The organism is Clostridioides sp. ZZV14-6153, from assembly GCF_020657855.1.
Classification (GTDB): Bacteria; Bacillota; Clostridia; order Peptostreptococcales; family Peptostreptococcaceae; genus Clostridioides.
In genome coordinates, this window is record NZ_JAGWCZ010000009.1 from 57,672 (window position 1) to 146,759 (window position 89,088).

The following is an 89,088-nucleotide window of genomic DNA, read 5'->3' on the forward strand; positions in this document are numbered from 1 at the left end:
TATTTTCATCATTTCAACAATGAAAAAGAGGCTTATATCTATTTTGAGACAGCCCCTTATTAATTAGGTCTAAGTCGTTTGACTAATAAATGTATACAAAATATGATATGATAGAGATAATTTATATTATAAGAAAATATTAAAATAATGGAGATTACATAAATGTATAAAATTTTATTAATAGAAGATGATATTGATTTATCAAAAGAAATTGCTTTGGCATTAGAAAGATGGGGATTTAAAGTAGAAGTAATTGATAAATTTGAACTGATTTTAGAAGAATTTATAGATAAAAAACCAGATGTAGTACTTTTGGATGTAAATTTACCACTGTATAATGGATTTTACTGGTGTGAGAAAATAAGGTCTGTTTCAAATGTTCCAATAATATTCCTTTCATCAAGAGATTCTGATATGGATTTAATAATGGGAATAAATAATGGAGGAGATGATTATATTACAAAACCATTTTCTATAGATATATTGGTTACCAAAATAAATGGGATAATAAGAAGAACTTACAATTATAGCGACTCTAATAGTGTTCTATACTACAAAGATTTGATGTTTGATGTGGGAAAAGGAATCATAAAGAACAAGTACAAGGAAAAAGATATAGAATTGACTAAAAATGAAATAAAAATTTTAACTTTATTATTAAAAAATAAAAATAAAGTTGTATTAAGAGAAAGTCTTATGATGACTTTATGGGATAATGATGAGTTTGTTACAGATAATGCTCTTACAGTAAATATGAATAGGCTAAGAAGTAAAATTAAAGAGTTAGGGTTTGATGATTTTATAAAAACTAAAAAAGGAATAGGATATACAATATAATGATAGTAAAATATTTAAAAGACAGATTCAAGTATATTGTACTTTTTTTAATTATCATTAGTATAATAAATATTTACTTATTTGCTATAAATATATTTGAGAATCAATATGCAGAGTTAATATACTTAGATTTTTTAGCTTTACTCATAATAATAGTATTTTTTATTGTAGATTATATAAACTTTAAAAATAGCTATAAAGATTTATGTAAGTGTTTAGAAAATAATGATGATATAGACAACTACTTGATTAGTGGACAATCCTTTGAAGAAAATATCATAAGAGATATTATTGAAAATTTGAAATCAAAGAACAATGATGATACAAAAAATTATAAACAATCTCTAAAAGAATTGGATGAATACATAGCTAAATGGGTTCATGAAATAAAGATTCCAATATCATCTTTGAGTATAATTACAGATAGATTAAATAATATAGAAGATAGTATAGATATTAAGAATCAAATTGCAAAAATAAACTTTTTAGTAAATTCTATTTTATATAGTAGTAGAAGTAATAGTATGTTTGAGGACATATTTATGAATAAAGTTAATTTAGAAAAATTAATAAAATCCTCTATAAAGAATAACTCGTTTTTACTCATAAAAAACAATATTGAAGTTAATTTAAGCAACTTAAATTATACTGTTTACACGGATTCTAAATGTATAGCATATATTTTAGACCAAATTATTAATAATGCTATAAAATACTCAAAAGAAGTTGGTAAAATTGAATTTAATGCAAAACCATTAGAAAACGGAGTAGTGTTATCTATAAAAGATTATGGCATTGGTATAAATGAAGAGGATATATGTAGAGTTTTTGATAAAGGATTTACAGGAACAAATGGAAGGAATAGATTGTATAAATCTACTGGAATGGGACTATATTTTGCAAAAAAGATGTTGGATAATTTAGGGCATAAGATTGATGTGTACTCAGAGAATGGTGTTTATACAATTTTTAATATTCATTTTTATGATATATCAGATTATTTAAATCTAGATAATTAGATTAATAGAAATAGTGAATTCATTTTAAATATGAAAAATATAGTAGTATTTTTACTTTAAAATATAATTTGAAATAGTATTATGAATCAAAAACAGGTAGATAATCTACCTGTTTTTGATTCATAATACTATTTATAAAAATTATTATCTCTAAGAACTTGAGCACGTCTACGATTAATTAAAAACTGTTTTAATTCAGTTAAGCAAAAGAATAAAATAGCTCTATTTTCAAATTCTGTTCTATCAACAGGTAGAGGTTGATTTTGCATACTAAGCATTAACCTGCCCAATTCTTCAAGAAGAAGATTCCCTGTTTCGGCTTCAAATTCAGTATAACCTATCTTATGTATGAAAGCAGATAGAATATGAGCTTGTGGTGGAGTAGAATTTAGTTGAGATATATAACTATACAAGTTTTCTAAGATATCCCGTTGGCTTTTTATAATATCCATATGTTCTAAGAAAAATTTAGTATCACTTAATAAAGTATTATTAATATTATCATAAGTTTCAGAAATACTATTATCAATAAGTGAATTTAAGGTATATAAATCTCTACTGAACCTATTTTCTTTTTTAGGATTTACAATAATATCAGCAATATCTATAAGCACAATACTCACTTCTTCTTGTAATTTTTTTTGAACTTCATAGATTTTATGTATATTTGTTGGAATATACATATTTATTATGACACCTATTCCAGTACCTATTGCAAATATTCCAGCTTCATTTAAAATCCATTTAATAGATGTTTCTCCTTGGAGGAAGTAATGGGATGCGATTACTACACACATGGCAATAACATCTTGAATTTTTAATAAAAAACAAAGCGGTATAATTATGAATATAAATATTGAAAATGAAGTTAAATTATATCCTAAAATATTAAAACATAAATAGGAAAAAATAGTACATAAAAGAAAGCCATAAACCTTTCCAATAGAGCCTTTAAGAGTTTCTTTTTTAGTGTCCTTTACTGTAAGTAGTACTATAACTCCAGCGACCATTGAGTATTCTAATTTTAACAGCCAAGCAATAGATATAGCAAGAGAGCATCCAAGAGATAATTTTATTACTTTAAGTGAATTAATATTATTCAAATATAAACCTCCTGTAAACAAATATAATAAAGATAATTTTAACATAAAACTAATGGGGTTTGAAATGTAATTAATTATACTTAATTATTTTATTGCCCTATTTAGCTAAATACAATCAATATATTTTTATTTTATGAAAGTTTTTTGTGAAAATTTAAAGCAATAAATAGAACTTGGATTATAAAAATATAATGTAAATTGAGATATTATTGATATATCTACATCAAATCTTTAGTTTCTGCATTATGGATAGAAAGAAAAGCGAAAACTAAAGATATAACTGTTAAAATAACAGGAAAGAGCATATTATTTGCCAGTGTAAAATCTCCTACACTTGCTTGGGTTAAAAATATTAACAAAAAGGATGTAATAATTGTTGCTTTTGATGATTTGCTAATAATACCAATAAATAGTGCTATAAAGCTCATACTGACAAGTACAATCGACTTTAAAATAAGTTGTACATAGAATAATGAACTTCCCATATTAAAATCTATTAAGAATGAAGAAGTCATAAATTGAGAACCTAATAAAATACAACCATAAATCAAAAGTCTTGTTAATATTAGTGCCACAAAATTAAAAATCCAGACAGCTAATATTTGGGAAAGCAGAATTTTTTTACGTTTAATTGGATAAGAGAACATTAGGTTCATTGTTTTGTTTTTGTAAGCACTGACAATAAAAGAAGATAGCATAACACTTGTAAAAATTAAGAATGCCATACTTGTAAAAAGTTCAATTGGTGCAGATATAATATCATTTCCTGGAGCTGCATCAAGAATCCCAGACTCAGGGTCATTTGCAATTCCTAAAAATGCTAGTGCAAAAACAAATAGGCAAAGAATAATTGCTAAGATAAATACATTTTTAATGTATTTTTCTATATGATTTTTTTCCATTCTAATTTTATTAACTTTAACATTATTTATTAGCCCCCTCTGTTATTTTCAGGAAGTAATCTTCCAAAGTCTCCATTTTTGTATGTAGAACACTTATATCTACACCACCAAGCGTTAACTCTCTTGATACATCTTGTGTTGTAATATTCTTATCATAGATTCGTATATTGTTTTCATCTATAATCTTGAAATTAATTATATTCAATTTATCTGCTAGTAGATAAGAAGCACGCTTAATATCATTTACACTTAATTCTATATATGTAGTGTTCATTTCTGAAATATCTTTCATAGAAATTTCTTTAAGCATTTTACCTTGATTAATAACACCGATTGTATCTGCAATACTCTCAATTTCAGAAAGTATATGTGTAGATATCATAATGGTAATATCATATTCTGTACATAGCATTTTAAGCAAATCTCGAATTTGCTTTATGCCAGCAGGGTCAAGACCATTAGTTGGTTCATCCAAAATCAGCAACTCTGGTTTGTTTAGAACCGCACGAGCAATTCCTAGACGTTGTTTCATACCTAAAGAATAACTCTTAACAGGTTTGTTAGATGCATCAGATAAATTTAACATTTTTAATGCATTGTCTATACTTTTAGGGCTGTAGTATCCCATATACTCACAATGTAATTTAAGGTTTTCAAAGCCGCTCATATGATCATAAAATGTAGGAAATTCAATGATACTCCCCATACGTTTTAAAACTTCATAAGATGAAGAGGTAAGTCTTTCACCAAAAATCTCAATTGTTCCATCTGTGGGCTTCCAAAGATTAGTAATCATTTTCATTATTGTGGTTTTACCTGCTCCATTTGGACCAAGAAATCCATATATTTCTCCCTTTTTAATATTAATGTTGACATTACTGACAATGCCCCTTTCGTCAATAGCTTTAGTAAGATGATTTGTTTGTAAAATATATGACATTTAAGTGTCCCCCTTTCTTAGATAATTTTTATTATAGATAAATAGATTTTCAAAACTCTTAAGTAAATCTTACGAATTTCTTTCGTAGATATTTTAATATGATAGTTTTCTTAATTTGACAGTAAATGTAGTACGGATGTTTGGCTCACTATCCAGAATTATATCACCTCCAAGTTGAATGGCTAGATTTTTTGCAATTGTTAAACCAAGACCATTTCCCTGAATATCTCTGTTTCTGGAATCTTCCATTGTAAAAAGACGTTCAAAAACTGTTTTAGCAAATGCCTTTTCAATACCTTTTCCTTTGTCTGTCACATCAATATAGACATATTTTTTATCTGAATGGATAAAAATACCTAAATATTTTCCGTCTGAACCATACTTAATAGCATTAGAAATAAGATTGAATAGGATACGTTGTAGTGCATCTTTATTTCCTTGAACAAAAATAATTTCTTCTGGAATTTCTATAGCCACTTGAAAATTTTTTTGTGTAAGTAAATCATAAAAATCTAAAATATTTTCACGGCAACATTCATTGATATTTACTTTCAATAACTCGATATCTGTGTCACCAGCCTCTAGCTTTGCTAATGTAAAGAACTGATTAATCAAGTCCATTACTTTCTGTGCTTTCTGTTCTACTTTTGTAAGCATTTTATTTTCCTCGTGGGTATTTAGTTGTATGATTTCCAAATATCCTAATATGACAGTCATAGGTGTTTTAATGTCATGGGATATATTAGAAAGCATTTTTTTTGAAGAAATTTCAGAACGTCGGAAGTCTACACGGATTTTTTGACAATCCTCCAAAAGGCGGTTAATTTGTGATACTAAATCTATAAGAACTTTATTATCTGTAAAAATCATTACTTTTTTTTCGTTATTTGTATCTAAGATATCTATCAGACTATTGCTTATTTCCCTCAGCTTTTTTTGTATTCCTTTTCGAAAAATGAACTGTTGGTATAAAACGATAATGACTAAAATTACTACACAAATAGAAAGAAAAAAAATAATCGTTGAACTACTCATTATGCTCCTCCTAATTTATATCCAATTCCCCACACTGTAATGATGTATTTTGGAGAACGTGGATTATCTTCAATTTTGTTTCTTAGTCTGCTGATATGAACATTGACAGCATTTTCGTCACCAAAATATACATCATTCCAGATTAGTGAATAAATCTGCTCTTTGGTATAAACCCTCTTTGGATTTTGTAAAAGTAATTTTAAAATATCAAATTCTTTGGCAGTAAGTTCAACTTTATTTTTATTTTTATGAACAGTGTAATTATCCAAATTCATAACTAGGTCTCTGCATATAAGGACACTGTTATCAATAACAGGCGTGAAGTTTGACATAGCAGAATATTGTTGCGTTCTTCGAACATTGGCTTTTATACGGGCTAAGACTTCTGCAACTGAAAACGGTTTGGTAATATAATCATCAGCACCTAAACCTAAACCTAATGTTTTATCAGAATCAGAATCTTTAGCTGATATAATGATGATTGGAACAATATTTCGCTGTCTTATGTATTGCATAACTTCCATACCACTAATTTTAGGAATCATTAAATCCAATAAAATAATATCAAATTGTTTTTCATCAAACTTAACACACGCATCTTCTCCATTATATGCAATAGTGATTTCAAAACCCTCAGAAAGTAAAAAGGTTCTTAACATTTCGCTGATTTCTAAATCATCCTCAACTAATAAGATTTTCATTTTATACTCCTTATTATGTAATTATTTTTTGTTATTTCATATCATAATAGCAAATAAAAATAGTTGTAGCAAATGAAAATAGTCAAAAATGTATATAATATTATTAACAAAAAATAAAATTATATAGTTAATATGATTTTATAATTGCTTTGGTATGGTGATTTTTAACTTTTATGTTATACTATTTATAAAAGTAGGTATAAATATAAAAATACATAATTAAATATGTATGAGAAGTTTTAAATAGCCTTATTAATGAACTTAATTATTGTTCATAATGACAAATTGGAGGAGATAAACATGAAAATCACTGAAGGATACATGCCTTTTGAAGGTTTTAAGACCTATTATCGTATAGTAGGAGAAGCTACAGAAGGAAAGAAACCATTAGTACTACTTCACGGAGGTCCAGGTTCTACACATAACTACTTTGAAGTATTAGACAAGATAGCTGAAAGTGGCAGACAAGTTATAATGTATGACCAAATTGGTTGTGGTAATTCATTTGTAGAAGGGCATCCGGAGCTATTTAATGCGGACACATGGATAAAAGAGCTTATCGAACTAAGAAAACATCTAGGGCTTGATGAAATTCATCTATTAGGTCAGTCTTGGGGAGGTATGCAGGCTATTTGGTATGCTCTTGAGTATAAACCAAAGGGTATTAAGTCATATATTCTTTCATCTACTCTTTCTTCTGCAAAACTTTGGGAAAAAGAACAAAAAAGAAGAATATCATATATGAGTGAAGCTGACCAAAAGGCGTTACTTGATGCAGTAAATACTGGAGATTACTCTAGTAAAGAATATAATGATGCATTGGAAAAGTTTATGGAGATGTATTGTGCAGGGGAAGTAACTGAAGATTCTCCTGAATGTTTAAGAAGACCTAAAAAATCTGGTTCTGAAGCATATATTGTAGGATGGGGATACAATGAATTTTCTCCTACAGGTACTCTTTCTGGATATGAGTTTACAGATAGATTACATGAAATAAAGGAACCTTGTTTAGTAACTAGTGGAGCGATAGATTTGTGCTCACCATACATTGCAAAGACTATGTATGATAGAATTCCTAATAGTAAATGGGAACTATTTGAATATTCAAGACATATGCCATTTGTTGAAGAAAATGATAAATATATAGAGGTTCTAACTAAATGGTTAAATGAAAATGATTAAGCTTATATAAATTTATAAAAAGGGATTAAACTGATTGTTTAATCTCTTTTTTTTATTATTTTATTATAAAGGGTATTATTTTTTATATGTGATAAATTTTGAATAGAATAATCTGAGCAATCATAAAAAGGTTGCAAATATTTAGAGATAGATAAAAGTCATAAAACTTTAATAAATCATGTAAATTATTAAAAACTACTATAATTAACATATAATAACAGAGTTTAAAAATACTTAGTTTTCTAAGGTTTTAGAAATTTTTTTTAAAATTGGTATAATTATTCTGTTTAAACTTGCTTAAAAAGTATATTTATTATAATAAGAAACAATTATATAGATAGGAATAGATTATTATATTAATATACAAATAAAAATAACTATAGAAGGAAAGGCATATTATGGAAAAGTCAAAAGTTATTGAAATGATAAAAAATAATCCTAATATTATAGCAACTATAAATAATCCAACTGATGAGATGAAACTACTAGCTATCAAAGAAAACGGACTTGTACTAGAATATATAAATAATCCAACCAGAGAGATGCAAGAATTAGCAATTAATAACAATATTAGAGCAATTAAATTTATAAATGACCCAACAGAAGATATGATGATAAAAGCAGTAAATGATGGATGGAGTATATTAGACTATATAAAAAATCCAACTGATAAAGTGATTAAATTAGCTATAAATCAAGCAGGGTGGGCTATTAAATATTCTAAAAATCCAAGTGAAGAGTTACAATTATTAGCAGTAAGAAAAAATTATGATTCAATAAAGTTTATAAAACAACCTTATGAAAGTGTACAGGAAGAGGCAGTAAAAATAAGTTATGATGCATTAAGATATATAGATTCTCCTAGTTATAATACAGAACTTATAGCTATTAAGAATAATGAGGCAGCTATTAACTTTATAACTAATTTAGATAAGAATAAAATATTAGAATTTTTAAAAGTAAATATTTTAGTGATTAAGTATATTGTAAAAAAAATATCTAAGGATGAGCTAGAAGAAGTATTAAAACAAGTACTATCAAAAGAAGATGTTGAAGAAAAGTATATTAGAGATTTTTTAAATTGTAATATTATAGATAGAAACAGTGACTATATAGCAATAGACAAGATGATGTTTATTTATAAATATGGAAGTAAAACAGCAAAAAAAATAGCTGTAGATGAAAAATTGAAAATTATGTAGGAGAGAGAAAAAATGAATTTTATAGATACATTAAAAAGCGTTGACTTAATATTATCCACTGGAGAAGTACCTCTAATAGTTGGTGAAAGTGGAATAGGAAAAACAGCTCTAGCAAAAAAACTTGCTAAAGAAAATAATTGGAGTTTGATTGTAATTGATGGAAATCTACTTAAAGAAGGTGAAATAGGAGGTCTTCCAACTATAGAATCTTATGTAGGAGTTAATTCTAATGGATATAAGACAGAAAAGAAAACGACAGTATATGCTGTTCATAATAAACTAAGAGAAATTGATGAAGAAATATCTAAAGGAAAAACAGTTATTTTATTTATAGATGAGATAAATCGTTGTGAGCATACTGTACAACAAGAACTTATGAATCTAATTTTAAATAGAGAGATTAATGGATATAAGTTACATGATGATGTAAAGATTTTAGCAGCAATGAATCCATCAAGTAAATATGGTTCAGACTTCGATTATCAAGTTGTAGATATGGATTCAGCTCAAGAAAATAGATTTGTTTGGTTAAATATGGAGAGTGACCATACACAATGGTTGAAATGGGCAATAGATGAAGGCATTGAAAAAAAGATTATAGAGTTTATTTCAACTTTCCCAGAATATCTGCATAAAACAAATGAAGATGACATAAGAGCAACTCCGAGAAGTTATGAAAGAGTTTCTAAAATTTATAAAGTTTATAAGGATAAAAAGAAATCAATTCCTAGAGCAGTATTTTTAAATGTTATAAAGGGGAATGTAGGTAAGGTTATAGCAGAAGAGTTTATAAGTTTTATTGAATCAGATTCCAGCCCATTGATATCTTATGAAGATGTTTTTTTAGGTGATACTATTGATGAACATCTTGTAGAAAGAGTAAAAAATGAAAGCCATACAAGACTTTATCTATCAGCAATAAATATTCTAAAAAATTTAGAATTAAATATGAGAAATGACGAGTATAAATCAAAATATTATATTGATAGGTTTATTGAGTTCTTAAAAATATATCCGATAGATTTAATGATAGGAATTATGAAGGATATTAGAAATAGCTATATTGAAGTGTATAAAAAAGCTATAGAAAATGAAGAGTTTGTAAAATCTTACTTTGAGTCATATCGTTTAATAAGGGGATAGTATATGGAAAATTATTTTGATAAGCAAGCAAAAGAACTCTATATTAAAGCTAGTGAAATTATAAATACTCATTCTATGCTAAAGGCAAATCGTGCTAATGAGAAATTTGAGGTGGATATACCAAAAGATTTTAAAGATGAATTTTTTAGTCTAGTAGATAAAGTTAATTTAAGCCTTATGGAAGAAAAAGATAATTTTTATGGATATTTTTTGTTTCAGATGTCAAGAGAGATACGATTCGATATAAGTAGTCCTACAGGTGTGAATTTTAAAGGAGCTAAATACGTCATATACTTTAATCCAATAATTTTTTTAACTCTCAATATAGAACAAATGGAAAGTACAATAAAGCATGAAATTTATCATATAGTATCTGTGCATTTAGTGAGAGCAAAAGAATTAAAAGGAAAGTATAGTACATTAGCCATTAATATGGCAATGGATATAGTAGTAAACAAATATTTGAATAATTTACCGCCATATGCTACTACTTTAGAATGGGTAAATCTGAAATATTCTCTAAAACTAGAGCCGTATGAGCCTTTTGAGTATTATGTAGAAAAGATTCAAACTGAATTAGATTTGTTAGAAGAAGATGAAGATGGTGAAGAAGATGATAGTGACAAGTATGGAAATATAGAAACTGATTATAGTCCAGAAAAAACTCATGATATATGGGAAGAATCCGATGATATAGATGAAAGAACTCTTAGAGAATTTACAGAAAAATTTATTGATAGTTCTCAAAAAGGTAAGATTCCAGCACACTTGGAAAATATGATAGCAGCCATTAAAAATAGTAAAGGCGAATTACCATGGAATTTATATCTTAGTAGATTAATGGGAACAGTTGAAAGCAACAAAAAGAAGACTATAACAAGGAGAAATAGAAGACAGCCTAACCGATTAGATTTAAGAGGAGAACTTAGAAGTCATAAAGCAGAAATAGCAGTTGCTATTGATATAAGTGGAAGTATTAGTGATGAAGAATTTAAACAAGCAATTAAAGAAGTTCTTAATATAGTTAAAAATTATAATCATGAAATTACTATTATAGAGTGTGACAGTGAAATTAGACGTGTATATAAAGCAAAAACTATAAAAGATATAAAAGATAGAGTTAAAATAGGTGGAGGCACAAAATTTACTCCAGTCTTCGAATATGCTAATAATAAAAAGATTAACTTATTAGTTTACTTTACTGATGGTAAGGGTGAAAATAAGCTACAAGTAATACCTAGAGGTTATAAAGTTTTATGGGTTATTTCTGGAAATGGAGATAAACTTTCACTGAGAGAGCATTATGGAGCAGTTAAAAAACTTAGTAAAGTTGAAACAAAAGATGATGCATTAGAGATAAATGATGTTAGAAATGATGGATACTCAATGAATAGCCAAGCACCAATTTTATAAATATTATACTGGATATGATTGTTATGATTTGTTCGATTGTTATGGTTTATTCACTATCAAAATTAATAAAAAATACATAGATTAATAGTCAATGTATTTTTTATTATTTAAACAATAAAAGTTTTACTTAGCTTAAAATCTTAAAATATGGTACAATTAGTATATAGTAGATAGTTTTGATGATGTAAATTCAGTTGTCAAAACTATTTTTTGTTAAGGATGGTGAGGTTTTGTGTTTAAGATTGATGATTATATAATGTATGGAATGACAGGTGTTTGTAAAGTTTTGGACATAACAAACGAAAAAATTACAAATGGTGTAAAAAAAGAATATTATGTATTAAGTCCCCTTTATTCTAATAATACAATAATAAAAATACCTGTTGATAATAAGAAAGTTCCAATGAGAAAGATACTTTCTGAAGTTACTGTGGCTTCGCTAATAAGTGATATACCAAATATGGATACATCCTGGATAGATAATGAAAAAATGAGAAGTGAGCAATTTAAAGTGATGCTTAGAAGTGGTAAGTGTGAAGAGTTACTTAAATTAATAAGAAGTATATACTGTAATAAAGAACATATAAAATCTCTTGGTAAAAAATCACATCAAGCAGATGATAATATGATGAAAGAAGCAGAAAGATTATTAAATGAAGAGTTTGCAACTGTTTTGAATATTTCTCCTGATGAAGTTACCTCATATATATCAAGTCATATACCGCAATAAAGTATTTTTTATATTATCTCCTACTTAAAAAGTATAGCATAGTTAAAAATATAAAAAAAATAAAATAATATTTAAATATAATTTTACAATAAGTGCTTATGAATATTTTATTGCTATTTTTAATTATTTCAGAATATTATTTATTCACATTGCTTTTATTAAAAACTGAATATATAATAATATTATAGGAATCGTTAAAATGATGTTTATAATATACAATTCTTAAAAAATTAAATTATTATTGAATATACTTTTTAATCAAGGGGATGATTGAATGGTAAGTTTAATAAGCATGCTGGAAATCTGAAGTAAAATTAATAATATTATAAGAGTATTATCGTTTAAAGTATATGACAATATAAAATATATTTTAGTGTTGATTAATAAGGTGGCTACTATATTAAATAGAAGTCACCTTATTTAATTTTACCTATATCGTAAAAATTTATATTTTACTAAAGTAAAATAGCTTCATTTAAGTTACATATAGTTTTAATCTCTCTGTAAAAAATATTATTTTTAGTTTCATATAAACGCACTTTGAACTTAATATTTATCCAGCTTATTATTTTTATATTATTGCTAGAATTAAGTATATTACTAAGATATTTTTAAATATTAACATTAAATTATTTGGAATTATACCAATATAAACATAAGTTACATTTTATTATAAATAATACAATTTAGATATTTAAGGATTAATTATTTTTCATACATGAAAATATAGATTAGATAAATACTTTTGGCTTAGAAGAGTACATTATAAATATAATCGACAAAATAAGACTAAATATATCTTTATAATTTAAATTGATATATTTGCTGTATATTTATAGTGTAACTTGAAAAATTATAGACATACAAAATTTAGGCTATTTCTAAAAGAGTAATATATAATAATTACTATAGTTTGTTTTTAATCAAACTTTTCTATATTAATTAAGTAAATATTGAATTAACAGATAAAAAATAATTGATTTTAAAGAATTTAAATTTATTAAAAAAGTATTTACTAATTTTATTATATTTATTTAATAATTTTATTGATTATATATTTAGAAGAATTATGTTTAGATGTAAATTTAGAATTTATAAGTTTAAGAAATAAAGTTATCGCTTAAAGATAAAGTATATGTACGATTCTAAAAGTTAATGAAATTTATTAAATTAATTAAAAATATAACAATCATTTAAAAATTAAAAATAGTTAATTAAAATTGATTAGAATATTCTTTTTTTTAATTTTATTATTGATAATGTTTCTTAAATAACAAATGCTCTTTGACGGCGTATAGTCTAAGTAATATAAGTTGCATATCAAAAACCTATCTAATAAATAATATGAATCCATAAAACAATAAAATTTCATCTCTAAAAAACTATTTTGACGCTTAGTTTAACTTATATTTCCAGACGGAAAATTTATATAATATACTTGACAAGTATAATTTGATTTATTCTAATTATTTACTGTCGATTATTCGATTTTTTTCTTATTTTTTTGTTGCATATAAGTATGTGTTTATGGTACGATTTACATGGTGAAATAAATAAAGGGAGGTGAAAAATAAATATTCGTGAAAAAGTTTTCAAGTTGAGGTATTTTATGGTTAATAAATTATAAATAGTATCACCTCAATTAATAATATCAAAGCGAATATCTAGGTAATCACTTTAAAACAACAGTTTTTATATTTAGATTCACAGAATGCATGTGTATATTTAATAAGAAATAAATTTAATCTGTGAATAGATAGTAGTTTATTTATTTAAGTTGACAAGTAATTGAATGAAGTATTTAGAAATTTAAAAAACAAGTAAAGACAGTATTTAATTTGAATAAATACATGTTGCTTTATTCAAAACTCCTTTAAAAAGGCAATAGTAATATGATTACGCAATTTGCCACAAAAGGAGGAATTTAGTTTGTAAAATACTATCAAGTAAAAAAATAAGAATTGCATATAGTGAAGATTTTTTCATTTAATTAGGAGTAGTTAAATTAGAAAAAATTGCTAGAGTGATGAATTTAGAAGTTAGATATAAAATTATCCATTATGTTATGGCAATATTGTATTTAAGCTAAATAATAATTAATGAACTAATAATTTATAGTTTGGTTTTTTGTGGTGTTAATTTATAAAGATAACAGGTTATAAATATACCTGACAATAATGAATTTATATAATTTAAATTTATAGATATAGTATTTAAATTTATTGACAATAAAGATATTAATCTTTATGCCATGAAAACATCTAGATTCTACAAATAAAAACGCAATTATCTTAATAATTATTACGAATTGTTTTACAAAACAATATCACCATATCTTTCATTAAAAGAAAGAGTCTGGATAAAACGTAGAAAATATAAAAATACAATTAAGAAAGGATTTAAACTTATGAGCACAACAGTAAATAAAAAGGGTAAATTCCCTATAGGATTTTATATCTGTGCAACAACTTTCTCGTTTGAAAGAGCAGCATATTATTCTGCAAAGTTTTTAATTTATATATTCCTTACAACAGCTATTGTTAAAGGTGGTCTTGGAATAGATAAAGGACAAGCAGCTATAATGCAAGCTAACCTTGTTGCATTCACATATTTCGCACCAATAATTGGAGGATATATATCAGATAGATGGATAGGAGCTAGATATACTATACCTATAGGTATGCTTATCATGGGGGTAGGATACTATCTTGGTTCTATTGCAACTACAGTTTCTATGGTAAATGCAATGATAATTCTAGTTTCAATTGGTACTGCATTCTTTAAAGGAAATGTATCAGCAGTAAATGGACAACTTTTTGATAATCAAGAAGAACTTGATACAGCATTCTCTGTACAATATTCTTTTGTTAATATAGGTTCTTTCATCGGAACAACAGCAGTTGGTATACTTTATCTTAAGACATTTGCTAAAAATGGAATACTTGGTTTCTCTCAATGTTTCTTCATAGCAGCTGTTCTTTGTGTAATCGGTGCAATCTGGTTCACATATGGATGGAGATTCCTTGGAAATGCAGGGAAAAGACCTTTTAAAGAAGGTGTAGTAGCTGAGAAAGTTAAAGAAAAAGATAATACTCCTCTTACAAGTATGGATAAGAAGAGAATTTGGGCTATTATACTTATTTCATTCTTCTCTGTAGTTTTCTGGTTATTCTGGTACCTAACTTATCTTGCAGTTTATGATTATGGTGCAGCATTTGTAAACATGACTATTGGAGGGTTTGAAGTTCCTCTTGCTTGGTTCGACTCATTAAATGCACTTGTATGTATTGTACTAGGTCCAGTTCTTGGAGCATTATGGTTTAAACTTGCTAGTAGACCACAAGGTGATATAAGTTTATTTAAAAAGACAGGTCTTGGATTAATATTCTTAGGGCTTGCATTCTTAATGCTTGTTGGAGCAGAGCTTACAAGAGGTGTTGGAGCTCCTGAAACTGCTAAAGCTAGTATAATATGGATAGTTATGTTTGGTATACTTCTAAGTTTTGGGGAAATGTTATTCTCACCACTTGGTAACTCTTTTGTAAGTAAGTATGCTCCTAAAAAACTTCTAGGTGTTCTTATGGGGGTTTGGACATTTGCTACTTTCATAGCTGGTCAAGGATATGGATATATATATGCATTTACTCTTAAGTTTGAGATGATTAAAGTATATACTATAATTCCAGTGATACTATTTGTTGCAGCTATATTATTATTCTTATTTGACAAGACATTAAATAAACTTGTTGAGGATGATAAATAATCAGTAAATAACTATACTATGTATATTAATCTATGATAGTTATATTGTATTAGATTGATATATAGCTAATTGATAATAATCATATAAAGTGTTACTTTTTAACATGATGTATAGTGAAATAAATTTGTTAAACAAAATATATAAATAAAAATACTAGTCAATTAAGACTAGTATTTTTATTTATTGTTAAATTAGATAAAGTATTAATACACAATTTCTCCACTTAAAATAGTATAGGCACTTCCTCCAATTTTTACAGAAGAGATATCATTGTTTTCTTTAGCTATATTTACATATACCTTTCCAGGTCTATTTATAAAGTTTCCTTCTTCACCAATAAAGTCAGTTTTATCTAAAATACTGTGTTGTACTATATAAGATGATACACAAGCATTTCCAGTTCCACATACAGGGTCTTCTGTTACTCCTACATATGGAGCTATAGATCTTAAATGATAGTCACATTTTTTATCTAGAGTTTCTACACAAAATGGAGTTATTCCAATTAAATTATTATCAGCACTAAATTCTTTTATTTTATTTAAGTCTGGAGAAATATTTTCTAAATCATCTAGAGACTTTAATCCAAAGACAAGCCACCAAATTCCTGTATTTACTTTCATAATTGGATATTCAAGAAGTCTATCTTCTTTTACACCTATCATTTGTGCCAGTTCTTTTCTACAGCTATTTAGATTTTCGAATTTAGGAGGATTTTGTTCCATCATAAATATGTTTTCATTATCTATTTTTTTAAGTTCTACAGATAGTACACCAGCTTTTGTCTCTTGATAAAAGATGTTCTTGTTAGCATCAAGTTTTTCCTCTTCTAAAAGAGCATGGAATGTTCCTATTGTAGCATGACCACATAAGTCAACTTCTAAGCCAGGTGTGAAAAATTGAACCTTGAAATCTGCCACATCTGATTCTGAGACAAATGCAGTCTCTGATAAATTCATTTCCTTTGCTATATTCTGTTTGATTTCGTCAGAAATATTGGATGCATCTGTGACTACACCAGCAGGATTTCCTCCAAAAGGTATAGTTGTAAATGCATCAACTTGTTTGATTTTAACTTTATTCATCTTTAAGACCCCCTTTTATTTTTTGTGAAATATAAATTTCATGTTGTATGTATTGATTTCCAATGTATAAAATATTAGAATTTTTTGTCCAAATTGAAATAGCTTCATCACCTTCAGATAAATTTCCTGTTAATATTTCAGAATCATCTACAATTAAAAGAATACCTTTATAAAGTTTTTTATTTTTAAGTGTAGCTTCATTACCTCCATGGATATGAACGTTGCTTAGACCCTCTATATTTTTATCTTCCAAAAGTAGTATTTCAACATTAATATTTTTTTTAGAAGCAGTTAAAAGCTCATCTTTTAGGTTGAGAATTTCTTCATGTGAACAAGAAATTATAATTTCTTGTTTGGCATTATTTATCATTTCGATTGCTTTTTTTAATATATTTTTAGAGCCTTTTATGTTTAAAACATATTCTATACTTTTTCCTTTATTTAATATCTGTAAGTTGTTTTCTAGTTTGTCCATAGAATTATTGAATTCTTCTTTTTTACTTTTTAGTAATTCATTAGGGTTTATAGGTACATATTTTATAGGGTCAGTTTCAATATTGATAATTATATTATTGTTAAGTAATTTTGTTATATTTTCATAGACTTTTGATTGTGGTACACCTGATAATTTACTTATTTCATATCCAGTTAGAGGGTTTTCCTTTAGTAATGATATGTAGATTTGTGATTCATATTTGGTAAATCCTATGTTTTGTAGTTCGTTAACTATAGCATCCATATATAAACTCCTTTAATAAAAATATGATAACTACCTTAGTAGGTACTGATATTATTTTATAATGTATATATATAATTGTCAATCATATGAAGTAAAAAATTAAGTTACAAATTAGAAAAGTTTTATAGTGTATTTTTGAAATGAAGTTCAAATTTAGTTAACAGCTAAATAAAATTTACAGATTTTTATAATTACTACATAAGTGACTGCTGAACTTACAACCTAGTGCGGAAAACCCACTCCTTTAGGGTGTAGGATAGATAGCATAAATAGTGTATAAAAAGTATTGACATAAATAAATTTAATTAATGTTTGACTATAATGATAATCTTAAGAATGTTAAAAATGAATGGTTACAAAAAAGTGACTAATTGAACTAGTACATAAGTCGTAGTATATTAATATCAAGAAAACAATAAAAATAATAAAGGAGATATATATTATGGCAAAAATAATAAATAACAATGAATTTATAAATGAAGTAGAAAACAAAGAAGGGTTAGTAGTCTTAGATTTCTTTGCTACATGGTGTGGACCTTGCAAAATGTTATCACCAGTATACGAGGCTTTAGGAAATGATATGACTGAAAAAGCAAATTTCTTAAAAGTAGATATAGACCAAAGTATGGAATTAGCTCAAAAGTTTGAAGTGTCTACAGTACCAACTGTAATAATATTTAAAGATGGTAAACCTATAGATAGATTAATAGGGTTTATACCTAAAGATAATTTAAAAAATAAAATTGAATCATATATGTAATTAATTTAAATCATATATATAAACAAAAAAACTCATTATAAAATGAGTTTTTTTATTTATAAGATTTATTTATGTAGTTACAAATAAGTGCCTAATTGTCAGTGATGTTGGCTATTGATATATTATTTATATAAAAGAAAAAAGAAAGGTTATTAGAAAATAGGTGAGATTATGAGATATGACATTGTAATAATAGGAAGTGGACCAGCAGGGCAAGGTCAAACTGCTGTATCTAGTGCAATTTCACATTTAGATAAACAGAAAATAAAGAAATCTGTACTTGTTGATACTTATTAAATAAAAGTAAATAGTAGTGCTAGTAGTTATAACCATAAGTTTATAATTATAATATAGTTAATAAATTTTCACAGATATTTGAAATTATTATAAGTATTTATTGTTGTTTTATACAATATTGAAAGAGGCATTTAAAGTTAATAAAATAAAAATTACAGGTATTATTTATTTAATACACTCCCAACACTAAAAGAAGTTATTTCAAAATAAAGATTTGACTACAGAAAAAAGTGGATTCTATCAGATGAGTTCACTTTTTTTGCAAAGTATTAAATAATCTATATGTAAATAAAAAAGGGTATCTCATTTATAATTTAAGAATATTGTAAGACCCCCCTTTTTTAAGTGTGCAATAAAATTGTCTTTTTAGCTATTACTTATCTATTACTAAAAAGGAATAAAAAATTTTTATTTAAAAGCCAAATTTTTAATAGCATATAAAAGATTCTCTTTCGTATTTTAAAATTTGACAAACTCAAGTTTTAGTTAAGAGCTTGTTTAATATAGGTTATGTTCTTATAAAGAATTTTGTTAATTAATTCTTATTAATCTATATTTTGGATTTATTAAATATGATGGACAAGTTAATAATTATATTGGTAGAGATATTAAATAGAATAGTAATTAAGCATAAATTTGACAAGTGTGAGTATTTGAATAATAATAGGGTTAGATTTTATATAAGAATTAAATAATTATAAAGTATAATTAACATTCAATAAACATTCATTATATATAATGAATAAGTTGATATTTTATTTAGGAGATGATTATATGAGAGTATTAATAATCGAAGATAATAAAGAGCTTTCTTATAATATGAAGATAGGGTTGGAAAATGAAGGATTAGTAGTAGATATAGCAAATTGTGGATTAGATGGAGAAGAAAAAGCATTTATAAATGACTATGATGCTATATTATTAGATTTAAATTTACCAGATAAAGATGGAATAGAGATATTAGAATTTTTTAGAAGTAATAATCTAAATACACCTATAATAATTGTAACAGCAAGAGATGAAGTAAATGAATTGGCAAAAGGGCTTGATTTAGGAGCTGATGATTATATAGTAAAACCCTTTCAAATTATAGAATTGAGAGCTAGGATACAAGCAGTTATAAGAAGATTTTATGGTAGGACAAATCCAAATATAGAGGCAGGTCCTGTCAAAATAAATCCGTCATCTAGAAAAGTGTACGTGTATGATAAAGAAGTAAGTCTAGGAACTAAAGAGTTTGATATAGCAGAATATATTGCAAGTAGATATCCAGATATCGTATCAAGTATAGATATATCAGAACATGTTTATGATGAATACTTTGACCCATTATCCTCTGTATTAAGGGTACATATAGCTAGATTAAAAAAGAAATTAAGAGAAGTTGCAGGAAAAGAGATAATAATAACTACTAGAGGGATAGGATATTCTATATGCAAGGATTAAAAGATAAAAAAACTATAGTTTTAATTTTATATTCTGTTATAGTCTTTATAATTTTTACAGTAGGTTTGAAATATATTATAAATATATCTAATACAAGTAAAGAATTAATGGCTAGTGATTCAAATGCATATTATGGAATAAATATAGATAATACTTATAACACTATGGAAGATAATACTTTAGATGAAAGATTAATTTCTGATTATAATCTTGCCCTTAATGGTAATTTTAATATAATTATAATGTTGTTTTTTGCTTTTATAGTAACCTCTAACTTTATCCTTTTAGCAATATTGAATAGATTAGAGTTTAAAGAAAGAATGGGGATATTAAATAATATAAATAATATAGAAGATGAAGACGAAGTATTGAGTATAGACCCCATTATGTCTAAAGTATATAAAGATTTAAAAGATAAGTTTGATTCTCATATTGAAGATTATAAAAGATTAAATTCATATTTATCTCATGAACAAAAAAATGCCATAGCAATACTTAGAACAAGTTTAGAGTTAAGTGGAAATGAAGAACTGTTAAATACTCTTAATAATGTTTCAAATACTGTAGAAGATGTACTTGCAATAAGTGATACAAAAAATAATGAAGATATGTATGAAGTTGATATAGCTTTAATATGTGCGCAAGTATGTGACCACTATTCTAAAGTATATGATAATTTAAGTTTTGATTTTGATGAAGATGAAAATATGAGTATCTATGGGAAAGAAAAGTGGATTTATAGAGGTGTATCTAACCTTTTGGACAATGCAATAAAATATGGTGAATGTAAAGATATCTGTGTAAATGTGAAAAATCAAAAAGGTAGCGTTATTGTATCAGTAAAAGATAATGGTATTGGAATGAATAAATATAGTATGAAAAAAATATTTTATGACAGATATAGAATAAATGAATTAAATAAAGATGGATATGGTATAGGTCTTAGTTTAGTAAAACATGTATGTAATTTATGTAACGGATTTGTATGGGTAGAAAGTGAAGAAGGTAAAGGTTCAACTTTTTATCTAGTATTTAAAGAATATAAGTAACAAATTAAGATAGATATAATAATTCTAAGACATTATTGAATTGGTAAGAGGAGATGTGAAGTGTATATTTTAAATAATGCAATCAAAAACTTACTTAGAAATAAATTGCGTAGTTCATTTAGTGTAGTTGTTATGTTATTGATGGTCTTAGCAATATTGATTTCCTCAATAATAAATTCGAACGTTAATGTGATAAAGGAAAATTATGAGAAAAAATTTGAATCAGAAGTTCAAATTAAGCTTGATAGTAAAAAACTTGTTCAGGATAATTCAGGAAAGTCTATGATAAAATATAGTAACTTGAGTGTAAATGATTATTTAAATTTTGCAAAGTCAAAATATGTAAAAAAAGTATCTTTTATTGGAAATATCACAGCACACTTTGATGATAACAAATATAATTCTAATGATGACAGGCAAATCGTAGATGATGATATGAGGGCTAAAAATTATGGGATTATAGGATATACAGAAAAGAATGAAAGTTTTAAACACTATAACCTGGAGAAGGTAAAAGGAAGAGTATTTCAAAAAGATAATGAATGTATGGTAAGTAAAGAATTTATTGATATTAATAAGTTAAAAATTGGAGATACGATATCTCTATTAAGTGATTATAGTATTAATACTAAACTAAATTTAAAAATAGTAGGAATATATAAGAAAAAAGACACTAAGAATGATAAAGAGATAGAAATGGTTCAAGATGAAAGTATCTATAATAGTATATTAACTACGTACAATACTCTAGTAGAATTTGAAAAGAAGATTGAATCGGAAAATCCAATAATTTATACAAATGCTAGGTTTTTATTGAGAGACTCTAATAGTAGAAAAGATTTTGAGAAAGAGATAAGAGATAAAGGTCTAAGTGACATTTATAAAGTTACTATAGATGAGTTTGCGTACAGTAAATTAATAGCACCAATGCAACGTTTGTCTAATATAGCTTTTACAGTTACGCTTGGAATATTAATATTAGGTTCGATATTATTGATGATAAATTCTATAATAGCAATAAAAAAAATAAAGTATTACATTGGTGTGTTAATATTAATTGGAATGCCTAAATTTAAGATAGTTCAGAGTTTCATATGTGAAAGTATTATGATAACTTTAGTATGCCTTATACTTGGAGGAGGAATTGTAAGTATATCAGCTTCAAAAATATCAAATTATGTTTTTGAATATCAAAATCAATATAATGTAATACATAATGCTGATTTACTGAATAGTAGAGAATATAAAAATATAGATATAAATAGTGATGATATCAAACAAGAAATAAAAAGTTTAAGAGATAAATTAATTCCAAATTTAATATTTAAGATAATTATTGTAGCGATAATATTGATATTATTAACTGGCATAGTAGCCGTATATAGTACAATTATATATAAACCAATACAGATAATTTATGATAGAAATTAGGTGATGTAAATTGGTAATGCTAGAACTGATAGATGTTAATTATAAATATGAGGGAAGTAATAAATATGTATTAAAAGATGTAAGTGCCAAATTTGAAGCTGGAAAAATGTATGTTATTATAGGAAAGCCTCGGGCAGGAAAGAGTACTTTGTTATCTATAATATCAGGTCTTGATGATTATACTGATGGAAGTATTATTTACAAGGGCAAGGATTTAAGAGATATAAATAAGGATATGTATAGAAATAAGGATATAGGAGCTATATTTAAAGATTATAACTTATTAAATAATGAAACTATTTTGGAGAATATGTTTTTACCAATGAGAATTAGTGAAAATAAGAAAAAGAATAAAAAGGAAATAGTATATAAAATTCTACAAAAGGTAGGAATTGATAAAGAAAAAGTAATGGATAGAGTAGAAAACTTATCTTATTATGATAAACAAAAAGTGTGTATTGCTAGGTCATTATCTAATAATCCTGACTTAATAGTATGTGATGATATTATAGAAAGCACAGATGATAAAAGTGAAGAAAGTCTAATAAATGTGTTTTACAATTTGGCACATAAAGATAATAAATGTGTGATAATAGCAACAAGTTCAGAGGAAGTTGCTTTATTTGCTGATGAGATATGGGGAATAAATAATGGAAACTTGATGTTTATAAAAAGTAAAGATAACAATATAGATTAACATAAATAAAGCATTATCATAATTTTGTGATAATGCTTTTTATCTTTAAAAGAACATATAAATATTCAAACAAATCTTGCCAATCGTCAGGTGAAAACTGACGAATGATTAATCGTTCTGTCTCCATTTAAATCCCCCTATTTTATAAGTAATAACCCATAGTAAATTTTTTAAAGACCTAATAAAAAAAGCTAACATGGGTTTCTTTAATTCTAGTATTTTAGTATGTATCTGTCAAATATAAAGATACTGTTATAGAAGTTGTTTTAGATTGAAATTATATGAAAAACACCTAAATAACACGAAAATGAGCTACAGTTGGGGGGAACTGTAGCTCATTCTATTTTGGGGGAGATAGGTTGAACTTATTGGTTATCCGTATCATATTTTTAGTATAGTCACTTATTTTAGATTATATACATTTTTTTATAAATTTTACATAAAATGTTAAATGTTATAATTGATTAGGTATTATTAGAGGTGATAAAGTTTTAATTATAGAAAATTAATGAAAAAATGTATTATAAATAATTGGAAAATATTATATAAGGTATTAAAATATTAATGTATTTACAGCAATTTAGGAAAAAATATGAAATCTATTCGTAAATATGAAATAAAAATATAATTTAAAAAATATTTGAGGAAAATTTCATATAAAGAATCTTTTATATTAATCTGATTTTTGGGTATACCTATTTTAAAAAAACTTATAATGCAATATAATCTGAATTTAAACAAATACTTAATGAATGCACATTAAGATACTTGAAAATACTGGAAGATATATATTGGAATAAAAAATATTGAATAACTTTAAAGAATTGAATATAGATATAAAACATTTAAATATATTTAAATGAAAAAAATACAAAAAACGACAATTTGGTTTCGGCTAGTTAAAATGTTTTGTAATTGTAGTATTATAGGGTAAAATGCAAAATATATGCGAAAGTAAAATTTTAAATATTGACATTAAATTAAATATAATATACTATGTAAGTGTGATGGAACATTTTTTTCAGAGGGGATTTATAGTGAATATAAAAAAAATATTTAATAACAATGTAGTAGTAAGCTCCCTAGAAGATGGCACAGAGATAATTGTAACTGGTGCTGGAGTTGGATTCAAGAAAAAAGTAGGAGATTTGATAGATGAAAGTTTGATTTCTAAGAAATATTTTGTTCAAGATAATCAAAAAGACAAATACAATCAAATACTTAATAAAACCTCAATTGAATATTTTAAAATTTCAGATGAAATTATAGGAAAAGCTAATGAAGTTTTAAATACTCAAGTAAATGATTCAATAATATTGGCTTTAACTAGTCATATAGAATTCGCTGTCCAAAGAGAAAAACAGGGTATAAAATTACCTAATTTGATACTGAATGAAACAAAACAACTTTATAGAGAAGAATTTGAATTTGGATTATGGGCAATTGATGAAATTGAAAAAAAGATAGGAATAAGGTTGCCTGAAGATGAAGCAGGATATATTGCTATTCATATAATCAATGGATTAGAAAATTCTCAAAAAGATGAAGGTATTAATATACTAGAGTTTTCAAAACAAGTTGTTCAGATAATAGAAGAAGTACATGGATTTAAATTAGATGTAAATTCACTGAACTACTCTAGGCTTATAACTCACTTAAAGTTTTTCGTTCAAAGAATTTTAAGAAAAGAAACTTACAAAGATAGTGATGTTGAAGATATGTATAAACTAGTAAATAAAAACTATAATAAACCTAAAGTATGTACTGAAGAAATTGCAGCATTGGTATTAGACAGATTTGAATATAAAATTAGTAAAGAAGAAGAATTATATCTAATGATTCATATAAATAAAATAACAAACAGTGGTTGTTAGGATTGTAACTGATAAAGCAGGCAAAACCTAAGTCATTGAACTTAATTTTAGTTAAGTTTTTTGATTTAGGCTTTTTTATTGAATACAGACAGTGACTTTTAGGATTGTAACTGGTTAAGCAGGCAAAACCTAAATCATTGAACTTAATTATTAGATTAAGTTTTTTGATTTAGGTTTTTTTATTAAATAAACACAATGGCTTTTAGGATTGTAACTGGTTAAGCAGGCAAAACCTAAATCATTGAACTTAGTTATTAGATTAAGTTTTTTGATTTAGGCTTTTTTATTAAATATAGACAATGGCTTTTAGGGTTGTAACTGGTTGAGCAGGCAAAACCTAAATCATTGAACTTAGTTATTAGATTAAGTTTTTTGATTTAGGTTTTTCTATAAATTAGATTATGTTTTTTATATAAAAATAGGAGGGTGAAAATATGAAAAAAAATAAGTTAGGTCTATGGAATTTCTTCCAAATGTTAGGAAAAACGTTTATGTTCCCAATAGCACTACTTAGTGTTTCTGGTATGATGCTAGGTCTTGGGGCTGGTTTTACAGACCCTAAGATGATTGCAATGGTTCCATTTCTAGGAAATGAATATGTTAATATGATTTTAAATTTTATGTTAACAATAGGATTATTTGCATTTAATAACTTGGGGGCATTATTTGCAATGGCAATTCCACTAGGATTATTAAAAAAAGAAAAAGAGTTTGGTGCATTTTCAGGTTTAGTAGGATTTATAGCAATGCATATAGGTACAAATTTTTATTTAACAAGAGCTGATTTATTAGTAGCAGCAGACCAAATGTCAACTAATGGTCAAGCTATGATTATGGGTATACAGACATATAACACAAGTGTTTTAGGTGGTATTATAGCAGGTTTAATTGTTTATGCAATGTATGATAAAGTTAGTAATTTGAAAATACCAGAATCATTAGGATTCTACAGTGGACCAAGATTAGTTCCAATTGTTAGTTTAATAGTTATGAGTATCGTTGGTTTATTAATACCTATTGTTTGGCCACCATTTTTCAATGCGTTCCAAAGTTTAGGAAGATGGATTTCTTCAGCAGGGCCATTAGGATATTTCTCATATGCAGTAGCTGAAAGGGTTACAATACCATTTGGATTAAACCACCTTGTAACATCTGTATTCCGTTTTACACCAATAGGTGGAACTGCTGTTATTGATGGAGAAACATACTTTGGAACATTGAACATGTTTATGGCATATGTGGAGAATAATCAGATTATACCTCTTGATTTAGCTGGTAAAATGGAGCAAGGGAAATTAATGATTCAATATGGTTTAGCTGGGGCAGCATTAGCTATCTATCGTACAGCAAAACCAGAAAATAGAAAAGCACTTAAAGGACTTCTAATATCAGGAGTGTTGACAGTTATTATAGGTGGTATAAGTGAACCAATAGAGTTTTTATTCTTATTTATCTCACCAGCATTATTTGCTTTCCATACATTTATGAATGGTTTAGCAAACATGGTACTTCCATACTTGGGTGTATTGATGGGATTCACAGGAGATTTAATAGCATTTATAAGTTTTGGAGTATTGAGAGGAGCAGCTACAGGATGGCCAATAGCAGTATTAGTAGCAGCTTTATACTTTGCAATATATTACTTTGTATTTAAATGGGCAATTCTTAAATTTAATATAAAAACTCCAGGACGTGAAGATAAAGAAATAAAAGTTTCTGAAGGGAATGGTTCAGATTTTAAAAATCTATCTACATACAAAGGTCAGCAAATGATAGCAGCACTAGGAGGGCAATCTAACATATTATCATTAGACAATTGTGTAACTAGATTACGTTTAAAATTACAAGATGTATCACTAATAAATGAAGATGCAATTAAAGAAGCTGGTGGTATAGCTGTTGTTAAATTAGATGAACATACAATTCAAGTAATTATAGGTACTCAAGTGTACTCTTTAAGAAAGCAAATGGATAAGGCGATGGAAGGTCATTTGGAGGCATATAATGATTAACTTTGATAAAAAAGTAAACCGATTGGGTACATATTGTACCCAATGGGATTATGTAGAAGATAGATTTGGAAAAAAAGGATTACTTCCTTTTACAATATCAGATATGGATTTGGAATTTCCAAATGAGATAACAGAAGTATTGAAAGAAAGATTAAATCATAGAGTATTAGGATATAGCAGATGGAAGCACGATGATTTTAGAGATTCTATCAGAAATTGGTACTCTAAGAGATTTAATTGTAGTATTGATAGCAATTGGACATATTACAGTCCAAGTGTAATGTATTCAATTAGTAAACTCATTGAAATTTTTAGTGATGAAGGTGATGAAGTATTAATAAATACTCCTGCGTATAATGCTTTTTATGAAGTAATAGGAAAAAACAATCGCAATATTATAAAATCTCCCCTTATAAATAAGGATGGATTTTACTCTATTGATTTTGAGGATTTTGAGAAAAAATGTAAAGATTCTAAGATATTTATTTTATGCAATCCTCATAATCCAACAGGTAGAGTGTGGAGTGAATTAGAGCTTATTAAGATGGTAAGGATTTGTAAGGAGAATAATGTAAAAATAATATCAGATGATATACATATGGATATTGTATATGATAATAAAATGACACCTGTTTTAAATGTGGCAGACAATTATTTAGAGTCTATATTTATTTGTACATCAGCATCTAAGTCTTTTAATATACCAGCATTGACTGGGTCATATGTCATTATACCAAATGAAGAGACAAGAACTAAGTTTGAAAATATAACTAGATATCGTGATTTTGTAAATTCACCAGCTATACTAGCTATTTTGGGGACAATGACTTGTTATAATGACTGTGAATATTGGCTAGATGAGTTATTGAAATACCTTAAAGAGAATCTTCAATATACAATTAACTATATAGAAAATAATTTAAATCCATTAAAATTGGTTATGCCAGAAGGCTGTTACTTTGCTTGGATTGATTTCTCTGAGCTTAAAATAAGCAGTGAAAAATTCCAAAATCTATTAATAGATATTGGTGAAGTTGCTATTATGGCAGGCAAGGTATATGGAGAAGAAAGTGAGTTTTATTTAAGGTTAAATGTTGCATGTTCAAGAGAAAAACTTGAAGATGGCTTAAATAGAATTAAAAAAACTATAGATTATATTACAGAAAATATTTAATATAGAAGGGGAGATGATTATGAACTATTTAAAAACAATGGTTGATGTTATGACTACTGAAATGAATGCTATAAAGTGTTTAATAGATGAAGCAGGTATTGAATATGAAAATATAGTTAATGAAATTGCAAACTGTAAAGGTAAAGTGATTTTTATGGGTGTAGGTAAATCTGCACATATAGGTAAAAAATTGGCAGCTACATTTGCAAGTACTGGTACACCAAGTTTTTTTGTACATGCAACAGAAGCAGTACATGGAGATTTAGGAATGATTGAAAGTCAAGATATTACAATTTTAATCTCAAATAGTGGAAATTCTATGGAAGTTGTAAATTGTATAAAATACGTTAAAGCAATAGGTTCTAAAACGATTGCTTTTACTTCAAATAGAAATTCAGTATTGGCAAAAGAATGCGATTATGCTTTAATATATCCTGCAAAGGATGAAGCTGACCACTTAAATTTAGCACCAACAACATCATCTACAATTACTTTGGTTTTAGGAGATTCTATTGCATGTGCATTATCTAAAAACAGTAATTTTGACTCAGCTGATTTTTATAAATATCATCCAGGAGGAAGTCTAGGTGAAAAACTAAAGGCAGCTAATAATGGTTAAAAGTAAAAAGGAGAGTATATTTTATGTTTAAAATGTTTAAGAAAAAATCAATAAAATCACCAATATCAGGAAAGGTAATAGAGTTATCTAAAATACCAGATGCTGTATTTTCTCAAAAACTTATGGGCGAAGGTGTAGCTATAGATTCTACAGGTGATATTGTTTATGCTCCAGCTAATGGTAAGGTGGCAGTTGTAGCAGAAACTAAACATGCATTTGTTATAGAACTAGAAAATGGAATGGAACTTCTTATTCATGTTGGTTTAGATACTGTAAACTTAAAAGGTGAAGGATTTGAAGCATTAGTAAGTGTAGGAGACCAAGTAAAAGAGGGGGCACCAATGTTAAAATTTGACCGTTCATTAATTGAATCAAATGGTATCTCACTTATTACTCCAGTTACAATAACTAATCATTCAGAGTACAATATGAATACATATAATGTAGGTAATAGTGTAGAGGGTGGAAAAGATACTGTAATTGAGTTTAAATAAAAAGTATAAAATAAAAGATTACTGTCTATAAACTTATGTTGTACAATGTAAATTTAATATAAAGTTGTACTATATAAATTTAATATAAATATGTTAGATAAAAAGGGATTTGCTTGATTCTAAATTGAGTAGTTCCTTTTATTTTTTTGTAATTAGTTTTGTACGTTTATATTTAGATAGAAAAATACCTAATTATAAATAGTAATTGTTCAAATAGAGATTTAAATATATTGTTTGGAGATACATTGTAATTTAAAAGTTAGACACACATGATTTATATAAACTTAAAATAGAAATGTTGACAATAATAATAAACTTTAGTATGATATGTTTATTAAAAAGATAAACTATATGATGGAGGTGAATAATATGAAGATTGAAAATCTTTCTATTAAAGATATCAAAAAAGGTTATGTATTCAATGCAGACTTAAATTGCTATAGTTGCATTATTTGTGGAAAAACATATGAAGTAGGAGAAATATACCGAGTTGGTGACAGATTTTTTGAAGCATCAAGAGCTATTGAATTGCATACAAAATTAAAACATGGTGACTATTTGGAACAATTAGTCAATAATGATTCAAAGTACAATACATTAACTGATAATCAAAAACAATTATTTAAATTATTTATTAGTGATTTATCAGATAAAGAAATTGCAAAAGAGCTTGGAGTATCTACCTCTACAATACGTCATCAAAAATTTATGTTTAGAGAAAAAGCAAAACAAGCTAAGCTATACTTGGCTTTATATGAATCTGTATTTGAAGATAAATCTAATAGAGATAGTACTATAATACCAATCCACGAACATGCCAAAATGGTAGATGAGAGATATGTAGTAACTGAAGAAGAAAGAAAACACATTTTAGAAACATCATTTGAAAGTATGAACCCTCTAAAATTAAAAGTTTTTTCATCAAAAGAAAAGAAAAAAGTTGTTATTTTGTCTAAAATTTTAGAACAATTTGAGCAAGGAAAGCAATATTCAGAAAAAGAAGTTAATCAAATTTTAGAGTCTATATATTATGATTTTGCAACGATTAGAAGATATTTAATTGAATATGGTTTTATGAGTAGAAATAAAGAGTGTACAAAGTATTGGTTAACATAATAAAACGCCAGAATCTATTAGTATATAAAGCTATTTCTTACTTGATTAACTGTGAAAGGAGTCAAAAATGAATGATGAGTTGAAATCTATTTTGTACAACGAAGGTGTAGACATTATTCGTTTTGTTGATATATCTGAATTTCCAATAAATCAAACATGAGGTTTTTCTAAGGCAATTTTATTTTGTATAGGATTGTCAAAGAAGTTTATTAAAGATATATACAATAATTTACCTACAGACAGTGATGAGTTTTTGGAAAAAGAGGAAAAGATGGAAAAACTAGCTGATTGGATTTCTGAATATCTTCAAACAAAAGGTTATAGTGCTTATGCTCAATCAGAAAAAAATAATATAGAACATAGATACATTGAAAGAGGATATATTGACCCTAAGATGCAATCAGGTATTAGCCCTTTACCACACAAGACAATAGCTAATATTAGTGGTATTGGATTCATGGGAAAAAATAATTTATTTATCACTGAGGAATTTGGATGTGCTTTTAGTATGTGTACAGTACTTACAGATGCACCAATTTCTGTTGAAAAGCATCCTTTGATTGATTCAAAATGTGGTGATTGCAATGTTTGTGTAGAAAAATGCCCTGCAAAAGCTATACATGGAAATGCTTGGACTCATCAAGGGGGAAGAGAGTCTATAATTGATATTTCTAAATGTTTTTGTGTTTTAAAATGTATGGTGAATTGCCCATGGTCATTGAAATATGCAAATCAAAAATTATAATATAGATATGAGCTAGACATTTTTATTGTTTTTTAGCTTTCTTAAAAAAATAAATTTATAGGGTGCTTAATAATTGCACCCTTTGTAAAATTTAATATGAATAAACACAATAACTGAGGTAATTGTCAATAACAGCATAAGCTAGAAGAGCAAATAAAAGCTTAATAATAAAATCTAAAAACGATAAGGATATTTTTAAATAATTTTCAATAAAATATTTGCCTATAATGTGTCTAATCTAGCATATTTTTTTAATAGAATGAAACCAACTACTGCAAGACAAGCTTGTGTCAAAGGTACAGAAATCCATACACCATTTAATCCCAGTATGTTTGGTAAAATCAAAGCAACTAGAGCAGTAAGTAGTAAAGGCTCTCCATAAATTAAAATATATGCTAACAGATTCTTTCTGACTGCATAAAAGAATGATGTTGTAATACGTAAAAATGCTATAAATAAAAATCCTGAAATAAAAATTGGAAGTACACTAGAAATGCTTTGTGCTACTATGTCTGATACTCCAAAGAAGTTTGGTAATTTATCTTTAAGAAGATAAATTACAATCATACAAACAATTGAAGTTGTAAATGCTGTGATATAGGCCATTTTTCTAACTTCATTTACAGACTTTAAATTATTTGCACCATAATAATTTCCAATCAATGGTTGACATCCATCACCAATACCTTGTAAAAGTAATTGAATAATACAAATTATATAACTTACAACTGCGTAACAAGCAGCAGCTTGTGCACCACCATATGAAAGAGCACCTTTATTTAGAATTATAATGACTATATTTGGAGAAAGTGTTAATCCAAATGGAGAAACAGCAACTTCGATTATTTTTTTAAAGAAGTATGGCATAGGTTTAAATATAGCAAATCCAAATAACTTCTTTTTAATAGTCAAAAATAAAATACAAGGAAGTAGAGTAACCATTTGACCAATGACTGTGGCTATTGCAGCTCCTAATAATCCATATGAATATACTGAAACAAACAACCAATCCAAAACTACATTTGTTAAGAAGCCTGCAACCATAGAAGACATTGCCACTAATGAACCATTATAATTTCTAATAATTGGGATAAGACCTGTACCAATAATTTGGAATGTTGCTCCGTAAATAATAATTTTTATGTAAGATATTGCATGATTTAAGATTTCTCCCTCAGCTCCAAATATTCTTAAAATTGATTGAGAAGTCAAACCTAATATTATTGTGGAAATTATACAAGCCACAAGCAATATAAAAATAGTATTTCCAAGATATTTATTTTCATCTTCATCACCTCTACCAAGACATATAGCAATTTGAATTGCTCCACCCATACCAATTCCTGTCCCAATTGCCTGAATTAATGCAGTCAGTGGATAGGCAATATTGATTGCAGCAAGTCCTGCATCTCCGATATTTCTACCCACAAACCATCCATCTACAATGGCATAAACACCTGAAAAAGCAAAAGCTAACATAGAGGGTAGTACATTTTTTAAGAATTGTTTCTTTACCATAGTTATTTTTTAGTCTCCATTTCTTTTTTGAATAGTTCTAAAAATAGAGCATTGTTTTTTGTCATTGATTCTCTATTTGTTTGCCCCATTTTGTGCATGACAGATTCCTCAAGCTTAAGCAAATCTTGAAGAACATCTTGTGCATAAATTTTTCCTATTGGAGTTAGGTGAATGATTTTATTACGTCTATCATTCTCATTAACCAATAGTTCAATATAACCTTTATCTTTAAAATTTTTTAGTACAGAGTTTATAGTTTGCTTTGGCATAAGCCATTCGTCACATATAATTTTTTGGGTGCAATTTTCTTGATTTTCCCATATTGCATATAGTGCAAATAGTGAATGTACACTCATGTTATATGATTTGGCCCATTCGTCGTACAGATTGTTTAGACCAAGCCAATAGGCGTAATATTCTTTAATATGTTTTTTTATATCATCTTTCATGGTATTTTTCCTCCGTAATATTAGTCTGATTTAGGACTAATATTATCATGGTTTTTTATTAAAGTCAAGAGTAAAGTAAAAATAAAATAATATGCCCTTCTTTATTTTTCCAAAGATGTATTGTATTATTGATTCAGTGGTAAATACGATGAAATTAAGTTGGATAACAATAGTCATTCAGTATTTAAATTACATTATAAGTTGGTTATGTGTATCAAATATAGAAGAAAAGTAATAGATGATTTTGTTCGAAATGAACTAAAAAATATATTTATTCATATTGAACCAAATTATGGAGTGGAGGAGAAAGATTATGAAAAAAGATACATCTCATGTAATTAAGAGGGCCGAGCGATTTCAAGTTATTTTGATTGGCGAAGGGCTTCTTGTAGGTGCTATAGCTGGTTTGATTGTACTTTTATATAGGATACTTTTGGGGCAGGCTGGTACTTGGCTCAACCAAATATTAAATTTTGTAAAAGGTTCAACTGTGAAAATAGCACTCTGGTTTGCAGTGCTTGCACTGCTTGCGTGGATTGTATCAAAGCTAGTAAATTGGGAGCCAATGATTTCAGGGAGTGGTATTCCTCAGCTAGAAGGAGAGATGACAGGTAAAATCAAGCAAGTATGGTGGCGTGTGTTGCCAGCCAAATTTGTTGGAGGATTCTTATCGCTTATGGGTGGTCTTGCCTTGGGAAGAGAAGGACCTTCTATCCAGCTTGGTGCTATGGTAGGAAAGGGTATTTCCAGAGCTCTTGATAGAGGAAAAACAGAGGAAAAGTTCTTGCTCACTTGTGGGGCAAGTGCAGGATTATCAGCAGCCTTCCATGCACCACTGGCAGGCGTCATGTTTTCACTGGAAGAAGTACATAAAAACTTTTCAGTGTCTGTTTTGATTTCTGTGATGACAGCATCTCTAACAGCTGATTATATATCAGCTAATTTTCTAGGCGTGGAATCAGTATTCCAGTTTGACATTGGAAATGTGTTACCACAGAGTTATTATTGGTTGATACTGATTCTAGGTGTTGTGCTTGGAGTTATGGGGGCATTTTATAATTGGTTTACCTTATTTATTCAGTCTCTATATAAAAAGATTCCCAAAATAGGTACATTTGGAAAAATATTGATTCCATTTTTGATGGCTGGTATTTTGGGGCTTTTGATGCCTGAAGTGCTGGGAAGTGGGCATAATCTGGTGGAAGCACTGACAAGCCATGAATATCTGCTGGGAATGGTAGCTTTGATTTTTGTCATCCGTTTTGTATTTTCGGCTGTCAGTTTTGGGTCTGGTGCGCCAGGAGGAATATTTTTTCCACTACTTGTTTTAGGAGCCTTTATTGGGGGAATGTTCGGAATGGTAGGTGTACAGTTTTTTGGAATGAACCTAGACTATGTCAATAATTTTGTACTTCTGGCTATGGCAGGGTATTTTACTGCCATTGTACGTGCGCCTTTGACTGGAATTATATTGATTTTTGAAATGACAGGTTCTGTTAGTCAGATGCTTTCCCTATCCGTTATTTCAATTGTAGCATATATTGTGGCTACACTTCTGAAATCTAAGCCGATTTATGAAAGTCTTCTGGAGAGATTACTTGAGAACAATGGAGAACCTGTTCATAGAGAGAGGGGAGAGAAAATACTAGATCAGTTTTCTGTTATGTTTGGTTCTCCTGTTGCCAACAAAGCAATTCAGGATATTCAATGGCCAGAAAATTGTCTTTTGGTAGCCATTCAAAGAGGAGGAGAAGAAATTATTCCAAAAGGAAAAACAATTCTCAAGGCAAGTGATATAATTGTGACCATGACAGATGAGAGAGACAGTGGCGTTGTGTATGATAAAATGGAAAAACTCTGTAAAGAAAATACCTCATATATTGTCTAGCATAATAGGATGTAAAAAGCATGTTATTGTGTTAAGAAAAATTAGTAAATAATGTGTGTAGAATGTGTTCTGGACAATTCTAAGAGTGACAACAACTATACTTTTGGATGGAGGCTAAATTATGATAGTAAGTGTAAGTAGAAGAACTGATATACCTGCTTTTTATAGTAAGTGGTTTTTTAACAGACTTAAAGAGGGTTTTGTGTATGTTGTTAATCCGATGAATCCAAAACAAGTCAGTAAGATAGAGTTAAATCCGCATACTGTTGATTGCTTTGTATTTTGGACAAAAGATGCAACTCCAATGATATGTGATTTGAATAAATTAAAAGACTACAAATATTATTTTCACTATACTATAACTCCATATGGTAAAGATGTAGAAACACGAATTTTGGATAAAAAGAAGATAATAGAGTCATTTAAAGAATTGTCTAGAAGCATAGGAAAAGAAAGAGTAATTTTGAGATATGACCCAATTTTTCTAAGTGAAAAGTATAACTTAGATTATCATATAAAAGCATTTGATAGATTATGTAGTCAACTTAATGGATTTACAGAAAAATGTATAATAAGTTTTATAGATTTATACAAGAAAACAAAATTTAATACAAAATCATTACATATAAAACCTATACAAATTAAAGAAATAGAAATGTTGTCGAAGGAATTTTTTAGAATATCTCATAAGTATAATATAACACTTGAAATATGCTGTGATGAATATAATTTAAGTAAGTTTGGCATTGGAAACAGTAAGTGTATTGATGATAAGTTAATATCAAAGATTATAGGTAGTGAAGTGAAAGTCAAAAAGGATGATACACAAAGGGACATTTGTGGATGTATTAAGAGTGTTGACATAGGACAGTACAATACTTGTAGACATTATTGTTTATATTGTTATGCTAATTTTAATTATACACAAGTAGAAAAAAATTGTAGACTCTATAATGAAGAGAATAGAGTACTTGTGGGTGCTATAAGAGAAGATGCAAAAATAACTGTTAGAGATATGAAGATTATTAAAATAGATAAAGACAATAATAATCAGATTAGTATATTTGATTAAAAGTAAACATAAAATGGTGACTATTTTAATATGTAAAAAAATATAGAAAAAAGTAAATGTAAAATAAACACTATTTGAATGTGTTAAAAAATATAGAAAATTGTAATAGTAAAATAAGTATAAATAGATATTTTCTATAAGATAGGAATCACTACAATATGTCAATTTGACCAAAATTTTGATATATTGAAAATATAGATAGATTGGTGAAAAGGAGGTATATTTTGAATTTATTAAAGAAATATCCTATACCTATTGCAAGTTTGATTCTATCAATATTTGCTCTAGGCAACTTATTACAATCCTATAGTGAATCATTACATAATGTAATTGGATTTATAGGATTTACTTTATATGCAATTTATATAGTTAAAATAATATTGCTTAGAAAAAGTGTAAAAGAACAACTAGGAAATCCCTTAGTTTTAAGTACATTTCCAACTATAACAATGGCTACAATGATATTTGCTACATATGTAAAACCTTTATCTCCAGAATTAGGTATTGTAATTTGGGGTATAGGAATTGTGGGACATATGGTATTAGTAGTATTGTTTAGTAAGAAGTTTTTAGTTAATTTTTCAATAAAGACAGTATTTCCATCTTGGTATATAGTTTATGTTGGAGTAGTTACAGCTAGTGTTACAGCACCAGTATTTAATCAACTTTTAATTGGTAAAATTGCTTTTTGGATGGGGTTTATATATTATATAGTTCTTATACCAATAGTTTTAAAGAGAGTATGAATAATCAAGGAGATGCCTGAACCATCTTTACCGACTTTAGCCATATTAGTCGCACCAGCCTCATTATTATTGTCTGGTTACATCAATTCTTTTTTAAATAAAAATAGTGTTATATTATACTTATTATTTGTATTGTCAATTGTATTTTACATTGTAGTTTTGGGATACTTACCAAAATTATTAAGATTACCTTTTTATCCAAGCTTTGCTGCATTTACATTTCCTATGGCAATAAGCGCAACTAGTATAAAATTAATGAATGGTTATCTAGTCAAATCTGGAAGTTCTGTAAGTTGGATTGCATATGCGTCAAAATTAGAAGAAATAATAGCTACTATTATAGTTTTATATGTGTTGATTTTGTTTCTTGTACTCGATAATCAAGAGGATGAAGGATTGATATGTGAACCCTTTTTCTTATGGTAAAAAGCGTCACAGATTTCACAGTTTGAATTGACGCTCCATAAAGATAGTAATTGGTTAATTTATCTCACATTTATTAGGTTGCTTGTATATTTTATTTTATTATTTATAATATCATTATAAAATTGCTGTTTTTTATCAATATATTCTATACTATCATTTAATTTCTGCAACTGTCTAAATAACATATCTTTCTTAGCTTCTAATATTTTTTTCCTTTCTGGAATTGAGGACTGACCCATTAAGCATAATGATACATAATGTTTCATTTCTTTGATACTCATGCCACAGTTTTTTAAGCATGATAAACTTTTTATCCATTCTATATCTCTTTCATCAAAAGTCCTATAATTACGGCTATCTCTTTTGACATTGGGAATAAGTCCCTCATTACAATAAAATTTTAATGTTTCATAAGTTAGATTGGTTTGTTTACATACTTCTTTCATAGAATACATAAGAGTTCCTCCAAACATATTTGAATTTTTTTAAAATTAGGTATTGACCGGTAGTAACAACCGGCTTGTATAATTCTATTGTATCCCAAAAATGTACAATGTCAAGGAGGAATAAATAATGGAATATGTTGAATTAAGTAATGGCGTGAAAATACCAAAATTAGGTTTTGGAGTATTTCAGATAACAAAAGAGGAATGTGAAAAGTGCGTGTTAGAGGCAATCAGTGTTGGTTATAGACATATTGATACCGCTCAATCTTATTTTAATGAAGAAGAAGTAGGAAATGCAATCAGCAAATGTGGTCTGAAAAGAGAAGAATTATTCATTACTACAAAAGTATGGATTGATAATTATGGTTACGAGAAAACGAAGCAGTCCATTTTACAATCTATGAGAAAGATGAAAGTAGACTATATAGATTTAGTCTTATTGCACCAACCATTCAGTGATTATTATGGTGCTTATCATGCACTAGAAGATTTATACGAAGCTGGAAAAATCAGAGCAATAGGCGTTAGTAACTTCTCGCCAGATAGGTTAGCGGACATAGCGTCTTTTAACAAGATTGCACCACATGTAAATCAAGTTGAAACAAACCCATTTAACCAACAAGTAAAAGCACAAGAAAACATGATAAAAAGAAGTGTACAAATAGAAGCATGGGCACCATTTGGAGAAGGAAAAAGCAATATGTTTCAGAATCCTGTTTTAAAAGAAATTGCTGATAAACATGATAAATCCATTGCACAAGTTATTTTAAGGTGGCTTATGCAAAGAGATATTGTCGCATTAGCTAAATCCACTCATATCGAACGTATGAAAGAGAATTTTGAAATCTTTGATTTTCAGCTTTCAGATGAGGATATGTGTAAGGTCGCTATGTTAGATACAAACACAAGTTTATTTTTCAATCATCAGACACCAGAAACAGTTGATATGTTTGTAAATATGATTGAAGAACGAAAAGGAAAAATATAAAAATTACAAGGAAGAGAAGAGAATGAAAAAAATAGTTACGATTTTTCTAGGTTTAATGCTTATGTTTATTATGACAGCCTGTGGAACATCTGATTCAGGAAAAACATTAGTAGTTTATTTCTCCATGCCAGAAACTACTGAACCTAAAAATATGACAGAAGATGAAGCAAATAGTACAGTTGTCATTGATGGCGAAGTAATAGGAAATACTCAATATGTAGCAAATGTCATTCAAGAAAGTACAGAAGCAGATATATTTCGCATAGAACCTAAAACACAATATCCGACTGAACACGATGTTCTGGTGGAAGTGGCAAAAAAAGAGCAATCTAATAACGCAAGACCAGAACTAAAAAATCATATCGACGATATAAGCCAATATAACACAATCTTTATTGGTTATCCTACTTGGTGGAGCGATATACCAATGATTTTATACTCATTTTTAGACGAGTACGACTTTTCTGGAAAAACGATTATTCCTTTCAATACTCATGGTGGTAGTGGATTTGCAGATACTATAAATACAATTTCTGAGCTTGAACCTAAAGCAACAGTTTTAAAAGATGGATTTACCGTTTCTAGAAATGATGTTGAAGAAGCAAAGAACGATATTGTATCATGGTTGAATGGTTTAAAGTTAGAGTAGATAAAGGAGAAAATCTTTATGAAGGTGTTCATGGATAATAAGATTCAAAAATCAATTGTTGAAAAATCTGTGAACAGAGAGTTAGAGATAATATCTTTACTAGAAAATTATCTTGTATCAGCATGTTATCTTTCTTACTATTATAAAGATAAGTTTATCATTTAAAAATCTGGCAGATAAATATCTGTCAGATTTTTTAATTTGTATAAATTTGGGTAAATACGAAGATATGGGTTTGATATTATATATAAAAATTATTAAAACAGGATAAAGAACTTAGATAAAGAATTACTATATAAGAACTAAATTTATTTAATATAATTAACTTTAATTTTATATAGTTACAAATATGTAGTTACAAAAAAGTACCCAATTGTGATGTATTTATAAAACTGATATAGTAATTATATAAAAACTTAGAAATATTTTAAAACCAAAATATATATATTAAAAACCTTAAATTAGTAAATATCAACACATTTATAAATGAAATAAAAGCATGTCTTAATAATTAATAAAAAGAAAGAGGAGATAAAATGTACAATATAGATGATATGATATATGACTGTCCAGTAGAGGCATTATCAAGTATATTAGGTAAAAAATGGGTGGCTATAATAATATGGGAGTTACAAAAAGATAAAAAAAGATTTGGCGAATTACAAAGAATTATTCCAGAATGTAGTAAGAAAATGTTAACTCAACAATTAGATTTTTTAATTGAGCAAGGAATTATAATCAACAAAAAAAAGTCAGTTAATAATATTGTAGAATCAACATATTTTTTAAGTGAGTCAGGATTACTATTACTTCCTGTTATGGAAAAGATGATTATGTGGAGCAATAAGAATTTAAATTGTGATAAATAAGTTTTTAAATTTGCTTTTAAATTTACAGTGACTTAATTAAGCTATGAGTGAATATAAAAGTAAAAACAAAAAAGTACATAACTTTTTGTTTTAATAGTGGAAATAGAATAAGGAGGAATTTTAATTTGGAAAATGTAAATTTATTTGTAGTATTTATAGAAGGAATACTATCGTTTTTTTCACCATGTATATTACCAATACTACCTATTTATCTAAGTATACTGTCCAATAGTAGTGTGGAAAATTTAAAAGAGGGAAAAACGAATTTTATAAGAAGTTCTCTATTTAAAAATACTATCTTATTTACTCTAGGAATTTCGACAACCTTTTTTATACTAGGGTCATCAGTAAGAGTATTGAGTATGTTTTTTAATGAGAATAAAGATTTAATAATGTTTATAGGTGGGATTATAATTATTATCATGGGATTGTTTTACATGGGAATAATTAAATCTTCAATACTAAATAGAGAAAAAAGATTGAATGTAAAGTTTAAAGAAATGAAAGCAATAACAGCGTATTTACTTGGATTTACATTTAGTTTTGGGTGGACTCCTTGTATTGGACCAATATTAGCATCTGTATTAGTAATGGTTTCTAGTTCAACTAATCATTTGAATGCAAATCTTTTAATAGTAGTATATACTATTGGATTTATTTTGCCATTTATAATTACAGCTATGTTCTATAGTAAGCTATTTAAGACTATCGATAAAATAAAATCTAATATGGAAACTATTAAAAAGATAGGTGGGGCTATACTTATAATATCAGGAATATTAATGATGATAAATGGATTTGAAAGTGTGAGCAAGCACTTTAATATTCCACAAAAAAATAAAGTTGAAAATAATCAAAGTGTGAATCAAGGAGAGAATAAACAAGAAAATTCTAATGACAATACACAAGGGGAGTCTAGCAACAAAGACAATCAAAAAGAATCTAATGATGAAAATAGTGATAACGGCTCTAATGATGAAGAAAGAATAAAATCCATTGATTTTACTTTAACTGACCAATATGGTAAAACACACAAATTAAGTGATTATGAAGGTAAGGTTGTGTTCTTAAATTTTTGGGCTACATGGTGCCCTCCATGTAAAGAGGAAATGCCTCATATAGAGCAGTTGTATAAAGATTATAAGAAAAATAATGAAGAGGTAGTAATTTTAGGTGTAGCATCACCAAATTTAGGAAGAGAAGGTTCAAGAGAACATGTAATTAGCTTTTTAAAAGATGAAGGATATACTTTTCCTGTTGCACTTGATGAAGATGGAGAACTAGCATATCAATATGGAATTAATGCTTTTCCAACTACATTTATAATTGATAAAGAAGGATATGTAACTCAGTACATTCCAGGAGCAATGAATAAAGAGACCATGAAGTCTTTTATTGAAACTCAGAAAAATAAAAAGTATTAAATATAAGGTTACAAAAAAGTACCTAATTGTATCACCTAGAAAACCTTGTTATAGTAAGTGTATAAATAACGAAGGAAAGGGTTGAAAATTATATGAAAAAAACATTTGATGCAATAATAATAGGATTTGGAAAAGGCGGAAAAACATTAGCAGGAGATTTGGCTAATAGAGGATTAAAAGTAGCTTTAGTAGAAAAATCAAATAAAATGTATGGAGGAACATGTATAAATGTAGCATGTATCCCAACTAAAAGCTTAGAAAATTCAGCAAACAATATAAGAAATATAAACTCCTGGAGTGATGCACAAATCGAATATGAAAAAGCTATAGATAAAAAAGAAATTTTAATTACAAAGCTGAGAGAAGCTAACTATAATAAGTTAAATTCAAATGATAATGTAACTATATTTACAGGAATGGGTACTTTTATTGATGAAAATACAGTAGAAGTAAAAACTGAAAATGAAGTTTATGAATTAGTATCAGATAAGATATTTATCAATACTGGCTCAAAATCATTTATACCTAATATTAAAGGTATCGAAAATAATAAAATAGTATATAATAGTGAATCTCTTATGAATTTGAGAACTCTACCTAAAAAAATGACAATTATAGGTGCTGGGTTTATAGGTTTAGAATTTGCAGGTATCTATAGTTCATTTGGAACAGAAGTCACAATATTAAATTCAAATAATGGAATTTTACCAAATGAAGATATTGAGGATTCAGAAGAAATAATAAAATTACTTGAAAAGAGAAATGTAAAAATTATAAATAATACAAAGGTAAAAGAGATTAAGGAAGTTTCTAATTTAGCTACAGTAGAATATGAGATAAATAGTGAATTAAAGGAAATAACAAGTGATATAATACTTGTAGCTACAGGTAGAAAGGCAAATACTGAAGGTTTAGGACTTGAAAATGCAGGTATAGAATTAAATGAAAGAGGATTTATTAAAGTATCAGATACCCTTAAGACTAATAAAGAACACATATGGGCTATAGGAGATATAAATGGAGGACCTCAATTTACTTATATATCACTAGATGACTATCGTATAATAATCAATCAATTATTTGGAAATAAGACTAGAACAACTAGTAATAGAAAAAATATACCAAATGCTATATTTATAAGTCCAGCATTTTCAAGAGTTGGTCTTAATGTTAAACAAGCAAAGGAAAAAGGATATGATGTATTAGTAGCAAAGATACCAGTTGATGCAATTCCAAGAGCTAAACAAATTGGAAAGACAGATGGATTTATAAAAATCGTAATAGATAAAAATTCCAATAAGATACTTGGTGCTAGCATGATATGTGAAGATTCTAGTGAGATTATACATTTAATTCAGTTAGCAGTAGATTTAGAAGTAGAATACACATATTTAAGAGACCGTGTTTATGCACATCCAACTATGACAGAGGCTCTTAATGATGTTTTATCTCCTAATATGATAAAGGAAGTATAGAATAAGTCTAATATATAAATAAAGCCTAAAATTATCATTATAAATAAATTTTAAAGAAAGGATACTATGAGAATTTACTAATAGTATCCTTTTTTTACATTATAAAGTATAAATATAGTGTGAAAGTTATTATTTTGTATTATAAGAGAGCATTAAAAGGTATAATCTAAATATTGAGTAATATAAATGAATAAGATAATATTAGCAAACTTAATATCAAGGTGGTGAAATATTCTATGAATAAAATATCTAAAAGGGGATTTGATGAGAGTGACAAACATTGGTTTTCAAGGAAAGAACTTATAAGACTTGTAAAGGCCCAAGAAGAAATAGAATGGTTAATAAATAGAGATTATAAAATAGACCCTGTTGCAACTTTTGTGGGAGATAGATATCAGTTTTCAATAAGACAAAGAGATGCACTGAAGAGAGCAGTATGTACTGATGAAAAAAATAGAATAAGACAATCAAAGATACTTTCTTTAGATAAAATAAATGAAGGAATTATATACATAGATGGTTTTAATTTGATAATAGCTCTAGAAGTAGCATTATCTGGAGGAACTCTAGTCATAGGAAGAGATGGAAATATAAGAGATTTAGCAGGTCTTAGAGGAACATATAAAATTATAGATAAAACAGAAGAAGCTTTAAACTTAATAGGAAAGTTTTTTAACAAATATAAAGCTCCAAAAATTAAATTTTACTTAGATGCACCAGTTTCTAATTCTGGAAATCTAAGGTATAAGATATTAGAACATGCCAAGGAATGGAAAATTGAAACAGAAGTAGAATTAGTAAAAAATGCAGATGTTATATTAGAAAAACTTGATAGAGTAGTTAGTAGTGATGCTGTTATAGTTGATAAATGTATAAGTTATTTTAATGTAGCTAGAAGTATAATTGAAGAATACATTAAAGATTGTAATATTGTAAATTTAAATGGATAATAACCTTTAATTATACAGAGTAAGTTTAAAAATAGAAGAACGAATACATATCGAATTTCATAAAGTATTGTAAAAAGACATATGAGAGGATGGGTATGTGTGAAGCTATTTAAAATAAACATTAAAAAGTACAGAGCACCTATATATAAATATGCTTTAGTAAATGTAAACTTGAGGTCTGCGAAATCTACAAGTTCAAGTATTATAACTGTAATACCTCAAGGTTCTAAATTAGAGGTGTTAGATGAAGAAGACGATTGGATTAAAGTAATTTATAATTTTCAAGAAGGGTATGTATACAAGGATTTAATATCAGTAAGTGAATATGCTTGGAGTAATTTAAATTTAAGAGAAGATAAGTCTACAACTTCTAATATAATTACAGTAATTCCTGAAAAGTCTAGGGTCGAAGTTCTACAGGTAGATGGTGATTGGAGTAAAGTTGTATATGATGATAAAACAGGATATGTTTTTAATTATTTCTTGTCAAATGATGGAAATAAACCTAATGAATTAGACTATAAGTATTTTTATACTGATATGACTAAATTTGTTAATGAAAATAATATTAAAAGTACTAGTGACTATCTAATTACCACAGACCTTAAAAATAAATACACTTATATTTTTAAGAAAGATAATGGTGGCTGGGGGCAATTATATAAATGGGAATGTACTATAGGTAAACCTGAAACTCCAACGATAACAGGTATTTTTTATATAAGTGGTAGAAAACCTTCTTTTGGGACTGATGAGTATTCAGTTAAGTATGCCACTCGTATTAAAGGAGGGTATTATTATCATTCTGTGTTATATAATTCAACTGGAAGTTATATAATAGATGCTAGACTTGGTGAAGCTCTTAGTCATGGATGTATAAGACTAAGTACAGAAAATGCTAAGTGGATATATGATAATATACCTGACACGACAACAGTTATAATTCATTAAAAATATTATTTATTAGTTTCAAGGAGTTTAAAATAAAATAAAATTAAAGATAAGAATTTAAATAATAAGAGAGTGTCAATAATTAAATAAAAATATTTTGAGACACTCCCTTATAAATATACATAATTAATTTATAAGTATTATTATACTAAGAGATTTTCTTAAATAATTCTATAATTTTGTCTTTATCAAAGAAAACAGGATTGGCTCCAGCACAAGCATCTTTCATAGAATTTTCAGCAAGCAACTCAAAATTAGGATTATCAACACCAACATCTTTTAAAGATTTTGGTATTCCTACCTCTTCTGAAAGAGCCTTTATTTTATCTATTACAAAATCAACACATTCTTTATCTGATTTGTCATGTATATTCATTCCAATAATTTCAGCTATTGGACGGAATTTAGAAGGTGCAGATTTAGCATTTTCTTCTTCAACTATTGGTAGTAACATAGCATTACATACTCCATGAGGTAAATCATATAAACCTCCTAATTGATGAGCCATGGCATGGACATTTCCAAGACCTGCATTACTAAATGCAATTCCATTTAAAAAACAAGCATAACACATTTGTTCTCTAGCATCTATATCATTCCCATCTTTAACAGCTCTAGGAAGATATTCAAATATCTGTTTTATAGAATATAGTGCAGTTGAATCTGTAACATCATAAGCTCCATTAGCCACTACAGCTTCTATAGCATGAGTAAGTGCATCCATACCAGTGGCTGCTGTTAAGTTAGCTGGCTTACTAATCATTAATTCTGGGTCATTTACTGTCATTGTAGCTAGTGCATTTGTATCAACCATTATCATTTTTACATGTCTATCTTCATCTGTTATAACATAATTTATTGTAACTTCAGCTGATGTACCAGCAGTAGTAGTTATTGCAACTATAGGAAGACATTTTTTGGAAGTTTTATTTACACCTTCATAATCTCTAATGTCTCCTCCATTGGTAGCTAATATAGAAATAGCTTTGCCACAATCTTGTGGAGAACCACCTCCTATAGTTATAACAAAGTCGCAATTTTCTGATTTTAGTATTTTAAGACCATTGTTAACATTAGTTACAGTTGGATTTGGTTTAACTTCATCATAAACAGCAAAGGTTACACCTATTTGAGATAACATATCTGTTACTTTTTTTACAGTACCATTTGAAGTTAGAAATTTATCGCTAACGATAAATGCTTTTTTAGTGCCTAAAGATTTAATAGAATCTTTAGCTTCACTAAGACACCCTTTTCCAAGTAAGTTTATTGGTGGTACATAATAGATACTCATAGTTAAAATCTCCTTTTTTGAATTAATTTTTATGTAAAATATACATACCTATAATAGTCTTATACTAATTCACATATTATATATTGGTTTTGAGGTTAAAATACATATTGCGAGTTTTTATATAAGAACTAAGTTCGTAATTACGATTATGATTAGAATTTAACATAGTATTTTTATCATGTCAATAAAAATATTAAAAATAAAAAAGAGCATAAAAAAACAAAGTTACTGTAATTAAGTCAGCAACTTTGTTTTTATCAATCTAATTTATTATAATATCTTCATTACGTTCTTCCATCATAGATTGAATGTTTTTTTGTGCATTTAAAAGTAATTTTTTTATCAGTTCTATTTTTTCTTCACTAGACCTAAAAAGTGGAAGTGTTACACTAACAGCGGCTCTTATACATCCATTTTTTCTTATTGGTACAGCAAGGCATTTTAGATATTCCATTGATTCTTCACATTCTGAAGCTATTTGAGTTTCACGAACTTCAAGAAGCTGGTCATATAAAATATCAAAGTCAGTAATTGATTTTTTTGTAAATCCTTTTAACCCATCTGGATATAAACTTATTAGTTTTTCCTTATCAAAATCACATAAAAGTGCTTTTCCAAGACCTGTACAATTAGCAGGTATCTTTTTACCAACATAAGAAATAAGTCTAATTGGCTCTGGAGAGTCAACTTTTCCAATATAAAGAACTTCGTTATTGTCAAGTATACCAAGTTGACAAGTTTCAGAACAAGAATTAACTATATTAGTCATTTCGTCAATTATGTAGTTAAAAATAGTTCTTTTTTCAAAAAACGAAGACCCTAATGTGTAAGAACGTATACCTATGGAATATTTAGACGTATTTTTATCAATAGTAATGTATTTTCTAGCATTAAGTGTATGAACTATAGGAAAGATACTACTTTTTGGAGCATTGATAGCATCTGCTATTTCTGTAAGAGTATATCCATTCTCAGATTCAGCTAATGCTTCTAAAATATCTAATATCCTAGCTGTTGGGCGATGATTATCTGAAGTCATAAATTTCCCCCTATCTTTGTTAATTTAAAGTGTTAGAATATGTTGATTTTAGCATAATGTATGATAATTTACAATGTAGAAATAAAATATATGACTGTATATACAAATAAGCTTTAATTGTAAATATTTGTATATGATTTTTTTTATGAAAATTTATATTGAAAACTTGAAATAATTTCCAAAATATACCTGAAGAAAGTACACTGTATTTAGCTATATAATTTAAGATAAGACAATAATAACCGTATTTTATATATAAATATCGAAATATTATGAATTTAAATTATATAAATTGTGATATATAGATGTGAATTGAGAAAAATTACTTTTTATATTTTGCATATAATGAAGATAATTGATAACTATTGATATATTATCAGATAATTTGAAAAAATTTTGACAAAAATTTATTTTTTTTATTGACTCATAATTAGGAAAATGCTATCATTAATTCAAAGATTCGTAAATAAAAACTTAGTTCTTAAATACGAACCGAAACGGCCGTTAAAATTAAAGCTAAAAAATTTAATAAGAGTAATTAAATATCATGTTTTAGGAGGAGTAACTTTATGATAATGGATTTTATTAAAAAAATTCCTGCAGGTATGATGATAGTTCCAATGTTTATAGCAGCTTTCATTAATACATTTTGCCCAGATATTGTACAAATAGGTTCATTTACAACAGCAGTATTCTCAAGTGTTGGCTCTGCAACTATAATAGGGGTTCAACTAGTATGTCTTGGAACTCAGCTTCAATTTAAAGAAATGCCAAAAGTATTAAAAAGAGGAGGCATACTTCTTGGCTCTAAATTTGCTATAGGTGCTTTAATAGGTATACTTATAGGAAAATTATTTGGAATGGATGGAGTATTAGGTCTTACAACTTTGGCAGTTATAAGTGCAGTTACAAATAGTAATGGTAGTATATATCTCTCATTAATGACTTCATATGGAGATGAAACAGATTGTGCAACTATGAGTTTACTTACTTTGAACGATGGGCCATTTTTTACATTGATAGCTCTTGGAACTTCAGGACTTGCAAATGTTCCATTAATGTCATTATTGGCTGCAATTGTGCCAATACTTGTTGGTATGATAATAGGTAATTTTGACAAAAAGATGAAAGAATTTTTAGAACCAGGATGTAATTTATTAGTACCTTTTGTAGGATTTGCACTTGGAAGTAGTATAAATCTTGCAAGTATATTAAAAGGAGGTCTATCTGGAGTATTGCTTGGATTAATATCTGTGTTTGTAGGAGGTATATTTATAGTATTCTGTGATAGATTTATAGGGAAACGTCCAGGGTATGCAGGATGGGCTGTAGCCACAACTGCAGGGAATGCAATTGCTGTTCCTGCTGCTGTTGCATTAGTTGACCCAACATGGCAGCCATATGTTGCAACAGCTACAACTCAAGTAGCAGCTGCAGTAGTTGTTACTGCGATATTAGTTCCTCTTATAACTAGCTGGTGGGCCAAGAAGCATGGATGTCCTAAATTCCCAAAACAAAAAGATGATGGGACAATAGTAGCCTGATGAATACAGATATATAATTACTAAGATGATTTTGTATATTAATAAAATTATATTATTTATAAAGGAGAACAAAGATAATGATAAATGCAGTGATAATTGATGAAAAAGATAATGTTGCAGTAGCTATTGAGGCAATATCTAAGAACAGTGAAATTAAATTTAAATTAAAAGATAAAACAATAAAGACAATAACAGCTTTAGATGATATAACTATTTATCATAAATTGGCTATAAAGGATATGGCTGAGGGAGATAAAGTTACTAAATATGGAGAACACATAGGAGAAGCTAATCAAGAAATAAAAATTGGTCAACATGTACATATTCACAATGTTAAAAGTGTTAGGGAAGATTTAGATAAACAAATTGTATCGAACATATAAAGTAACATTTATAATTCAAGCAAAGTAGTATTTAGTATTAAATGATTAAAGTATTTTGTGTTGAATGATTGAATAAGAATGATTTTAGTTAGCTAATTAGCAATAAGAATAAAATTTATAGTACAAGAAAATCACATAAAGTATGATAAAGAGACTATTTTAGGAGGAAATCAATATGAAATTTTATGGATATAAAAGACCAGATGGAAGAGTTGGTATAAGAAATCACATATTAATATTACCTACAAGTGTGTGTGCATCAGATACAACGAGAATTATAGCCTCACAAGTTCAAGGGGCTGTTACTTTTAATAATCAAAATGGATGTTCTCAAGTAAGTTCAGACCAACAATTAACTATGGATGTTATGGCTGGATACGCAGCAAATCCTAATGTATATGGTGTAATAGTTGTGTCTTTAGGTTGTGAAAATTGTCAAAATGACTTGGTAGTTGATGCAATAAAAGAGAGAACAAATAAACCAATAAAGACTCTTGTAATACAAGAAGAGCATGGAACTTTGAAAACTATAGAAAAAGCTGTTCGTTATGCTAGAGAAATGGCACAAGAAGCTTCTTTACTTAGAAAAGAAGAATTTCCAATATCTGAACTTATATTAGGGACTGAATGTGGAGGGTCTGACCCAACAAGTGGGCTAGCTGCTAATCCGCTAATAGGAGAATTAAGTGATAGACTTGTTGATTTAGGGTCTACTTCAATTTTAAGTGAAACTACTGAATTTATAGGAGCAGAACATATATTAGCTAGAAGAGCAGTAAATGAAGAGGTAAAAGAAAAAATACTACATATAGTACATAGATATGAAAATTCATTAAAATTAGTTGGAGAAGAAGTTAGAGAAGGAAATCCATCTCCTGGAAATATAGCTGGTGGACTTACAAGCTTGGAAGAAAAATCACTAGGCTGTATACACAAAGGTGGGCACAGAGTAATAAGTGAAGTATATGATTATGCAAAGCAAATTGATAAGAAGGGTCTTGTAATAATGGATACACCAGGAAATGATGCTTCATCTGTTGCGGGTATGGTTGCAGGAGGAGCTCAAGTCGTAGTATTTAGTACAGGGAGAGGGACTCCATCAGGAAATCCAATAGCTCCAGTAATAAAAATAACTGGAAATAAAATAACTTTTGCAAATATGGAAGATAATATGGATTTTGATGCTAGTCCAGTTATATATGGACCACAGACAATGGAAGAATTGACAGATGATTTATTAAATCTAGTTGTAGATGTAGCAAATGGTAAGCAATCAAAAGCAGAATCACTGGGATATACTGAAATGGCAATAGCTAGAGTGTGTAATTATGTATAAAATATAGGACTTAAAAAGGTATGCATTTAGAATTTTACTAAAGGGTGATAGTATGAAGTTTGTTAGTTTTAGTAGTATTGAAGATACATCTAAAAAGGTAGGAATTCTCTCAAAGGATGAATTGTTTATTATCGATGTCAATTCCATAAGTCTTAGTAAATTTTTTATAGATGTAATTGATTTAATTCAAAGCGTATCTCAGGATGATATTATTAAGTTAAAAAATATTATAAGTGAAGAATCATTTAATGCCTATAATGTTTTTAAAAGAGAAAAATGCACTATACATGTTCCTATAGAAAAGCCAATACATGACATTTTATGTGTAGGAGTAAACTATAAAAAACATCTTGAAGAAACTCAAACTCATTTTGATAGTAGCTTTGAAGAACCTGAGAAAACAGTCTATTTTACAAAACGTGTGACAAAGGCAATAGGTCCAGAAGACGAGATAGATGCTCATTTTGATATAAATAATCAGTTGGATTATGAGGTTGAACTTGGAGTAGTAATAGGTAAAACAGGTGTTAATATAGAAAAAGAAGATGTAGAAGATTATATCTTTGGTTACACTGTGATAAATGATATTTCTGCTAGAAAGTTGCAAAAAGAACATGTTCAATGGTTTAGGGGAAAGGGATTAGATACATTTACATCTTTAGGGCCATGTATCTTACATAAAAGTGCAATTTCTTTTCCAGTAAAACTTAATGTATATAGTAGAGTAAATAATGAAGAAAGACAAAATTCTAATACAGAGTTATTCATATCAGATATCTCAGATATAATTTCACAACTTTCAAAAGGGATGACTTTAGAGGCAGGAGATATTATAGCTACTGGAACACCTTCTGGAGTAGGGATGGGCTTTTCTCCTCCTCGATATATGAATAGTGGAGATGTAATTGAATGTGAGATTGAAAGTATTGGAATATTGAAAAATTATGTTAAGTAAATGTTTTATTATATAATTTTAAAACATGGGCTATAAACATATTAAATGAACATATCAAAATAAATTTTAGGAGTTTAAATTATGAAAGCAGAATTTTTGACACCAGTTGTTACAATATTTGATGAAGACGGAAATTTAGATAGAGAAGGAAACAAAAAAGTATATGATTACCTTATAGATGGGGGAGTAGATGGTCTAGTTATAATGGGAAGTACTGGAGAGTTCTTTAATATGTCTATGGATATGCAAAAAGAGCTTATAGATTTAGTAATTAATCATGTCGATAAGAGGGTTAAAGTGTTTATAGGTACAAGTCGTATGTGTGCAGATGAGTCTATAGAACTTTCAAATTATGCACATAATAGTGGAGCAGATGGAGTTATGATAATAAGTCCTTATTATTTCTCACTTGATGATGATAGTATTGAACTGTTTTACAGTAAGATAGCTGAAAACACAGATGCAGAAATATACCTATATAATTATCCAGATAGAACTGGTTATGATTTAAGTCCAGAACTTACATTAAAGCTTGCAAGAAAGCATAAAAACATAGTTGGATATAAAGATACAGTAACTTTAATGGGACATACTAGAGATTTAATAAATACTATGAAAACAGAGTTCCCAAATTTTAAGATATATAGTGGATATGATGAAAATTTTATACACAACTTAATGTCTGGAGGAGCAGGATGTATAGGCGGTTTATCAAATCTAATTCCAGAAGTATGTTTTAAATGGACTGAAGCTTATAATAATAAGGATATGGACAAAGTTATTGAAATTCAAAAATATATTAATAAAGCAATGGATTTTTATTCAATAACAAATCCATTTATACCAGCAATGAAGAAAGCTATGAATATTAGAGGATTAGAAATAAGTGATTATGTAACTGCTCCATTTATAAAGCCAAATGAAAATCAAGTATGTAAAATTAAAGATTTGATGGATGAATTAAATATAAACTAGGAAGATAAAGAGGGTTTTAAATTGATTTTTATAGTCATTTTAAGCCCTCTTTTTGAGTGGATATATTAAATCAACCTTGCAAAGTAATTAACAATAAACTACAATTATCTTAATGAAAAATTAAATATAAATAATACTAGGGTACTATTTTAGTTTAATAGGGAAAGTGATGTAAATTCACTACAGCCCCCGCTACTGTATACGGATACAAAATCAAATCCACTGAGATTCATAGTAATTTTGGGAAGGTTGATGGAGGAAAAGCCGTGAGTCAGGAGACCTGCCCAGTATTACATAAATACAATTTAGGGTGGAGATTGTAGTTTATAATAAAATGAGATATCAATTCATTTTTTATAAAATTGATATAGAAGCTTCTCCTTGCTAATTTAGGAGAAGTTTTTTATTTTACTAAAAAGTTATATTTATAAAATTAATTTTAGTAAAATGTCTTTTTAAAATATATGTAGCCACTCATAAAAAATAAAATAATGGAGTGAAAGTAATGAAATTTAAATCAAATGTTTTAAAGCAGTTTTTCTTAATTGTAATGGTAGTTTTTTTCGTAGGAGGTATTGTAGGTTGTAGCAAAAAAGATAACAACAATGAACAAGTTAATAGCGGTGAAAAACTAGAATTAAAATATGCAAGTGGGTTTAGTGTTGAGAATTTAGAAGATGGAATTAAAAAGGTTGTTGATGGAGATAATAGAGAACTAATTTTGATTCCTAAAAAGATAAAAATACCTGAAAAATACAAGAATGCAAATATAGTTAGGACACCTGTGGATAATGTATTGATAGCATCTACAACACAAGCTTGCTCTTTAAGGACGATAGGTGAGTTAGATAGTATAAAAGCAGTAACAACAGAAGAACAATATTGGACTATCAAAGAAATTAAAAATTTAATGAAAGATGGAAAGATACATTATGTCGGTTCAAATTTAGCACCAGACTATGAAAAAATAGTAGACTTAAATCCTGACTTGACTATAGTGAGTAGTGGTTTATCAGAAGCAGATACAAAGTTTATAGATAAGTTAGAAGAATTGGGACTTAACTATGTTGTAGATAATGAATATAAAGAACAAAATCCATTTGGAAGAATGGAGTGGACAAGCTTAATAGCTGCATTTTATGATAAAGAGGATATAGCTACTAGTGAATTAGATAAAACAGTACAAAAAATAGAAGAAGTTAGTAAAAAAATAAAAAATAAAAGTAAACCTAAAGTTGTATGGGCGTCTGTATATGAAGGTAATGCTTATATAGCACCTAAAAATTCATATGTAGATAATATGATAAACATGGCAGGTGGAATAAATGCTTGTGCCTCAATAGATTCAAATGAAGGGCGAGTAAGTATTGAGCAATTGCACGAAGTAGCAAAAGATGCAGATATATTTGTGTATTCATCAAGTTCAGATTATGCACCAAATTTAGAGTCTATAAAATCTAGTGCACCAGTGTTATCTGATTTAGATGTTGTCAAAAAAGGGAATTTATGGGTGTTTGCTCCAGATTATTATCAATCGGTGGATAGGACAGATGAATTAATAGTAGATTTGGTTGAAATGTTTCACCCAGGTACTACTGGTGAAAAAATTAAGCATTATGTAAATTATGATAAGTAATAGATAAGATTAAATTAACAAGTAAACTTTATAAATTTGAGTTAATGTAGTTTTTAATAAGAGGAGTATATAGATGGACTTTATCAATAAAAGCAGAATTAAAAATACTACTATATTTATAACCTTAATTGTAGGCATAATACTTACTTTTTTGATATGTGTAGCATTTGGTTCTGTAAAAATCGAATTTAAAGAAATAATAGATGTTGTATTAAGAGGAATAGATAGTACAGAACACTATAAAATAATCTATAATATAAGGATTCCTAGAGTTCTTGCAACTATGGTAGGAGGTGCTTGCTTAGCAGTATCTGGTATTTTACTACAGATATTTTTCAAAAACCCAATAGTTGAACCATATATCTTAGGTGTGTCTTCAGGTGCCACTTTATCAGTAGCACTGATGATTTTAGGCGGATATACATTAGGATTTGAAAGTATAAATTCAATGAGTATATTTATAGCCGCATTTGTAGGAGCTTTAATTGTAATGTCTATAGTTATTCTATTTGCCAGCAAAGTAAAAAATATAACAACGCTTTTAGTTATAGGAATTATGACTGGATATGTATGTAGTGGAATAACAAATATATTACAATCATTTGCAAATAATGAAAAATTAAAAGAATTTACTATGTGGTCTATGGGAAGTTTCTCAGGATTTACATGGGAAAAAGTAGAAATACTTATGTTAGTCGGCATATTAGGTCTTTTGATGACTATATTCATAATAAAACCTCTAAATGCTTTTTTACTAGGGGAAGAGTATGCAAAGAGTATTGGTGTAAATATAAAATTTTTTAGATTTTTGGTAGTATTTATATCTAGTATACTAGCAGCAATAGTATCAGCATTTGCAGGTCCTATAGGATTTATTGGTCTTGCAGTACCACAAATAGCAAAATTGATATTTAGAACATCGGACAATAGAGTATTGATACCAGTAGTAATTCTTTTAGGAAGTATAGTTACAGCTCTTTGTGATTTAGTATCCAGAGTAATTTTGTCGCCAATAGAATTACCAATAAGTGCAATAACTTCATTATTAGGTGCTCCAATTGTAATAATGTTATTGATGAAAAGGAAGGATAGGGCTTAGACATGTTGAGAACTAATAATTTAAGTGTTGGATATGATAAAAAAGTAGTTGTAAGTGACATAAACATAGAGGTAAAAAATGGAGAAATATTATGTCTTTTGGGAAGTAATGGTGCTGGTAAAACTACTATATTAAGGTCTTTATCTAAACTCATAACACCAATAAGAGGTGAAATATATTTAAATGATGCAGATATAAATCATATCTCCAGAAAGACATTATCTAAAAAGATGGCTTTAGTACTTACAAATAGATTATTAGGAGATTTAATGACTGTACAAGATGTAGTTAATATGGGAAGATACCCTTATACAGGATTTTTTGGAAATCTATCTAAAAAAGATTTAATAATGGTAGATGATTCATTAGAATCTGTAAATGCACTTCATTTAAAAAAAAGATATTTTGATGAACTTAGTGATGGTGAAAAACAAAAGGTATTAGTTGCAAGAGCATTAGTTCAAGAGCCAGAAATAATAATATTAGATGAACCTACAACTCATTTGGATATAAAGCATAGATTAGAACTTATGAATATACTAAAAAAACTAAGTAAGGAAAAATCAATATCAGTAATACTTTCATTACATGAAATAGATATAGCGCTAAAAAGTTGTGATAAGGTTGTTCTTGTGAAAAACAACAAAGTTATAGCGTATGGTCAGCCAGAAGATATGGTAGATGAAAATATGATAAATTCACTTTATGAATTAGAGGATAAAAATTTTAACAGTTTGTTAGGTGCAGTAGAAATTAGCAATAAATCAAAAAATGAAGTTTTTATAATTGGTGGAGGTGGTAAAGCAACACCAATCTACAGAGCTTTTACTAAAAGAGGTATAGGTATATATTCTGGCATAATACATGAAAATGATATTGATTATGAAATTGGTAGGACTATGGGCATAAAGTTGTTTACAGAAAAGCCATTTGAGTCAATAAGTGATGAAAGTTTCGATTTGGCTATTAGAAATTTAAATAATTCTAAGATTATAATAGACACAGGATTTAGCGTAGGAGAAACAAATAAAAGAAATATAGACATTATAAAAGAGGCTTTAAAATTGGATAAAAAAGTTTATTCATTTAGAACTAAAAATGAGAGTAATAAATATTATAAGCATTTGAGTGATAATATAGAATATGTAGATAAAGTTTCTAAAATAGTGGATAGTATTGATAAAAATAATTTACTGTAAATTGTAATTTATGGCATATTTAGGAATGATAAAATATATAAAAGAGTATCGTAAGTAGATTTTTAAAGTACATTTTTAAAATCTCTAGATACTCTTTTTTAGAAATTATTTATTTAGTGATACATTTTTTACTATGTATTTTAAACTGCACACTTAAATAAAAAAATAATACTTTATAGATAACCAATAGCTTCATCTCTAGTTAAAAAAAAGTGAATTCCTGTAGTTGATTCTTTCCATCTATTTTCATGAAAATCTTTAGCTACCACCATTTCTCCTACTCGATATATAAAATTTTCATCAGCATATGCACGAGCACTTTTAAAAGATTCTTTACCATCTATGCTTGTAATTGATAGTACTTTTGCTTTGTCACATCTACAAGCATTTGATGTAGCAGATACTCTTTTTGCATCACTTGGTATCAATAATTGTACCATTCTAAAATTAAAACATTTTTTATAAGCTACAAATGCACCTGTTTCAGGACAGTACAATTTAAAAAAACGAGTACTTTCATCTGATACTACTCCATCCAATGTAGCATATTCCAAATTAGAATTTTCTAAATTAGTTCCTCTAATATCTGAGTTAGATAAATCACAAAATCTAAAATTGGCACCACCTAGGTCTGCATTTTTTAATATAGAATTTTTTAATGAACAATCTGAAAAATAAGAATTCTTAAAGCTAGAGTTTTCTAAATCTGCCTTTTCTAAATTTAAATTGATTAGGTCAGACCACGAAAAGTCAATATTACTTAAACAATATCCTCTTAAATCCATATTTTCTAATCTTACTTCTTTTAAATCTGCCCTTTCTCCATCATTATTATTTTTAAGCCACAAATAATGTTTATCAAGTATTTTTTCTAATTCTTGTTTAGAAACAGTTTTCATTAAAATCACCTTCACTAATTTATTTTTATATATTTAGTAGAAAAATAGTCATATATTTAATTATATAACAATAAATAAAAAACTTCTAAATAATATATAAAATATTAAATATCTTATTGAAGATTTATTATTTCTAGTAACATATAAACATTGAGTAAATATTTTTATGGTTTTATTTAGAGAATAAAGTAAAGAAAGGAAGATAATAACTATGATTTTAACTTCTTTAAATAAAAATAATATCAATGATATAATAATAAAAGTTTAGATATAAAAAAATTTGTGTATATACTATATGTAGTATATAATAGATAAAGCACTAACTATATGTAGTGCTTTTGTTTTTGAAAAATACTTATTATGCCCTATAATTATAGGTTGTTTTTGGAATTTGAACTGATAAATATTAAAAGAAATAATAAGTAAATTAAATGAAATTATAGCACAAGATTATGTTAAAAGGACGGTAAATAATGAATTGGATAGAGCTTAACAATCAAGTGATAATTAAAAATGAACAAGGGAAATATCAATTGGAAAAGGATAAGGAAGCCCTAAGTAGTTACATAGAAGAATTTATAAATCCAAAGTTAAAGAAATTTAACAATCTAGAAGAAAGATTGAAGTATTTAATGGAGGAAGGTTATTATTTAGAAGAAGTAATACATAAATACAGCATGGATTTTATCAAAAAGATATACAAACTTATTGAGGAACATAAATTTAAGTTTCAGTCATATATGAGTGCAAATAAATTTTATCAAAATTATGCATTAAAAAGTAATGATGGAAAAGAAATATTAGAAACGTATAATGAAAAAGTATTAATTGTAGCTTTAACATTAGGAAATGGTGATGAGAGTCTAGCTTTAAACTTGGCAGACAAAATAGTAAAACAAGAATTTCAACCAGCTACACCTACATTTTTAAATGCTGGAAGAAAAAGAGCAGGAGAAATGGTATCATGTTTTTTACTATCTGTAGAAGATAGCACAGAAGGTATTTCATATGCTATATCTTCATCAAATCATTTATCAAAAATAGGTGGAGGAGTTGCACTAAACTTATCTAAGCTTAGAGCATCAGGTGAATCTATTAAAGATATAGAAGGTGCAGCTGGAGGTGTTGTTGGAGTAGCTAAAATGTTGGAACAATCATTCAGCTATTTTAATCAGATGGGAGCTAGGCAAGGTTCTGGTGCAGTTTATCTCACAGTATTTCATCCTGATTTTGAATTATTGATGGATACTAAAAAGATAAATGCTGATGAAAAAATAAGACTTGCTACATTATCGCTGGGAGCTATTATACCTGATAAATTTATGGAGTTAGCAGAAAAAAATGAAGTAGCCTATGCATTCTATCCTCATACTGTGTATAAAAAGTATGGAGTTTACCTTGATGAGATAGAAATAAGTGAGTGGTATGATAGGTTAGTTAATGATGAAGATATAAGAAAAAAAGAAATAAATCCTAGACAAATGTTGACTAAAATAGCACAAATGCAACAAGAAAGTGGATATCCATATGTAGTGTACATAGATACAGCCAATAGGGAACATACATTGAAAGAGGTTGGTATGGTAAAAATGTCTAATTTGTGTTGTGAAATATTCCAATACCAAACATCTTCAGAAATAGAAGGCTATGGTGGAGAAAATAAATGGGGTCAAGATATAAGTTGTAATCTTGGTTCTTTAAATATAGCAAATGTTATGGACAATAAAACTATAGAAAGCACAGTTGAGACATCGATAAGAGCATTGACATTTGTAGCAGATAAAACAGACATAAAGCCAGTACCGACTGTAAATAATAGCAATAGCAAATCTCATTCTATAGGATTGGGAGCTATGAATTTACATGGATACTTAATAAGAGAAAATATTTTATATACTTCAGAGGATGCTATAGAGTTTTCTAATGTATTTTTTGCAATGATTAGATATTATTCAATTAAAGCATCTATGAAAATAGCTATAGAAAAAAATCAAACTTTTGAAGGGTTTGAAAAATCAGAGTATGCTAAGGGAAGAAAAAGCAAGGTATTATCAAAATACTATGAACAATCTTATCTACCTAAGTTAGAAAAGGTAAAAGCATTATTTGAAGGTATTTATATACCAACAAAAGAAGACTGGACAAAATTATTGGATGAGGTCAAAGAAAAAGGTATATATAATGCATATTTAATGGCAGTAGCACCAACTCAAAGTATTAGTTATGTTCAAAATGCAACATCAAGTATAATGCCAATTACTGAGCCAGTAGAAGTAAGAACATATGGAGATTCAACTACGATATATCCAATGCCATTTTTAACTAATGAAAATATGTTGTATTATCAATCAGCATATAGAATGGATATGAGGAAAGTTATAGATTTAGTATCAACAGTTCAACAACATGTTGACCAGGGAATATCAACAACATTGTTTGTTACAGATGAAAAGACAACTAGAGATATAGCTAGACATTACATATATGCATATAAAAAAGGTCTGAAAAGTTTATATTACACAAGAACAAAGATGACAAGAGACACTCATGAGTGTCTAGTATGTTCAGTATAGGGAGAGAAATATATGACATTTAAATTACATAAAACACATGATGCAGTTAATTGGAATAAAGAAGAAGATGGATTCACACAGGCTTTTTGGGAACAAAATGTAAAACAATTTTGGCTTCCTGAAGAAATATCTGTTTCTAAAGATATTAAGGTATGGAATGAATTAGATGATAATGAAAAAGATTTATATAAAAAAGTATTAGGTGGACTGACATTACTGGATACAAAGCAAGGGAATAATGGGATTCCATCGATGATGAGTTTAACAGATAATCTTCAAAGAAAAGCAGTTTTATCTTTTATGGGTACTATGGAAGAAATACATGCAAAAAGTTATTCTTCTATATTTATGACTTTGCTTTCTAACTCCGAGATAGATGATTTATTTGAATGGATAGAAACAGAGCCAACATTACAACGAAAGGCTGATTTAGTTTTAGCTCAATATGAAAATACTACAAACCAAAAGAATTTATATTTATCAATGGTTACAAGTGTGTTTTTGGAGAGTTTCTTGTTTTATTCAGGATTCTTTTATCCATTGTATCTGTCTGGTCAAGGAAAAATGGTTGCTAGTGGAGAAATAATATCACTTATTCTTAGAGATGAGTCTTTACATGGTAAATATATAGGACTTCTTGCGCAAGAAATATACAATTCATTTGACAATGCTGATAAGAAAAAATTAGAAGATAAGATGTATTCTATACTTGATATTCTTATGGAAAATGAGATAGAGTATACAAATGTAATATATAAAGATAGTGGACTTGAAGAAGAGGTTGTAGATTTTTTGAAATACAATGCAAATAGAGCTTTAGAAAATTTAGGATTTGAAAGACTTTATACTGTAAATGCTATCAATCCAATTGTGTTAAATGGACTTAGTACTGAAACTAAAACACATGATTTCTTTTCAACTAAAGGTAATGGATATCAAAAAGGGGTCTATGAAGAGTTAGAAGATGAAGATTTTATAATATAATTTATTTTATAAATTGTGACACACTGTTGTCACTTTTATCATGATAATATCAATGTATAAAATAAATATACGGAGGTATTTTTTATGAAGTATGAATGGAGAAAGAAAGATAAAAAGTTATATTTACCTAATGAGAATCCTGTAATAGTTGATGTACCAGAACAGAAATTTATTATGATAAAAGGAAAAGGAAATCCAAATGATAAAGAGTTTAGTGAGGCAATTGGAGTTCTATATTCTTTAGCATATGCAATAAAAACTATGCCTAAAAAGGGTATTGTGCCAGAAGGTTACTTTGATTATACTGTTTTTCCATTAGAAGCTATATGGGATAAAACAGAAGATAGTAAATGTTCAAGTACACTTATTAAGGAAGAATTGATTTATACTATAATGATACGTCAACCAGACTTTGTTACACAAGATTTATTAAGCAAAGCAATTGAGATAGTAAAAAAGAAAAAGCCACATAATCTGATTGAAAATGTTGAATTTGGAATTATTAATGATGGACTATGTGTTCAAATGCTTCATAGAGGTTCATATGATAATGAACCAGAGAGTTTTATTATTATGAATGAATTTTGCAAGAAAAATAAACTTATAAGAAAATCTGATATACATCGTGAAATATATATAACTAATGAAAGTAAAGTATCAAATGCTGATTTGTTGAAGACTGTTTTGCGTTTTGAAGTAAAAAGAGAGATGTAAGTATATATATTGCTTTATTGTTATACTATAATAAAGTAATGAGGTGATTATATGAAAAGTAATAGATTATTTGAAATTATTTATATCCTGTTAGATAAGAAAAGAGTCACTGCAACGGAGTTAGCTGAACACTTTGAAGTATCTAGACGAACTATTTGTAGAGATATTGAAATATTGTCATCTTCTGGTATTCCAATTTATACTGACAAAGGTAGAAATGGTGGTATAGGTATTTTAGATAATTTCACTTTTGATAAATCTATTTTATCTGAGCAAGAGCAGAATGAAATTTTAGCTTCACTGGAGAGCTTAAATGCACTTAAGTATCCAAATATTGATTCTACATTGGCAAAACTTAAACCTTTATTCTGCAAATCAGATACAAGCTGGATAAGTGTTGATTTTTCTCATTGGGGTAGTGATGATAGAGAAAAAGATAAATTTGTAAAGATAAAATCTGCTATATTAGATTGTAATATTATAACTTTTGAATATATAGACACTTATGGAAAAATAAGTTTACGCTGTGTAGAGCCACTTATGATTTGGTTTAAAGAAAAATCATGGTATCTTAAAGCTTATTGTCGTAAAAAAAATGATTATAGAATTTTTAAAATTATAAGGATGAGAAATATCTGCGTCTGTGAGCAGACATTTGTGAGGAGTATACCAACAGAAGTAGGAGAAATAAAAGAAAATGAGTATAAAAATATCAATTTGGAATTGAAAATTTCTAAAGATATAGGATATAGAGTATATGATGAATTTGATATTGACAATATATCAGATGATAACAATGGAAATTTTATAGTGACTGTACAATATCCACAAAACGACTGGATTTATGGATATATACTTTCTTTTGGAAAAAATATTGAGGTACTAGAACCCATAGATGTTAGAGATAAGATTTTACAGATTATTGATGATATTAAAATAAAATATTTGTGATTACTAAAAAAAGTGAAGTATTAATTATACTTCACTTTTTTTAGTAAATTAGCAAAGTATAATTTAGTTTTTTATCACATTTTTATTTTACATATATAGAATCAGTGTCAAATTATCTATACTAATTGTGTATATATCATTATAAGTAGATTAATAGTAATATACATATGTTATTGTTAAAACAAATTGAATATATTATTTTAATATTGTAAGTAAAATAGTAATAATTTGTAAATAAACATTACTTTTTTAAGAAAAAATTAATATATTGACAAAAACTAAGTGCTCATTTAAACTAATAGTTGAGAATAATATTCAATATTAAATAATAGGAGGAGCTATGAATAAATATCTTCTAATAAATCCAGTAGCAGAAAAAATGTATGGGGAAAAGTTTAATATTATCAAAGAAACTTTGATAAAAAAAGGGTACATAATGGTTGAATGTGAGGCGCAATTAGAATATGTAAAGAATCAGTACAAAGAATATGCAAAAAAAATTGAAAATACAATGTTAGATTGTAGATGTCCAGAAAGCATAAATCTTTTAAAAAGAAATAATTTGATAAGTGGCTTTGAAGTTCCTATGATAGAACCAATATTAGTAAGGACTTGTAGAGTCTTATATGAAAAATATATTAAAAGTGAAGAAGATATGTTAATAGTAACCTGTCCATGTACACAATTAAGAGATTTTGCAAGTGAAAAGTTTAAAGGCAAAGATAATGCTGTATTTTATACATGGAAGGAATTTGCTGAAAAAGAAGGTATAAAATCACTTGGAAAAATAGATGAATCTCCAATTCCATTAGGATATTTTAAGGATTCTTTTGAAAAAGTTCTTGAAGTATCAAGTGAAGATGAAATATTAAGTAAAATACAAGAAATTAAAAATGGCTCTGAGGATAAGTACGATATAGTAGAAATGTTTTATTGTAAAGATGGATGTAATAATGGAGATGGTTTGTAAATGGGCAATAAAATTAATGATAAACTTTTGAGGTTAATAAAAAGTGTTTTAATATTTTTTATAATTCTTGTATTGTGGAAAATTACAAATTATCTTAGTATTTGGAGTGAATATATACTACCACCACCTGAAAAAGTGTATAGTACATTTTTAAATATGATAAATGATGGTTCAATATTTATTAATGTATATGCAAGTATGAAAAGAGTTTTGATAGGGTTTGCAATAAGTACAATTATAGGTGTTCCTTTAGGTATATTCTTTGGAATTTATGGTAAAGTTTATGAGTACTTTAAATCATTGATAAATTTTTTGAGAAATACACCACCGCTTGCTCTAATACCAATGCTTATATTATGGTTTGGTATAGGTGAAGAATCAAAAATAATAATTATAATTTTGGCATCTTTTTTCCCAATCTTTACAAGTACATTAAAGGGGATTAAAAATTGTGATTCAAAGTTAATTGAAGTAGGCAGAGTATTTGAATTGTCAAAGCTTCAGATAATATTTAGAATAATTATTCCTAATGCAATTCTCGATATTGCAGTTGGTCTAAAGTTAGCACTTGGATATAGTTTTAGAGCAATTATAGGAGCTGAACTTGTAGCTGCTTCGTCAGGTCTTGGATATTTAATATCTGATGGAAAAGAAATGTCTAGAACAGATGTTGTTATTGTAGGAATAATTGTAATTGGACTTCTAGGAATAATTACAGACTATATATTTTCAATTATTGTAAAGAAGGTAAGCAAAGGAAAGATGGTGGAAGCATATGAGTAGTCTAGTATGTAATTCTGGGTATATAATCAGAAATCTATCTAAAAGTTATAAAGTTGATAATGAAGAACATGTAGTGCTTAGTGATATTTCTTTAAGTATAGATAAAAGTCATATAACTGTAATTTTAGGTGAAAGTGGATGTGGCAAAACTACTTTACTTAGGGCAATTGCATCACTTGAAGATGTAAATAGTGGTGAAATTAGGTTTGTAAAAGATAATAAAGAGTATAAACCTAATGTTGGCTTTGTATTTCAAGAAAGTAGGTTGATGCCATGGTTAAATGTAAGTGAAAATATAGCTTTTCACAATCAACGAAAAAACACTCTTTTAAATAAAATACTCAATAAGTTAAATCACTCAAAAAGTACCACTAATAAAGATAGAAATGATAATCTTATATATTTAAATGGCAAGGATGATTTAAGTAAATCAAACAAACAAGATAGTATTGATATAGAAAAATATCTTAAAATGATGAACTTACAGAAATTTAAAAATTCTTATCCAAATGAGCTTTCAGGAGGTATGGCACAGAGAGTAAGTATAGCTAGAGCACTTTCTTTTAATCCAGATATGTTGTTTATGGACGAGCCTTTTTCAGCACTAGATTATTTTACAAGGATTGATATGCAAAATGAAGTTATAAGAATACATAAATCAACCAATAAAGGTGTAATATTTGTAACTCATGATATTGATGAAGCATTAAAGATAGGCAAAAAAATAGTTGTTTTTACAAAGGAAAGAAAAATAGAAGAATTTAATATAGAGGATGATTATAATAGAGATTTAACTTCAAATTACTATATTAAATTAAAAAAAGATATTTTAATGACAATGAAATCAAATAAAAGCATTTAAAGAAATTAATAATATTTTAAGGAGTAAAAATATGAAATTAAAAAAACTATTGATAGGTATAACAATATTAACACTTACAACAGCGTCTTTAGCTGGATGTGCAAAAAAGAATGAGGGTGAAAATCTTTCAGAAATAAATTTAACTTATGTAAAATCACCACTAAATGTGCCTTCTATAATTCAAAAACAAGATGATTTATTTGGGAAAGAATTTAAAAAGGATAATATAGCAGTTAATTTTCATGAAATAACTACAGGACCGGAGCAAACACAGGCTTTAGCGGCTGGAGAGATAGATTTTTTACATGCATTAGGAGGGACATCAGCTTTAATAGCAGCATCTAATGGTGTAGATTTAAAAATATTAAACACTTATAGTAGATCACCAAAAGGATTTATGATTTTAACAAATAATGATTCAATAAAATCAGCAGCAGATTTAGTTGGCAAGAAGGTTGCTGGACCAAAAGGAACTATATTACATCAAGTATTAATTGCAGCACTTGATAAAGAAGGACTAAGTATGGATGATGTTGAGTTTGTTAATATGGGTATTCCAGAAGCATCAGCAGCTCTTTCTGATGGTAGTGTTGATGCTGCATTGATTGCTGGACCAGCAGCTCTTAAAGCCATGAAGTCTGGAAGTAAACTTGTAGCAAATGGTGAAGGTTTAGTAGATGGTATAATAGTAACTGCTGTTAGTACAGATTTTGCTGAAAAACATCCAGAGGTAGTTGAAAGATTTATGAAAGTTGAAAAAGAAACTTTAGAATATGTAGACAATAACTTTGATGAAGCTATGGAAAAGGTAGCAAAAGAAGTTGATTTAAGCGTTGAAGAAACTAAAGAGTTATATGCTTGGTATGATTTTAGTTTAGATATAACAGACAAAGATATATCTTCTCTTGAAGAGACACAAGACTTCTTAATAAAAAATGGATTACAAGAGAAAAAAGTAGACATAAAAGAATTAATATATAATGCTAAATAGTAGAGTTAATAGTGCTAAAAGTTTAAGTTACCTTATTTAAGGTAACTTTTTCTATTCTATTGATAAAAATATATGCTAATGGTATGTTTATATATGGAGCAATATGAGAATGTAATATTAACATAGGGTAAATAAGAAAATTAAAATATGGAGGAATTATATGAGTCATAAAATATATATTGTAGAAGATGATATATCAATAAGTACATTACTTAAAGATTATATAGAGAAATATGGATTTGAAGTAATGGTTGAAGAAAACTTTGATAATATAATTACTACATTTGCAAATTTCAAGCCAGACTTAGTGCTTTTAGATGTAAATTTACCAAAGTTTGATGGATTCTATTGGTGTAGATGTATTAGACAACAATCAAATATTCCTATAATTTTTGTATCAGCTAGAGATAGTAATTTAGACCAGATTAGAGCTTTAGAAAGTGGAGCTGATGACTATATAACAAAGCCTTTTTATTATGATGTAGTAATGGCAAAGATAAAAAGTCATATAAGAAGGGTATATGGTGAATATTCGCCTAAAATAGATGAGAGAATATTAGAACTAGATGGACTAAAGTTTTATCCAGAAAGATTAGAGCTAGAGTTAGAGGATAAGACCTTGATTATCACTAAAAAAGAAGGAATATTACTTGAGTGTCTTATAAAAAAATACCCTAAAGTAGTAAGTAGAGATTATCTATTAGAAAAGATATGGGATGATATTGAGTTTGTAGAAGAAAATACTCTAAATGTAAATGTTAGTAGAATAAGAAAAAGATTTGAGGAGTTAGGTATAAATGATGCTGTTCAAACTGTACGAGGAGTAGGATATAAGTTAAATAAAAATTGGTAAGGAGAGAATATGAAATTATTATTTAAAGATTGTAAAGGCTATATTTTTATATATTATTTAGGAATATCTATGACAATTATTTATTGTAGTCTTATGAAATTTATCAGTGTAGAAGAAGCTTTATATATCTTATTGTTTAGTACTTTTATCTTATTGTTTTTTTTGATATATAAATATTATAAAAATAGAGAAGTATATAATCTCTTTAAAAAAGGTATAAACTCTTTAGATGAATCCTTTTTATATTTAGGGAGCTCTTTTTTTGGAGAAAACATATCAGTTATTTTAAAACAACAACATAGATTATATCAATCAATGATTCAGGAACATAAAAAAATACATAGTGAACATTTAACTTTTATCAACCAATGGATTCATCAAATGAAGACTCCAATATCAGTTATAAGTCTTCAACTTCAGGAATATGAAGGTGAAGAAGTTACTGAAAATATAAAAAAGGAGATAGATAGAGTTAATAAAGGTTTAAACATGGCTATGTATTTCGCAAGAGTGGATGAATTTCAGAAAGATTTTGTGGTTGAAAAAGCTAATTTGAATGATATTATAGTAGATACTATAAATGATGAAAAGAGATTATTTATAAAGAATGGGATAATTCCTAAAATAGATATAGATAAATCTATTTATATTTATACAGATATAAAATGGATGAAATTTATAATAAATCAGTTAATTACAAATGGAGTTAAATATTCTAAAGATTATAGTAAAGATTTGATTATAAAATCTGAAGAAAATAATAAGTCTATAATTTTAAGTATAATAGACAAAGGTGTTGGAATTGTATCTAAAGATATAAAAAGAGTATTTGACCCATTTTTTACAGGAGAAAATGGACGTAAATTTGGAGAATCTACAGGTATGGGACTCTATCTAGTAAAAAAAGTATGTGACAACTTAGGTCATAAGGTCAATATAAAATCAGAAGTAGGAAAAGGAACCGAAGTTTCAATAATATTTAGTAAAGATAATATAAACTAATAAGAGACTATTTTAAGATGGATTAACATTGTATTTATAATTTAAATGTCTTGTTAAAATTAATGTGTATATATTTTTTAATAAGATTTATAATTATACAATCTAATTTTAAGATAGTTTATTTTTTGCAAATATTACATAGATGTAATGTTTGTGTAATGTTTGTAGATAGTGAAATTTTCTAATGTCAATTAAAATTAATATAAGAAATGACATAAGAAAAGAAATTTTAAGAAGATTATATAGTAAAGAAAGGGTGTTTATCAATGAGTTTGGATATTATTTTTATATTAAAATCAATCATAATAGCTATAGTAGAGGGACTTACAGAATTTATTCCAGTGTCATCTACAGGTCATATGATTTTGGTGGGAAGCTTAATAGATTTTAAAGGTCAATTTGCTGAGATGTTTGAAGTTGTAATACAACTTGGAGCTATACTAGCAGTAGTAGTACTTTACTGGAAAAAAATAAAGGATAGTGTTATAGAGTTTTTTAAATTCATATTTACTGGAGGTAAGGAAGGAAAAACTGGATTTAAATTTGGAATAAATGTTATTGTAGGTTGTATACCATTTGGGATTGTGGGAGTTATATTTTATGATAACATAAAAGCATTGTTTAACTTACAATCTGTAATTATAGGGTTCATAGTTGGGGGTATTTTATTATTAGTAATAGAAACTCTATTTAGAAAAAAGAAGCACTCAACAGATAATATAGATAAAATCACTCCAGTGCAAGCTTTAAAAATCGGTGTATTACAAGTTTTATCTGCGTGGCCAGGAATGTCAAGAAGTGCATCTACTATTATGGGTGGATGGATAGCAGGGCTTAATTCTCCTACAGCAGCAGAATTTTCATTTTTCTTAGCTATACCAGCAATGGTAGCTTCTTCAGGACTAGATTTATTTGAATTTGATTATTCAATAATGACACCAACTTTGTGGATTGCTTTAATTGTTGGATTTATAGTAGCCTTTCTTGTGTCTATAGTAGTGATGGAAAAGTTCGTAAATTTTCTAAAGAAAAAACCAATGAGAGTATTTGCTATATATAGAATAGTGGCAGGTATAGTACTTGCTATATTAGCTTTTACCAATATAATTAGTATATAAACTAAAATAAATTCAGTATTTATATAAAATTTCTTTAATTAATATGAGTAGTATTTATATAAAATTTCTTTAATTAATATGAGTAGTATTTAATATATACTTCATGTCATTTTATAAATTAGAAAGGAGTTATAAATAATGAAAACCTTAATTGTGAGTAATTTGAGCAAAGTATATGGTAAAAAAATGATTTTTAATGCATTAAACAATATAAGTTTTAGTATAGAGGACGGAGAATTTGTAGGAATTATGGGACCATCTGGAAGTGGCAAGACTACTCTTTTAAATATGATTTCTACTATTGATAAAGCAACTACAGGAAAAATAGAATTAAAAGGTAAAAATCCATTATCATTAAAAGGTGAAGAACTTGCCTTATTTAGAAGAAGAGAGTTGGGGTTTGTATTTCAAGATTTTAATTTATTAGATACTTTAACTATTGGTGAAAATATAGTATTGCCATTGACATTAGATAAGGTAAGTGTAAAAGAACAAGATGAAAAGCTAAATGAAGTATCTAAAATTTTAGGTATAGAAGATTTATTAAATAAAAGGACTTTTGAAGTGTCTGGTGGCCAAGCTCAGAGGACTGCTATTGCTAGAGCATTAATCAATAAACCATCAATACTTTTAGCAGATGAGCCAACAGGTAATTTAGATTCAAAATCATCAAAGACTGTAATGGAGCTATTTCAAAAGATAAATAAAGAGAATAAAGTTACTACTATGATGGTAACTCATGACCCATTAGCAGCAAGCTATTGTAATCGTATTTTATTTATAAAGGATGGAGCTATATACAATGAAATATATAAGGAAAATAGTAGAGAGCAATTTTATCAAGAAATAATGGATGTGCTTACATTATTGGGAGGAGATAATTAATGAACATAAAACAATTTGCCATTAATAATATTTCAAGAAATATTAAAGCATATCTAGGATATTTAGCAAGTATTGTTATATCCTCTTCACTACTTTTTTCTTTTATTATGTTTACAAGTCATCCAGGTTTAGATATAGCTCAATTTCCTGACTATTTAAAAGAAGGGCTTAAGATGAGTAAAATAATTGCATATTTATTTTTATTCTTCTTTGTGTTTTATTCAGTGAGTGTTTTTCTTAAGAGTAGATATAAAGAGTTTGGAATACTCTATATTACAGGTATATCAAAACGACAAGTAATGAAATTGGTTCTTATAGAAAATATAGTAATAAATATAGTATCTTCTGTAATTGGGATAATAGTAGGTTTAATTTTTTCAAAGATATTTTTAGTAACTATGTCTACTTTTTTAGAATTATCACCACTAGAATTTTATATACCATTAAATGCAATGTTTTCCACTTTAATTTATTTTATGGTTTTAGCTATATTAACATCTATATTTACTTCTTTTATAATTAAGGAAAATCAAGTATTGAAGTTACTTAAAGGTACAAAAACTCCAAAACCAGAGCCTAAAACATCACTAATACTTGCTATATTAAGTATTTGCCTGTTTATAATAGCGTATTATAGTGCTGTTACATCAACTGACCAATATACAACATATTTACGCTTAGTTCCAGTTACATCTCTGACGATAGTAGCAACTTATTTATTCTTTTCTCAATTTAGTGTGTACTTTATAAAAAAATTGAAGATGAAGAAAAGTTTTTATAGAAGTAATACAAATATGCTTTGGATTTCAAACTTAATTTATAAGGTAAAAGATAATGCTAGGATATTCTTTTTGATAACTATAACTTCTGCAGTGGCATTCACTGCTATAGGTACTGTTTACTCCTTTTGGAAAGATGTAAAACGTCAAATTAATTTAATATATCCTAGCACAATATATTATTCAACAATGACTTTGCATAATGACACTAATAAACCTGACAGTAAAGAGAAAGATAAGGAAAGAATGAGTTTTATAGAAAATAAGTTGAAAAAAGAAGGTATAGATTATGCAAGAGTTAATGGTGAGTTTAAAACTGTATTTCCTAAGAAAAGTGATTTTAATGTGAGAATAATGAAAGAATCAAAGTACCTAGAAATTACAAAGACTATAGGAGTTAAGCCTATAAGTTTTGAAGATAATGAATCTATATCATTGTTTTCATCAAGTTTACCTGGAGATAAGAAAGTCAAAGAAAATGTCATTATAGGGAATAGAAGTTTAAAGGTGGCAAAACAAGTTGAAGAATGTGTTATGCCAGCGTATTATAAAAATATGTATGTGGTAAAAGATAATTTTTATGATAGTATAAAATCAAAGTTTATAATAGATAGATTTTCAACATTTGAGGTAGAAGATTCAAGTAAAACTATAGATATATGTAGACAATTTGAAGATAAATTTGATAATGAGTCTAGAATGCAACCATATTTGTTTTTCTCTAAAGAATTAATGATAGAAACTGGTAAACTAACATATTCTACATTTATGTTTTTAGCAGTATTTATAGGTTTAATTTTCTTTGTTACTACAAGTAGTTTCTTATATAATAAGTTTTATATGGATTGTCAAATTGACAAGAAAAAGTATGAACAGTTAAATAAATTGGGGATGACATATAAGGAGATTAAAAGAGCTTCAACCATTGAGATTGGAATTGTGTTTTTGTTACCTTATGTAGTAGCTGTTGTACATTCGGTATTTGCACTTACTGCACTTAAGAACTCTTTTGATATAGAGGTTGCATCATCTGCGGTTTTGGTAATGGGAAGCTTGTTTATAGTTCAAATAGTGTATTTCTTACTTATAAGAAATAATTATTTAAAAGAGATAAGATTAAATTTAGTCAATTTTTAATTAGATATATTAGTAAACTGTATTTATATAAAATAGATATTACTGGAGTTATATTAACTTATAATCCAGTAATATTTATGAGTAAAATAGACAGTATAGGATTTAAGAATAACTCAATATAATAATGAGATGAGGTAAAATTTATGATAAGAAAATCAAATAACAAAGATATAGAAAAAATAATGGAAATCTGGGAAGAAAGTACAATCAAAGCACATGATTTTATAAATAAAGATTATTGGAAAAATAGCTACAATACTGTTAAAAACGAATATATGCCTATATCTGAAACTTTTGTATATGATGATGGAGAAGAAATAAAAGGATTTATAAGTATTATAGATAATGAATTTATAGGAGCTTTGTTTATAAGTACAAATTATCAAAGTCTAGGAATAGGAAGCAAACTTTTAGAGTATGCAATTAAAGAATATAAAAATCTAAGCTTAGCAGTATATAAAGATAATAAAAAAGCAGTTGTATTTTACAATAAAAAAGGTTTTAATATAGTAAAAGAACAAGTAAATGAAGATTCAGGGTTTAAAGAATATCTAATGGAATATAGTAAACAGCTTTAGTATATTCATATTAGAATAGCGATTAAAATGTTTACTATCTAGATAGATATATTTTTATAATGGTGAGACTTAAAATCCTGAATCATATATGCTTGTAACCTAGTATATATTACAAAATATATAATTATGGGAGGATAAAATAATGAATAAAAGAGCATTTATGCATTATATTAGAATAAGAGGATAGCGCACAAATTGTGGCTATTTTACAAAAACTTATAACATGATTTTATATAAGATATAGAAACATACCTTATATAAGTAGCCATAATTTCGTGCTATTTAAATTAAATAGTAAATTTGAGGAGATTATGGAGATGAAACAAAATATAAGTAATGAAGGTAAAAAGATTGTTGGAAAATTAAAAAGGATAGAAATTGCTAAATTACTACTTAATGAAAATATAGATGTATTCAAATGTCCACTTTGTAAAGAAGATATGATTACAATTGATAAAAATAGCATGGGATGTATAAATAATCATTGCTTTGATATATCCAAAAAGGGATATGTTAACTTATTAAATAGTAATACTAAAACTATTTATGATAAAGAACTATTTGAATCAAGACATGAAATATATAATTCTAAAGCATATGATAATTTAACAGAAGAAATAAAGTCTGCAATTCATAACTACACTTTAGATAAAAATATTAACTATATTTTAGATGCTGGATGTGGAGAAGGATATTTTTTAAATAAATTATATGAAGATAAAAATATTAAAAATAGATGTAAATTAATTGGAATTGACATAGCTAAAGAAGGTATTTCTATAGCTAAAAGAGGAGAGAATGAAATTATATGGTGTATTTCAGATTTGTCAAATCTACCATTTAAAGATAATAAGTTTGATGTAATATTAAATATACTTTCTCCTGCAAATTATAAGGAATTTACAAGAGTTTTAAATGATGATGGAATAATAGTAAAGATTGTCCCAGAATCAAATTATTTAAAAGAAATAAGGACAAATATACAGGGAAATATAAAGAATAATGATTATGACAATAAAAACATTGTAGCTGTATTTAAAAAACATCTAAGTGTAGTTTATGAAAATAGAATCAATTATAAAACTGATGTCAGTGTATTAAATTTAATGAATTTGGTTAAAATGACTCCTTTAACATCAACATTAGATGAAGAAGAAATTTTAAAGTTGATAAAGTCAGGGATATCTAATATAACAATTGATTTAAGAGTTATGGTTGGTACACTAAAGAAATAGAAAATAGAATTTGTCCAAACTTAATAAAAATTATATTACTAAAAATTGCTATGAAACTAGTTTAATAATATCTAATTTCATAGCAATTTTAATTACCATTAAAGTGTCTATATAAAAATTATTTATGTTATATTTCCAAATATGTCCCCAAAAATTTCTATAATAATATTTAATAACAGAGTATTATTATTTGAAATTATTTTAAAAATATAAGATATTAAAGCTTAAAGTATTCTTTTTGAGATGAATTTATTTTAGAGCCACAATTGCTACAGCAATAAGATGTTGAAACATATCCAAATTCTTCAGTATTCTCATTAAACTCCATTTTTTTCTTTGCAATAATTCCTACTTTAATTAAACTAGAACCACAATTATCACAGTTTTGAATTTTACATATACTATACAATTTGTCAGTAGTTACATTTTCTATTGATTTATCACAATTACAACATTTAATAGAAGTAATCTCATTAGATACTTCAACAGGTTCGGCATCTTGAAAAGAAAATTTATATGTTATATCATTTGATACTCTGTAACCTGTATCAAAAATATTAGTATTACAGTTTGGACACATGTATTTTGGAATATATACATCTTTCTTTCCAAAAGTATCTTTCTCAGTATTGTGATTTAAATCATCTAAAGAGGCGTTTTCACCTATGGTATCTTCTTTATTTAAGTTTAAAAGATAATTATAAATCTTTTTATCTTCATTTTGTTTTGCTGTGTCTAAAAAATGACTCATTATATTTGGATAGTCTTTATTTTTTGATGGCATATTTAAATCTATATAATTATTTTCAATTGCAAAAGATAGTATATTGTAATAATTATATTTTACTGCAAAAAATAATAACATTTCATCAAAAATTTTATCTACTATTTTGTCAGAAATACTTATCCAAAAATCTGGGGATTCTAAATAAACTTTCTTACTAAGCTCATCTAGTTCTTTATCTATGTTGTTTAATTGATTTTCATTAGTTTTCATATTGTCACTTCCTTGTTAATTTATTATATGAAATAAAATCTCATATAAAATATATCATATTATAATTTACAAGTATAGGGCAAATAGATTTGTTTATAAGTAAAATTTTATAAATAGCCATTAAAACATAAAGGATTAGAAGCAAGTTTACTTATAAATTAAATGTAAACCTAAAATTGTATTGAAGTTGACAAAAAACTGTCTTTCTTTTATACTAAAACAAAGCCTTAATAGAGGGTTTATTATATGTACATATAAACTAAATTGAATAAGACATATGAAGGGAATTATAAAAATGAAAAATAATAGAGTAAATATTCAAGATTTAACTAAAATGTCAATATGTGTAGCATTATTATGTATATCATCCTATATATATATACCATTACCATTTACACCAGCAGGAGTAACAGCACAAACAATAATGATAAATCTAATAGCTTTAATATTAACTCCAAGACAAGCATTTAGTACAGTTGGTGTATACATAATGATAGGTTTAATTGGAATCCCTGTATTTGGTGGAGGTGCATCTGGAATTGGCAAATTACTAAGCCCAACAGGTGGTTTTTATTTTGGATTTTTATTTGCATCACTAATTATTAGCTTATTAAAAGGTAAAAATAATGATATTAAAAGATATATACCAATAACAATTTTTGTTGGTATGCCTATTATATATTTTATGGGAACAGTATTTATGTGTTACTTTAATCAAATGACAGTAGAAGCAGCCCTTTTTGCAGCAGTGGTACCATTTTTAATTGGAGATACGATAAAAGCAATTATTGCATCTTTTTTAGGTGTTAAATTAAATAACGTACTTAAAAGAAATCTATGATGAAGAGAGGATATAATGTATGGAAGATGTTTTTATATTAGGAGGATTAAGAAGTCATATAGGTTTAAAAAATGGAATTTTTCAATGTGTTCAACCAGAATTACTAGGAGCAAAGGTTTTAAAACATCTAATTGAAAAGTATGAGATTGATAAGATTGATGAGATTATATGTGGAAATGCAGTTGGTACAGGAGGTAATATCGCAAGATTAATGACTTTAACAGCGGGAATAGAAAGTGAAGTTCCTGCTTTTACTGTAGATATGCAATGTGCTTCTGCTATGATGAGTTTAGATATAGCATTTTCAAAGATTAAATCTGGGCAATGTGATTTAATTATTGCAGGAGGTTTTGAGAGTAGCTCTCTACAACCAATGCGTACATATCATAAAAATGATAAAAGATATAATATCAATAATCCAAGCTATGCAGTTGCTCAATTTTCTCCAGATGATAATAGTGAGAATAGTATGCTCGAAGGTGCAGAAAGAGTGGCAAAGTTATATAAAATTGAGAAAGAAGAATTAGATTATTGGGTAAAAGAAAGTCATAGAAGAGCAAAAAACACAAGAGAAGAAGAATTTCTTGAAGATATTATATCTCCTATAGATAGCAATACATATGATGAAGGTATACGTGATAAAATGAGCCAAAGATTATTAGATAGGATACCTTCGATTTTAGGAAAGGGAAGTATTACAAATGCAGCAAATGCATGTCTTATTAATGATGGAGCTTCATTTCTTATACTGTGTTCTAAAAGATATTTAGAGACTACAAAAAAGAATCCAAAAGCTAAAGTTATTAACTCTTGTACAATAGGAACAGAGCCACATTTAAGCCCAACATCTGCTATGAAAGCTATGGAGAGGATTTTAGAGATAGAAAAGCTTAACTATATGGACATATCTGCGATTGAATTTAATGAAGCATTTGCAGTTATAGATGTTTTATTTCAAAGAAAATATCCAGCATTAATAGATAGGTATAATATATTTGGAGGGGCTTTAGCATATGGTCATCCATATGGTGCTTCTGGTGCAATTATTGCGTTACATCTTTTAAAAGCACTTGAAAAAACTAATGGAAGGTATGGAATTTGCTCTATAGCAGCTGCTGGGGGATTAGGCTCTGCTTTATTGATTGAAAGGGTGTAGATTATGAATTACTATGAACTTTTGAAAGTAAAAAGAAACAGCTATAAAGATAAAGATTTTTTGATTATAGATGGAGAAAAGTATACTTATGACAGTATATTAAGAGATAGTGAGGAGATTGGGAGACAAATTTCTATAGGTGAAAATATTCCTGTTTTAATTTATTCTAAAAATATAAAGTTCCAATTAGTAAGTTTTTTAGGTGTTAACTATTCAAATAATGTGCCTATCATTTGTCATTATAATCTTTCTAAAAGAGTATTAAGTGATATTTTAATAAAGAATAATATTTCAGTTGTTATATCTGATGAGAATATAGATATAAATGATTTATCTAATGGTAGTTGCAATAGGATATTAAAGATAACTAATTCTTCTACAGACCATCACAGTATAAATGTATATCAATATAATAATATCTTAGACTATTTAGATAAAGAAATTTGTATGGGAGCTTTATCTTCAGGCTCTACAAATGTCCCAAAAGTATTATATAGAACATATGAAAGCTGGGCTGGATTTTTTCCTATACAAAATGAAGTTTTCCATATTTATGAGGACTCTGTTTTGTTTATCAATGGAACACTTAGTTTTACAGGAAATCTAAATTCTATAATGTCAGTACTCTATGAAGGTGGTAGTATTGTAATAAGTTCAGGTTTAAATTATAAAACATGGATAAATGCAATAAAACAATACAATATAACTAACATATATCTTATACCTACAAAACTTCAGTTATTGGTTAAATATTTAAGTGAGACAATAGTTAAAGTTAGAAGTGTTTTTACAGGTTCTCAATTGTTGTTTGAGGATGCAGCAAGAAAAATAAAAAAATATATGCCAGACTCTGAAATAATTTTATATTATGGAGCAAGTGAATTAAACTACATTACATATTTGTGTTATGATGAATTGATTGAGAAACCATTAAGTATAGGTAAGCCATTTCCAAAAATAGATGTATATATTAAGAACAGAATAATTTTTGTAAATACCGAATATGCAGTATATAATGCATCAGAGCCTTATTCTGTCAATGACATTGGATATTTTGATGATGATGGATATTTGATATTTGAAGGAAGAAGTGATGATGTTGTAAATATTGGTGGATTTAAAGTTAGTTCTACTAAAGTTGAAAATGTAGTCAAAAGAATTCCTCAAATTGAAGATGCAGTTGCATTACCTTATTTAGATACTATAAGGGGAAGTCAAATTGCATTATTTGTAACAACCATAGATAAAATTACAAAGAAGGATTTATTGACTAAGATTAGAAATTATTTAATTAGAAATGAAATTCCAAGAAAAATTATTTTTTTAGATTCATTACCATATACATCTTCTGAAAAGATAGATAGATTAGCATTATTAGCAATGTTAGAAGTATAATATTTAATAATTTTAGTGAACCAATATATTGATAAAAACATATTGTATATAGTAAAGGAGGCTTACAATATGTCAAATCAATACGATATAACTGTTATAGGCGGAGACCTGCGACAAGTGTACATGGTAAAAAAACTAATTAATAAAGGATATTCTGTAGTTGTATATGGAATAGCAAATGAAATTATAAATGGAATCGCTGGAAAAGCAACTTCACTAGCTGAAGCACTATCCAAAAGTTCCATTATTTTATGTCCAATTCCATTTACAAAAAATCAATTTAGTATTGAAAATACTGATGGTTGTCTTGATGCTACTATTGATAACTTGTTAATTAACTTATCTCCTAATAAAATACTATTTGGAGGCAACATACCAACTAAAGTTTACAAATTTTGTGAGCAACACTCTATTCAGGTTTATGATTTTATGAAGATGAATGATGTTGCTATTTTAAATGCAGTTGCTACAGCTGAAGGAGCCATATCAGAAGCGATTAAAAGAAGTATAATCAATATGCACCAAAGTAACTGTCTAGTACTAGGCTTCGGAAGATGTGCACAAATACTTGCTAAAAAATTATATGCTTTAGATGCAAATGTATGTGTTGGAGCAAGAAATAATGATGCAAGGAGTACGGCTAATGCATTTGGGTATTCTAGTATTTCTTTAAATCAACGAGATGAAAATCTTTCAAAGTTTGATTATATTTTTAATACCATACCAGAATGTATTTTAACGAAAGAGAAATTAGAAAAAGTATCACGAGAAGTAACTATTATAGATATAGCTTCTTCTCCTGGTGGATTAGATTATTCTGCTACACAAAATTTAGGTATTAATGCAAATCTTTGTCTTGGGCTTCCTGGTAAATACTCACCAAAGACATCTGGTGAAATTCTTGTTAACGCTATAGAAAATATTATAAATGAAAGAAGGGATTAGAGATGAAACTTGAAGGACTTACAATTGGAGTAGGATTTACTGGTTCGTTTTGTACTTATGATAAAATATTTATAGAGTTAGAGAATTTGGTAAAAGCAGGAGCAAATGTGCACACGATATTTTCAGATGTATCACAAAATATAGATTGTAGATTTGGAAATTCTGAAGAATTTATGAAAAAAGCATATGAACTGACAGGAAATAAACCTATTGTTACAATTGAAGAAGCAGAACCATTTGGACCTAAAGGAATTGCTGATATTATAATAATAGCCCCTTGTACTGGCAATACTGCCGCTAAGTTAGCAAATGGTATTACGGACTCTCCAGTATTGATGGCAGCAAAGGGTCATCTTCGCAATGATAAACCACTTGTAATCTCAATATCAACTAATGATGCTCTAAGTTTTAATTTCAAAAATATTGGTATTCTTCTTAACTCTAAAAATATATATTTTGTACCTTTTGGTCAAGATAATTGTAATACAAAGCCTAATTCTATGATTGCACATACAGAGTTAATAATTCCAACTATAGAGCTTGCTCTTGATAATAAACAGTTACAACCTGTTATAAAAAGTCCACATCAATAGATTAGTGATGTAATATGATATATGTGTATGATTAGTAATATTAACAAAGTCCAGCAATCTTATTTGCTGGACTTTAACTTGTAATATATTAAAATTATTTACTTAAACTAATTTATAAATTGGAATTTATATTACTTTGTATTTTTAAATATCAAACTTGTTGTACTTGATACAAAACAAGCAGACATAATTAAAATAAATACTGAAAGCCCTCTAATAAACAAATTATCTACATAATAAGTTACTACACCAATACCACAAATGGCTGAAATTGTACTCATAACTAAAGATAAAATGCTAATTATTTTTAATTTTTTCATCCTTAATTCCTCCTATAAATTTTAAGTTTATCTATACGATATTAAATATATTTTATTTCACAGTATATAAAAATTATCAGTGTATATATCTTTAATTATAGTATATATTATATCTGTTTGTATATCTCAGAGTATTTAATTTAATTTGATCTTTAAGCCTTTGTTTTCTTCTTAAAGTATTTTTTTCTTTATAACTTTTATACAATACCATCCTTGAAAAAAGAATCTTTTAATTTTTTCATTAAAAAAATAAAAACATAAGTGTTAAAAAAATAACGTTATCCTTAAGCATTGAGATGAATTTGTTTATAACTTATATAAAAAATAAAGTGATATATAGTTAATTTAGATATTTGTAAAGAATAATAGTATTAATATGAATAATATAAGACTAAATAAAAAATAAAATGTTAAAAAAATAACTTGAAAATGTAAAAACAACGTGTTATACTGTTAATAAATTAACATAAAAAGAAGATTATACTATTCTAGGAGGGCATTGAAATGGCTAATAAAGAACAAGTTATAATAGAAAATAAAAGGGGAGAAGAAGCTATGGTAGATAATTCAGGTGTTGTAAATAATGTTGAAAATCTAGTTAAAAAATTAGCAAAAATTAGAGAAGCTCAAAAAATCTTTGCTACATACACTCAAGAACAGGTAGATAAGATTTTTTTAGCAGCATCTTTAGCAGCTAATAAGCAAAGAGTTCCTCTAGCTATAATGGCACAAAAAGAAACTGGTATGGGAATTGCCGAGGATAAAGTTATAAAGAATCACTATGCATCAGAGTATATATACAATGCATATAAAGAAACTAAAACTTGTGGTGTTATAGAGAGAGATGAAGCCTTTGGCCTGACTAAAATAGCTGAGCCAATAGGAGTTGTTGCAGCAGTTATACCTACAACTAATCCAACTTCTACTGCTATATTTAAATCACTTTTAGCTCTAAAAACTAGAAATGGAATAATATTTTCTCCACATCCAAGAGCAAAAAATTCTACTATAGAGGCGGCAAAGGTAGTTCTTGAAGCTGCTGTTTTGGCTGGAGCTCCTGAAGGTATAATTGGATGGATTGATGAGCCATCTTTGGAATTAACTACGACTGTTATGAAGGAAGTTGACTTAACTCTTGCTACAGGAGGCCCTGGAATGGTTAAATCAGCATATTCATCTGGAAAACCAGCTATTGGAGTTGGTGCAGGTAATACGCCAGCAATAATTGATGGCAGTGCAGATATAAAAACTGCTGTAAATTCAATTCTTGTATCTAAGACATTCGATAATGGTATGATATGTGCTTCTGAACAATCAGTTATAGTATTAGAAAATATATATAATGAAGTTAAAAAAGAATTTAAAGAGCGTGGTGCTTACTTATTAAATAAAGAAGAAACAGAAAAATTAAGAAATGTAATTTTAGTAAATGGAGGATTAAACTCTAAAATCGTTGGCCAAACAGCTTGTACAATAGCAACACTAGCAGGTTTTGAAGTTCCAGTTGATGCTAAAGTTTTAATAGGTGAAGTTGAATCAGTTGAAATAGAAGAAGCTTTTGCTCATGAGAAACTTTCACCAGTACTTGCAATGTATAAAGCAAACAACTTTGATGATGCAGTTAGTAAAGCAGAAAAATTAGTAGAAGATGGAGGGTTTGGTCATACATCTTCATTATATATTGACGATGTAAATCAGAGAGAAAAGCTTGATAAATTTACTAAAGCTATGAAAACTTGTAGAATTTTAATTAATACTCCTTCTTCTCAAGGTGGTATAGGTGATTTATATAATTTTAAACTAGCTCCTTCTCTTACTCTAGGATGTGGTTCTTGGGGTGGAAATTCAGTATCTGAAAATGTAGGAGTTAAGCACTTACTTAATATTAAGACAGTAGCTGAGAGGAGAGAAAATATGCTTTGGTTTAGAGCACCAGAAAAAGTTTATTTTAAAAAAGGTTGTTTAGGAGTGGCGTTAAAAGAACTTAAAGATGTAATGGATAAAAAGAGAGCTTTTATTGTAACAGATACATTCCTTTACAATAATGGATATACTAAAACAGTTACTGACTTATTAGATGAAATGAACATCAAGCATACTACTTTCTTTGAAGTTGAACCAGACCCAACTTTAGAATGTGCTAAGATAGGTGCTAAAGCTATGAGAGAGTTCAATCCAGATGTAATAATATCTATAGGTGGAGGAAGTGCAATGGATGCAGGTAAGATAATGTGGACATTATATGAGCATCCAGAAGTAGATTTCCAAGACCTAGCAATGAGATTTATGGATATAAGAAAAAGAGTGTATACTTTCCCTAAAATGGGTGAAAAAGCTAGTTTTGTAGCTATACCAACATCAGCAGGTACTGGTTCAGAAGTAACTCCATTTGCAGTTATAACTGACCAAGATACAGGGGTGAAATATCCATTAGCAGATTATGAGTTGATGCCAAATATGGCTATAGTTGATGCTGATATGATGATGAATATGCCAAAAGGATTAACTTCTGCTTCTGGTATTGATGCTTTAACTCATGCACTAGAAGCATATGTATCTATGCTTGCAACTGACTATACAAATGGTCTAGCTTTACAAGCCATTAAGAGCATATTTGAATATCTTCCACGTGCATACGATAATGGAGCAAAAGACTCAGAAGCAAGAGAAAAAATGGCAAATGCTTCTACAATGGCGGGAATGGCTTTTGCAAATGCATTTTTAGGTGTTTGTCACTCTATGGCTCACAAGTTAGGTGCTTTCCATCATGTACCACATGGTGTTGCAAATGCTCTTTTAATAACAGATGTTATGAAATTTAATTCTTCTAATGCACCAAAGAAAATGGGAGCTTTCTCTCAATATAAGTATCCAGAGGCATTAAAGAGATACGCTGAAATAGCTTCATTCTTAGGATTAAAAGGAAATTCTGATGAAGAAAAATTCCAAAGTTTATTGATAGCTATTGAAGATTTAAAGAGTAAAGTTGGTATTCCTAAAACTATAAAAGAATTTGGGGTTGAGGAATCTAAATTTATAGATTCACTAGATGAAATGGTGATTCAAGCATTTGATGACCAATGTACAGGTGCGAATCCAAGATATCCTCTTATGAATGAAATAAAAGAAATGTATCTAAATTCATATTATGGAAAATAAATTTACTATAAAACTTACTATAAAATAAATAAACTAAAACCCTATATACATGAGATATATAATCTCATGTATATAGGGTTTTTTATTTGAAAAAATATAAATAGTTTTAAAACTTTAATTCAAAATTTAATTAAAGAATGTTATTATAATAATTAGAATGAATCTATATGTAATATTTAGATATATTTGTATGTAAGATAAGTAATAAATTTGTATTAAAAAAGATATAAATAGGGATATAAAGTGTTGACTAATTAAGGGAGGGGTAAGATGACTAAAAGAAATAAAAGTGTTACATTAATTATAATTCTCTTATTGGCATCATTATTTCTGATATTAGGATATCTATATATAGAAGATACAAGAAATCTTCTTATATCAGAGGCAGAAGTACATATAAAAGAAGTTGCAATACAAGGTTCTCAATTAGCACAAAGACAAATTGAAAAAGATTTAGATATTTTAAATATTTTTTCAAGTTATTATACTTCAAATCCAAACATGTCTAATGAAGAAAAAATAAAAAAGCTTTTAGATGAAATGGAAAACCAAAAATTTTATACTATGGCAATTGTTGATATAAATGGGAATGCAGAAAATACTAAGGGTAATAAGTTTTCTGTTAAAGATAGAGAATTCTTTAAAAATTCAATTAATGGCAAAGAGTATGTTTCAAGTCCATATGTTGATGAAGTAAATAAGTCTGTAAAAAAGATTGCTATCTCAGTACCAATATTAAATAATGATAAAGTAGTTGGAGTTTTATATTGTACTTATGATGTCAATACTCTAATGAAACTTATAAATGTATCTTTTTATGAAAATAATAGTATATCTTATGTTGTAAAAAATAATGGGACAGTTATACTTCATCCTCAACAAGATAGATTGTCAAAGAATATTTATGAATTATTAAAACAGGATAATGACATTGAAGATGTAAATCAATTAAAAAAACAATTAGAAAAAAATAAAATAGGTGCAGCAATTTTAAATATGTCAGGAGAAAGACGATACCTAGGATATGCTACTATGGATAATGGGAAGAGCAAAGATAATTATATAAATGATTGGAACTTGATTTTTTCAATTCCAGAAAGTGTTATATTTCGTAATTCTGAGCAAATTATTAAGAGAGCTGTATATGCAGTGTTATTGATTATATTTGTGTTTATTGCAATTATTTTCTATATAATGTACATAAAAAAATCTAATGAAAAAGAAATATTGAGGTTAGCATATGAAGATAGAGTTACACATATAGGAAATCAAAATAAATTTTATAGAGAATGTAGTAAGTGTCTTTTAAATAAACCATCTTTAAATTATATTATAGTATATTTTGATATTGATAATTTTAAAATGATTAATGATACTTTTGGATATGAATTTGGTGATAATCTATTAATTACTATAGCAAGAGCTTTAAAAGAGGAATTAACAGAAGGTGAAATATATGCACGCCTTTCAAGTGATTATTTTGCTATTTTCTGTGAATATAAAAATGGAAGAAATAAAATTATAAAAAAACTTGATAGTATACGAAATAATATTGAAAATAATCTAAATACAGTATTTGAAATTTCTCTTTGTGTGGGTATTTACTTCGTAGAAGAAGGAGAAGTAGATGCTCAAAAGGCTGTAAATAAAGCTAATATGGCGAGGTCTGTTGCCAAAGGTAAAAATATAAACTATGCTATTTATAACGAAGATGTTAGAAATAAGCTTAGTGAGGAATCTATAATTTTAGATGATATAAAGACAGCATTAGTAAAGAATCAATTTGAAGTTTATTATCAACCTAAGTTTTCACTTGTAAATGGTGATATGATAGGAAGTGAAGCACTGATAAGATGGAATCATCCTGAACATGGTTTTATAAGTCCAGCTATATTTATTCCAATAGCAGAAAAAAGTCAATTGATTTTAAAAATAGGTAGATTTGTATTTGAAAGAGTCTGTATCGATTTATCTAAATGGGAAAAACAAGGTAAAAAATTAGTACCAGTTTCAGTAAATTTATCTAGAGTTGAGCTATATCAACCAGATATTGTAAAATTTATCAATATGACTATCCAAACATATAACATACATTCAAATTTAATTGAATTGGAGATAACAGAAACTGTAGCTATTAATGAATTAAATATATTAAAGAGTGTTTTAAATGAATTAAGAAAGTATGGATTTTCAATTTCTATGGATGATTTTGGGACAGGTTATTCTTCTATTAGTTGTCTAAGGGACATGCCAATTGATGTATTAAAATTAGATAAGTCTTTCCTTAATGGTATTGAAAATGATGAGAAAAGTCGTAATATAGCAAAGTCTATAGTATCTCTAGCAAAATCATTAGATTTAGTTGTAATTATAGAAGGTGTTGAGAGTAAGAAACAGGCTGAATTAATGAAACAATTTGGATGTGATCTAGTTCAGGGATTTTATTTTGCAAGACCAATGCCAGTTCAAAATTTTATGGAATTACTCTAAAAATAAAATTTAATTTTTTATATAAAACACTATTATATATGCTTGTATTTAATAAATGCTTGCTAGATAATTAGTGTTTTTTATTTTGTAATATTCATATATGAAGAAAGTAATTATCTTTTACAAAAATCTGTTAAAAATAAATTATTTTAAATATAAATATGTTATTAACAAAAGAATAGTACTATAATGTATAGATGATAAAAAACTTAACTAAAAATTTAATGTATAGGAGTTGTTTGAGTATGATAGATATAAGCATTGATAAAAAACTTAAGGACAAGTGGCCTGATGCAAAGTTAGGATGTATCCAAGCAAAAGTAGTAGTAAATAAAAGCTCAGAAAAGTTAATAAATGGGATAAATGAGTTTTGTAATATTTTAAATCAAAAGCTAGAAATTGAAGATATTACGAAATTGGATAAGATTAAAGATGCAAGAGATGCATATAAAGAACTTGGTAAAAATCCAAGTAGATATAGAACATCTTCAGAAGCATTAGTTAGAAGAATTGTTCAGGGGAAGGGTCTATATACAATAAATAATATAGTTGAAATAAATAATTTAATATCTATAAAATCACTATATCCAGTTGGTACATATAATATAGGTAAATTACATTCACCAATATGTTTTACTGTAGGTGATGAAGGCGAGCAGTATAAAGGTATTGGAAAAGAGTTGATAAATATAGAAAATCTACCTATACTATCTGATTCATTAGGTAAATTTGGAAGTCCAACCAGTGATTCTGAGAGAGCTATGATAACAACAGATGTAAATGAAATACTAATTTGTATATTTTCATTTAGTCCAGAATCAGATATTGAAGAGTATTTTGGATACGCTAAGGATTTACTTAAAGAATACGCAGATGGGAAGGACATAGAAACTAAAATAATTAAATAATAATTATATAAAATGTATATAACAACGTTATGTTAAGTTGGATACTAATATATAAGAATAAATCAAAAAAGGAAACTAACAATATATTAGTTTCTTTTTTTGAAAATAGTAGTTTAATGTCACAAAAATAGACAGATAGCCACACTGAAACTTAAAAGTATGGTAATATATTATGTAGCAGAGGTTATGTTTAAGGGATTTTGAAAGGAGGTATTAACAATAAGCATTTTATCTAAAAGATAAAGTAGTATCATGTAAATAACTCTATCTTCAAAAATATAAATTAATAATATAATAGTTTGGGTATATAGAAGAAATAAGGTTTTTTAAAAACTAGTAAAGTACATAGGTAATTATAATGAAGAAAGGATTTAGTTATGATTGAAGGAAAAGAAGCAAAACAAGAAAGTGGGCAAAAAAATCTAAAAGTTAAGATAGCTATAGTAGTAGGTGTTTTGATTGTAGCTTATATAGGGATGGCAATCTTTTTTAGAAATCATTTTTACTTTGGTACTACTATTAATGGTGTGAAAGCATCAGGAAAGACAGTTGAACAAGTAAATGATTTATTAACATCAAGTACTAATTCTTATACTTTAAGTCTAGAGGAAAGAAACAATAAAAAAGAACAAATAAAATCAAAAGATATAGACTTAAAGTTTACACCAGATGATAAGGTTCAAAAAATAAAAGATAACCAAAGTGCATTTGGGTGGATTGGTGGAATATTTAAATCTAAAGAGTATAATAATATGGTAACTCTTTCATATGATAAAGATTTACTAGAAAAAAGGTTTAATGCTTTATCTTGTTTTGATAGTAAAAATGTTGTAGAGCCTAAGAGTGCATACCCTAAGTATGATAGCAGTAAAAATGCTTATGCTATAGTACCAGAGGTACTTGGAAACAAAGTAAAAAAAGATGATTTTTATAAACTAGTACAAAAATCAATTAATTCTGGTGTTACTTCTGTTTCTTTAGAGGAAAGTAAAATATATGAAGCTCCAAACAATACAAAGGATTCAGAAAAGTTAAAAGAAGCTATTAAGACATTAGATAAATATGTCAGTGTAGTTGTTACATATGATTTTAGTGACCGTAAGGAAACTTTAGACGGTTCTGAGATTAATAAATGGTTAAAAGTAGATTCAGAAAAAAATTATGACATAACTTTCGATAATGATGCGATGGTAGAGTATACAAGAGGATTAAGCAAAAAATATAGTACTTTTGGAGATTCAAGACCATTTAAAACTGCAACTGGTAAAGAGATTACTATTTCAGGTGGAATTTATGGATGGTTGATAGATAAAAAGAAAGAAGCTGAAGCTTTAGTTGATGTTGTAAAAGCTGGGAAAAATGTTACAAGAGAACCTATCTACATGCAAAAAGCTGTATCTCGTAATAAAGATGATATTGGTAATACCTATGTTGAGATTAGTCTTTCTGGCCAACACATGTGGTTCTTTAAAAATGGAGAAATGCTTGTATCAACAGATGTTGTAACAGGAAGTTTAGCTAGGGGATTTGCTACACCATCAGGTATATATCCTCTTAACTATAAAGCTAGAAATGTTTCTTTAACTGGTCAAGGCTATAGTTCACCTGTAAGTTATTGGCTTCCATTTAATGGAAATATAGGAATTCATGATGCTACTTGGAGAAGTTCTTTTGGTGGAGGTATATATAGATCTTCAGGTTCACATGGATGTGTAAATACACCTTTTTCTAAGGCAAAGAAAATATATGAAAATATAGAACCAGGTACACCAATTATTTTATACTAGTAAATGTACTGTTTATAACGATTAAGTGAAGTCATCTTAGTTTTTTTTAGATGGCTTCTTTTTTATATAGAAAGGAATGTATATAATGAATGAAAAATTAATTAAAATTTTAGATGAAGCAAAGAAAGATTCAGAGTTTAACCTATAATGGCGAAATTCCTCTTCCTCGCCATAGGAGGTGGAAGATGTAAGCCTAACCGATAGGTTATTTATTTTACTTGATTTTCAAAAAAATGTATTGTACTATAAAATCAGTAGTAAAAACTGAAAGAAAGTAATTACAATGAAATTAGATAGTAATAATCATTCAGTATTTTTGTTACACTATCACTTAGTTATGTGTATAAAATATAGAAGAAAAGTA

At 27.4% G+C, this 89,088-nt stretch carries 81 protein-coding genes, 1 pseudogene and 1 riboswitch; of the genes and pseudogenes, 67 read left to right on the forward strand and 15 right to left on the reverse strand.

The features are described 5' to 3' along the window. Positions 1–162 precede the first annotated feature (162 nt). Together KGF46_RS12195 and KGF46_RS12200 are read left to right on the forward strand one after the other, a co-directional pair. Positions 163–837 (forward strand): response regulator transcription factor, encoded by a 675-nt coding sequence (locus tag KGF46_RS12195; protein WP_227830054.1) that lies wholly within the window; start codon positions 163–165, stop codon positions 835–837. Next, positions 837–1,856 carry a sensor histidine kinase gene (locus KGF46_RS12200; RefSeq protein WP_227842825.1) on the forward strand — a complete coding sequence of 340 codons (1,020 nt, stop codon included), beginning with the start codon at positions 837–839 and terminating at the stop codon, positions 1,854–1,856. The genes KGF46_RS12195 and KGF46_RS12200 overlap by 1 nt, the downstream gene beginning before the upstream one ends. 128 nt (positions 1,857–1,984) lie before the next feature. Here KGF46_RS12200 and KGF46_RS12205 read toward each other — a convergent pair whose 3' ends face one another. From KGF46_RS12205 to KGF46_RS12225, 5 genes are all read right to left on the reverse strand, one after another. Next, the gene (locus tag KGF46_RS12205; RefSeq protein WP_227830052.1) at positions 1,985–2,959 is read right to left on the reverse strand and encodes an aromatic acid exporter family protein; all 975 of its coding nucleotides are present in this window, start codon (positions 2,957–2,959) and stop codon (positions 1,985–1,987) included. 218 nt (positions 2,960–3,177) lie between these two features. Next, positions 3,178–3,861 (reverse strand): ABC transporter permease, encoded by a 684-nt coding sequence (locus tag KGF46_RS12210; RefSeq protein WP_227842826.1) that lies wholly within the window; start codon positions 3,859–3,861, stop codon positions 3,178–3,180. Between the two features lie 22 nt (positions 3,862–3,883). Then, complete coding sequence (locus tag KGF46_RS12215; protein WP_227862000.1) at positions 3,884–4,801, reverse strand: ATP-binding cassette domain-containing protein; 918 nt, start codon at positions 4,799–4,801, stop codon at positions 3,884–3,886. Positions 4,802–4,894: 93 nt separating this feature from the next. Beyond that, complete coding sequence (locus KGF46_RS12220; protein WP_227862001.1) at positions 4,895–5,836, reverse strand: ATP-binding protein; 942 nt, start codon at positions 5,834–5,836, stop codon at positions 4,895–4,897. Continuing rightward, positions 5,836–6,537 carry a response regulator transcription factor gene (locus KGF46_RS12225; RefSeq protein WP_227842829.1) on the reverse strand — a complete coding sequence of 234 codons (702 nt, stop codon included), beginning with the start codon at positions 6,535–6,537 and terminating at the stop codon, positions 5,836–5,838. Before KGF46_RS12225 ends, KGF46_RS12220 begins: the two co-directional genes overlap by 1 nt. 300 nt (positions 6,538–6,837) lie before the next feature. Here KGF46_RS12225 and pepI point away from each other — a divergent pair, with 300 nt between their 5' ends. The 6 genes from pepI to KGF46_RS12255 all read left to right on the forward strand — a co-directional run bounded on the left by pepI (position 6,838) and on the right by KGF46_RS12255 (position 15,970). After that, a complete protein-coding gene (gene pepI / locus KGF46_RS12230; protein ID WP_227841259.1) occupies positions 6,838–7,719 on the forward strand; it encodes a proline iminopeptidase in 882 nt (293 codons plus the stop codon). A gap of 398 nt (positions 7,720–8,117) precedes the next feature. Continuing rightward, entirely contained in the window at positions 8,118–8,921 is an 804-nt protein-coding gene (locus tag KGF46_RS12235) for a hypothetical protein (protein WP_227830050.1), read from the forward strand. Positions 8,922–8,933: 12 nt separating this feature from the next. Continuing rightward, the gene (locus KGF46_RS12240; protein ID WP_227830049.1) at positions 8,934–10,064 is read left to right on the forward strand and encodes an AAA family ATPase; all 1,131 of its coding nucleotides are present in this window, start codon (positions 8,934–8,936) and stop codon (positions 10,062–10,064) included. 3 nt (positions 10,065–10,067) lie between these two features. Beyond that, positions 10,068–11,477, forward strand: a complete 1,410-nt coding sequence (locus KGF46_RS12245) for a VWA-like domain-containing protein (protein ID WP_227830048.1) — start codon at positions 10,068–10,070, stop codon at positions 11,475–11,477. 232 nt (positions 11,478–11,709) lie between these two features. Then, positions 11,710–12,207 carry a CarD family transcriptional regulator gene (locus tag KGF46_RS12250; protein WP_227862002.1) on the forward strand — a complete coding sequence of 166 codons (498 nt, stop codon included), beginning with the start codon at positions 11,710–11,712 and terminating at the stop codon, positions 12,205–12,207. Positions 12,208–14,614: 2,407 nt separating this feature from the next. Then, positions 14,615–15,970 carry a peptide MFS transporter gene (locus KGF46_RS12255; RefSeq protein WP_227829633.1) on the forward strand — a complete coding sequence of 452 codons (1,356 nt, stop codon included), beginning with the start codon at positions 14,615–14,617 and terminating at the stop codon, positions 15,968–15,970. Positions 15,971–16,173: 203 nt separating this feature from the next. Here KGF46_RS12255 and KGF46_RS12260 read toward each other — a convergent pair whose 3' ends face one another. Beyond that, positions 16,174–17,055 (reverse strand): PhzF family phenazine biosynthesis protein, encoded by an 882-nt coding sequence (locus KGF46_RS12260; RefSeq protein ID WP_227829632.1) that lies wholly within the window; start codon positions 17,053–17,055, stop codon positions 16,174–16,176. Then, positions 17,048–17,794 carry a helix-turn-helix domain-containing protein gene (locus tag KGF46_RS12265; RefSeq protein ID WP_227829631.1) on the reverse strand — a complete coding sequence of 249 codons (747 nt, stop codon included), beginning with the start codon at positions 17,792–17,794 and terminating at the stop codon, positions 17,048–17,050. Before KGF46_RS12265 ends, KGF46_RS12260 begins: the two co-directional genes overlap by 8 nt. A gap of 442 nt (positions 17,795–18,236) precedes the next feature. On the opposite strand from KGF46_RS12265, the gene trxA reads away from it, so the two are divergent. The 13 genes from trxA (at position 18,237) to KGF46_RS12325 (ending at position 31,508) form a co-directional block, all read left to right on the forward strand. Then, the gene (gene trxA, locus KGF46_RS12270) at positions 18,237–18,554 is read left to right on the forward strand and encodes a thioredoxin (RefSeq protein ID WP_227842830.1); all 318 of its coding nucleotides are present in this window, start codon (positions 18,237–18,239) and stop codon (positions 18,552–18,554) included. A 171-nt stretch (positions 18,555–18,725) separates the two neighbouring features. Further along, positions 18,726–18,851 (forward strand): hypothetical protein, encoded by a 126-nt coding sequence (locus KGF46_RS20085; protein ID WP_255287840.1) that lies wholly within the window; start codon positions 18,726–18,728, stop codon positions 18,849–18,851. 774 nt (positions 18,852–19,625) lie between these two features. Then, on the forward strand, positions 19,626–20,297 hold the full coding sequence (locus KGF46_RS12275) for a response regulator transcription factor (protein WP_227829629.1): 672 nt from the start codon (positions 19,626–19,628) through the stop codon (positions 20,295–20,297). Further along, a complete protein-coding gene (locus KGF46_RS12280; protein WP_227842831.1) occupies positions 20,285–21,346 on the forward strand; it encodes a sensor histidine kinase in 1,062 nt (353 codons plus the stop codon). The genes KGF46_RS12275 and KGF46_RS12280 overlap by 13 nt, the downstream gene beginning before the upstream one ends. A gap of 60 nt (positions 21,347–21,406) precedes the next feature. Further along, positions 21,407–22,777 (forward strand): FtsX-like permease family protein, encoded by a 1,371-nt coding sequence (locus tag KGF46_RS12285; RefSeq protein WP_227842832.1) that lies wholly within the window; start codon positions 21,407–21,409, stop codon positions 22,775–22,777. 16 nt (positions 22,778–22,793) lie between these two features. Further along, positions 22,794–23,474 carry an ABC transporter ATP-binding protein gene (locus KGF46_RS12290; protein ID WP_227842833.1) on the forward strand — a complete coding sequence of 227 codons (681 nt, stop codon included), beginning with the start codon at positions 22,794–22,796 and terminating at the stop codon, positions 23,472–23,474. Positions 23,475–24,511: 1,037 nt separating this feature from the next. Next, complete coding sequence (locus tag KGF46_RS12295; protein ID WP_227829625.1) at positions 24,512–25,348, forward strand: PRD domain-containing protein; 837 nt, start codon at positions 24,512–24,514, stop codon at positions 25,346–25,348. A 434-nt stretch (positions 25,349–25,782) separates the two neighbouring features. Beyond that, positions 25,783–27,360, forward strand: a complete 1,578-nt coding sequence (locus tag KGF46_RS12300; protein ID WP_227842834.1) for a PTS transporter subunit EIIC — start codon at positions 25,783–25,785, stop codon at positions 27,358–27,360. After that, the gene (locus tag KGF46_RS12305) at positions 27,353–28,534 is read left to right on the forward strand and encodes a MalY/PatB family protein (RefSeq protein WP_227850607.1); all 1,182 of its coding nucleotides are present in this window, start codon (positions 27,353–27,355) and stop codon (positions 28,532–28,534) included. Before KGF46_RS12300 ends, KGF46_RS12305 begins: the two co-directional genes overlap by 8 nt. A 19-nt stretch (positions 28,535–28,553) precedes the next feature. Continuing rightward, positions 28,554–29,153: a KpsF/GutQ family sugar-phosphate isomerase gene (locus tag KGF46_RS12310; protein ID WP_227829622.1), complete on the forward strand. Its 600-nt coding sequence runs from the start codon at positions 28,554–28,556 to the stop codon at positions 29,151–29,153. A gap of 23 nt (positions 29,154–29,176) precedes the next feature. Further along, positions 29,177–29,647, forward strand: a complete 471-nt coding sequence (locus tag KGF46_RS12315) for a PTS glucose transporter subunit IIA (protein WP_227829621.1) — start codon at positions 29,177–29,179, stop codon at positions 29,645–29,647. Positions 29,648–30,016: 369 nt separating this feature from the next. Further along, positions 30,017–30,763 (forward strand): DUF2087 domain-containing protein, encoded by a 747-nt coding sequence (locus tag KGF46_RS12320; protein WP_227829620.1) that lies wholly within the window; start codon positions 30,017–30,019, stop codon positions 30,761–30,763. A gap of 271 nt (positions 30,764–31,034) precedes the next feature. Continuing rightward, complete coding sequence (locus tag KGF46_RS12325) at positions 31,035–31,508, forward strand: hypothetical protein (RefSeq protein ID WP_227862003.1); 474 nt, start codon at positions 31,035–31,037, stop codon at positions 31,506–31,508. A 222-nt stretch (positions 31,509–31,730) separates the two neighbouring features. Here KGF46_RS12325 and KGF46_RS12330 read toward each other — a convergent pair whose 3' ends face one another. Continuing rightward, positions 31,731–33,026 (reverse strand): MATE family efflux transporter, encoded by a 1,296-nt coding sequence (locus KGF46_RS12330; RefSeq protein ID WP_227862004.1) that lies wholly within the window; start codon positions 33,024–33,026, stop codon positions 31,731–31,733. Positions 33,027–33,028: 2 nt separating this feature from the next. Further along, positions 33,029–33,475 (reverse strand): MarR family winged helix-turn-helix transcriptional regulator, encoded by a 447-nt coding sequence (locus tag KGF46_RS12335; RefSeq protein ID WP_227842837.1) that lies wholly within the window; start codon positions 33,473–33,475, stop codon positions 33,029–33,031. A 159-nt stretch (positions 33,476–33,634) separates the two neighbouring features. Here KGF46_RS12335 and KGF46_RS20375 point away from each other — a divergent pair, with 159 nt between their 5' ends. From KGF46_RS20375 to KGF46_RS20385, 5 genes are all read left to right on the forward strand, one after another. Continuing rightward, positions 33,635–33,817, forward strand: a complete 183-nt coding sequence (locus KGF46_RS20375) for a transposase (protein WP_227842838.1) — start codon at positions 33,635–33,637, stop codon at positions 33,815–33,817. Then, the gene (locus KGF46_RS12345) at positions 33,789–35,363 is read left to right on the forward strand and encodes a ClC family H(+)/Cl(-) exchange transporter (protein ID WP_227850608.1); all 1,575 of its coding nucleotides are present in this window, start codon (positions 33,789–33,791) and stop codon (positions 35,361–35,363) included. The genes KGF46_RS20375 and KGF46_RS12345 overlap by 29 nt, the downstream gene beginning before the upstream one ends. Positions 35,364–35,484: 121 nt before the next feature. Beyond that, positions 35,485–36,435 carry a DUF1848 domain-containing protein gene (locus tag KGF46_RS12350; RefSeq protein WP_227842840.1) on the forward strand — a complete coding sequence of 317 codons (951 nt, stop codon included), beginning with the start codon at positions 35,485–35,487 and terminating at the stop codon, positions 36,433–36,435. 224 nt (positions 36,436–36,659) lie between these two features. Next, on the forward strand, positions 36,660–37,181 hold the full coding sequence (locus tag KGF46_RS20380; RefSeq protein ID WP_413841279.1) for a hypothetical protein: 522 nt from the start codon (positions 36,660–36,662) through the stop codon (positions 37,179–37,181). A gap of 12 nt (positions 37,182–37,193) precedes the next feature. After that, a complete protein-coding gene (locus KGF46_RS20385) occupies positions 37,194–37,607 on the forward strand; it encodes a hypothetical protein (RefSeq protein WP_413841277.1) in 414 nt (137 codons plus the stop codon). 59 nt (positions 37,608–37,666) lie between these two features. On the opposite strand, the gene KGF46_RS12360 is transcribed toward KGF46_RS20385, so the two are convergent. Continuing rightward, a complete protein-coding gene (locus KGF46_RS12360) occupies positions 37,667–38,062 on the reverse strand; it encodes a MerR family transcriptional regulator (protein WP_227829613.1) in 396 nt (131 codons plus the stop codon). 118 nt (positions 38,063–38,180) lie between these two features. Here KGF46_RS12360 and KGF46_RS12365 point away from each other — a divergent pair, with 118 nt between their 5' ends. The 8 genes from KGF46_RS12365 (at position 38,181) to KGF46_RS12400 (ending at position 45,359) form a co-directional block, all read left to right on the forward strand. Then, entirely contained in the window at positions 38,181–39,041 is an 861-nt protein-coding gene (locus tag KGF46_RS12365; RefSeq protein WP_227829612.1) for an aldo/keto reductase, read from the forward strand. Positions 39,042–39,063: 22 nt separating this feature from the next. After that, entirely contained in the window at positions 39,064–39,690 is a 627-nt protein-coding gene (locus KGF46_RS12370; RefSeq protein ID WP_227829611.1) for a flavodoxin, read from the forward strand. A gap of 18 nt (positions 39,691–39,708) precedes the next feature. Further along, on the forward strand, positions 39,709–39,855 hold the full coding sequence (locus KGF46_RS12375) for a hypothetical protein (RefSeq protein WP_227829610.1): 147 nt from the start codon (positions 39,709–39,711) through the stop codon (positions 39,853–39,855). A gap of 371 nt (positions 39,856–40,226) precedes the next feature. After that, on the forward strand, positions 40,227–40,559 hold the full coding sequence (locus KGF46_RS12380) for a winged helix-turn-helix transcriptional regulator (RefSeq protein WP_227829609.1): 333 nt from the start codon (positions 40,227–40,229) through the stop codon (positions 40,557–40,559). Between the two features lie 125 nt (positions 40,560–40,684). Further along, positions 40,685–41,983 carry a cytochrome c biogenesis protein/redoxin gene (locus tag KGF46_RS12385; protein ID WP_227856742.1) on the forward strand — a complete coding sequence of 433 codons (1,299 nt, stop codon included), beginning with the start codon at positions 40,685–40,687 and terminating at the stop codon, positions 41,981–41,983. 92 nt (positions 41,984–42,075) lie between these two features. After that, complete coding sequence (locus KGF46_RS12390) at positions 42,076–43,458, forward strand: dihydrolipoyl dehydrogenase family protein (RefSeq protein ID WP_227829607.1); 1,383 nt, start codon at positions 42,076–42,078, stop codon at positions 43,456–43,458. A gap of 236 nt (positions 43,459–43,694) precedes the next feature. Beyond that, on the forward strand, positions 43,695–44,408 hold the full coding sequence (locus tag KGF46_RS12395) for a DUF434 domain-containing protein (protein ID WP_227842842.1): 714 nt from the start codon (positions 43,695–43,697) through the stop codon (positions 44,406–44,408). A gap of 81 nt (positions 44,409–44,489) precedes the next feature. Continuing rightward, on the forward strand, positions 44,490–45,359 hold the full coding sequence (locus tag KGF46_RS12400; protein WP_227829605.1) for a L,D-transpeptidase family protein: 870 nt from the start codon (positions 44,490–44,492) through the stop codon (positions 45,357–45,359). Between the two features lie 148 nt (positions 45,360–45,507). On the opposite strand, the gene KGF46_RS12405 is transcribed toward KGF46_RS12400, so the two are convergent. Beyond that, positions 45,508–46,653 (reverse strand): iron-containing alcohol dehydrogenase, encoded by a 1,146-nt coding sequence (locus KGF46_RS12405; RefSeq protein WP_227842843.1) that lies wholly within the window; start codon positions 46,651–46,653, stop codon positions 45,508–45,510. Positions 46,654–46,915: 262 nt separating this feature from the next. Next, positions 46,916–47,692: an IclR family transcriptional regulator gene (locus KGF46_RS12410; RefSeq protein ID WP_227829603.1), complete on the reverse strand. Its 777-nt coding sequence runs from the start codon at positions 47,690–47,692 to the stop codon at positions 46,916–46,918. Between the two features lie 569 nt (positions 47,693–48,261). On the opposite strand from KGF46_RS12410, the gene KGF46_RS12415 reads away from it, so the two are divergent. From KGF46_RS12415 to KGF46_RS12450, 8 genes are all read left to right on the forward strand, one after another. Continuing rightward, a complete protein-coding gene (locus KGF46_RS12415; protein WP_227829602.1) occupies positions 48,262–49,236 on the forward strand; it encodes a 2-keto-3-deoxygluconate permease in 975 nt (324 codons plus the stop codon). A gap of 77 nt (positions 49,237–49,313) precedes the next feature. Beyond that, positions 49,314–49,619: a UxaA family hydrolase gene (locus KGF46_RS12420; protein WP_227829601.1), complete on the forward strand. Its 306-nt coding sequence runs from the start codon at positions 49,314–49,316 to the stop codon at positions 49,617–49,619. A gap of 175 nt (positions 49,620–49,794) precedes the next feature. Next, the gene (locus KGF46_RS12425; protein WP_227829600.1) at positions 49,795–50,955 is read left to right on the forward strand and encodes a UxaA family hydrolase; all 1,161 of its coding nucleotides are present in this window, start codon (positions 49,795–49,797) and stop codon (positions 50,953–50,955) included. A 52-nt stretch (positions 50,956–51,007) separates the two neighbouring features. Further along, positions 51,008–51,910 carry a fumarylacetoacetate hydrolase family protein gene (locus KGF46_RS12430; RefSeq protein ID WP_227829599.1) on the forward strand — a complete coding sequence of 301 codons (903 nt, stop codon included), beginning with the start codon at positions 51,008–51,010 and terminating at the stop codon, positions 51,908–51,910. Positions 51,911–51,991: 81 nt separating this feature from the next. After that, the gene (locus KGF46_RS12435) at positions 51,992–52,885 is read left to right on the forward strand and encodes a dihydrodipicolinate synthase family protein (RefSeq protein WP_227829598.1); all 894 of its coding nucleotides are present in this window, start codon (positions 51,992–51,994) and stop codon (positions 52,883–52,885) included. A 122-nt stretch (positions 52,886–53,007) separates the two neighbouring features. After that, positions 53,008–53,188, forward strand: a riboswitch (cobalamin riboswitch). A 202-nt stretch (positions 53,189–53,390) separates the two neighbouring features. Then, positions 53,391–54,521, forward strand: a complete 1,131-nt coding sequence (locus tag KGF46_RS12440; RefSeq protein ID WP_227829597.1) for an ABC transporter substrate-binding protein — start codon at positions 53,391–53,393, stop codon at positions 54,519–54,521. Between the two features lie 73 nt (positions 54,522–54,594). Further along, positions 54,595–55,620 carry a FecCD family ABC transporter permease gene (locus tag KGF46_RS12445; RefSeq protein WP_227829596.1) on the forward strand — a complete coding sequence of 342 codons (1,026 nt, stop codon included), beginning with the start codon at positions 54,595–54,597 and terminating at the stop codon, positions 55,618–55,620. Between the two features lie 2 nt (positions 55,621–55,622). Further along, entirely contained in the window at positions 55,623–56,819 is a 1,197-nt protein-coding gene (locus tag KGF46_RS12450; protein ID WP_227829595.1) for an ABC transporter ATP-binding protein, read from the forward strand. A gap of 173 nt (positions 56,820–56,992) precedes the next feature. On the opposite strand, the gene KGF46_RS12455 is transcribed toward KGF46_RS12450, so the two are convergent. Continuing rightward, positions 56,993–57,718 (reverse strand): pentapeptide repeat-containing protein, encoded by a 726-nt coding sequence (locus KGF46_RS12455; RefSeq protein ID WP_227862005.1) that lies wholly within the window; start codon positions 57,716–57,718, stop codon positions 56,993–56,995. 473 nt (positions 57,719–58,191) lie between these two features. Here KGF46_RS12455 and nrdE point away from each other — a divergent pair, with 473 nt between their 5' ends. The 15 genes from nrdE (at position 58,192) to KGF46_RS12530 (ending at position 74,133) form a co-directional block, all read left to right on the forward strand. Beyond that, entirely contained in the window at positions 58,192–60,291 is a 2,100-nt protein-coding gene (nrdE, locus tag KGF46_RS12460; RefSeq protein WP_227829593.1) for a class 1b ribonucleoside-diphosphate reductase subunit alpha, read from the forward strand. A gap of 12 nt (positions 60,292–60,303) precedes the next feature. After that, entirely contained in the window at positions 60,304–61,275 is a 972-nt protein-coding gene (gene nrdF, locus KGF46_RS12465) for a class 1b ribonucleoside-diphosphate reductase subunit beta (RefSeq protein WP_227829592.1), read from the forward strand. An 84-nt stretch (positions 61,276–61,359) separates the two neighbouring features. Then, positions 61,360–61,989 (forward strand): GyrI-like domain-containing protein, encoded by a 630-nt coding sequence (locus KGF46_RS12470; RefSeq protein WP_227856746.1) that lies wholly within the window; start codon positions 61,360–61,362, stop codon positions 61,987–61,989. 51 nt (positions 61,990–62,040) lie between these two features. Next, entirely contained in the window at positions 62,041–62,940 is a 900-nt protein-coding gene (locus KGF46_RS12475; RefSeq protein ID WP_227842845.1) for a helix-turn-helix transcriptional regulator, read from the forward strand. A gap of 340 nt (positions 62,941–63,280) precedes the next feature. Next, on the forward strand, positions 63,281–63,910 hold the full coding sequence (locus KGF46_RS12480) for a hypothetical protein (RefSeq protein ID WP_227829589.1): 630 nt from the start codon (positions 63,281–63,283) through the stop codon (positions 63,908–63,910). Beyond that, positions 63,911–64,693, forward strand: a complete 783-nt coding sequence (locus KGF46_RS12485) for an ABC transporter permease (RefSeq protein WP_227829588.1) — start codon at positions 63,911–63,913, stop codon at positions 64,691–64,693. After that, positions 64,686–65,555: an ABC transporter ATP-binding protein gene (locus tag KGF46_RS12490; RefSeq protein ID WP_227829587.1), complete on the forward strand. Its 870-nt coding sequence runs from the start codon at positions 64,686–64,688 to the stop codon at positions 65,553–65,555. Before KGF46_RS12485 ends, KGF46_RS12490 begins: the two co-directional genes overlap by 8 nt. A gap of 31 nt (positions 65,556–65,586) precedes the next feature. Next, the gene (locus tag KGF46_RS12495; protein ID WP_227829586.1) at positions 65,587–66,546 is read left to right on the forward strand and encodes an ABC transporter substrate-binding protein; all 960 of its coding nucleotides are present in this window, start codon (positions 65,587–65,589) and stop codon (positions 66,544–66,546) included. 160 nt (positions 66,547–66,706) lie between these two features. After that, positions 66,707–67,399: a response regulator transcription factor gene (locus KGF46_RS12500; RefSeq protein ID WP_227829585.1), complete on the forward strand. Its 693-nt coding sequence runs from the start codon at positions 66,707–66,709 to the stop codon at positions 67,397–67,399. Positions 67,400–67,408: 9 nt separating this feature from the next. Continuing rightward, the gene (locus KGF46_RS12505) at positions 67,409–68,401 is read left to right on the forward strand and encodes a sensor histidine kinase (RefSeq protein WP_227829584.1); all 993 of its coding nucleotides are present in this window, start codon (positions 67,409–67,411) and stop codon (positions 68,399–68,401) included. 266 nt (positions 68,402–68,667) lie between these two features. Beyond that, entirely contained in the window at positions 68,668–69,519 is an 852-nt protein-coding gene (locus KGF46_RS12510; protein ID WP_227829583.1) for an undecaprenyl-diphosphate phosphatase, read from the forward strand. Positions 69,520–69,657: 138 nt separating this feature from the next. Further along, entirely contained in the window at positions 69,658–70,404 is a 747-nt protein-coding gene (locus KGF46_RS12515) for an ABC transporter ATP-binding protein (RefSeq protein ID WP_227829582.1), read from the forward strand. Then, complete coding sequence (locus KGF46_RS12520; RefSeq protein ID WP_227842848.1) at positions 70,404–72,320, forward strand: FtsX-like permease family protein; 1,917 nt, start codon at positions 70,404–70,406, stop codon at positions 72,318–72,320. Before KGF46_RS12515 ends, KGF46_RS12520 begins: the two co-directional genes overlap by 1 nt. A 143-nt stretch (positions 72,321–72,463) precedes the next feature. Continuing rightward, positions 72,464–72,898: an N-acetyltransferase gene (locus KGF46_RS12525; RefSeq protein WP_227862006.1), complete on the forward strand. Its 435-nt coding sequence runs from the start codon at positions 72,464–72,466 to the stop codon at positions 72,896–72,898. Between the two features lie 317 nt (positions 72,899–73,215). Further along, positions 73,216–74,133, forward strand: a complete 918-nt coding sequence (locus KGF46_RS12530) for a putative RNA methyltransferase (RefSeq protein ID WP_227862007.1) — start codon at positions 73,216–73,218, stop codon at positions 74,131–74,133. 217 nt (positions 74,134–74,350) lie between these two features. Here the strand turns inward: KGF46_RS12530 and KGF46_RS12535 are convergent, their stop codons facing one another. Then, positions 74,351–75,130: a hypothetical protein gene (locus KGF46_RS12535; protein ID WP_227856756.1), complete on the reverse strand. Its 780-nt coding sequence runs from the start codon at positions 75,128–75,130 to the stop codon at positions 74,351–74,353. A gap of 295 nt (positions 75,131–75,425) precedes the next feature. On the opposite strand from KGF46_RS12535, the gene KGF46_RS12540 reads away from it, so the two are divergent. The 5 genes from KGF46_RS12540 to KGF46_RS12560 all read left to right on the forward strand — a co-directional run bounded on the left by KGF46_RS12540 (position 75,426) and on the right by KGF46_RS12560 (position 80,060). Next, entirely contained in the window at positions 75,426–75,971 is a 546-nt protein-coding gene (locus tag KGF46_RS12540; RefSeq protein WP_227829577.1) for a biotin transporter BioY, read from the forward strand. A gap of 19 nt (positions 75,972–75,990) precedes the next feature. Further along, on the forward strand, positions 75,991–77,127 hold the full coding sequence (locus tag KGF46_RS12545; protein WP_227829576.1) for a thiolase family protein: 1,137 nt from the start codon (positions 75,991–75,993) through the stop codon (positions 77,125–77,127). 3 nt (positions 77,128–77,130) lie between these two features. Continuing rightward, on the forward strand, positions 77,131–78,522 hold the full coding sequence (locus tag KGF46_RS12550; RefSeq protein WP_227829575.1) for an AMP-binding protein: 1,392 nt from the start codon (positions 77,131–77,133) through the stop codon (positions 78,520–78,522). A 69-nt stretch (positions 78,523–78,591) separates the two neighbouring features. After that, positions 78,592–79,467, forward strand: coding sequence for a dipicolinate synthase subunit DpsA (gene dpsA / locus KGF46_RS12555; RefSeq protein ID WP_227850871.1), 876 nt, complete (start codon positions 78,592–78,594; stop codon positions 79,465–79,467). A gap of 2 nt (positions 79,468–79,469) precedes the next feature. After that, positions 79,470–80,060, forward strand: a complete 591-nt coding sequence (locus tag KGF46_RS12560; RefSeq protein ID WP_227829573.1) for a dipicolinate synthase subunit B — start codon at positions 79,470–79,472, stop codon at positions 80,058–80,060. Positions 80,061–80,191: 131 nt separating this feature from the next. Here the strand turns inward: KGF46_RS12560 and KGF46_RS12565 are convergent, their stop codons facing one another. Beyond that, complete coding sequence (locus tag KGF46_RS12565; protein WP_227862008.1) at positions 80,192–80,380, reverse strand: hypothetical protein; 189 nt, start codon at positions 80,378–80,380, stop codon at positions 80,192–80,194. Positions 80,381–80,935: 555 nt separating this feature from the next. On the opposite strand from KGF46_RS12565, the gene adhE reads away from it, so the two are divergent. The 5 genes and pseudogenes from adhE to KGF46_RS12590 all read left to right on the forward strand — a co-directional run. Beyond that, positions 80,936–83,539 (forward strand): bifunctional acetaldehyde-CoA/alcohol dehydrogenase, encoded by a 2,604-nt coding sequence (gene adhE / locus KGF46_RS12570; RefSeq protein WP_227856757.1) that lies wholly within the window; start codon positions 80,936–80,938, stop codon positions 83,537–83,539. A gap of 270 nt (positions 83,540–83,809) precedes the next feature. Further along, positions 83,810–86,029: an EAL domain-containing protein gene (locus tag KGF46_RS12575; RefSeq protein WP_227829571.1), complete on the forward strand. Its 2,220-nt coding sequence runs from the start codon at positions 83,810–83,812 to the stop codon at positions 86,027–86,029. 245 nt (positions 86,030–86,274) lie between these two features. After that, complete coding sequence (locus KGF46_RS12580; RefSeq protein WP_227829570.1) at positions 86,275–86,937, forward strand: B3/4 domain-containing protein; 663 nt, start codon at positions 86,275–86,277, stop codon at positions 86,935–86,937. 377 nt (positions 86,938–87,314) lie between these two features. Next, entirely contained in the window at positions 87,315–88,724 is a 1,410-nt protein-coding gene (locus KGF46_RS12585; protein WP_227829569.1) for a L,D-transpeptidase family protein, read from the forward strand. 283 nt (positions 88,725–89,007) lie between these two features. Continuing rightward, a pseudogene (locus KGF46_RS12590) lies at positions 89,008–89,088 on the forward strand (IS200/IS605 family transposase); the annotation flags it as partial.

Coding starts and splice junctions, on each gene's coding strand:
- KGF46_RS12195 (WP_227830054.1), top strand. CDS start 163: ATGTATAAAATTTTATTAATAGAAGATGATATTGATTTATCAAAAGAA.
- KGF46_RS12200 (WP_227842825.1), top strand. CDS start 837: ATGATAGTAAAATATTTAAAAGACAGATTCAAGTATATTGTACTTTTT.
- KGF46_RS12210 (WP_227842826.1), bottom strand. CDS start 3,861: ATGGAAAAAAATCATATAGAAAAATACATTAAAAATGTATTTATCTTA.
- KGF46_RS12215 (WP_227862000.1), bottom strand. CDS start 4,801: ATGTCATATATTTTACAAACAAATCATCTTACTAAAGCTATTGACGAA.
- KGF46_RS12220 (WP_227862001.1), bottom strand. CDS start 5,836: ATGAGTAGTTCAACGATTATTTTTTTTCTTTCTATTTGTGTAGTAATT.
- KGF46_RS12225 (WP_227842829.1), bottom strand. CDS start 6,537: ATGAAAATCTTATTAGTTGAGGATGATTTAGAAATCAGCGAAATGTTA.
- pepI (WP_227841259.1), top strand. CDS start 6,838: ATGAAAATCACTGAAGGATACATGCCTTTTGAAGGTTTTAAGACCTAT.
- KGF46_RS12235 (WP_227830050.1), top strand. CDS start 8,118: ATGGAAAAGTCAAAAGTTATTGAAATGATAAAAAATAATCCTAATATT.
- KGF46_RS12240 (WP_227830049.1), top strand. CDS start 8,934: ATGAATTTTATAGATACATTAAAAAGCGTTGACTTAATATTATCCACT.
- KGF46_RS12245 (WP_227830048.1), top strand. CDS start 10,068: ATGGAAAATTATTTTGATAAGCAAGCAAAAGAACTCTATATTAAAGCT.
- KGF46_RS12255 (WP_227829633.1), top strand. CDS start 14,615: ATGAGCACAACAGTAAATAAAAAGGGTAAATTCCCTATAGGATTTTAT.
- KGF46_RS12260 (WP_227829632.1), bottom strand. CDS start 17,055: ATGAATAAAGTTAAAATCAAACAAGTTGATGCATTTACAACTATACCT.
- KGF46_RS12265 (WP_227829631.1), bottom strand. CDS start 17,794: ATGGATGCTATAGTTAACGAACTACAAAACATAGGATTTACCAAATAT.
- trxA (WP_227842830.1), top strand. CDS start 18,237: ATGGCAAAAATAATAAATAACAATGAATTTATAAATGAAGTAGAAAAC.
- KGF46_RS20085 (WP_255287840.1), top strand. CDS start 18,726: ATGAGATATGACATTGTAATAATAGGAAGTGGACCAGCAGGGCAAGGT.
- KGF46_RS12275 (WP_227829629.1), top strand. CDS start 19,626: ATGAGAGTATTAATAATCGAAGATAATAAAGAGCTTTCTTATAATATG.
- KGF46_RS12280 (WP_227842831.1), top strand. CDS start 20,285: ATGCAAGGATTAAAAGATAAAAAAACTATAGTTTTAATTTTATATTCT.
- KGF46_RS12290 (WP_227842833.1), top strand. CDS start 22,794: ATGCTAGAACTGATAGATGTTAATTATAAATATGAGGGAAGTAATAAA.
- KGF46_RS12300 (WP_227842834.1), top strand. CDS start 25,783: ATGAAAAAAAATAAGTTAGGTCTATGGAATTTCTTCCAAATGTTAGGA.
- KGF46_RS12305 (WP_227850607.1), top strand. CDS start 27,353: ATGATTAACTTTGATAAAAAAGTAAACCGATTGGGTACATATTGTACC.
- KGF46_RS12310 (WP_227829622.1), top strand. CDS start 28,554: ATGAACTATTTAAAAACAATGGTTGATGTTATGACTACTGAAATGAAT.
- KGF46_RS12315 (WP_227829621.1), top strand. CDS start 29,177: ATGTTTAAAATGTTTAAGAAAAAATCAATAAAATCACCAATATCAGGA.
- KGF46_RS12320 (WP_227829620.1), top strand. CDS start 30,017: ATGAAGATTGAAAATCTTTCTATTAAAGATATCAAAAAAGGTTATGTA.
- KGF46_RS12325 (WP_227862003.1), top strand. CDS start 31,035: ATGGAAAAACTAGCTGATTGGATTTCTGAATATCTTCAAACAAAAGGT.
- KGF46_RS12330 (WP_227862004.1), bottom strand. CDS start 33,026: ATGGTAAAGAAACAATTCTTAAAAAATGTACTACCCTCTATGTTAGCT.
- KGF46_RS12335 (WP_227842837.1), bottom strand. CDS start 33,475: ATGAAAGATGATATAAAAAAACATATTAAAGAATATTACGCCTATTGG.
- KGF46_RS12345 (WP_227850608.1), top strand. CDS start 33,789: ATGAAAAAAGATACATCTCATGTAATTAAGAGGGCCGAGCGATTTCAA.
- KGF46_RS12350 (WP_227842840.1), top strand. CDS start 35,485: ATGATAGTAAGTGTAAGTAGAAGAACTGATATACCTGCTTTTTATAGT.
- KGF46_RS20385 (WP_413841277.1), top strand. CDS start 37,194: ATGCCTGAACCATCTTTACCGACTTTAGCCATATTAGTCGCACCAGCC.
- KGF46_RS12360 (WP_227829613.1), bottom strand. CDS start 38,062: ATGTATTCTATGAAAGAAGTATGTAAACAAACCAATCTAACTTATGAA.
- KGF46_RS12365 (WP_227829612.1), top strand. CDS start 38,181: ATGGAATATGTTGAATTAAGTAATGGCGTGAAAATACCAAAATTAGGT.
- KGF46_RS12370 (WP_227829611.1), top strand. CDS start 39,064: ATGAAAAAAATAGTTACGATTTTTCTAGGTTTAATGCTTATGTTTATT.
- KGF46_RS12375 (WP_227829610.1), top strand. CDS start 39,709: ATGAAGGTGTTCATGGATAATAAGATTCAAAAATCAATTGTTGAAAAA.
- KGF46_RS12380 (WP_227829609.1), top strand. CDS start 40,227: ATGTACAATATAGATGATATGATATATGACTGTCCAGTAGAGGCATTA.
- KGF46_RS12390 (WP_227829607.1), top strand. CDS start 42,076: ATGAAAAAAACATTTGATGCAATAATAATAGGATTTGGAAAAGGCGGA.
- KGF46_RS12395 (WP_227842842.1), top strand. CDS start 43,695: ATGAATAAAATATCTAAAAGGGGATTTGATGAGAGTGACAAACATTGG.
- KGF46_RS12400 (WP_227829605.1), top strand. CDS start 44,490: ATGAGAGGATGGGTATGTGTGAAGCTATTTAAAATAAACATTAAAAAG.
- KGF46_RS12405 (WP_227842843.1), bottom strand. CDS start 46,653: ATGAGTATCTATTATGTACCACCAATAAACTTACTTGGAAAAGGGTGT.
- KGF46_RS12410 (WP_227829603.1), bottom strand. CDS start 47,692: ATGACTTCAGATAATCATCGCCCAACAGCTAGGATATTAGATATTTTA.
- KGF46_RS12415 (WP_227829602.1), top strand. CDS start 48,262: ATGATAATGGATTTTATTAAAAAAATTCCTGCAGGTATGATGATAGTT.
- KGF46_RS12420 (WP_227829601.1), top strand. CDS start 49,314: ATGATAAATGCAGTGATAATTGATGAAAAAGATAATGTTGCAGTAGCT.
- KGF46_RS12425 (WP_227829600.1), top strand. CDS start 49,795: ATGAAATTTTATGGATATAAAAGACCAGATGGAAGAGTTGGTATAAGA.
- KGF46_RS12430 (WP_227829599.1), top strand. CDS start 51,008: ATGAAGTTTGTTAGTTTTAGTAGTATTGAAGATACATCTAAAAAGGTA.
- KGF46_RS12435 (WP_227829598.1), top strand. CDS start 51,992: ATGAAAGCAGAATTTTTGACACCAGTTGTTACAATATTTGATGAAGAC.
- KGF46_RS12440 (WP_227829597.1), top strand. CDS start 53,391: ATGAAATTTAAATCAAATGTTTTAAAGCAGTTTTTCTTAATTGTAATG.
- KGF46_RS12445 (WP_227829596.1), top strand. CDS start 54,595: ATGGACTTTATCAATAAAAGCAGAATTAAAAATACTACTATATTTATA.
- KGF46_RS12450 (WP_227829595.1), top strand. CDS start 55,623: ATGTTGAGAACTAATAATTTAAGTGTTGGATATGATAAAAAAGTAGTT.
- KGF46_RS12455 (WP_227862005.1), bottom strand. CDS start 57,718: ATGAAAACTGTTTCTAAACAAGAATTAGAAAAAATACTTGATAAACAT.
- nrdE (WP_227829593.1), top strand. CDS start 58,192: ATGAATTGGATAGAGCTTAACAATCAAGTGATAATTAAAAATGAACAA.
- nrdF (WP_227829592.1), top strand. CDS start 60,304: ATGACATTTAAATTACATAAAACACATGATGCAGTTAATTGGAATAAA.
- KGF46_RS12470 (WP_227856746.1), top strand. CDS start 61,360: ATGAAGTATGAATGGAGAAAGAAAGATAAAAAGTTATATTTACCTAAT.
- KGF46_RS12475 (WP_227842845.1), top strand. CDS start 62,041: ATGAAAAGTAATAGATTATTTGAAATTATTTATATCCTGTTAGATAAG.
- KGF46_RS12480 (WP_227829589.1), top strand. CDS start 63,281: ATGAATAAATATCTTCTAATAAATCCAGTAGCAGAAAAAATGTATGGG.
- KGF46_RS12485 (WP_227829588.1), top strand. CDS start 63,911: ATGGGCAATAAAATTAATGATAAACTTTTGAGGTTAATAAAAAGTGTT.
- KGF46_RS12490 (WP_227829587.1), top strand. CDS start 64,686: ATGAGTAGTCTAGTATGTAATTCTGGGTATATAATCAGAAATCTATCT.
- KGF46_RS12495 (WP_227829586.1), top strand. CDS start 65,587: ATGAAATTAAAAAAACTATTGATAGGTATAACAATATTAACACTTACA.
- KGF46_RS12500 (WP_227829585.1), top strand. CDS start 66,707: ATGAGTCATAAAATATATATTGTAGAAGATGATATATCAATAAGTACA.
- KGF46_RS12505 (WP_227829584.1), top strand. CDS start 67,409: ATGAAATTATTATTTAAAGATTGTAAAGGCTATATTTTTATATATTAT.
- KGF46_RS12510 (WP_227829583.1), top strand. CDS start 68,668: ATGAGTTTGGATATTATTTTTATATTAAAATCAATCATAATAGCTATA.
- KGF46_RS12515 (WP_227829582.1), top strand. CDS start 69,658: ATGAAAACCTTAATTGTGAGTAATTTGAGCAAAGTATATGGTAAAAAA.
- KGF46_RS12520 (WP_227842848.1), top strand. CDS start 70,404: ATGAACATAAAACAATTTGCCATTAATAATATTTCAAGAAATATTAAA.
- KGF46_RS12525 (WP_227862006.1), top strand. CDS start 72,464: ATGATAAGAAAATCAAATAACAAAGATATAGAAAAAATAATGGAAATC.
- KGF46_RS12530 (WP_227862007.1), top strand. CDS start 73,216: ATGAAACAAAATATAAGTAATGAAGGTAAAAAGATTGTTGGAAAATTA.
- KGF46_RS12535 (WP_227856756.1), bottom strand. CDS start 75,130: ATGAAAACTAATGAAAATCAATTAAACAACATAGATAAAGAACTAGAT.
- KGF46_RS12540 (WP_227829577.1), top strand. CDS start 75,426: ATGAAAAATAATAGAGTAAATATTCAAGATTTAACTAAAATGTCAATA.
- KGF46_RS12545 (WP_227829576.1), top strand. CDS start 75,991: ATGGAAGATGTTTTTATATTAGGAGGATTAAGAAGTCATATAGGTTTA.
- KGF46_RS12550 (WP_227829575.1), top strand. CDS start 77,131: ATGAATTACTATGAACTTTTGAAAGTAAAAAGAAACAGCTATAAAGAT.
- dpsA (WP_227850871.1), top strand. CDS start 78,592: ATGTCAAATCAATACGATATAACTGTTATAGGCGGAGACCTGCGACAA.
- KGF46_RS12560 (WP_227829573.1), top strand. CDS start 79,470: ATGAAACTTGAAGGACTTACAATTGGAGTAGGATTTACTGGTTCGTTT.
- KGF46_RS12565 (WP_227862008.1), bottom strand. CDS start 80,380: ATGAAAAAATTAAAAATAATTAGCATTTTATCTTTAGTTATGAGTACA.
- adhE (WP_227856757.1), top strand. CDS start 80,936: ATGGTAGATAATTCAGGTGTTGTAAATAATGTTGAAAATCTAGTTAAA.
- KGF46_RS12575 (WP_227829571.1), top strand. CDS start 83,810: ATGACTAAAAGAAATAAAAGTGTTACATTAATTATAATTCTCTTATTG.
- KGF46_RS12580 (WP_227829570.1), top strand. CDS start 86,275: ATGATAGATATAAGCATTGATAAAAAACTTAAGGACAAGTGGCCTGAT.
- KGF46_RS12585 (WP_227829569.1), top strand. CDS start 87,315: ATGATTGAAGGAAAAGAAGCAAAACAAGAAAGTGGGCAAAAAAATCTA.